At 63.7% G+C, this 108,728-nt stretch carries 108 protein-coding genes and 2 pseudogenes (2 of these 110 cut by a window edge); 51 read left to right on the top strand and 59 right to left on the bottom strand.

Features of this window, described 5'->3' with window-relative positions:
* The 11 genes from LGQ10_RS11575 to LGQ10_RS11525 form a co-directional block, all read right to left on the bottom strand.
* Positions 1-188: the beginning of a hypothetical protein gene (locus tag LGQ10_RS11575; RefSeq protein ID WP_226525607.1), read on the bottom strand. 502 nt of this gene lie to the left of the window's left edge; the window shows 188 of its 690 coding nt (coding positions 1-188); it begins with the start codon at positions 186-188; the stop codon falls past the left edge of the window.
* A 1-nt stretch (position 189) separates the two neighbouring features.
* Positions 190-738 (bottom strand): hypothetical protein, encoded by a 549-nt coding sequence (locus LGQ10_RS11570; protein WP_226525606.1) that lies wholly within the window; start codon positions 736-738, stop codon positions 190-192.
* The gene (locus LGQ10_RS11565) at positions 735-1,250 is read right to left on the bottom strand and encodes a hypothetical protein (RefSeq protein WP_226525605.1); all 516 of its coding nucleotides are present in this window, start codon (positions 1,248-1,250) and stop codon (positions 735-737) included. Before LGQ10_RS11565 ends, LGQ10_RS11570 begins: the two co-directional genes overlap by 4 nt.
* A 67-nt stretch (positions 1,251-1,317) precedes the next feature.
* Positions 1,318-2,004: a hypothetical protein gene (locus LGQ10_RS11560; protein ID WP_226525604.1), complete on the bottom strand. Its 687-nt coding sequence runs from the start codon at positions 2,002-2,004 to the stop codon at positions 1,318-1,320.
* A 27-nt stretch (positions 2,005-2,031) separates the two neighbouring features.
* Positions 2,032-4,302 carry a TcfC E-set like domain-containing protein gene (locus LGQ10_RS11555; RefSeq protein ID WP_226525603.1) on the bottom strand — a complete coding sequence of 757 codons (2,271 nt, stop codon included), beginning with the start codon at positions 4,300-4,302 and terminating at the stop codon, positions 2,032-2,034.
* An 84-nt stretch (positions 4,303-4,386) separates the two neighbouring features.
* A complete protein-coding gene (locus LGQ10_RS11550; protein ID WP_058433764.1) occupies positions 4,387-4,908 on the bottom strand; it encodes a CS1 type fimbrial major subunit in 522 nt (173 codons plus the stop codon).
* A gap of 528 nt (positions 4,909-5,436) precedes the next feature.
* Positions 5,437-6,453, bottom strand: a complete 1,017-nt coding sequence (locus LGQ10_RS11545; protein WP_319003951.1) for an Ldh family oxidoreductase — start codon at positions 6,451-6,453, stop codon at positions 5,437-5,439.
* 107 nt (positions 6,454-6,560) lie between these two features.
* Positions 6,561-8,138 (bottom strand): aldehyde dehydrogenase (NADP(+)), encoded by a 1,578-nt coding sequence (locus LGQ10_RS11540; protein WP_226525602.1) that lies wholly within the window; start codon positions 8,136-8,138, stop codon positions 6,561-6,563.
* A 121-nt stretch (positions 8,139-8,259) separates the two neighbouring features.
* Positions 8,260-9,204: a dihydrodipicolinate synthase family protein gene (locus LGQ10_RS11535; RefSeq protein ID WP_058433987.1), complete on the bottom strand. Its 945-nt coding sequence runs from the start codon at positions 9,202-9,204 to the stop codon at positions 8,260-8,262.
* Between the two features lie 213 nt (positions 9,205-9,417).
* Positions 9,418-10,791 (bottom strand): fosfomycin efflux MFS transporter AbaF, encoded by a 1,374-nt coding sequence (gene abaF / locus LGQ10_RS11530; protein WP_319003950.1) that lies wholly within the window; start codon positions 10,789-10,791, stop codon positions 9,418-9,420.
* A gap of 285 nt (positions 10,792-11,076) precedes the next feature.
* A complete protein-coding gene (locus LGQ10_RS11525; RefSeq protein WP_058433985.1) occupies positions 11,077-11,742 on the bottom strand; it encodes a GntR family transcriptional regulator in 666 nt (221 codons plus the stop codon).
* Positions 11,743-11,894: 152 nt separating this feature from the next.
* Here LGQ10_RS11525 and LGQ10_RS11520 point away from each other — a divergent pair, with 152 nt between their 5' ends.
* The 3 genes from LGQ10_RS11520 (at position 11,895) to LGQ10_RS11510 (ending at position 14,552) form a co-directional block, all read left to right on the top strand.
* Positions 11,895-12,821: a LysR substrate-binding domain-containing protein gene (locus LGQ10_RS11520; protein ID WP_058433984.1), complete on the top strand. Its 927-nt coding sequence runs from the start codon at positions 11,895-11,897 to the stop codon at positions 12,819-12,821.
* A gap of 96 nt (positions 12,822-12,917) precedes the next feature.
* Positions 12,918-14,108: a low temperature requirement protein A gene (locus tag LGQ10_RS11515; RefSeq protein ID WP_226525600.1), complete on the top strand. Its 1,191-nt coding sequence runs from the start codon at positions 12,918-12,920 to the stop codon at positions 14,106-14,108.
* A gap of 78 nt (positions 14,109-14,186) precedes the next feature.
* On the top strand, positions 14,187-14,552 hold the full coding sequence (locus LGQ10_RS11510) for a 5-carboxymethyl-2-hydroxymuconate Delta-isomerase (protein ID WP_058433982.1): 366 nt from the start codon (positions 14,187-14,189) through the stop codon (positions 14,550-14,552).
* Between the two features lie 206 nt (positions 14,553-14,758).
* On the opposite strand, the gene LGQ10_RS11505 is transcribed toward LGQ10_RS11510, so the two are convergent.
* From LGQ10_RS11505 to LGQ10_RS11485, 5 genes are all read right to left on the bottom strand, one after another.
* Positions 14,759-15,697, bottom strand: a complete 939-nt coding sequence (locus LGQ10_RS11505) for a LysR family transcriptional regulator (protein WP_058433981.1) — start codon at positions 15,695-15,697, stop codon at positions 14,759-14,761.
* A gap of 180 nt (positions 15,698-15,877) precedes the next feature.
* Positions 15,878-16,786, bottom strand: coding sequence for a DMT family transporter (locus tag LGQ10_RS11500; protein WP_226525599.1), 909 nt, complete (start codon positions 16,784-16,786; stop codon positions 15,878-15,880).
* 31 nt (positions 16,787-16,817) lie between these two features.
* Positions 16,818-18,002, bottom strand: a complete 1,185-nt coding sequence (locus tag LGQ10_RS11495) for a cyanate transporter (protein ID WP_226525598.1) — start codon at positions 18,000-18,002, stop codon at positions 16,818-16,820.
* A gap of 179 nt (positions 18,003-18,181) precedes the next feature.
* Positions 18,182-18,652: a cyanase gene (gene cynS, locus LGQ10_RS11490; protein WP_058435364.1), complete on the bottom strand. Its 471-nt coding sequence runs from the start codon at positions 18,650-18,652 to the stop codon at positions 18,182-18,184.
* A 35-nt stretch (positions 18,653-18,687) separates the two neighbouring features.
* On the bottom strand, positions 18,688-19,347 hold the full coding sequence (locus tag LGQ10_RS11485; protein WP_226525597.1) for a carbonic anhydrase: 660 nt from the start codon (positions 19,345-19,347) through the stop codon (positions 18,688-18,690).
* A 108-nt stretch (positions 19,348-19,455) separates the two neighbouring features.
* Here LGQ10_RS11485 and cynR point away from each other — a divergent pair, with 108 nt between their 5' ends.
* Positions 19,456-20,343, top strand: a complete 888-nt coding sequence (gene cynR, locus LGQ10_RS11480) for a transcriptional regulator CynR (RefSeq protein ID WP_226525596.1) — start codon at positions 19,456-19,458, stop codon at positions 20,341-20,343.
* On the opposite strand, the gene LGQ10_RS11475 is transcribed toward cynR, so the two are convergent.
* Entirely contained in the window at positions 20,322-21,104 is a 783-nt protein-coding gene (locus LGQ10_RS11475) for a transporter substrate-binding domain-containing protein (protein WP_226525595.1), read from the bottom strand. The two genes, cynR and LGQ10_RS11475, sit on opposite strands and share 22 nt — an antisense overlap.
* Positions 21,105-21,295: 191 nt before the next feature.
* Here LGQ10_RS11475 and LGQ10_RS11470 point away from each other — a divergent pair, with 191 nt between their 5' ends.
* The 4 genes from LGQ10_RS11470 (at position 21,296) to LGQ10_RS11455 (ending at position 24,547) form a co-directional block, all read left to right on the top strand.
* Positions 21,296-21,952 carry a class I SAM-dependent methyltransferase gene (locus LGQ10_RS11470; protein ID WP_226525594.1) on the top strand — a complete coding sequence of 219 codons (657 nt, stop codon included), beginning with the start codon at positions 21,296-21,298 and terminating at the stop codon, positions 21,950-21,952.
* A 122-nt stretch (positions 21,953-22,074) separates the two neighbouring features.
* Entirely contained in the window at positions 22,075-23,208 is a 1,134-nt protein-coding gene (gene rnd / locus LGQ10_RS11465) for a ribonuclease D (protein ID WP_226525593.1), read from the top strand.
* Positions 23,205-23,498 carry a YcgL domain-containing protein gene (locus LGQ10_RS11460; RefSeq protein ID WP_058435370.1) on the top strand — a complete coding sequence of 98 codons (294 nt, stop codon included), beginning with the start codon at positions 23,205-23,207 and terminating at the stop codon, positions 23,496-23,498. The genes rnd and LGQ10_RS11460 overlap by 4 nt, the downstream gene beginning before the upstream one ends.
* A gap of 116 nt (positions 23,499-23,614) precedes the next feature.
* Positions 23,615-24,547 carry a D-2-hydroxyacid dehydrogenase gene (locus LGQ10_RS11455; RefSeq protein WP_226525592.1) on the top strand — a complete coding sequence of 311 codons (933 nt, stop codon included), beginning with the start codon at positions 23,615-23,617 and terminating at the stop codon, positions 24,545-24,547.
* A gap of 46 nt (positions 24,548-24,593) precedes the next feature.
* Here LGQ10_RS11455 and LGQ10_RS11450 read toward each other — a convergent pair whose 3' ends face one another.
* Positions 24,594-25,187, bottom strand: a complete 594-nt coding sequence (locus tag LGQ10_RS11450; protein WP_058438712.1) for a nitroreductase family protein — start codon at positions 25,185-25,187, stop codon at positions 24,594-24,596.
* 271 nt (positions 25,188-25,458) lie between these two features.
* Between LGQ10_RS11450 and LGQ10_RS11445 the strand changes: the two genes are divergently transcribed.
* Positions 25,459-25,908, top strand: coding sequence for a YcgN family cysteine cluster protein (locus LGQ10_RS11445; RefSeq protein ID WP_058438713.1), 450 nt, complete (start codon positions 25,459-25,461; stop codon positions 25,906-25,908).
* Between the two features lie 92 nt (positions 25,909-26,000).
* On the top strand, positions 26,001-27,236 hold the full coding sequence (locus LGQ10_RS11440) for a hypothetical protein (RefSeq protein ID WP_226525591.1): 1,236 nt from the start codon (positions 26,001-26,003) through the stop codon (positions 27,234-27,236).
* 8 nt (positions 27,237-27,244) lie between these two features.
* Here LGQ10_RS11440 and LGQ10_RS11435 read toward each other — a convergent pair whose 3' ends face one another.
* From LGQ10_RS11435 to LGQ10_RS11420, 4 genes are all read right to left on the bottom strand, one after another.
* Positions 27,245-27,619, bottom strand: coding sequence for a DUF2892 domain-containing protein (locus LGQ10_RS11435; RefSeq protein ID WP_058433591.1), 375 nt, complete (start codon positions 27,617-27,619; stop codon positions 27,245-27,247).
* An 83-nt stretch (positions 27,620-27,702) separates the two neighbouring features.
* The gene (locus LGQ10_RS11430) at positions 27,703-28,170 is read right to left on the bottom strand and encodes an RNA methyltransferase (protein WP_226525590.1); all 468 of its coding nucleotides are present in this window, start codon (positions 28,168-28,170) and stop codon (positions 27,703-27,705) included.
* A gap of 218 nt (positions 28,171-28,388) precedes the next feature.
* Positions 28,389-28,766 (bottom strand): YajD family HNH nuclease, encoded by a 378-nt coding sequence (locus tag LGQ10_RS11425; protein WP_058438131.1) that lies wholly within the window; start codon positions 28,764-28,766, stop codon positions 28,389-28,391.
* A 49-nt stretch (positions 28,767-28,815) separates the two neighbouring features.
* Positions 28,816-29,502 (bottom strand): spermidine synthase, encoded by a 687-nt coding sequence (locus tag LGQ10_RS11420; RefSeq protein ID WP_015634551.1) that lies wholly within the window; start codon positions 29,500-29,502, stop codon positions 28,816-28,818.
* Positions 29,503-29,577: 75 nt separating this feature from the next.
* Here LGQ10_RS11420 and LGQ10_RS11415 point away from each other — a divergent pair, with 75 nt between their 5' ends.
* Positions 29,578-29,889 carry a hypothetical protein gene (locus LGQ10_RS11415; RefSeq protein ID WP_226525589.1) on the top strand — a complete coding sequence of 104 codons (312 nt, stop codon included), beginning with the start codon at positions 29,578-29,580 and terminating at the stop codon, positions 29,887-29,889.
* A 147-nt stretch (positions 29,890-30,036) separates the two neighbouring features.
* On the opposite strand, the gene LGQ10_RS11410 is transcribed toward LGQ10_RS11415, so the two are convergent.
* Both LGQ10_RS11410 and LGQ10_RS11405 read right to left on the bottom strand, forming a co-directional pair.
* Positions 30,037-30,510, bottom strand: a complete 474-nt coding sequence (locus tag LGQ10_RS11410) for a cyclic nucleotide-binding domain-containing protein (RefSeq protein ID WP_226525588.1) — start codon at positions 30,508-30,510, stop codon at positions 30,037-30,039.
* Positions 30,511-30,602: 92 nt separating this feature from the next.
* On the bottom strand, positions 30,603-32,657 hold the full coding sequence (locus LGQ10_RS11405) for a S9 family peptidase (RefSeq protein ID WP_226525587.1): 2,055 nt from the start codon (positions 32,655-32,657) through the stop codon (positions 30,603-30,605).
* Positions 32,658-32,766: 109 nt separating this feature from the next.
* Between LGQ10_RS11405 and LGQ10_RS11400 the strand changes: the two genes are divergently transcribed.
* Genes LGQ10_RS11400 through LGQ10_RS11390 form a run of 3 tightly spaced genes read left to right on the top strand, consistent with a single transcriptional unit; the run spans position 32,767 to position 34,606 of the window.
* Entirely contained in the window at positions 32,767-33,243 is a 477-nt protein-coding gene (locus LGQ10_RS11400) for an MFS transporter (RefSeq protein ID WP_226525586.1), read from the top strand.
* A 33-nt stretch (positions 33,244-33,276) separates the two neighbouring features.
* Positions 33,277-34,053, top strand: coding sequence for a class II glutamine amidotransferase (locus tag LGQ10_RS11395; protein ID WP_058436860.1), 777 nt, complete (start codon positions 33,277-33,279; stop codon positions 34,051-34,053).
* 10 nt (positions 34,054-34,063) lie between these two features.
* Positions 34,064-34,606 (top strand): DUF2937 family protein, encoded by a 543-nt coding sequence (locus LGQ10_RS11390; RefSeq protein ID WP_058436859.1) that lies wholly within the window; start codon positions 34,064-34,066, stop codon positions 34,604-34,606.
* A gap of 16 nt (positions 34,607-34,622) precedes the next feature.
* Here LGQ10_RS11390 and LGQ10_RS11385 read toward each other — a convergent pair whose 3' ends face one another.
* Positions 34,623-35,543, bottom strand: coding sequence for a LysR family transcriptional regulator (locus tag LGQ10_RS11385; protein ID WP_226525585.1), 921 nt, complete (start codon positions 35,541-35,543; stop codon positions 34,623-34,625).
* A 133-nt stretch (positions 35,544-35,676) separates the two neighbouring features.
* Here LGQ10_RS11385 and LGQ10_RS11380 point away from each other — a divergent pair, with 133 nt between their 5' ends.
* The 4 genes from LGQ10_RS11380 to LGQ10_RS11365 all read left to right on the top strand — a co-directional run bounded on the left by LGQ10_RS11380 (position 35,677) and on the right by LGQ10_RS11365 (position 39,397).
* Positions 35,677-36,960: an MFS transporter gene (locus LGQ10_RS11380; RefSeq protein WP_058438048.1), complete on the top strand. Its 1,284-nt coding sequence runs from the start codon at positions 35,677-35,679 to the stop codon at positions 36,958-36,960.
* 69 nt (positions 36,961-37,029) lie between these two features.
* On the top strand, positions 37,030-37,782 hold the full coding sequence (locus LGQ10_RS11375; RefSeq protein WP_058438046.1) for a 5-oxoprolinase subunit PxpA: 753 nt from the start codon (positions 37,030-37,032) through the stop codon (positions 37,780-37,782).
* A complete protein-coding gene (locus LGQ10_RS11370; RefSeq protein ID WP_226525584.1) occupies positions 37,779-38,483 on the top strand; it encodes a 5-oxoprolinase subunit B family protein in 705 nt (234 codons plus the stop codon). The genes LGQ10_RS11375 and LGQ10_RS11370 overlap by 4 nt, the downstream gene beginning before the upstream one ends.
* Positions 38,480-39,397: a biotin-dependent carboxyltransferase family protein gene (locus tag LGQ10_RS11365; protein WP_226525583.1), complete on the top strand. Its 918-nt coding sequence runs from the start codon at positions 38,480-38,482 to the stop codon at positions 39,395-39,397. Before LGQ10_RS11370 ends, LGQ10_RS11365 begins: the two co-directional genes overlap by 4 nt.
* Positions 39,398-39,527: 130 nt before the next feature.
* On the opposite strand, the gene LGQ10_RS11360 is transcribed toward LGQ10_RS11365, so the two are convergent.
* From LGQ10_RS11360 to LGQ10_RS11350, 3 genes are all read right to left on the bottom strand, one after another.
* Positions 39,528-40,706 (bottom strand): vWA domain-containing protein, encoded by a 1,179-nt coding sequence (locus tag LGQ10_RS11360; protein WP_110651922.1) that lies wholly within the window; start codon positions 40,704-40,706, stop codon positions 39,528-39,530.
* Between the two features lie 164 nt (positions 40,707-40,870).
* Positions 40,871-41,716 carry an AAA family ATPase gene (locus LGQ10_RS11355; protein ID WP_058435717.1) on the bottom strand — a complete coding sequence of 282 codons (846 nt, stop codon included), beginning with the start codon at positions 41,714-41,716 and terminating at the stop codon, positions 40,871-40,873.
* A 143-nt stretch (positions 41,717-41,859) separates the two neighbouring features.
* Positions 41,860-42,936, bottom strand: coding sequence for a DUF748 domain-containing protein (locus tag LGQ10_RS11350; RefSeq protein ID WP_226525582.1), 1,077 nt, complete (start codon positions 42,934-42,936; stop codon positions 41,860-41,862).
* Between the two features lie 128 nt (positions 42,937-43,064).
* Between LGQ10_RS11350 and cysK the strand changes: the two genes are divergently transcribed.
* The 3 genes from cysK (at position 43,065) to LGQ10_RS11335 (ending at position 46,419) form a co-directional block, all read left to right on the top strand.
* Positions 43,065-44,039, top strand: coding sequence for a cysteine synthase A (cysK, locus tag LGQ10_RS11345; protein WP_058435715.1), 975 nt, complete (start codon positions 43,065-43,067; stop codon positions 44,037-44,039).
* 225 nt (positions 44,040-44,264) lie between these two features.
* The gene (locus tag LGQ10_RS11340) at positions 44,265-45,203 is read left to right on the top strand and encodes an aspartyl/asparaginyl beta-hydroxylase domain-containing protein (RefSeq protein ID WP_226525581.1); all 939 of its coding nucleotides are present in this window, start codon (positions 44,265-44,267) and stop codon (positions 45,201-45,203) included.
* A 352-nt stretch (positions 45,204-45,555) separates the two neighbouring features.
* Positions 45,556-46,419: a DMT family transporter gene (locus LGQ10_RS11335; protein WP_226525580.1), complete on the top strand. Its 864-nt coding sequence runs from the start codon at positions 45,556-45,558 to the stop codon at positions 46,417-46,419.
* Positions 46,420-46,493: 74 nt separating this feature from the next.
* On the opposite strand, the gene LGQ10_RS11330 is transcribed toward LGQ10_RS11335, so the two are convergent.
* Positions 46,494-47,438 (bottom strand): LysR family transcriptional regulator, encoded by a 945-nt coding sequence (locus tag LGQ10_RS11330; protein ID WP_058435993.1) that lies wholly within the window; start codon positions 47,436-47,438, stop codon positions 46,494-46,496.
* Positions 47,439-47,690: 252 nt separating this feature from the next.
* Between LGQ10_RS11330 and LGQ10_RS11325 the strand changes: the two genes are divergently transcribed.
* From LGQ10_RS11325 to LGQ10_RS11310, 4 genes are read left to right on the top strand one after another with little or no spacing between them, the layout of a single operon-like run.
* Positions 47,691-49,016, top strand: a complete 1,326-nt coding sequence (locus LGQ10_RS11325) for an MFS transporter (protein ID WP_058435992.1) — start codon at positions 47,691-47,693, stop codon at positions 49,014-49,016.
* Positions 49,017-49,047: 31 nt separating this feature from the next.
* Positions 49,048-50,223, top strand: coding sequence for an L-rhamnonate dehydratase (locus LGQ10_RS11320; protein ID WP_058435991.1), 1,176 nt, complete (start codon positions 49,048-49,050; stop codon positions 50,221-50,223).
* A 52-nt stretch (positions 50,224-50,275) separates the two neighbouring features.
* Positions 50,276-51,271, top strand: a complete 996-nt coding sequence (gene araD1, locus LGQ10_RS11315; RefSeq protein ID WP_226525579.1) for an AraD1 family protein — start codon at positions 50,276-50,278, stop codon at positions 51,269-51,271.
* A 40-nt stretch (positions 51,272-51,311) separates the two neighbouring features.
* Positions 51,312-52,892 carry an aldehyde dehydrogenase (NADP(+)) gene (locus tag LGQ10_RS11310; RefSeq protein ID WP_226525578.1) on the top strand — a complete coding sequence of 527 codons (1,581 nt, stop codon included), beginning with the start codon at positions 51,312-51,314 and terminating at the stop codon, positions 52,890-52,892.
* Positions 52,893-52,911: 19 nt separating this feature from the next.
* Here the strand turns inward: LGQ10_RS11310 and LGQ10_RS11305 are convergent, their stop codons facing one another.
* A complete protein-coding gene (locus tag LGQ10_RS11305; RefSeq protein ID WP_058435989.1) occupies positions 52,912-53,805 on the bottom strand; it encodes a DMT family transporter in 894 nt (297 codons plus the stop codon).
* 238 nt (positions 53,806-54,043) lie between these two features.
* Here LGQ10_RS11305 and aceK point away from each other — a divergent pair, with 238 nt between their 5' ends.
* The 6 genes from aceK (at position 54,044) to LGQ10_RS11275 (ending at position 63,746) form a co-directional block, all read left to right on the top strand.
* Positions 54,044-55,765 (top strand): bifunctional isocitrate dehydrogenase kinase/phosphatase, encoded by a 1,722-nt coding sequence (gene aceK / locus LGQ10_RS11300; RefSeq protein WP_058435988.1) that lies wholly within the window; start codon positions 54,044-54,046, stop codon positions 55,763-55,765.
* Between the two features lie 94 nt (positions 55,766-55,859).
* Complete coding sequence (gene hrpA, locus LGQ10_RS11295; RefSeq protein WP_226525577.1) at positions 55,860-59,771, top strand: ATP-dependent RNA helicase HrpA; 3,912 nt, start codon at positions 55,860-55,862, stop codon at positions 59,769-59,771.
* Between the two features lie 244 nt (positions 59,772-60,015).
* On the top strand, positions 60,016-61,137 hold the full coding sequence (locus tag LGQ10_RS11290; RefSeq protein WP_058435986.1) for a beta-ketoacyl-ACP synthase III: 1,122 nt from the start codon (positions 60,016-60,018) through the stop codon (positions 61,135-61,137).
* A 79-nt stretch (positions 61,138-61,216) separates the two neighbouring features.
* Entirely contained in the window at positions 61,217-61,831 is a 615-nt protein-coding gene (locus tag LGQ10_RS11285) for an RNA polymerase sigma factor (protein ID WP_226525576.1), read from the top strand.
* Positions 61,825-62,058, top strand: a complete 234-nt coding sequence (locus tag LGQ10_RS11280) for an anti-sigma factor family protein (protein ID WP_058433597.1) — start codon at positions 61,825-61,827, stop codon at positions 62,056-62,058. The genes LGQ10_RS11285 and LGQ10_RS11280 overlap by 7 nt, the downstream gene beginning before the upstream one ends.
* 353 nt (positions 62,059-62,411) lie before the next feature.
* Complete coding sequence (locus tag LGQ10_RS11275; protein WP_226525575.1) at positions 62,412-63,746, top strand: OprO/OprP family phosphate-selective porin; 1,335 nt, start codon at positions 62,412-62,414, stop codon at positions 63,744-63,746.
* Positions 63,747-63,848: 102 nt separating this feature from the next.
* Here the strand turns inward: LGQ10_RS11275 and LGQ10_RS11270 are convergent, their stop codons facing one another.
* Complete coding sequence (locus LGQ10_RS11270; RefSeq protein ID WP_058438953.1) at positions 63,849-64,250, bottom strand: hypothetical protein; 402 nt, start codon at positions 64,248-64,250, stop codon at positions 63,849-63,851.
* Complete coding sequence (locus LGQ10_RS11265) at positions 64,231-65,598, bottom strand: MFS transporter (protein ID WP_226525574.1); 1,368 nt, start codon at positions 65,596-65,598, stop codon at positions 64,231-64,233. Before LGQ10_RS11265 ends, LGQ10_RS11270 begins: the two co-directional genes overlap by 20 nt.
* An 84-nt stretch (positions 65,599-65,682) precedes the next feature.
* On the opposite strand from LGQ10_RS11265, the gene LGQ10_RS11260 reads away from it, so the two are divergent.
* Complete coding sequence (locus tag LGQ10_RS11260) at positions 65,683-66,591, top strand: LysR family transcriptional regulator (RefSeq protein WP_226525573.1); 909 nt, start codon at positions 65,683-65,685, stop codon at positions 66,589-66,591.
* Positions 66,592-66,658: 67 nt separating this feature from the next.
* Positions 66,659-67,783, top strand: coding sequence for a GNAT family N-acetyltransferase (locus LGQ10_RS11255; RefSeq protein WP_226525572.1), 1,125 nt, complete (start codon positions 66,659-66,661; stop codon positions 67,781-67,783).
* Positions 67,784-67,786: 3 nt separating this feature from the next.
* Here the strand turns inward: LGQ10_RS11255 and LGQ10_RS11250 are convergent.
* The 5 genes and pseudogenes from LGQ10_RS11250 to LGQ10_RS11230 all read right to left on the bottom strand — a co-directional run.
* Positions 67,787-67,909, bottom strand: a pseudogene (locus LGQ10_RS11250) (aquaporin); the annotation flags it as partial.
* Positions 67,910-68,090: 181 nt separating this feature from the next.
* A complete protein-coding gene (locus tag LGQ10_RS11245; RefSeq protein WP_226525571.1) occupies positions 68,091-69,923 on the bottom strand; it encodes an ABC transporter ATP-binding protein in 1,833 nt (610 codons plus the stop codon).
* 88 nt (positions 69,924-70,011) lie between these two features.
* A complete protein-coding gene (locus tag LGQ10_RS11240) occupies positions 70,012-70,575 on the bottom strand; it encodes a peptidylprolyl isomerase (RefSeq protein ID WP_058435537.1) in 564 nt (187 codons plus the stop codon).
* A 3-nt stretch (positions 70,576-70,578) separates the two neighbouring features.
* On the bottom strand, positions 70,579-71,382 hold the full coding sequence (locus LGQ10_RS11235) for an alpha/beta fold hydrolase (protein WP_058435538.1): 804 nt from the start codon (positions 71,380-71,382) through the stop codon (positions 70,579-70,581).
* Between the two features lie 30 nt (positions 71,383-71,412).
* Positions 71,413-72,336 (bottom strand): LysR family transcriptional regulator, encoded by a 924-nt coding sequence (locus LGQ10_RS11230; protein WP_058435539.1) that lies wholly within the window; start codon positions 72,334-72,336, stop codon positions 71,413-71,415.
* Positions 72,337-72,385: 49 nt separating this feature from the next.
* Between LGQ10_RS11230 and LGQ10_RS11225 the strand changes: the two genes are divergently transcribed.
* From LGQ10_RS11225 to LGQ10_RS11210, 4 genes are all read left to right on the top strand, one after another.
* Positions 72,386-72,700, top strand: coding sequence for a hypothetical protein (locus tag LGQ10_RS11225; RefSeq protein ID WP_058435540.1), 315 nt, complete (start codon positions 72,386-72,388; stop codon positions 72,698-72,700).
* 159 nt (positions 72,701-72,859) lie between these two features.
* On the top strand, positions 72,860-73,459 hold the full coding sequence (locus tag LGQ10_RS11220) for an FMN-dependent NADH-azoreductase (protein ID WP_226525570.1): 600 nt from the start codon (positions 72,860-72,862) through the stop codon (positions 73,457-73,459).
* A gap of 211 nt (positions 73,460-73,670) precedes the next feature.
* Positions 73,671-74,534, top strand: coding sequence for a carboxylate/amino acid/amine transporter (locus tag LGQ10_RS11215; RefSeq protein WP_226525569.1), 864 nt, complete (start codon positions 73,671-73,673; stop codon positions 74,532-74,534).
* 269 nt (positions 74,535-74,803) lie between these two features.
* Entirely contained in the window at positions 74,804-76,054 is a 1,251-nt protein-coding gene (locus tag LGQ10_RS11210) for an MFS transporter (protein ID WP_226525568.1), read from the top strand.
* A 222-nt stretch (positions 76,055-76,276) separates the two neighbouring features.
* Here the strand turns inward: LGQ10_RS11210 and LGQ10_RS11205 are convergent, their stop codons facing one another.
* Positions 76,277-77,575 carry a mechanosensitive ion channel family protein gene (locus tag LGQ10_RS11205; RefSeq protein ID WP_226525567.1) on the bottom strand — a complete coding sequence of 433 codons (1,299 nt, stop codon included), beginning with the start codon at positions 77,573-77,575 and terminating at the stop codon, positions 76,277-76,279.
* A 195-nt stretch (positions 77,576-77,770) separates the two neighbouring features.
* Between LGQ10_RS11205 and LGQ10_RS11200 the strand changes: the two genes are divergently transcribed.
* Positions 77,771-79,117 carry a DEAD/DEAH box helicase gene (locus LGQ10_RS11200; protein WP_058436267.1) on the top strand — a complete coding sequence of 449 codons (1,347 nt, stop codon included), beginning with the start codon at positions 77,771-77,773 and terminating at the stop codon, positions 79,115-79,117.
* A 61-nt stretch (positions 79,118-79,178) separates the two neighbouring features.
* On the opposite strand, the gene LGQ10_RS11195 is transcribed toward LGQ10_RS11200, so the two are convergent.
* The 3 genes from LGQ10_RS11195 to LGQ10_RS11185 all read right to left on the bottom strand — a co-directional run bounded on the left by LGQ10_RS11195 (position 79,179) and on the right by LGQ10_RS11185 (position 81,384).
* Positions 79,179-79,454, bottom strand: a complete 276-nt coding sequence (locus LGQ10_RS11195; RefSeq protein WP_226525566.1) for a hypothetical protein — start codon at positions 79,452-79,454, stop codon at positions 79,179-79,181.
* A 162-nt stretch (positions 79,455-79,616) separates the two neighbouring features.
* The gene (locus LGQ10_RS11190) at positions 79,617-80,564 is read right to left on the bottom strand and encodes an AraC family transcriptional regulator (RefSeq protein WP_226525565.1); all 948 of its coding nucleotides are present in this window, start codon (positions 80,562-80,564) and stop codon (positions 79,617-79,619) included.
* Positions 80,565-80,637: 73 nt separating this feature from the next.
* The gene (locus tag LGQ10_RS11185; RefSeq protein WP_226525564.1) at positions 80,638-81,384 is read right to left on the bottom strand and encodes a DUF899 domain-containing protein; all 747 of its coding nucleotides are present in this window, start codon (positions 81,382-81,384) and stop codon (positions 80,638-80,640) included.
* 166 nt (positions 81,385-81,550) lie between these two features.
* Between LGQ10_RS11185 and LGQ10_RS11180 the strand changes: the two genes are divergently transcribed.
* Positions 81,551-81,943 carry a hypothetical protein gene (locus tag LGQ10_RS11180; protein WP_058433326.1) on the top strand — a complete coding sequence of 131 codons (393 nt, stop codon included), beginning with the start codon at positions 81,551-81,553 and terminating at the stop codon, positions 81,941-81,943.
* 1 nt (position 81,944) lies between these two features.
* Here the strand turns inward: LGQ10_RS11180 and LGQ10_RS11175 are convergent, their stop codons facing one another.
* The 3 genes from LGQ10_RS11175 to LGQ10_RS11165 all read right to left on the bottom strand — a co-directional run bounded on the left by LGQ10_RS11175 (position 81,945) and on the right by LGQ10_RS11165 (position 84,150).
* On the bottom strand, positions 81,945-82,814 hold the full coding sequence (locus LGQ10_RS11175) for a DUF6279 family lipoprotein (RefSeq protein ID WP_226525563.1): 870 nt from the start codon (positions 82,812-82,814) through the stop codon (positions 81,945-81,947).
* Between the two features lie 233 nt (positions 82,815-83,047).
* The gene (locus tag LGQ10_RS11170; RefSeq protein ID WP_226525562.1) at positions 83,048-83,767 is read right to left on the bottom strand and encodes a TorF family putative porin; all 720 of its coding nucleotides are present in this window, start codon (positions 83,765-83,767) and stop codon (positions 83,048-83,050) included.
* 194 nt (positions 83,768-83,961) lie between these two features.
* Positions 83,962-84,150 (bottom strand): hypothetical protein, encoded by a 189-nt coding sequence (locus tag LGQ10_RS11165; protein ID WP_226525561.1) that lies wholly within the window; start codon positions 84,148-84,150, stop codon positions 83,962-83,964.
* A gap of 350 nt (positions 84,151-84,500) precedes the next feature.
* Between LGQ10_RS11165 and LGQ10_RS11160 the strand changes: the two genes are divergently transcribed.
* Complete coding sequence (locus tag LGQ10_RS11160) at positions 84,501-85,337, top strand: S1 RNA-binding domain-containing protein (protein WP_058437832.1); 837 nt, start codon at positions 84,501-84,503, stop codon at positions 85,335-85,337.
* Between the two features lie 38 nt (positions 85,338-85,375).
* Here the strand turns inward: LGQ10_RS11160 and LGQ10_RS11155 are convergent, their stop codons facing one another.
* Positions 85,376-86,296, bottom strand: a complete 921-nt coding sequence (locus LGQ10_RS11155) for a LysR family transcriptional regulator (RefSeq protein WP_226525560.1) — start codon at positions 86,294-86,296, stop codon at positions 85,376-85,378.
* Positions 86,297-86,509: 213 nt separating this feature from the next.
* Here LGQ10_RS11155 and LGQ10_RS11150 point away from each other — a divergent pair, with 213 nt between their 5' ends.
* Positions 86,510-87,355, top strand: a complete 846-nt coding sequence (locus LGQ10_RS11150) for an SDR family NAD(P)-dependent oxidoreductase (RefSeq protein ID WP_226525559.1) — start codon at positions 86,510-86,512, stop codon at positions 87,353-87,355.
* A gap of 9 nt (positions 87,356-87,364) precedes the next feature.
* Here LGQ10_RS11150 and LGQ10_RS11145 read toward each other — a convergent pair whose 3' ends face one another.
* The gene (locus LGQ10_RS11145; RefSeq protein ID WP_226525558.1) at positions 87,365-88,525 is read right to left on the bottom strand and encodes a YbfB/YjiJ family MFS transporter; all 1,161 of its coding nucleotides are present in this window, start codon (positions 88,523-88,525) and stop codon (positions 87,365-87,367) included.
* Between the two features lie 104 nt (positions 88,526-88,629).
* On the opposite strand from LGQ10_RS11145, the gene ptrR reads away from it, so the two are divergent.
* Positions 88,630-89,523 (top strand): putrescine utilization regulator PtrR, encoded by an 894-nt coding sequence (gene ptrR, locus LGQ10_RS11140; RefSeq protein ID WP_226525557.1) that lies wholly within the window; start codon positions 88,630-88,632, stop codon positions 89,521-89,523.
* 133 nt (positions 89,524-89,656) lie between these two features.
* On the top strand, positions 89,657-89,785 hold the full coding sequence (locus LGQ10_RS31360) for a PA1414 family protein (RefSeq protein WP_264194093.1): 129 nt from the start codon (positions 89,657-89,659) through the stop codon (positions 89,783-89,785).
* A gap of 76 nt (positions 89,786-89,861) precedes the next feature.
* On the opposite strand, the gene LGQ10_RS11135 is transcribed toward LGQ10_RS31360, so the two are convergent.
* The 6 genes and pseudogenes from LGQ10_RS11135 to speB form a co-directional block, all read right to left on the bottom strand.
* Positions 89,862-90,122, bottom strand: coding sequence for a hypothetical protein (locus LGQ10_RS11135; RefSeq protein ID WP_226525556.1), 261 nt, complete (start codon positions 90,120-90,122; stop codon positions 89,862-89,864).
* Positions 90,123-90,149: 27 nt separating this feature from the next.
* Complete coding sequence (locus LGQ10_RS11130) at positions 90,150-90,413, bottom strand: hypothetical protein (protein ID WP_058438853.1); 264 nt, start codon at positions 90,411-90,413, stop codon at positions 90,150-90,152.
* Between the two features lie 288 nt (positions 90,414-90,701).
* A complete protein-coding gene (locus tag LGQ10_RS11125; protein WP_058438851.1) occupies positions 90,702-92,081 on the bottom strand; it encodes a sodium:solute symporter in 1,380 nt (459 codons plus the stop codon).
* Between the two features lie 85 nt (positions 92,082-92,166).
* Positions 92,167-92,487, bottom strand: a complete 321-nt coding sequence (locus tag LGQ10_RS11120; protein ID WP_226525555.1) for a hypothetical protein — start codon at positions 92,485-92,487, stop codon at positions 92,167-92,169.
* Positions 92,488-92,508: 21 nt separating this feature from the next.
* A pseudogene (locus tag LGQ10_RS11115) lies at positions 92,509-92,880 on the bottom strand (DUF4440 domain-containing protein).
* Positions 92,881-92,889: 9 nt separating this feature from the next.
* On the bottom strand, positions 92,890-93,840 hold the full coding sequence (gene speB, locus LGQ10_RS11110) for an agmatinase (RefSeq protein WP_058438847.1): 951 nt from the start codon (positions 93,838-93,840) through the stop codon (positions 92,890-92,892).
* 357 nt (positions 93,841-94,197) lie between these two features.
* Between speB and LGQ10_RS11105 the strand changes: the two genes are divergently transcribed.
* Both LGQ10_RS11105 and LGQ10_RS11100 read left to right on the top strand, forming a co-directional pair.
* A complete protein-coding gene (locus LGQ10_RS11105; RefSeq protein WP_058438845.1) occupies positions 94,198-95,091 on the top strand; it encodes a LysR family transcriptional regulator in 894 nt (297 codons plus the stop codon).
* Between the two features lie 12 nt (positions 95,092-95,103).
* The gene (locus tag LGQ10_RS11100) at positions 95,104-95,700 is read left to right on the top strand and encodes a tRNA-uridine aminocarboxypropyltransferase (RefSeq protein WP_226525554.1); all 597 of its coding nucleotides are present in this window, start codon (positions 95,104-95,106) and stop codon (positions 95,698-95,700) included.
* Between the two features lie 21 nt (positions 95,701-95,721).
* Here the strand turns inward: LGQ10_RS11100 and LGQ10_RS11095 are convergent, their stop codons facing one another.
* On the bottom strand, positions 95,722-96,117 hold the full coding sequence (locus tag LGQ10_RS11095; protein ID WP_226525553.1) for a YbaN family protein: 396 nt from the start codon (positions 96,115-96,117) through the stop codon (positions 95,722-95,724).
* A 10-nt stretch (positions 96,118-96,127) separates the two neighbouring features.
* A complete protein-coding gene (locus tag LGQ10_RS11090; RefSeq protein ID WP_058438839.1) occupies positions 96,128-96,715 on the bottom strand; it encodes a YecA family protein in 588 nt (195 codons plus the stop codon).
* A gap of 330 nt (positions 96,716-97,045) precedes the next feature.
* Between LGQ10_RS11090 and recQ the strand changes: the two genes are divergently transcribed.
* A complete protein-coding gene (recQ, locus tag LGQ10_RS11085) occupies positions 97,046-99,169 on the top strand; it encodes a DNA helicase RecQ (RefSeq protein ID WP_226525552.1) in 2,124 nt (707 codons plus the stop codon).
* Between the two features lie 120 nt (positions 99,170-99,289).
* Complete coding sequence (locus LGQ10_RS11080) at positions 99,290-99,724, top strand: MarR family transcriptional regulator (protein ID WP_058438835.1); 435 nt, start codon at positions 99,290-99,292, stop codon at positions 99,722-99,724.
* A 93-nt stretch (positions 99,725-99,817) separates the two neighbouring features.
* Here the strand turns inward: LGQ10_RS11080 and LGQ10_RS11075 are convergent, their stop codons facing one another.
* Positions 99,818-102,007 carry a patatin-like phospholipase family protein gene (locus LGQ10_RS11075; protein ID WP_226525551.1) on the bottom strand — a complete coding sequence of 730 codons (2,190 nt, stop codon included), beginning with the start codon at positions 102,005-102,007 and terminating at the stop codon, positions 99,818-99,820.
* Between the two features lie 71 nt (positions 102,008-102,078).
* Between LGQ10_RS11075 and LGQ10_RS11070 the strand changes: the two genes are divergently transcribed.
* Positions 102,079-102,366 (top strand): SelT/SelW/SelH family protein, encoded by a 288-nt coding sequence (locus LGQ10_RS11070; protein ID WP_058437487.1) that lies wholly within the window; start codon positions 102,079-102,081, stop codon positions 102,364-102,366.
* Here the strand turns inward: LGQ10_RS11070 and LGQ10_RS11065 are convergent.
* On the bottom strand, positions 102,360-103,253 hold the full coding sequence (locus LGQ10_RS11065) for a DMT family transporter (protein ID WP_226525550.1): 894 nt from the start codon (positions 103,251-103,253) through the stop codon (positions 102,360-102,362). The genes LGQ10_RS11070 and LGQ10_RS11065 overlap by 7 nt on opposite strands.
* A 48-nt stretch (positions 103,254-103,301) precedes the next feature.
* A complete protein-coding gene (locus LGQ10_RS11060) occupies positions 103,302-104,117 on the bottom strand; it encodes an AraC family transcriptional regulator (RefSeq protein WP_226525549.1) in 816 nt (271 codons plus the stop codon).
* Between the two features lie 132 nt (positions 104,118-104,249).
* Between LGQ10_RS11060 and LGQ10_RS11055 the strand changes: the two genes are divergently transcribed.
* Positions 104,250-105,071, top strand: a complete 822-nt coding sequence (locus LGQ10_RS11055; protein WP_226525548.1) for a UDP-2,3-diacylglucosamine diphosphatase — start codon at positions 104,250-104,252, stop codon at positions 105,069-105,071.
* A gap of 101 nt (positions 105,072-105,172) precedes the next feature.
* On the opposite strand, the gene LGQ10_RS11050 is transcribed toward LGQ10_RS11055, so the two are convergent.
* Positions 105,173-105,484 carry a DUF962 domain-containing protein gene (locus LGQ10_RS11050; protein WP_226525547.1) on the bottom strand — a complete coding sequence of 104 codons (312 nt, stop codon included), beginning with the start codon at positions 105,482-105,484 and terminating at the stop codon, positions 105,173-105,175.
* A 159-nt stretch (positions 105,485-105,643) separates the two neighbouring features.
* On the opposite strand from LGQ10_RS11050, the gene LGQ10_RS11045 reads away from it, so the two are divergent.
* On the top strand, positions 105,644-106,705 hold the full coding sequence (locus tag LGQ10_RS11045) for an AraC family transcriptional regulator (protein ID WP_226525546.1): 1,062 nt from the start codon (positions 105,644-105,646) through the stop codon (positions 106,703-106,705).
* On the opposite strand, the gene LGQ10_RS11040 is transcribed toward LGQ10_RS11045, so the two are convergent.
* Positions 106,662-108,116 (bottom strand): TrkH family potassium uptake protein, encoded by a 1,455-nt coding sequence (locus LGQ10_RS11040; RefSeq protein ID WP_226525545.1) that lies wholly within the window; start codon positions 108,114-108,116, stop codon positions 106,662-106,664. The two genes, LGQ10_RS11045 and LGQ10_RS11040, sit on opposite strands and share 44 nt — an antisense overlap.
* Before the next feature lie 122 nt (positions 108,117-108,238).
* Here LGQ10_RS11040 and LGQ10_RS11035 point away from each other — a divergent pair, with 122 nt between their 5' ends.
* Positions 108,239-108,728: the 5' portion of an NAD(P)H nitroreductase gene (locus LGQ10_RS11035; protein WP_058435236.1), read on the top strand. It continues 77 nt past the right edge of the window; only the first 490 of its 567 coding nucleotides appear in the window; the start codon lies at positions 108,239-108,241; the stop codon falls past the right edge of the window.

Raw genomic sequence — 108,728 nt, 5'->3', positions numbered from 1 at the left:
GCACGTTCGCCGAGGTTGCTGATCTCCATCGTCATGGGTTCTTCATGCACCACCAGTACCTTGGGCTGAACGTCGATCACCGCCCAGGCCGTGCCTGGCAGCAGGACATGGGCCAGGCACAGCCAGAACCACGGAGGGTTGCCGCTGGATTGTCGATGTTGCGCTGAGCGTTGCACGATGCCGGCCATTTCAAGGATCCACGGCGACGGGTTCGAAGGTCAGTGACAATTCTCCGCTGTAGATGCCGCTGGTGTCCTTGAAGGAGCCGGCGGGAGGGAGGGCGGTTACCGCGAGCTGGTAATAGCCCGTGGAGTCTTCGCCCGCGATAGGGGCCCGGGGGTTCTTGAACTGGGTGTTCCGGGCTACCGCCAGGAGTTTCATCGGCTCGCCCTCCAGGCCGAGACTGACCCTGGGCTGGCGAAATACCAGGGCGGCGTTCTTGAGATGGCGAATCTGTGGCTCCGCGTCCATCCTCACCTGGAACACCCCGGTGGACGACACGATACGCAGCCGGACCTGGGTTTCATAAGGCGAACTCCAGGCGCCCGGCTGCTGCATCTCCAGGCCCTGATTGAACCAGCCTCCCTGGGCATCGGTTACCAGCAGGTTGTTGGGGTTTTTCACGAAGGCCGTGATGCTGCTGGTGGTCTTGCCACCGAGAATCACCTGTGAAGCATGGGCCAGCGGTAGCAACGTGGCGGTAGCGAGCAGCATGCCAAGCGAGAGAGTGCTCTTCATGGGATATCCCTGGTTGGAGGCAGAGGTACTGCCATTTGATAGATCAGCACGCCGTAGCCGACATTCAGCGACAACGGGGCGGACTGCTGGTCGGGCGTGGTGGTTTCGATGACGACCCGCTGGCGCGGCCTGAAGGTCAGCCGCCAGACGCGGTGCTGCATGGGGGCGGACAAGGTGCGCAAGGTCATATGGCGTTTCTGCCCCGGTGACAGCACCAGGCGTCGGGGCGACACCAGCAGTGATGGAGCCCGCACCTGCTCGATGGGCGTCAGCACCTCCGGCGACTGCCCCGGGTTGAGCAGCAACTCTTGCTGTACATCCAGGAACAGCGGGGTATCGCCAGTGTTTTCCACATGCAGTTCCGGCATGCGTCCGCCGGGTTCCAGGCGCAGCACGCTGTCGGAGAGCTGCAGTACTCCGGCAGCCAGGCTGCATGCCGGGAGCAGCAAGGTCGCTACTCCGGCGCACAGGAGCGTTTTATGCACCCGATTCACGGCTGGAACAATGCCCATGGCGCACTCGGGGCTTGGGGAGGGCGTGAGCTATGCATCTTTCTCTCGCGGTATTCGTCAGTGAACATCAGCGGCAATCCAGGGCTATCGGTTTTTCATCGAAGTTGAAGGTCAGCTGCTTGCCGGGGAAGAAATGTGGGGTGCCGGGGAACACGGCGACGCGGTCCTGTTTCGAGCCATCGGCGGTCCTGAGATCGGAGAACAGCAGGCGTACGCTACCGGTGTTTTCCAGCAGCACGCCGCCTTCCTGGCAACGATGGCTCCAGGTTTCACGCTGGTTGGCGGGCTTGGGCATGTGGCGGACCAGCACGCCATAACCCACCGCCACGGAAACCGGTGCGGCGATTTTCTCCGTCGTTGCGTTATCGATCTGCAGCGAGCGCACGGGAATGACGTAGACCCGGTACAGCTCCTCGGCCTGGGGTTCATGCAGGGACCTGAGGCTGACCTTGCGGCTTTGACCGGCGCCTAGGGTGATCCTGTCGGGATTGGCCAGCAGGCCGGGCCTATCCAGTTCGCTTACCGGCACCTTGACCTCCGGGGCCAGTCCCGGGTTTTGCACTTTTTGCACGGACACCGAAAGATAGAGCGGCGCGTCGCCGAGGTTTCTCAGGCTGATGCTGTGTTCGTGGTTGTTGTAGACCTTGAGGCTGGCCGGCATCACCATCAGTTCACCTTCCGCATGAGCAGCGGTCGACGCGAGCAACAGCAGGCCGGGCAGGGCCAGTCGTGCCGGAGTGCGGAGGAAATTCATCGAGGGAGGCTCCTGTTCTGGATCTGGTCATTCATTGCAGCGGTACTGGCTCTGGCTGCCGTCGATGGTTTTCGAAAGGTCGCAGCGATAGCGTTGCTGGCCTTTCTCGACCGTGATGCCGGGCAGGACGGACTTGCTGGAGATGGAAAACAGGCCGTTGGGGTAGGCCGTGTCGCCGGTCTCGACGATGCGACCGCCCACCGGTTTGCCGGCGGGGTCCACGAGCAGGCCGCTGTAGACCATGTGGATGTCCACCTTGGCGTCGGCGGAGTACACCTGTCCGGGGTGGGCGCGGATGATGTTGGCCGGGACCTCGATGTTCATGTCCATGTCTTCGCTGTTGGTGAGGACGCGGGCGAATGCGACGTCGCCGTAGTTCCCCAGGGGCACGGCATAGGTACCGTCGCCAGCAACCGGATGGCCCTCCACGCTGAAGCCGTAGGGGGTATCGCCGATTGCCGGAGTGCTGAGCAACATGGCGCTGCCGCCCGGACTGTAGCGACCCAGGGAGATGCCCTGGGAGCTGGCGGCGAGCATGCCGCGATAGTTGAAGTCGGCGTTGCTGGTATCGGAATCGTGCCCGAGGTTGAGGGACACGTCGCCGCGGGTACCTGAACGGCTGGCGTAGGCGTTGACACTGTTCTTGCTGTCCAGCCGGCTGACCGTCATCCCGGCGGTGGAGGTGCCGTAGCTGTCCTGGAACTCCTTGCGGTAGTCGCCGCTGACCTGGGTCTGGCCACCTACCCGAGCTGCGCGGAAGCTGGCCTGGTTGCGGTCCAGGGTCCAGGTCATGTTGAAGTACACCGAGTAGTCGCTCTGGTCCAGGCTGCTGTAGCCGCCTTTCTGCACGCCGAGCACGAAGGATGACCACAAGCCGTTGGGGCGGTAGTTCCAGCGCAGCTCGGCCTGCTGGATCTCGCCACGACTGCGCTTCTGGTAGTTGTAGCCGGCCGTCACGCCCAGCAGGTTGCGGCTGTAGGACACGTAAGTGCTGGGCATGCCCTGATAGAAGCGCGAGACGCCGGTGTTCTGGTAGCGGTTGAACGACAGGTTGCCGAGCACGTCGTCGTTCATGCTCAGGTTGACGTAGCCTCCGGTGCTGCGCTCGCCACTGAGCAGCCCGATGGTCGGGGTCAGGCTGGCCGAGCCGATGGTGCTGGGGCGGGTGGCGTTGAGTTCGGTCGCCCAGCGCGAGTCACCGCTGACGGCGGAGGCGTTCATGTAGAACTGGCTCATGTTGCGGCTGGCGCTGGCCTGGAGCAGGCGGCCGCCGTCGTACATATCCTTGCCGGCGGTGATGTGCCAGGAATTGCTGCCGCCGCCGGCGAAGTTGAGGTTGTTGATGTCGCGGATCTCGCTGTTGACCACGTTGCCGCTGCGGTCGACGAGGCGTACCTCCACCGGGTAGTAGCCGCCGGGCATGTCCAGGTAGCTGAACTCGTTGCGGCCTAGGATGGCCGGGCGTTTGAGGATCAACCGGCCGTTGCGGTAGAACTCGTAGTTGCCCTCGCGTGCGGAGTACAGCACGAGGGAGCCGACGTCGCGGTCGGAGCGCAGGTTTTCCTGGCTGCCCAGGGTGACGAACTGGTCGAAGCTGGGAGTCAGCAGGGTGCTCACTGCGCCTGAGGCATAGTCCACGCTGTCCTGCTTGCCTGCCCGCAGGTAGGAGGAGCCGAAGTTCTTCTGCAGGAAGTAGGACGAGACGTCGTGGTCCTGGCGACTGTAGCCGCGGACTTCACTGCGGTTGGCATACCAGTTCATGTAGCCGAAGCTTTGCGAGGGCATTCCCAGCCAGGTGCTGCCACTCAGGTTCATGGCGCGATAGCCATCGGAGGCGCCGCGCAGGTCCAGCGACTGGTTGTTTACCAGCCCCCAGCTGGTCTCGGGCTGCAGGTAGTCGTTCTTGGAATCTCGCAGGCTCAGGGTTCGCCGCTGTTTGTCGATGCTCACGTGGTATTCGTCCAACGACAGGTCGCAGCCCTGTTGGCACTGCCTGTAGTCGATCCTGGCGAGCACCCTGCGGATCACATTCTGTTCCTCGACGGTAATGCCGTTCTCGGTGTATTTGCTGGCGTCGAACTCCAGCCGGTTGTGTGTCACCGAGTAGGACACCAACCCCGGCAGGGTCTTTCCGTTGAGCGTGGAAACGTAGGTGGCGCTGTTGTCCATCTCGACCGCGCTGAAGCCTTCCGGGACTCCGTAGGAGATCTTCATCTGGGCGAAGGCTGGAGTCTCAGCGACGGCGATCAGGTAAAGCGATAGCTTTGCCAGCCGAAAGGGGATTCGATGGATGCGCATACCAGGGGCTTTTGCTCTTGATAAGGTCAAAAAAACCCAGGCCCAGAGGACCTGGGAATCAATCAAGATCGGGCTACCGCAGGGTTATGGCCCAGTGGAGGAGACAGGTTCGAATACCATCACCAGGTCGCCGCTGTAGGTGCCACCGTCGTTGCCAGAAGTACCGCCAGGAGCTTCGGCGCTGATCTTCAGGTCGTGGATTTCGTCGGTGCCGCCGTCCAGGGCAATGGATTGCTTGACCTTCAGGGTATTGCCGACGGCCAGGGTGCCTTCACCGGCGGAGTGGCCGAACTTGACGGTGGGGTTGAGCATTTCCTTGCTGCCGTTGCTCAGCTTCAGGGGTTGGGCCAGGGAGACGTTGAAGTCGGTGCCCTTGGTCCAGACGCGGATGGGCAGGGTGCGAGAGAACTTGCGCTGCTTGTAGTCCTCGGCCTCCAGGGCCTCGGTGCCATACCAGGTGGAACCATCAGGCTTGGAGACGAAGATTGCGTCGTTGATCTGCGCGGTCAGGGTGATTTTCTTGGTCACCCCCTCGTCAGCTGCGTGGGCCATGCCGGTCAGACCGAGACCCAGGGCCATGAACAAGACGGATTTGTTGAGTTTCATCGTTCGATTCCATTGCTAGAAAAATACGCGCGCGGTCCGCATCGAATGCGGGTGGCACGGGTCCGTTCGGATCCGTGGCGGATTCTTCCAGTCGTGCTGGCATGGCAACATCAGCTGATTCCTAAACTACCGAGGAGCGACGCCAGCGAAGAAAACCAGGCTTTCGGGCGAGCTCGATATGCTTCGGATCGAGGGCTGCTCTGCAGGTAAAAAGCGGCCTCTGGGGGAGGGAAAAGGAGAGGCAGAGGGCTCATGTCCATGACTTCCCGCTGAGGGCAGGTGGCCATCGGCGAGCAGGTCGACAAAGCGCGAAGCGGCCAGGATTGGCCGACCCGCCAATGCCGTGTCAGGGTAGGGTTAGCCAGAGCGGCAAGACTGGCCAGTCGGAGAGATGGGGCTGGAACGGGTCGCGGCGCAAGGGGCCAGCGGCTCATCGAGAACGGAGGTGGCCGCTGCGCCTGGCCCGCAGCGGCTCGGTGGTTGATCGCAGTTCCAGGCGACGCCGGCCAGAGTGGTGGCCGGCCCCGGCTATCTATTCAGCAGCTCGAGGATGTCCTCGTGCAGCGCCCTGGGCAGGAACACCCCGGCTTTCTTGCTGCGCTCCCGGGCCTCGTAGCGACGCTGGGAAGGCAAGCGCGCGCCCTGGTTGATGATGGCATCGAACAGGGCCTGCGCACGCTTGGCGCCTTCCTCCGGCCTGCCGTTGGAGAACAGCTGCGGGTCGAAGGCCAGGATCAGCTCCCCGTGGAGCGGGGTGGCGCCCACGCCTTGGTCAAACGCCATGGACTCCATGCTCGTCATGTCGTTGATCAAGGCACCTGCCAGCAACTCCACCATGGCGGCGAGGGCCGAGCCCTTGTGTCCGCCGAAGGTAAGCATGGCGCCCGACAGCGCTGCCAGGGCATCGGTGGTGGGCTGACCGTCACTATCGATGGCGCAGCCCTGCGGCAGCGGACTGTTTGTGCGTCGGTGCAACTCGATGTCACCCCGTGCGATGGCGCTGGTAGCGAAGTCGAAGACAAAGGGATCGCGCCCAGGACGTGGCCAGCCGAAGGCAATGGGGTTGGTACCGAAGACCGGCTTGCTGCCGCCTGCCGGTGCAACCCAGCTATGACTCGGAGTGAGGGCCAGTGCCGCGAGGCCTTGGGCGGTCAGTGCTTCGATTTCCGGCCACAGGGCCGAGAAGTGATAGCAATTGTTGATCACCATGGCCGCCACACCGATCTGGCGCGTCTTGCGCACCAGGACCGGTAGCGCCGTTTCGAATGCCAAGAGCGAGTAGCCCCGGTGGGCGTCGACGGCGACGATACCGGCGCTGCGGTCGCTGAGAGTGGGCTGGGCTTGTGGGTCGACCTGGCCTTCGCGCATGGATTTCACGCACACCAGCAACCGGTACAGGCCATGGGAATGGCATTCGTCGGCCTGTCCGCTGGTGACGGTTCGGGCGATGGCTTGCGCATGCGCCTCGGAAAAGCCGTTGCTTGTCAGTACGTCGATGGACAGTTGATAGGCTTGGTCGAGCGACAGATTAATCAAGTCAGACATGGAACTTATCCTTGGGTCCTGAGTGAACATTGGATAGGTCGAGGGCCGGCCGGGCACCCAGTCTGGTCGCTGGCCGGCCCTCTGCAATCGCCCCTGGCGATACGCCGTCAGCCCTCGCGCTGGCCATTCACCAGGCGCGACAGGCCGCCAGGATTGGTTTCCTGGATGACCGCAGGCAGCAGTGCGTCCGGGAAGTTCTGATAGCAGACTGGACGCAGGAAGCGGGCGATGGCTGCGGTTCCCACAGAAGTGGAACGGGAGTCGGAGGTGGCCGGGAAAGGCCCGCCGTGGACCATGGCGTCGCAGACCTCGACACCGGTCGGCCAGCCATTGACCAGGATTCGCCCAGCCTTGCGCTCCAGGGTCGGGAGCAGGTGGCGAGCGGTCGGCACGTCGGCATCGTCCATGTGCAGGGTGGCGGTCAACTGCCCCTCGAGGTGTTCAGCGACCTGCTGCACCTGGGCGGCGTCATCGCATTCCACCACCAGGGAGGCGGAGCCGAAGATTTCCGCCTGCAGCGCCGCCTGCTCGAGGAAGTCCCGTGCGGTGGCGAGGAACAGGTGGGTCTGGCACTGGTTCGGGCCTTGTCCCTTGAGCCCGGCTCCCAGCACCCGAGCGCCGGCGTTGCCGGCCAGGGCTTGCAGGCCGCTTTCATAGGCCTTGAAGATGCCCGGTGTCAGCATGGTCTGGGCAGGGCTGCGCTGTACCGCCTCCCTGGCTGTGGCGACAAAGATATCGAGATCCTCTCCCTTGACGGCGATGACCAGCCCGGGGTTGGTGCAGAACTGGCCAGCTCCCTGGTTGAGCGAGGCGACGAAACCCTCGGCCAGTGCGGGGCCGAGGTTGTGCAGGGCATGCTCGAACAGGAAGACCGGGTTGATCGAGCTCATCTCGGCATAGACCGGGATGGGCTCAGGACGAGCTTGGGCGGCCTGGGTCAGGGCGATACCACCACTGCGTGAACCGGTGAAGCCTACGGCCTTGATGCGTGGATCGCTTACCAGGCCGATCCCGATCTCGACGCCAGAGCCGTACAGCAGGGAAAACACCCCGGGAGCCAGGCCGTGTTCGACCAGCGCCTTGCCGATGGCCCGGCCCACCAGTTCGCTGGTGCCCGGATGGGCGCTGTGTGCCTTGACGATCACCGGGCAACCGGCCGCGAGGGCCGAGGCGGTATCGCCACCGGCCACGGAAAAGGCCAGTGGGAAATTGCTGGCACCAAATACCGCCACCGGTCCCAGGGCGATGTGCCGCTGGCGCAGATCGGGGCGAGGCAACGGCTGGCGCTGGGGCAGGGCTTCGTCGACGCGTACGTCGAGCCATTCGCCGGCCCGCACCGTGCGGGCGAAGGTGCGCAACTGGAAGCAGGTGCGGCCGACTTCACCCTGGATCCGTGGGCGAGGCAGACCCGATTCCGCCACGGCGCGGTCCACCAGTACGTCGCCCAGCGCCTCGATCTGCTCGGCGATGCTGTCCAGAAAGGCGGCACGTTGTTCCAGGGAGGTTTCGCGATAGCTGTCGAAGGCGGACCAGGCCAGCGCGCAGGCCTGCTCGACCTGTTCGCGGGAGCCGCCGTGATACGCCGGCTCGAGGGCCTGGTCGGTTGCCGGGTTGATGGCCTTGATTGCATCACGGTTGCCCTGCACGGCTTGCCCGCCGATGAGCATTTTTCCTGTCAGGTCCATATCAGGCCTCCTGAAATGACAAAGGTATCTACCTGTCGCCTGATAGAGGACGGAGACAGGGGATGGGGAAATGCAAGCGGCGCGCATGGGCGCGCCGCTCAAGGGGAAACAACCGATGCCGTCAGGCCAGGTTGTGTTCTTTCGACCAGTTGGCATACCAGGTACGGAACAGCTGGTACTGGGCCTCGGCGTAATTGCGCTGGGCGTCGCTCAACACGTCGGTCTCATTGAAATGCAGGGTGTATTCCAGGTCGCCGTTGAGCACCATCAGGTGCTTGTAGTAGAGCACCAGGTCGCAGCCTTCATCGAACGACGACAACACGTGCAGCGCCGACTCCAGTTCCAACGCCAGGCGGCGAGCCCTGGCATCACCCTTGGCTGCCTGCTTGCTCAGGGCCACCAGTTGCAGCACTTCACGCGGCAGGGCGTTGCCGATACCGGTGATCGAACCGGTGGCATTGCAGTTGACGAAGCCGTTCACCACGTCGGTGTCCACGCCCACCATCAAGGTCACGGCGTCATCCTTGGAGGTGATGAATTCGGCGGCATAACGGCTGGCCGCGGCGCCCCCGAACTCCTTGAAGCCGATCAGGTTAGGGTGCTCGCTGCGCAGTTCGAAGAACAGGTCGGCACGGGTGGCGAAACCATAGTAGGGGCTGTTGTAGATGACCGAGGGCAGGTTCGGTGCTGCCGCCAGGATGGCCTTGAAGTGGGCCTTCTGCGCGACCAGCGAGGCACCGCGGGACAGCACGCGAGGGATGACCATCAGGCCATGGGCGCCGACCTTGGCCGCATGGGCCGCGTGGGATACCGCTTCCCGGGAGTTGACGGCTCCGGTGCCGACGATGGTCGGGATGCCGGCGGCCACCAGGCGGGCAACGCCTTCCTGGCGCTCGGCTTCGGTGAGCAACGGCCAGTCGCCCATCGAGCCGCAATACACCACGGCGCTCATGCCTGCCTCGATCAGCTCGCGGCCCTTGCGCACCAGGGCATCGAAATCCGGTTTGCGATCTGGTGTGCACGGGGTCATCAGTGCGGGAATGGTACCGGTGAAAATGTTGCTCATGACGCTACCTCATGGTTTTGGAGTGTGTTGTAGCTGCATCTATGGCACTGCCCCAGATCCTTGGGTGGTCGGGTTGGGTGCGCATAATCGAATATCGTATACGTTATATAATCGATGTCGGTTGAAGTAAAGCCTTGCCTGGTATTTCAGTGGACGCCAAGGGGAGCAGGTGTTCGATGGGCTCATCCGTGAGCCGGGGGGAGCGAAAGACGATCAGCGTTTCGACGTGCGCGCCACGGCGTCCCGGTCGACCTCTCGCAACGACATGCCACGGGTTTCCCGGGCGGCCGCGACGGCGATGATCGAGATCACCGCGGAAGCGACCAGGTACCAGGCAATGGGGGTCGAGCTGTTGTATTCCTTGAGCAGGGTGATGGCGATCAATGGCGCGAGAGAGCCGGCCAGGATCGGCGCTACCTGGTAGCACAGCGATAGCGCGGTGTAGCGCACATGGGTCGGGAACAGTTCCGACATCAGGGCGGAGTAGGGCGCATAGGTCATGGATTCGATGGCCAGGCCCAGGGTGATCGCCGCCATGATCAGCCAGGCGTTCCCGGTATCCATCATGGGAAAGCCGACGAACCCCCAGAAGCCGGTGAGCACCGCACCGGTCAGGTACACCGGCTTGCGGCCGACGATATCGGACAGGTAGCCCATCAAGGGAATCATGAAGAAGTGCAGCAGGTGGGCACCGAACATCAGCAGCAGGATCTGCGAAGTGTCCTTGTGCACCACCAGCTTCAGGTAGGTGATGGAGAAGGTGACGACGATGTAGTACAGGATGTTTTCGGCGAAGCGTGCACCAATGCCGATCAGCACTTCACGCCAGTACTGGGTCACGACCTCGATGACCCCCAACTGGTCCTTCTCGATCTTCTGCTGGCGTGCCTGGGCCTCCTTGAAGATTGGCGCATCGTCGACCCGGGTGCGGATCCAGTAGCCGATCAGCACCACGACGGCGGAGAACCAGAAGGCCACCCTCCAGCCCCAGTCGAGAAACTGGGCTTCGGACAGGTTGGTGGACAGGAGCAGCAGGATCACCGTGGCAATCAGGTTGCCGGCCGGCACCCCGGCCTGTGGCCAGCTGGCCCAGAAGCCGCGGCGGTTGTCCGGGCTGTGCTCGGACACCAGCAGCACCGCGCCGCCCCATTCGCCACCGAAGGCGAAACCCTGGATCAGGCGCAGCAGCACCAGTAGCACGGGCGCGGCATAACCGATCCGTTCGAAGGTCGGCAGGCAGCCCATCAGGAAGGTGGTGATGCCCACCACGACCAGGCTGATCTGCAGCAGATGCTTGCGGCCGACCTTGTCGCCGTAGTGACCGAACACCAGCCCGCCGATGGGCCTTGCCAGAAAGCCCACGGCATACAGGGCGAAGGCCGCGATGATGCCGTCCATGGCACTGCCGGTCTGGCGGAAAAACAGTTGGCCGAAGACCAGGGCCGAAGCCGTCCCGTATAAAAAGAACTCGTACCACTCGGCCACGGCACCAGCCATCGCTGCGGCCACCACCCGCTTGATCCCCGCGGGTGCCTTCCCGTCCGTTCGTTCCAGTTCGCGAGATGTCGCAGAAGTCGTCGAGGTCATCGATGTCGCACTCCGATACGTATTGTTAGGGGGAGTTTCGCCAGGGACTTCAGCCCGCCGCCCTTCTCCGATACAGGGTTGGTAGCGTGGGTGAAGTCATTTTTTATACTGTATTTCGTATACGATATATTTTAAAGCAAGAAAGAGGCCATAACGTTGTGCATGGCGTTGAGCCCCGATTTTGGCGGGTTGGCGGTCAGGGGATGGCAGTTGGAATTGGCGAGGTGAGCAGGAAGGTGTTACGGCAGGTGGCACTGGCCGGGCCAGTGCCACACAAGGGAGCACTCAGTGTGGCAGGTGTTCGTACAGGCTCTGGCACACGCCGTTGATGTGATTCTCGATCAGCCTGGCGCTGAGTTCGACATCCCGGGCGCGGCACGCGGCGACGATGTCCTTGTGCTCGTGGTCGGCCCGGTCCTTGCCCGCCGACAGGCTCATCTGCATGCGCAGGTAGCGTTCGATCTTGTCGTGGATCGAACGGATCAGGTTGACCAGGAACGGGCGCTGGGCAGGCTCGTAGAGGCATGCATGCAGTTCCCAGTTGAGTTCGGCCCAGCGCCCGATGTCGTCTTCCCCGATGAACTCGGCGCAGATCGCCTCGGCCCTGGCGAAGGTCTCCTCGGTCATGTTGGGCACGGCCAGACGAATCGCCTGGACCTCCAGCAGGACCCGGACCTCGAACATCTGCGCCAGCTCGGGTTCGGAGATCCGCGTGACCAGCGCGCCCCGATTGCGATGGAAATCCACCAACCCTTCAGCCTCCAGGCGCTTGAGTGCCTCGCGGACCGGGATCTTGCTCACGTTGAACGCCTGGGCGATATCGTCCTGGCGAACAGGTTCGCCCTCGGCAAGCTGGCCGGAAATGATCGCTTCGCGCAGGTGCTTGGCAATTATTTCCGAGGTCGAGGGCGTGACACCCAGGTTCGGTGCTTTGTTGAAGGGAAGTGGCACGGAGGTTACCGACGGAGGTTGAGAGTGCGGATATCTTATACGAAACCCCGGGGCTGACAAAAACCGCGCCATGCCAGGCCGCGACATCTGTCTGGACGCCAGCCATCGCGCCTTTCTACACTGGGCGCCGACTGGGTCATGGGGCATCGCCGATGAATCGCAATGAACTGCGCAAGGCCGACATCAACCTGATGGTGGTATTCGAGGCACTGATGCTCGAACGCAACGTCACCCGGGTGGCGGAGAAACTGTTCCTCGGCCAGCCCACCATCAGCTCCGCACTCAACCGGCTGCGGGCGATGTTCAACGATCCGCTGTTCATTCGCGTCGGCCATCGCATGGAGCCCACCGCCCGTGCCGAGCAGCTGATCCAGCACCTGTCGCCGGCCCTGGATGCCCTGTCCTCGGCCTTGAGCCTGACCCACGACTTCGATCCTGCCAGCAGCACCATGACCTTTCGCATCGGCCTGTCCGACGATGTCGAATTCGGTTTGTTGCCTCCCTTGCTGCGGGCTTTGCGCCAGGAGGCGCCGCAGGTGGTGGTCGTGGTCCAGCACGTGGATTACTGGCGGATTCCCGACCTGCTGGCCTCCGGCGATATCACCGTCGGCATCAGCCAGACCCGGGGCCTGCCGGCCAATGCCAAGCGCAAGTTGTTGCGCCATATCACCCCCAGCGTGCTGCGGGCCGATGCCAGCGACACGCCGATGAGCCTCGACGAATACTGCGCACGACCCCATGTGCTGGTGTCCCACACTGCCAACGTCGCCGGCTTCGCCGATGAGTGGCTGGCGGAGATCGGCCGTACCCGCCAGGTGGTGCTGTCGGTGCCGCAGTACAGTTCGCTGCCGGCATTGCTGGCCGGGACCACGCTGATCGCCAGCCTGCCCGACTATGCAGCCATGGCCATGGCCGTCACGGGGCAGCTGTACTGCGAGCCGTTCCCGTTCAAGACCCCGACCCTTGACCTCTCCATGGTCTGGCTCAGCCACGTCGATACCGATCCCGCCGAACGCTGGTTGCGTTCGCGCCTGGAAGCCTTCATGAGCGAGCGCCCGCCAATGCCGCCCGGCACCTGAGGGTCGATACCGGCGCAAGCGGGCGCTGGCATTGTTGGCGGCGCCTGCTTTGCTCAGTACATCCCAGTGGCAATCCTCAACCGGCGGAGAATGTCCATGAGTCGATCCCGTTCCCTGTTGCGTGGCCGTGGCAGCCACGACAGCGGCAAGGTGGGCATGGTCGAGCTGTTTTTCGACCTGGTGTTCGTGTTCGCCGTGACCCAATTGTCCCACGCGTTGCTGGCGCACTTGTCGCTCGGTGGTGGGGTGCAGGTGGCGCTGCTGATGGTGGCGGTGTGGTGGGTGTGGATCTTCACATCGTGGATCACCAACTGGCTGGACCCTGAGACGCTGCCGATCCGCATCGGGCTGTTCGTACTGATGATCGCCGGGCTGCTGTTGTCGTCCTCGATTCCCAAGGCCTTCGAGGAACGGGGCCTGCTGTTCGCCGCAGCCTATGTGTTCATGCAGGTGGGGCGTACCGCCTATTCGCTGTGGGCGGTGCGTGGCGAGCCGGTGAACATGACCCGCAACTTCCAGCGAATCCTGTTGTGGCTGATGTTCTCGGGCGTGTTCTGGGTGGCCGGCGGCCTGCTGCACGGCCCAGGGCGTCTGGTCTGCTGGGCCCTGGCCCTGGCCATCGAAGTGCTGTCGCCATCGGTGTACTTCTGGGTGCCGGGACTGGGCCGGTCGACCCTGGAGGACTGGAATATCGAAGGCAACCACATGGCCGAGCGCTGCGCGCTGTTCGTGATCATCGCCCTGGGCGAGTCGCTGCTGGTTACCGGTGCGACCTTCGCCGAGCTGACGACGACGGCCCAGGGGGTGCTGGGGTTCATCGTGGCGGTGATCGGCAGCATTGCCATGTGGTGGGTGTACTTCGACAGCGGTGCCGAGCGAGCCCATCACCGTATCGCCCATTCCGCCGATCCCGGGCGCCAGGCGCGGATCGCCTACACCTACATTCATCTGCTGATCGTGGCCGGGATCATCGTCAGTGCAGTGGCCGACGAGCTGGTGCTGGTTCATCCGGACCACGCCAGCCAGGCGGGGGTGCTGGTGATCGTCGGTGGACCCTGGTTGTTCCTGCTCGGCTGTGCCCTGTTCAAGTGGGTGATGAACGACCGGCCCTGGCCGCCGTTGTCGCACTTGGCGGGTTTGGCCAGCCTGGCGCTGTTGCTGCCGGCAGCCTGGAACCAGGTGTTTTCTGCCCTGATGCTGGGGAGCCTGACCAGCCTGCTGATGGTGCTGGTGGCCGCCTGGGAAACCCTGGCCCTGCGCGAGCGTGCGGTCACGGCGGGGCAATGAAACCAATGGTTGATTCAACGTTTGCGGCGCTTGTGTAGTATGGAGCGCCTTTAACCCTGACCGACACGGAGCTTTGCCATGCCGCACCTGCATATGGAATACACCGCCAACCTGCCGCAGTTGGATGCCGACAAGGCGCTGCTGCGCTTGAATCATGCGCTGGTGGCTTCCGGTCAGTTTTCCGACGAGTTCGACATCAAGAGCCGTGCCGTGAAGGTCGATGCGTTCCGGGTTGGCACCGGCCTTGGCGAGCGCGCTTTTGTCCACATCAAGCTGGCCCTGCTCAGCGGGCGTTCGCCGGAAATCAAGAAGCAGCTGTCCGAGAGCCTGCTGGCGGTGCTGCAGGACCTGGCCCCCTGGCCGGCAGAGCTGCAGGTTCAGCTGTGCGTGGAGATCCTCGACATCGATCGGGCCTCCTACACCAAGGCGGCCATCGGCCACTGACCAAGGCTGTGAGCGCAAGGCGCGTTGCCGGGTATTCAACAGGCGCCCAGCAGACCGTTGAAAAACGCAGGCGAGGCAGTCAGCACAGGGCCAAAACAGGCGAGTAAGCGCAGTTTACGTGTGGTAAATGAGCATTTTGACCGGGCTGGCGCACCAGCTTGTTTTCAACGCAGCGATGGTAGCGCAGGTGGTTTTTCAACGGCCTGCTAGAGCAGGCCCGGTTCAGCGCAGACCTTGACCACCTGCTCGCGGAACCAGGCCTGCGCGCTGTTCTGGTCGGTGTTTTCGCTCCAGTGCATTTCCAGGGTGAATCCCGGCAGGCCGGTGGGCGCTTCGCAATGGTTGAACACCGCCTCGTTGGCCAGCAATGCCTGGATGCGCCGGGGCAGGGTGAGGATGAAATCGGTGCCGGTGATCATCTTCAGTGCCGCGCTGTAGCTGTTGGAGCGGGCGACGATCTGCCGTTGCTGGGCCTGGCGCGCCAGCCAGCCATCCACCATGTTGCTGTCGCTGGTCCAGGGCGTGGGGAAGACGTGACGTCGCTCGACGAACGATTGCAGGCTGAAGCGCGCTTGCGCCGGTGGCGTCGCGCGCTTGTCGAAGACGCACACCAGGTCATCCTCGAGCAGCATCTGCGACTTCAGGTCGGCATGGCTGCGATGGAAGTTGGGGCCAAAGCCAATCACCAGGTCGAGGCTGGCGTCGCGCAACTCGTCAGCGGGAATGTCCGCTTCCAGCTTTTGCACATTGACCGTCACCGGCAGGTCGGCGTAGTCAAAACCCTTGAGCAGGTGCGGCAGGATCAGCAACTCGAAGTATTCCGGGGCGCAGAGATTGAAGGTCACGGCCTGGCGGGTCGGATCGAACGTCGGCACGTCGCTGTGGCACCGGTTGATGCTGTCCAGGATCTTCAGCACATGGCTGTACATGCTGGTGGCCTTGTAGGTCGGACGCATGCCGGTACGGGTGTTGATGAACAGTTCGTCCTGGAAACCGGTGCGCAGTTTCTTCAGGCAGTAGCTGACGGTGGACTGGCTGACGCAGAGGGTTTCAGAAACTCCGGTGACACTGTTTTGCTCGTACACGGCGACAAAGACCATGAGGTCCTGCATGTCGAGTTTTCTGAGCATGTTGCTGATGAGCATCCGATCCATCCCGCTGGGCACCAGGCGCCGGTGGCGCGCAAACCGGATCGATGCTAGCGGAACGATCGTCCTAGTTAAATGCCCGGAACGGGGTTTCGCGGACAGCAACGAGACATAAAATTCCGATAATACGACTTGTTCAATGTCGGGCCGAAAGCTGTCCCATGTTCAGGGGGGCTCTCACGCCATGGCGGGCTTCGGGCGACTGCTGCGCACCAGGCCGAACATGCCCAATGCCACCAGCACTGTGCCGAACAACTCCCCGGGCTGCGGGACCTGGCCGTGCCATGACCAATGGAACAGGGTCAGGAACAGGGTGCTCAGGTAGGCATAGGAAATCACCGTGGAAGGGGCGATGACCCCGATGGCCCGGTGCAGCAGCCAGAAGGTCGCCAGGGTGGCGAACAGCGCCAGGTACAGCAACCACAGCAGGTCGTGGCTGGTGAGCAACGTGGCGCTGCGCCAGCCGCCGCTGGCCAGGGAGGCGATGAACAGGAACAGCGAGCCGAAGAGCATGTTCCAGAACGTCATGGTCGCCGGGCCCAGGCCTTGCAAGATGCTGGCCTTGAAACGCTGGCTCAGCGGCGGATAGGCGGCCATGGCCAGGCAGCCCAGGGCGTAGACCCCCACCGCATACCACGAAGGCCATTGCCCCGGAGTGCCGCCCTTGAGGATCAGCAGCAGCGCCCCCGCAGCGGCCGTCAGCATCGGCAGCAGGCGGCGGCGCCGGCTGTCGCCGGGCAGCAGCCAGCCTTCGAACAACAGGGTCAGCAGGGGCACCAGGGTGTAGAGGGTCCCGGTGTTGACCGCCGAGGTGTAGCGCAGGGCCTCGAACAGCGAGCCGAAGTACAGCGCCAGCAGCAGGCCCAGCACGCCATGGGCCGCCAGCCCGGCAAGGCTCGGCACGCGCAAGCCCTTGAACCACAGCAGCGGCACGAACATCAGGGCCGAGAACAGCAGGCGCAGGGCCGTCAGCAGCACGGGATCGATGGTCTGGCCGACTTGGGCGGCGGCGAAGAACGAGGCGGCAATCAGCCCGGCCCAGAGCAGCATGCCGAGGTTGGCCTGGGTGAAACTCACAGGGTTCATGCAGGCCTCCCGGGCCACAGTGCGGGGCGATTCAATGGATATGTCGCTGGTAGTGCCGGGGATCGAAGCGCAGCGCCATGAGGATCATCACCAGCATCACCGCGGTCAGTGACCACCAGGCCCATTCGAAGCTGCCCAGCTGGTCGCGGATCATCCCCGCCAGCAAAGGCGACAACCCGGCGATCAGGTAGCCGATGCCCTGCACGAAAGCAGTCAGGCCACCGGCACGGCGCGGGTCGTGCAGGTGATCCAGGGACACGATCAGGCTCATGGGGAACAGCCCGCCGATTCCCAGGCCCAGCAGGCATGGCCAGAGCAGGCTCAAATGCTGCGGGCTGAGGATCAGGCCGCAGAAACCGGCGATGATCAACGCCAGCAGGACCACCAGGACCAGGCGGCGATCCTGGCTACGATTGGCGATGGCAGGGGTGATGAGGCCGGAGATCACTTCCATGGCGGTGAGAAAGCCCAGCAGCAAGCCGGCGTTCTGTTCGCTCCAGCCATTCTCTACGTAGTAGGGCGCAAGCCAGGCCAGCACGCAGGTGTAGGAAGCGGTACCCAGGCCGAAGAACACCGCCAGCAGCCACGCCCGACGGTTGCTGGCGAACGACTCGCGGCCGCTGCCGGAGGCCGGCAGGCCGGGCAGCGTGCGGCGCTGGGCGTACCAGAACACCAGGGCCAGCAAGGCCAGGATGGCCCAGATCGCCAGGCCCAGGCGCCAGCTGCCGGTGCGGTTCATCACCAGGGGCGCGAAGGACGCCGCGATGGCAGCGCCACCCATGATCGAGGTGACATACAGGCCCATGAACAGCGATACGTTGTTGGCGAAACGCGACTTGATCAGCGCCGGCATCAGCGCCTGGATCAGGGCGATACCGATGCCGGCCAGCACGGCGCTGAGAATCAGTTGCACGGCCGAGTCCATGAACAGCCGGGAGACCGTGGCCAGGCCGATGATCAGCAGCGACAGGACCACCGTACGGTGTTCGCCCAGGCGCTGGCTGAGGCCCATGCCGAAGAACATCGCCAGGCCCATGGCCATGACCGGCAGCATGGTCAGCAGCGAGGCCAGGCTGAAACTCAAGGGGATATCGCCACGAATGCCCGAGAGCAACGGGCCGACGGCGGCCATCGACGGCCGCAGGTTGAGCGCCACCAGGACCACGCTGACGATCAGCCAGGGTGCGGGGCGGGATGTTGCACGGACACTTTCCATAACCAGGCCTTCAAGGAGCAGGGGGCTGATTAGGCGGGGCCGTGGGAGGGGAGGGCAAATCAGAAAGTTTGCAGCACTATTTAGAAATTAAATAAGTGGCAAGCCGCAAGCCGCAAGCCGCAAGCCGCAAGCAAGCATGGCGCTTCTTGCAGCTTGAGGCTGGTGGCTTGCCGCTGCCTTTAGAACGGCTTGGTCGGCAGGTACTTGCCGTCCAGGGTGATCACGGCGCGGGAGCCGCCTTCGGGGTCCTCGACCTTCTTGATGTCCAGCTTGAAGTTGATGGCGCTGATGATGCCATCGCCGAATTGTTCATGGACCAGGGCCTTGAGGGTCGAGCCGTAGACCTGGAGCATTTCATAGAAACGGTACACGGTCGGATCGGTGGGGATGCCGCCAGGGATGCTGCCGCGCAAGGGAATGCTCTGCAGCAGGCGGCTGGCATCCTGGTCCAGGTCGAGCTTGTCGCACACCAGGTCGGCTGCAGTGGCCGGCAGCGCGTGCTGGCCCAGCAGGGCGGCGGTGACGAAGGCCAGGCTCAGTCCGGTACCGTCGGTGAGGTCTTGCCAGGACAGGTTCTTGCGGGCCTTGGCGTCGATGATGGTGTCGGCCAGGGCCAGGCGTGGGGCTTGGGCGAATTGGGATTGCAGCATGGGTGGATTCCTCTTGGGTGAGTGAAGGATGTGGCTCAAGCAGCGGTTGCAGGACGGCTGGCCAGGGCACAGGTCTGCGGGTGCTGGGCCAGGGAAACGAAGCGCCGGGTGTGTCCATCGAGTGCGGCGATGGCGCCGCTTTCGATGTCGTAGACCCAGCCATGCAGGTTCAGCCGTCCCTGTTCCAGGGCCAGCGCCACCGAGGGGTGCGTCTTCAGGTTAGCCAGCTGGGCGATGACGTTGTCCCGTACCAGCGCATCCAGGTGCTCGGCGGGTGTGGCGTGCTGGCGTGCGGCGTTGATCACCTTGGCCGATTCGGCATGGCGCAGCCAGTTGGCCACGGCGGGCAGGTGGTCGAGGCATTTGCAGGTGGAAATGGCCGTCATGGCGCCGCAATCGGAATGGCCGCAGATGACGATGTCGCTGACCCCAAGCACCGCGACCGCGTATTCCACCGTGGCCGAGACGCCGCCGGGCTCGGGGCCATAGCTGGGCACGATGTTGCCGGCATTGCGGATCACGAACAGGTCGCCAGGCTCCTGCTGGGTCAGCAGTTCCGGTACCACCCGGCTGTCGGAGCAGGTGACGAACAGCGTGCCAGGGTTCTGGGTGCTGGCCAGTTGCTTGAACAGCTCGCTGCGTTGCGGGAAGGCTTCGCGCTGGAACTTGAGGAAGCCGTCGATGATGTGCTGCATGGGAGTCTCCTTGCGTCGCTGATGGGGCAAGGATCGGGGTTTCACGCTATAGCGTCCAAGACCGGTTTATTATGCTTTCCATAAGTCATGCCTATAGTTGAAACCGCCATGCTCTTGCGTCATATCCGTTACCTGCTGGCCGTGGCCGAGCACAGCAACTTCACCCGCGCCGCCGAGGCGCTGCACGTGTCGCAGCCGACCCTGTCGCAGCAGATCAAGCAACTGGAGGCGTCCCTGGGCGCGCCGCTGTTCGATCGCTCCGGGCGCAGCGTGCGCCTGACCGATGCCGGCCAGGCCTATGTGGTTTATGCCCGGCGCGCCCTTCAGGATCTGGAGGCTGCGCGGCGGGCCATGCATGACCTGCAGGACCTGAGCCGTGGTTCGTTGCGCCTGGCCTTGACCCCGACCTTTACCGCCTACCTGGCCGGTCCGCTGCTCAGTCGGTTCAACCAGCGCTATCCAGGCATCAGCCTGAGCATCGAAGACATGACCCAGGACCGCCTGGAAGCCGCCCTGGCCGAAGACCGCCTGGACCTGGGCATCGCGTTTGCCGGGGAGCACCTGGCGGAGGTCGAGAGCCAGGCGCTGTTCAGCGAGATCCTGAGCCTGATGGTCGGCCCGCAGCATCCGGGGCGCGAAGATGAGCCGTTGACTGCCGAGGCGCTGGGGCGACAGTCGCTGGTGCTGCTCAGTGGCGACTTCGCCACTCGCCGCCACATTGACTCGTATTGCCGTCAATTGGGCATTGCACCGTGCATTGCCATCGAGGCCAATTCGGTCAGTGCGCTGGTGGAGATCGTCCGTCGCGGACCGTTGGCGACGTTGTTGCCCAGTGCCATTGCCCGGGAGCAGGCGGGCCTGCGGGCGCTGTCCCTGGTTTCACCCCCGGCGCCGCGCAGCGTGGTGCTGCTGGGGCGTCGAGGGGCCTATCGCAGCGCTGCCTGCCAGGCGTTCCGGCAGTTGCTGGAGCAGGACTACGGTGCCGCCAGCCACTGATTGACCACCTGATCATAGGCGCCGGTGGCTTTGCTCAGGTGCAGCCACTGGTCGACGTAGCTCTTCCAGGCCATGTCATCCCGGGGCAGGAGGAAGGCCTTCTCGCTGTATTGCAGGGCATGCTCGGGGTTGACTGCGCAGAGTCCCGGCTTGCGCCGTTGCTGGAAGCGCGCCTCCGAGGCGTCGGTGATCATCACGTCGGCATGGTGGTTGAGCAGTTGGTCGAAGATCTTCACATTGTCGGCGAACAGGGTCAGGTCGGCGTTGGGCAAGCGGGTCCTGGCGAAGACCTCGTTGGTGCCTCCCGGCGGCTCGATCAGGCGCACCGAAGGTTGGTTGATCTGCTCCACCGTCTGGTAGCGCTTGAGGTCCTGGCAACGCACCAGGGGTATCTTGCCGTCGACCCCCAGGGGCTCGCTGAAGAAGGCTTTTTTCTGGCGTTCCAGGGAGACGGAGATACCGCCCACGGCGATATCGCACTGCTGGCCTTGGAAGTCTGCCATCAGGCTCTTCCAGGTGGTGTTGACCCACTTGACCCTGATCCCGAGGCTCTGGGCCAGGGATTCGGCCAGGCTGATGTCGATGCCCTCGTAATGCCCGTCATCGCGCAGGTAGCTGTAGGGCTTGTAATCGCCGGTGGTGCAGACCGTCAGGTGGCCGCGTTCGATCACCTGGTCCAGGCGCGAGGTCGGTTCCTGGGCCTGGCCCAGGGCAGGGACGGCAAGGCCCAGCAGGGTGCCGAGCAGAAAGCGAGGGAGCATGGGAGTCGTTCCTTGATTGGCCGGATGCGGGGCATTATTGGCATCGCACCGACACCGGGCAAGGGTTGCGGGCGGTGTGATCGCTGTCGGAGGATCGGCCTGGCAATAGCAGTCTGGTTGCATTTCGACCTTTTTTTCACGAATGGCCGGTTAACCTGTGGTTCCTGGATTCCCACTAGAGTTCATCCTTCATGTCGTCCCATCCCCCACCGTCCATCGAGCTTGAGTTCGCTCGGCGCTACGACCAGGAGCACGCGCGCGTCTGTCGCGAAACCCGGCCTGCCGGGGCAAGGGCTCGCCTGGGCTCGTGGCGCATGGCCCATCTGGTGCGCCATGCGCTGAAGGTGGCGGGCGAGCCGGGACTGATCCTGGACGTGGCCTGCGGTGCCGGGCGCCATTGGCCGCTGCTGGCCGAGCATGGCAACCGGGTGATCCTCGCGGCGGACCCTTCCCAGGACATGCTGAGCCACGCCCAGACTCATCATCCGGCCAGCCTGATGAAGCGGGTCAAGACCTTTCACAGCTCGGCGTTTGACATCGGCCTGTCGGCCAATGCGGTGGACAGCATCATCTGCATGCAGTTGTTCGCCCATGTCACCCGCAGCGAGGACCGCCTGGCGTTGCTGCGCGAGTTCCACCGGGTCAGTCGCGATTCGGTGATCGTCGCGACCCGGGTCCAGTTCACCCTCAAGGCCTGGCGGCCGGCAGGGCATGAGGGCTTGCCGCTGGCCGACAAGACGCAGCTGGAAAGCGAGTTTGCCCAGGCCGGGTTCGAGGTCCTCAACCACCAGGACCTGCTGCCCGGGTGCGCTCCTTCACGGATCTACGTGTTGAGAAAACAGGGTTAAGCCAGGCTCTCGGACTATCCTTGTTCCCCGGCGGCAGGTTTCGCACTCGCTCTTATCGGCTGAATGCTCGGAAATCGCCAGGGGCGATATATACTGCGCGCCATTCTTCAAGGGAGAGCCGTGTGGCCATCGATATACACTGGGTTCGCGACAACGATAGCCTCGGTCAGCTTTGCGTCCAATGGCAGCAATTGCCCTTCGTCGCCCTCGACACCGAATTCATGCGGGTCGACACTTTTTATCCCATTGCCGGCCTGCTGCAGGTCGGCGATGGGCAGCGCGCCTACCTGATTGACCCTTTGACCATCGACAACTGGCAACCCCTGGCCGAACTGCTGGAGAACCCGGCGGTGGTCAAGGTGGTGCATGCCTGCAGCGAGGATCTCGAAGTCCTGTTGCGCCTGACCGGCAGCCTGCCGGTGCCGTTGTTCGACACGCAATTGGCGGCGGCCTACCTCAACCTCGGGTTCTCCATGGGGTACTCGCGCCTGGTGCAGGAAGTCCTGGGCATCGAGTTGCCCAAGGGCGAGACCCGCTCCGACTGGCTGCAGCGCCCGCTGTCGGAGACTCAGGTCAGCTATGCCGCCGAAGACGCCGTGCACCTGGCCCAGGTGTTCAGCCAACTGCGTTCGAAACTGTCCGAGGACAAGTACCGCTGGGTGCTGGAGGACGGTGCCGAGCTGGTGGCCAACCTGCGCCGCGAGGTGGACCCCAACGAAGCCTACCGCGATGCCAAGCTGGCCTGGAAACTGTCCCGCGCCCAACTGGCGGTCCTGCGCGAACTGTGCGCCTGGCGCGAGCGCGAAGCTCGCGCACGGGACCTGCCGCGCAACCGCATCGTGCGGGAGCATGCGCTTTGGCCCCTGGCCAGGACCCAGCCCGATACCCTGGCCGCGCTGGCCAAGATCGAAGACATGCATCCGCGTACCGTGCGCCAGGATGGCGAGTTCCTCCTGGACCTGATCAAGCGCACGGCCAAGCTCGGCCCTGAGCACTGGCCACCGGCATTACCCGAGCCGCTGCCGATCGAAGCCTCGGCCCTGATCAAGCGCCTGAAGGCGGTGGGCCAGGCCGAAGCCGAGCGCCTGGAGATCGTGCCGGAGCTGATGCTGCGCAAGAAAACCCTGGAGAGCCTGCTCAAGACCGGCTTCCCCAACGGGCCTTACCAACTGCCTGATTCGCTGCGTGGCTGGCGCCGCGAATTGATGGGCCAGGCGCTGCTGGACAGCCTGGCCACCGCCGGAGAACAGCCTTGAAACGTATCTGCTCCATCTACAAAAGCCCGCGCAAGAACGAGATGTATCTCTACGTGCTCAAGAGCGAAGCCCTGGAGCGCGTGCCGGAAAACCTCCTGCTGGCGTTCGGCAAGCCGCAGCACGCCTTCGACCTGGTGCTGACCCCGGAACGCACCTTGGCCCGGGAAGATATCCACCTGGTGCTGGAGAATCTCGATAAGCAGGGCTACCACCTGCAGATGCCGCCGGCGGAAGACGAGTACATCGAGCACTTGCCTGAAGAGTTGCTGCGCCGCAATGATCCGGTCTGATTCCTAGCCGCTCGGTCCCGAGCGTTTTTCCTGTGCAATTGACTGACCTGGCCGCCTGGAACGATGGAGCGATACTCCGTCGCCAGGCGGCCTGTACCGTTTTTAAGGTTTGAACCATGCGCGTTCTGATTGCCGAACACGATCACGCTGTTTATGCCCGCCTGCTGCGTCAGGCGGCCCCGGACCTGGATGTACTGACCAGCGGCGACTCCGCCGAACTGGCTCGCCTGGCGACGGACTGCCCGGTCTGGCTGGGCCAGCCGGATCTGCTGGCCACCCTGTTGCGCCAGGGGCACCAGCCCCAGTGGCTGCAGTCGACCTGGGCCGGCATCACTCCGCTGCTGGCCGATGGCCTGCCTCGGCATTACCGCCTGACCCGGGCCGTGGGGATTTTCGGCCAGGTGATGGCCGAATACGTACTGACCTACATCCTGGGCCATGAACGCGAAGTGCTGGCGCGACTGGTCAGCCAGGTGGAGCGCAAGTGGGACAACCGCCTGGGCCAGAGCCTGGTGGGGCGCAAGGTGCTGATCGTCGGCACCGGAGACATCGGCCAGAGCGTGGCACAGTTCCTGGTGCCATTCGGCGTCAAGCTGTACGGCATCGCCAGCCAGGCCCGGGAGCAGGCGCCCTTTGTCGAGGTGGCCGGCCTGGAGGATCTGGGGCGGCTGGTGGGCGAGATGGATTACGTGGTCAACCTGCTGCCCAACACCCCCAGCACCCATGATCTGTACGATGCGGCGCTGTTCAAGCAGTTCAAGTCCAGCGGGCTGTTCATCAACGTTGGCCGTGGGGTCTCGGTGGTCGACGCGGACCTGGTGCAGGCGCTCAAGGACGGGGACCTGGCCGGTGCGGTGATCGACGTCTGTCGCCAGGAACCCTTGCCGCAACGGCATCCGTTCTGGACGGCCTGGGGCCTGCTGCTGACGGGCCACAGCTCGGCCCCCACCTCGCCGGAGCTGATGGTGCAGTTGTTCGTGGAAAACCTGCGGGCCTATCAGGAAGGGCAACCCCTGCGCGGCGACGTGGATTTCGCCCGGGGTTACTGAAAGGCTGAGCGGCAAGCGCCTATCTTGCCGCTTGCCGCTTGAGGTTTCAGAGGTTGAAATCGCCTTCGGCGACGGTTTCGCTCAGGGGGCGGCGTGGGCTCGGTGCTTCACGGGCTTGCAGGTAGTCGGCCAGGGTCGCCTTGTCTCCCAGCTTGCCCACGGCCACGGCTGCGTGCAGCGCATAACCTTCGGGAATCTTCAGCTCCTTGCGGGTCAGTTCCTGATCGAAGCCGGCCATGCCGTGGGTGTGCCAGCCGCTGAGGCTGGCCTGCAACGCCAGGTGGCCCCAGGCCGAGCCAGTGTCGAAGGTGTGCCACAGGGCCGGGGTTTCCTCGCTGGCGCCAGGGGCGGCGAAGGTGGTCTTGGAGATCACGATCACCAGTGCCGAGGCATGCTGGGCCCAGCCTCGATTGAACTCGTTGAGCAGACCCAGGAAACGTTCCCAGTTCGGCGTGTCGCGCCGGGCGTAGAGAAAACGCCAGGGTTGCGAGTTGTAGGCTGAGGGCGCCCAGCGCGCGGCTTCGAAGAAGCTCAGCAGGGTTTCTTCGGGGATGCTTTCGCCGGTGAAGGCCCGTGGCGACCAGCGCTGGGTGAATTGCGGGTGGATGGCGTAGTCGGCAACGCGAGGATTGGCGCTCATGCAAAGACTCCAGACAACGTTGGGGAAAATGGAATAACCGGCAGGCGCAGTTGGGCTGGGCGGAGGGGTTTTCCTGACCCGTGGGGTGCTCCGGGTACGACGCGGTAGGGCGTCGATGGCACCCGGGCGTGGGTCGGTCCGGGGAGCAAAGCTACTGTGCCCACTGGCGGCTGGCAAGCCCTGGGCTACCGGCAGTCGCCAGTGCTTGGCCCGCCGGGTCTTCGGCACTAGACTGGCGGCCTTTTCACCCTCGGATACTGATGCTTGAGCCATGGCCGCCAAAGTCGAACCTTTCTGGATACGCAAGACCCTCGAACAACTCGACCAGCAGGAATGGGAGTCTTTGTGCGATGGCTGCGGCCTGTGCTGCTTGCAAAAGCTCGAGGATGAAGACGACAACAGCGTCTATTACACGCGCATCGCCTGCAAGCTGCTGGACCTCAAGACCTGCCAGTGCAGCGATTACCCCAACCGGCGCGAGTCGGTGCCCGATTGCATCCAGCTCACCCCGGGCAAGGCCGACGAGTTCAAGTGGCTGCCGCCCACCTGCGGTTATCGCCTGGTGAGCGAAGGCAAGGACCTGCCGCTCTGGCACCACCTGGTGTGCGGTGATCACGATGCGGTGCACCACGAGCGGATTTCCCAGTCCGGGCGCATGCTCGCCGAGGGCAGCGTGGCGGAAGACGATTGGGAAGACCACCTGATCTTCCGCGCGGGCTGAGGCGCTCCGCTCGCCTGGGCGAGTCGGGCTGTTCAACGCCACATGAGCTGAGCGCAACAGCTCGCAGGCAGCATCTCAAGCAAGGAGTGTGTATGAGGGTGGGGGCGAAGCTGGCGCTGGCCGTGGCGATGCTGGGAATGACGCTGTCGGCGTTCGCGGCGAAAAAAGTCGACCTGGATTATCACGTACGTTTCCTGCCCCAGAGCGACCAGGCCGAAGTACGCCTGATCCTGGCCGATGGCGCTGCGCTGCGCAGCCTGGATTTCGACCTGGGCAAGGATGGCGACTACAGCGACTTCAAGGCCGACGGCCAGTGGCAAGCGGTGGCTGGCGAGTCGGGTGGGCGGCGCGGCACCTGGCGCCCGGCCAGCGGCCAGGCGAGCCTGAGCTACCGCGTGCGCCTGAGCCATAGCCCGAAGAAGGGCAGCTACGACAGTCGCAGCAATGCCAACTGGGCCTTGCTGCGCGGCGAGACGCTGGTGCCGCCGGCCCGGCTCGACCAGCAGGATGGCATCGAGTTGATGGCACGCCTGGAGGTTGAACTGCCCAGCGGCTGGAAGAGCGTCGAGACCGCCTGGCCACGTGTCGGCAAGCAGCGCTTTCGCATCGACAACCCCGAGCGACTGTTCGATCGCCCCACCGGCTGGATGCTCGCCGGCAACCTGGGCAGCCGGCGGACCCGCCTTGGATCTACCGAGGTCAGTGTGGTGTCGCCCCTGGGCCAGGGCATGCGGCGCATGGACATCCTGACCCTGCTGACCTTTGTCTGGCCCCAGGTGCAGGCCGTCTTTCCACGCCAGCCGGGCAAGCTGCTGATCGTCGGCGCCAGCGATCCGATGTGGCGGGGCAGCCTGGCCGGTCGCGACTCGCTGTACCTGCACAGCCGCCTGCCGCTGATCAGTGAAAGCGGCAGCAGCCCGCTGCTGCGCGAGCTGGTGCAGTCCCTGTCACGGATCAACGACAGCCAGCACAGCGACTGGATCAGCGAAGGACTGGCCGAGTACTACGCCATTGAATTGTTGCGTCGCGCTGGCGGCATCAGCGACGAGCGCTACCAGGTCCTGCACAAGCGCCTGGTGCGCCAGGGGCAGAAGGTCGTGAGCCTGCGCGGCGAGCAGGTGGACGCCGCAACGGTGGCCCGTGCCGTGCTGCTGTTGCAGGAGCTGGACCGGGAGATTCGCCTGAAGACCCGCAACAAGCGTTCGCTGGATGACGTACTGCAAGCGGCGATGCGCCTGGAACGCGTCAGCACCGCCCAATTCATCCAGTTGAGCGAGAGTGTGCTGGGCGAGTCGTCCCGCGTCCTGGACAACCCGCTCCTGCGCTGAGCCGTGGCTCAGCCTTTGGCTTGCGGGGACTTGGCCACTGCTTCGGCGGCCGGGGTCGTGCGTCCGGCAGCATCGGCATTGGCCTTGAGGTCGCGCAGTTCGCTTGCGGCACGTTCGATCCTGGTTCGCACGTCCTGCATGTCCTGGCGGCTCTTCTCCAGCAGACTCTTGGCCGAGCTGTGCCCGGTGATCCCGCGGGCCAGGGCCACGCCGCCGATGGCTACCTGGACCAGGCCGAACACGCCACCACGGCGCAGGCCCTTGCCCATCATCACCACGCCGCCGGCCAGTGAGCCGATGCGCTCCCAGCCCTGGACATTCTGTTGTGGACGGCTCTGGAACGGGGTCGACTCGATAGTCTGCAGTTGTTTGCGCTCGCTCATGATCTGTCTCCTTGGGGAGGTGGGTGATATAGGGCTGACTGCGCCGGGACCCCGACGGTTCCCGGGCATTGGGCGCAGATGATTCAGTACTTGGGGCCGGAGCGGGTGTTGTTGCCCTTGGCCAGGCGGTCGTAGAGCACCACGTTGACCGTGGCTGCCAGGTTCATGCAACCGTGGGTGGGGATGTAGATCACGTCTTCGCACCAGTCGCGGATCTCCTTGTCCAGGGAGCCGTCCTCCGGGCCAAAGATATACAGGGCACGGTCCGGATGGGTGTATTCGGGCAGCGGGCGGGCACCTTCGACCAGTTCCACGGCAACGGGGATGCAGCCCAGGGGGAGGATCTTCTTCAGGTCGTCGATGCCGATCAGCGGGATGTCCTGGTGGACCTTCTTGGTATCAGTGACGAAATCGCGAGCACGCTCGTAGCGCTTTCCGGTGTAGAACACCGAGGCGACGCCATAGCAGCCGGCGGCGCGCATTACCGAACCCACGTTCTCCGGCGACTTGGGGTTATACAAACCGATGCAGCTGTACCTTTTGTTTGCCACGAGCGAGGAGCCTTGGAGAAAAAGCGCGATTATACGGGGATTGCCCACGGCTCGGGGGGGCTTGTTATGACGAGGAAACTTGTTCGCGCTGGAGCGCGCAGCACGCCAGGCAGCGGCCAATGAGGTGTAGCAGGTCGGCCGGGAACATAGGCTTCACGGCTGCCTTGCAGCCGAACGGGAGCAAGCTCCCTCGCCACAATGTGCTCGGCCGCCGACGCTCACTCCGGGTCTTTGTTCATCAGTCCGGCCAGGGCCGCGAAGGGGTTGTGGGTCGCCTTGGCGACCTTCGGGGTGCTCAGGGAGCCTTCGCCGAAGTACTGCTGGTCGGTGTAGCGCGAGTGCTCGTTGTCATGGCAGTACAGGCACAGCAGCTCCCAGTTGGAGCCGTCCTGGGGGTTGTTGTCGTGGTTGTGGTCGCGGTGATGCACGGTCAGCTCGCTCAGGCGCTTGCCGGAGAACTCCCGGGCGCAGCGGCCACAGACGTGCGGGTACATTTTCAACGCCTTGTCGCGATAGCCCATTTCCCGGTCGCGCTGGGCGTCGGCAAGGATACGGTCCAGCTTGGCGGTGTTGGACGGGGGAGTGGACGAACTCATGGGTTCACCTTTGTAGAAGGACTAATGACGGTAATGGATAAAGTTTAGCTCAGGCCTTGAGCTTCTCGGCAATCCAGATGGTGTGCCGGGTGCCGCGATTGCCATGGGCGAAGACCTGTACTTCCTCGGCCTTGAAGCCGGCCTTGCGCAGGCGCTCGGAGAACTGCCGGTCGGCGCTGGCCGACCACACCGCAAGTATGCCCTTGGGGCGCAGGGCTCGGGCGCAGGCAGCCAGGCCGGCGCTGGAGTAGAGCCAGCTGTTGGCTTTCTGGGTCAAGCCTTCGGGACCGTTGTCGACGTCCAGCATGATCGCGTCGAAACCCTGGGGCTCGGCCTGCAGGACCTTGGCCACGTCCTCCAGGCGGATCACCGTGCGTGGGTCCAGCAGCGGCCGGCCGGACTTTTCGCCGAGCGGGCCACGGTTCCATTCCACCACCCCGGGTACCAGCTCGGCGACCACCACTTCGGCGCTCTTGCCCAGGTGCTTGAGAGCCGCGGCCAGGGTGAAGCCCATGCCCAGGCCGCCGATCAGCACTCGCGAGTTGGGGCGCCCGGCGACCTTGCTGCAAGGGATCTGCGCCAGGGCATCTTCGGAGCCGTGCATGCGCGTGTTCATCAATTGGCCGCCGTCGCCGCCCTGGATCTTGATGACGAAATCCTCACCGTATTCGAACAGGCACAAGGCACCGCCGTTTTCAGGAATCGCAGTAGTGTCCAGCAGTACGAAACGTTTCATGGAGATCTCATTGAGGAAGGCAAAACGCCCCGGTTGGGAGTAGCCTGATGCCAGACAATAGCAATGGAGCCATTGATGAAGCGCACTATTCTAACGGTGATTGCCCAGGCGGCGCTCGCCCTCACCGCTACCCTGGCGCTCAGTGCTGGCCCGGCTTTGGCCGACGAGCCGCAGAGCGCCCCGGTGGTCACGCCGACGCCGACCCTGGGCACGCCGGGAACCGCCACACCGACCCCCTATCCGCAAGTGACCCCGCCCAGTACCCCGAAAGCCGGCAGCAGTGGCAGCGCGCCGTTGCTGCCGCCCATCGACATGCCCAAGCCGCCCAAGGACCAGACCCTGCCGGGGCTGGAGCAGAACGACAACAAACCCAAGGTTCAGGGTTGACGGATGTAGCGGGTTTCTGTGGCGAGCGAGCTTGCTCCCGCTCGGCCACGCAGCGGCCGCATCAACGGGACCCCACGATGTGACGGTTGAAGCCGGGGGCGGCTCCGCCACCCAGCGGGAACAGGCTCCCTCGCCACAGGTTGTCGGTTAGAACTGCTGCGCGAGCAACTGGCCGTCGGCCATGCGCAGGCGCCTGGACAGTGAAACCGCCAGGGCACGGATGATCTTGGCGGCGATTTTCGGCGCGTCGCCGAGCATTTTCTCCAGGGAGTCCTTGCCCAGGTTGAGCAACTGGCAATCGCTGGCGGCCACGCAGGTGGCCGAGCGTCGCTCGCCATCGAGCACCGCCATTTCACCGAAGGCCCGCCCGCTGCGCAGGGTAGCGACACTGACGAGCTGGCCGTCATGGCCGCGTTTCTGCACGGCCACCTGGCCACTGTGGATGATGCACATGAAGCTGCCGGCATCGCCTTCATGAAAGATCACATCGCCCTTGGCGATGCTGTTGATGCTGAAGTACCCGGCGGCAGCATTGAAGTCGGCGGGCAGCAACTGGTCGAACAGGCCGCAGTCCATCAGCCAGTCGCGGATTTCATTGTTCAGGAGAGTGGGTTCGGACATGGGGTCACGGTCTTTTTCTTGGGGCTGTGGCCCGGGCGCGAGCCCAGGTCGGCGGTGGTCCAGTTTAAGACCGGAGCACCGCCGGGAGTTCCTCAGCCCAGGTCCAGAATGTTCAGGATAAAGGCATATTCGAGGGCTACGTCACGTAATCCCTGGTAGCGACCGCTCATTCCGCCGTGGCCGGCACCCAGTTCGGTCTTGAGCAGCAGCAGGTTGTCGTCGGTCTTGGTGGCGCGCAGCCTGGCCACCCACTTGGCCGCTTCCCAGTACTGTACGCGGCTGTCGTTGTAGCCGGCGATCACCAGCGTGGCCGGGTAGGCCTGTGCCTGCACGTTCTCGTAAGGGGCGTAGGCCTTGATGCGCGCGTGGACCTCGGGTTCCTCGGGGTTGCCCCATTCGTCGTACTCGGTGACGGTCAGCGGCAGGTCCGGATCGAGCATGGTGTTGAGCACATCGACGAACGGGACTTCGGCAATGGCGACCTGGAACAGCTCGGGGCGCTGGTTGAGCACGGCGCCGATCAGCAGGCCCCCGGCGCTGCCGCCACTGATGGCCAGCTGGCGGGAGGTGGTCAGGCCCTGGGCGACCAGGTGTTCGGCGCAGGCGATGAAGTCGTCGAAGGTGTTCTGCTTGTGTTCCTGCTTGCCGGCGCGGTACCAGGCCTCGCCCAGTTCGCCGCCACCCCGCACGTGGGCGATGGCGAAGGCCACGCCGCGGTCGAGCAGGCTCAGGCGAGCGTGGGAGAACCAGGGGTCGAGGCTCTCGCCATAAGCCCCGTAGCCGTACAGGTAGAGGGGCGTGGGACGGCCCAGGCATTCGCGCTTGACCACCAGGCTGATGGGCACCCGCGTGCCATCGGCCGCGGTGGCCCACAAACGCTGGCTGACGTAGGCATCGGCATCGAACTCGCCCAGTACCGGGGTCTGCTTGAGCACGTGCTGCTCGCCATCGACCAGTTGCAGCTGGCGGACCTGGGCCGGGCGGTTCAAGGCTTCGTAGCGCAGGCGGATACGCTCGCTGGAGAACTCCAGGCTGTTCTGCACATGCAGGCTGTAGGCGGCATCCGGCAACTGCACGCGGTAGCTGGGCAATCCTTGTGGATGCACCTCGATGACCGGCAGTCCGCCTTCGCGCAGGCTCAGGGTCATGGCCCCGGCATTGAGGGTCACGCCGTCGAGCATCACTTCGGGATTGTGGGGCACCAGCAACTGCCAGGCGTCCTGGGTCGGCACGCTGCCGGTATCCGGTGCCTGGTACAGGGCAAAGTTGATGCCTTCACGGTTGCTGCGCACGAACCAGGTCCATTGCCCATCGAGCAGGCCGTGGTCGACGTCATACTCATGCCCCTCGACCCGGGGCGCCAGGCAGGTGAATGGCAAGTGCGGCTGCCCGGCATCCAGGGCCCAGGTCTCGCTGGTGGTCTTGCTGCCCAGGGACAACAGCAACTGGCGCTCGGAGCTGGTGCGGTAGCAATGCAGGAAGAAGCGCCCGTCCGGTTCGTGGAACACTTCTTCGGCCGTGCTGCCATCCAGGCGATAACGCCAGAGCTTGTGCGGACGGTGGGTATCGTCCAGTTCACCGAAAAACAGGGTCAGGCTGTCGTTGGCCCAGGTCATGCTCCCATCGCACTGCTCGAACGGCAGTTCGCTGAGCTTGTCGCTGGCCAGTTCCTTGACGAACAGGGTGTAGATCTCCTCGCCAGTGGTGTCGAGGCTGTAGGCCAGGCGCTGGTGGTCAGGGCTGATGCTGAACGCGCCCAGGGCGAAGAACCCGCCGTTGGCCAGCGCATTGGGGTCGAGCAGCAGTTGTTCGTGCTCTTCGTCGACCGTCAGGCTGTCGTTGGCCGGACGTGGGCAGCGGTAGTGACGAGGGTATTCGTCGCCGGCGGTGGTGCGGGTGTAATACAGGTATGGCCCCCAGGGGGAGGGCAGGGACAGGTCGGTCTCGAGGATTCGCCCCCTGATTTCCTGGAACAGGGCCTCGCGCAGGGGCGCCTGGTGGGCCAGCTGGCGTTCCTGATAGTGGTTTTCAGCCCTCAGGTAGTCGAGCACCGCGTCGGTGTCGCGCTCCTGCAGCCAGGCGTAGGGATCGGCGCCATCGCCCTTGCGGGCGATCGGGGCGCTGGTGTCATTGGCGGGTACGGGCATGGGAGGCTCTCGTGCGATGACAAATGAGGGCTGGGCAGACGGCGGTGCAGCCTGACACGGCAAAAGTCGTTATCATAAGCGCCTCTTTGCCTGCCTTGCCACGGACACCATGACCGAGAACGACTATCTGATCGCCTGGGGTTGCTACGCCTTCGCCGCCTTGGGCTGCCTGCTGGTGTGGATGCGCCTGACCCGCTGGATGTGGCGCTGGTTGCGCGAGCTGCTGCGCGTGCTGATGGCGGTGCTGCTGTTCAGCCCGACCATCATCGACCCGGTCAAGGACAAGCTCGCTCCGGCCGTGGCCATCACCGCCCTGGACGTGGCTTTCAAGGTGGGCAACAACGCCTGGCGCGCGGTATCCGACCTGTTCATGTACGGCATGATCGCCTTCGGCGTGTACCTGCTGTTCGTGCTGGTCCGCTGGCCCATCGAGCGCTCCGCCCGGGAGCGTCGGCAGCGTAACGAGGCGGCGAAAGCCGCGGCCAAGGCTGCCGAAGTCGAAGATGACCAACCCTTTGGCGGTGCCGACAACGATCGCTATGGCCGCCCGGCCGTGGGCGGTGCGCGGGTCGAGCCGCGTCTGTAACCCAACCTCCGGCATTGCAGCGAGAGTCCGAGCATGTGTGAATTGTTGGGCATGAGCGCCAATGTACCGACCGACATCGTCTTCAGCTTTACCGGGCTGATGCAGCGGGGCGGTCGTACCGGCCCCCACCGTGACGGCTGGGGCATCGCTTTCTACGAGGGCCGTGGCCTGCGCCTGTTCCAGGACCCGGCCGCCAGCAGCGAGTCGGAAGTGGCCAATCTGGTGCAGCGCTACCCGATCAAGAGCGAAGTGGTGATCGGCCACATCCGCCAGGCCAACGTCGGCAAGGTCTGCCTGGCCAACACCCATCCCTTTGTCCGTGAACTGTGGGGGCGCAACTGGTGCTTTGCCCACAATGGCCAACTGGCGGACTTCCAGCCCGAGGCCGGTTTCTACCGCCCGGTGGGGGATACCGACAGCGAGGCGGCGTTCTGCGACTTGCTCAACCGGGTGCGTGAGGCCTTCCCCGAGCCGGTGGAGATCGAGCAACTGCTGCCGACCCTGATCCAGGCCTGCAGCGAATACCGCAGCAAGGGCGTGTTCAACGGCCTGCTCAGCGACGGCGACTGGCTGTTCTGCTATTGCTCGACCAAGCTGGCACAGATCACCCGGCGCGCGCCGTTCGGCCCGGCCCGGCTGAAGGACGTCGATGTGATCGTCGACTTCCAGGCCGAAACCACGCCCAACGACGTGGTCACGGTGATCGCCACCGAACCCTTGACCGAAAACGAAACCTGGACCCGCTACCAACCGGGCCAGTGGAGCCTGTGGCGGCGCGGTGAATGCGTCAGCCAGGGCCAGACCGAATAAGGACATCCCTATGTTGCTCAGTTATCTGCGTCTGGTGCTGTTTGCCGCCGGCCTGTTGCTCGGTGTGCAGGTGCCCGGGTTCATCAGCGATTACGCCAAGCGTGTCGAAGCCCACATGATCGAGTCGCAGAACAGCCTGCAAGGCTTCCAGGCGACGGCGCAGCAGTTCTTCAAGGGCGACCTGAACGCCCTGGTGGCCCACTACCGTGCCAGTGACGACCCGGTGTTTCGCAGTGATGCCCAGAGCCTGAGCACCCTGCTGACCCGCCAACTGGCCCTGGACAAGCAATACCAGGCGATGCAGGGCCCCTGGTACATCCGCATGTTGCAAGTGGTGCTGGCGGCTGATCCGCAGATCCGCCAGGAAACCTGGGACGGCTACAGCTACCAGATCCTGCTGACTCCCGAGGCAATGTCCTGGGCCATGGGCGGCGCCCTGTTGCTGTCCTTCGGCCTGGAGTGCCTGTATCGGCTGATCGACTGGGTGGTGCTGGGCGGCCGTCGCCAGCGCCAGAGCCGGCCGATCGAGGAACGTGACCTCAAGGGCCTCTGAGCCCGCCTCGCAGCGGCTACAGGTCTGGCGCCAGGAGCAGATGCTCCTGGCCGACCTGCTGGGCGTAATGCTGTACCACGCGTTGGCACAGCTGCACGATGTCTTCTACCAGTTCCGCGCCCATCCGCCATGACACCACCACCTGCAGGTTCGGCGGGCGCTGCTCGATGGCCAGCAGGGTCAGCTCGCCGCGGGCCAGTTCCTCGCGCACCAGCACCGGCGGCAGGGCACCGATGCCGAAGCCATCGCGCAGCAGGCGGGTGATGGCCGACACCGAGTTGACGCAGCTCAGTCGCGGCGCGAGCACGCCGTTGGCTTGCATCAGGCTGAGTATCTGCTGGTGGGGCAGGGAGTTCTTCGAGTAGGTGACGATCCGTTCCCCGGCCAGTTCCACCAGCGAGCTGTAGTGGCGGTTGTAGATCGAGTTGCTGGCGGCGATCCAGCAGACCGGATAACTGGCCAGTTCCAGGCTGCGAATGCTCTCCTGGCGTAGCAGGTCGGTCTGCAGGGCCAGGTCCAGGAAGCCTTTTTGCAATTGCTCGCACAGGTTCAGCGAGGTGTCGGCCATCAGTTCGATTTCCACCTGGGGATAGTGATCCATCATCTGCGCCACCAGGGGGCTGAGCCAGGTGTGGATCACCGTATCCATCACCCCGATGCGCACCCGCCCGACCTTGCACGAAGGCGCCTCGATCGATTGCTTCAGCGCTTGCAGGGTATCGAGCATCTGTTCGGCATGCTCCAGCACCTTGAGGCCTTCCGGGGTCAGGCTCACGCCCCGGGAATCGCGCAGGAACAGCTTGACCCCCAGCTCCTCTTCCAGCACGGCGATACGGCTGGAAACCGCTGCCTGGGTGGTGAAGAGCTTTTCTGCGGTCAGGCTGAAGTTCTTCAGGCGGGCGACCCAGACGAAAGTTTCGAGGAACTTGAGATTCATGGGATCAACTTTTCTTATGCCTTGGAGCGGCTTTTATTAGTTGGACGCAGGCGGCGGCCGGGCCGAAAAATGCGCCGATCCACGATATGCGTCGTCGTGGTCCAGAACAACACCAATAATCCTGGAGATCGCCATGAATGTGCCCGAAAAACAGGCCGACAAGGCCCCGCATCGCGTCGGCCCGTTTGACTGGTATCGCGACATCAACCAGCAGGAGCGCCGGGCGTTCTGGAGCTGCAAGATCGGCTACGGCCTGGATGGCATGGACACCCAGATGCTCAGCTTCGTGATCCCGACCCTGATCGCTCTGTGGGGCATCACCTCGGCCGAAGCCGGCCTGATCCACACCAGCACCCTGTTGGCATCGGCCCTGGGCGGCTGGATCGCCGGGATTCTCTCCGACCGCATTGGCCGGGTTCGCACCCTGCAGCTCACGGTCTTGTGGTTCGCCTTCTTCACTTTCGTCTGTGGCCTGGCCCAGGACTACCAGCAGTTGCTGGTCGCCCGGACCCTGATGGGCTTCGGTTTCGGTGGTGAATGGACCGCAGGCGCGGTGTTGATCGCAGAAGTGATCCGGGCCAAGAATCGCGGCAAGGCCGTGGGCATGGTGCAGTCCGGCTGGGCCCTGGGCTGGGGCCTGACGGCACTGCTCTATGCATTGCTGTTCAGCCTGCTGCCGCCGGAGGATGCCTGGCGTGGCCTGTTCATCCTCGGCATCCTGCCGGCGATCTTCGTGATCTTCGTCCGGCGCCTGGTCAAGGACCCCGAGGTCTACCGGGAAACCCGAGCCAACGAGGCCCCGAGCAATCCTGCGCGCTTCTACGAAATCTTCGCTCCGGGAATCTTGAGCACCACGTTGCGCGCTTCGCTCCTGGCGGCAGGCGCCCAGGGTGGCTACTACGCGATCACCTTCTGGCTGCCGACCTTTCTCAAGACCGAACGCGGCCTGAGCGTGCTCAGTACCGGTGGCTACCTGGCGATGGTGATCTTCGGTTCCTATGTGGGGTATGTGATCAGCGCCTACCTGACCGACATTCTGGGGCGCAAGAAGAACTTCGTGCTGTTTGCGGCAGGCTCTTTCGCCATCGTCCTGCTCTACACCCGGATGCCGGTGAGCAATGAAGTCATGCTCTGGCTGGGGTTTCCCCTGGGGTTTTTCGCCTCGGGCATCTTCAGCGGCATGGGCGCCTTTCTCACCGAGCTGTTTCCCACCCGTATCCGCGGTTCCGGACAGGGCTTCTGCTACAACAGCGGGCGGGCCGTGGCGGCGCTGTTCCCGCTGCTGATCGGCCTGCTCAGCCAGCATGTTTCCCTGGGCGTGGCCATCGGCACTTTCGCCGCGGTGTCCTATGGCGTGGTGGTGCTGGCGGCGCTGAGCCTGCCAGAGACCCGTGGCAAGGAACTCGAGGCGCGCTAACTGATAATCTGCCGGGCATTGCACCGCGGCCTCGCGCCGACACTTATAAAAAACACAGGAGCACCGACCATGAGCCGCCTGTTACTGAATTGCGACATCGGCGAAAGCTTTGGCAACTGGACCATGGGCCTGGATGCCGAGGTCATGCCGTTTATCGACTGCGCCAACATCGCCTGCGGTTTCCATGCCGGCGACCCGGGCATCATGCGCAAGACCGTGGCCCTGGCCCTGGCCAATGGCGTGCGTATCGGGGCTCACCCGGCGTACCAGGACCTGGCGGGTTTCGGCCGCCGTTCCATGAGCTATTCCCCCGAGGAAATCCAGGACCTGCTGCACTATCAGGTCGGCGCTCTCGATGGGATCTGCCAGGCCCAGGGGACGCAGGTGGCCTACGTCAAACCCCACGGCGCCATGTACAACGACATGATGGCCAAGCCGGCCCAGTTGCGGGCGGTGATCCAGGCGGTGGCGGCCTATGACCGGCAATTGCCGCTGATGCTCATGGCCACCCGCGACAACAGCGCGGCCCAGGCCCTGGGCGATGAATACGGCGTGACCCTGTGGTTCGAGGCGTTCGCCGACCGGGCCTATGACCATGCCGGGCACCTGGTTTCGCGCCAGGTAGCGGGTTCGGTGCATCACGACCCCGAGACCATTGTCCGCCAGGCCCTGGCCATCGCTCGCGGCGAGCCTTTGCTGGCCAGCGATGGCAGCGCCTTGGTCCTGCAGGCCAATACCCTGTGCGTGCACGGTGACAACGCCAGTTCGGTGGCGGCGGTGCAGCGGATCCGCGAAGCCCTGAACCAGCAGTTCGACTCATGAGGCACCAGGTGGAAGTGGCGGCCATCGATTGCCTGATGGTGCGCCTGTTCGATGCGATCGCCGAAGACAACATGCCCTGGATGCTGGCTGCCGCCGAGCGCCTGCGCCAGGTTTTTGGCTCGGGGTTGATCGACCTGGTGCCGTCCTACACCACGCTGATGGTGCACTACGACCTGTGCAGCCTGGGGCCGGGGCAGGCCCGTGAGCTGATTGGCGAGGCCCTGGCTGGCCTGGTCCCGCTGGCTGCCGAGGCCGGGCGCGAACATGTATTGCCGGTGTGGTACGACCCAAGCGTCGGGCCGGAGCTGGAGCTGCTGGCCCGGCGTAGCGGGTTGCCGGTGGCCGAGGTGATCCGCCGGCACAGCCAGCATGAATATCGGGTGTTCGCCCTGGGCTTCGCGCCTGGTTTTGCCTTCATGGGGTTGGTGGTGCCGGAGCTGGCGGCGCCCCGGCTCGATACCCCGCGCAAGCGGGTGGCGGCGGGCAGCGTGGGTATTGCCGAGCGCCAGACGGCGGCTTATCCGGCGGTATCCCCGGGCGGCTGGAACCTGATCGGGAGAACCCCGAGCCGCTTGTTCGATCGTGAGCGCGAGGGCTACAGCCTGCTGCAGCCGGGGGACCGGGTGCGTTTCGCGGCGGTTGGGCGGGCCGAGTTCGTGCGCCTGGGCGGTGATGACAGTCCGCTGGAGGTGCCGGCATGAGCCGCCTGTCGATCGAGGCCAGCACCGCGTTGTGCCAGTTGCAGGATGCCGGGCGTTTTGGTGTGCGTCATCTGGGCGTGACCCAGGGAGGGGCGCTGGACTGGGTGTCGATGTCCTGGGCCAACTGGCTGCTGGGCAATGCCCTGGATGCCCCAGTGGTGGAGATCACCCTCGGCGGCTTGACGTTGCTGGCCGAGGACTACTGCCTGTTGGCGCTGGCCGGAGCCGATCTTGGGGCCTATGTGGATGATCGACCTTTGACTCCGGGGCGCAGTTTTATCCTGCAAAAGGGCCAGCGGCTGCGATTTACCCAACCATTTTTGGGTGCCCGGGCCTATTTGGCGGCGCCTGGCGGTTTCGACGCGCCCAGGGTGCTGGGCAGTTGCGCCAGTGTGTTGCGCGAGGCTCTGGGTGGCCCTGATGGTCATGGCCGGGCGCTGAGCGAAGGCGGGATGCTGGGCTATTCGGGAAGCGGTGGCGCACTCAAGAGCCTGGCGCCGGCCCAAATGACGGATTGGCAATCCGCTGCACCGCTGGAAGTGATCCTCGGCGCGCAGATCGGTCAGTTCAGCGGCTTGAGCCTGTTCGATGCCTTCAACAGCAGCTGGAGCCTGGACAGCCGGGCCGACCGCATGGGCGCCAGGTTGTTGGGGCCGGTGCTGGAGTACCAGGGGCGGCCGATGATTTCCGAGGGCATTGCCCTGGGCGCGGTCCAGGTTCCGCCGGATGGCCAGCCGATCATCTTGCTCAATGACCGGCAGACCATCGGTGGTTATCCACGGCTGGGGGCATTGACACCTTTGTCCCTGGCGCGGCTGGCGCAGTGCCTGCCGGGCAGTGAAGTGCGATTGACGCCGGTGGTGCAGGAAACCGCGCACCGGCAGCAGTTGGCGTTCTTGCGTCGCTTTATGTAGTGGCTGATGGCTGTGGCGGCCGCTTCGCGACCGTTCGTAGCCTGCTGCAGCGGCTACAGGGTATTGCTCTGTAGCCGCTGGCGAGCCATGGCGAGGTTGCGAAAAGGCCCGCAGGGCCTTGCTTGACGGCCTACTTGGACAGAAACCGCATGCCTTCTTCCAGGCCACGCAGGGTCAGGGGATACATCTGGTCTTCGATCAGCTCGCGCACGATATTGGTGGATGCGGTGTAGCCCCAGGTGTCCTTCGGGTAGGGATTGATCCAGATGAGCTTCTTGTATTTCTCCATGAAGCGCTGCATCCACACGTAGCCGGCTTCTTCGTTCCAGTGCTCGACGCTGCCGCCGGCCTGGGTGATTTCATAGGGGGCCATCGCGGCATCGCCGACGAAGATCACCTTGTAGTCGGCGCCGTACTTGTGCAGCAGGTCCTGGGTGGAGGTGCGTTCCGAGCCGCGACGCAGGTTGTTCTTCCACACCGATTCATAGATGAAGTTGTGGAAGTAGTAGTACTCCAGGTGCTTGAACTCGGTCTTGCAGGCCGAGAACAGTTCCTCGCAGATCTTGACGTGGGCATCCATGGAACCGCCGATGTCGAACAGCAACAGCAGCTTGATGCTGTTGCGCCGCTCGGGACGCATCTGGATGTTCAGCAGGCCGGCATCCCGTGCGGTGTGGTCGATGGTGCCGTCGATGTCCAGCTCTTCGGCCGCGCCCTGGCGGGCGAACTTGCGCAGCCGGCGCAGGGCCACCTTGATGTTGCGGGTGCCCAGTTCCACCGAGTCGTCGAGGTTCTTGTACTCGCGCTGGTCCCAGACCTTGACCGCCTTGCCCTGGCGCTTGCCGGCGTCGCCGACGCGGATGCCCTCCGGGTTGAAACCGCCGGAGCCGAAGGGGCTGGTGCCGCCGGTGCCGATCCACTTGTTGCCGCCGGCATGGCGTTCCTTCTGTTCTTCCAGGCGCTTCTTGAACTCTTCGATAAGCTTGTCCAGGCCGCCCAGGGACTGGATCTGCGCCCGCTCTTCATCGGTGAGCGAACGCTCGAACTCCTTGCGCAGCCAATCCTCGGGGATCAGCGCCTGCAGGTGGTCGTCGAGTTTTTCCAGACCGTTGAAGTAGGCGCCGAAGGCCCGGTCGAACTTGTCGAAATGCCGCTCGTCCTTCACCAGGATTGCCCGGGCGAGGTAGTAGAACTCGTCCATGTCGGCGAAGGTCACGCGCTGCTTGAGCGCGTTGATCAGGTCCAGCAGCTCGCGCACCGAGACCGGTACCTTGGCCGCGCGCATTTCATTGAACAGGTTGAGCAGCATGAATATGGCTCTCTAATGATCTAGGGGTCTGTTCAAAAGCTCGCCGAGCGGCGATCAGGCAAGGCAGAAACAGGTGAGGAGGCGGAGTTTAGCGAGCTAAATGAGCATTCCGAACCGGTTTCTAACGCAGCATGATCGACGCGCAGGCAGCTTCTGGGCAGAGCCTAACGACTACCGCGACGGCTCATGAACGCCAGGCGCTCGAGCAGTTGCACGTCCTGCTCGTTCTTCACCAGGGCGCCGGCCAGGGGCGGGATGGCCTTGGTCGGATCGCGCTCGCGCAGCACCGCTTCGCCGATGTTGTCGGCCATCAGCAGCTTGAGCCAGTCCACCAGTTCCGAGGTCGAGGGCTTCTTCTTCAGGCCTGGCACCTTGCGTACGTCGAAGAACACGTCCAGGGCTTCGCTGACCAGGTCCTTCTTGATGTCCGGGTAGTGCACGTCGACGATCTTCTGCAGGGTCGGGCGATCGGGGAAGGCGATGTAGTGGAAGAAGCAGCGGCGCAGGAAGGCGTCCGGCAGTTCCTTCTCGTTGTTGGAGGTAATGATGATGATCGGCCGCTGCTTGGCCTTGATGGTCTCGTCGATTTCGTAGACGTAGAACTCCATCTTGTCCAGTTCCTGCAGCAGGTCGTTGGGGAACTCGATGTCGGCCTTGTCGATCTCGTCGATCAGCAGGATCACCCGCTCCTCGGATTCGAAGGCTTCCCAGAGCTTGCCCTTCTTCAGGTAGTTGCGGATGTCGTGGACCTTGTCCACGCCCAGCTGCGAGTCGCGCAGGCGGCTCACCGCGTCGTACTCGTATAGGCCTTGGTGGGCCTTGGTAGTGGATTTGATGTGCCAGGTGATCAGCTTGGCGCCGAAGGATTCGGCCAGCTGCTCGGCGAGCATGGTCTTGCCGGTGCCGGGTTCGCCCTTGACCAGCAGTGGCCGTTCCAGGGTAATGGCGGCGTTGACGGCCAGCTTCAGGTCATCGGTGGCAACGTATGCGCGGGTGCCTTCGAACTTCATCTGCAATTCCTCGAACGGTGACGACGAGCTGCCCGGGGCAGGTCGCTTGAATGGACACGAATGGCGCGACTATAACGCGCGGCCTGGTCGACTGTGAACGTGGACGCCCCATTCAGTCTCTGAATGGGGCGTCACGGGGTGACTCAGTCAGCCGCAGGCTTGGGCTGCTCGTAGCGGGCATTGAAGGCCTGGATGAAACCGTTGCGCAAGATCTGCAAAAACGCCTGGAACGCGCTGATATCTTGCTGGTGCACGTTGCCACTGAGCTCCACCCGGGTGGCGAACTGATTCTTGCGCTGGTTCTTCAGCAGGGTTTCCCCGGCGCCCACCAGCGCCTCCCATACCGAGCGCAAGATGTTCTTGTCGCGGTTCTCTACATCCTGTTGCCAGTCGAAGACTTCCACGTCCCGCAGCAGTGGCTTGATATAGCCGTGCAACTGGCCCTTTTCGGCCTGGGCCTCGATCACCAGGTCGCCGTGTCCGGCCTTGAAGTCGAACTTGCCGTAGGCCGAGGCGAAGTCGTTGAAACGCTTGAGCTCGATGTCCCGGGCCCGCAGGCGGAACTCGAAGTCCTCGAAGTTGCTCAGGGGGTCGAAGGTGGCGGTGCTTTCCATGGGCGCCTGGCCCTGGAGCAGGGCCTTGCCGTCGAAGCGTGCGTCGCGCTTGCCCTGGGTATCCACCACGTTGGTCAGGTTGTAGAAGCTGGCGTTGACCTGGGTCGCGCCCATATTCACCGGCGGTGTGGAGCTGAAGTTGCGAAAGTGGATCTTGCCGTCGTCGATGCGCAGCTCATCGAGGGTGATGGGCAACAGCTTGCCCAGCTGCGCCCGCCAGTCGGTGCCTTCACCGGTCTGCGATGCCTGCTTGTCGGCACCGCCGTCGACGAAGTTCAGTTCCGGCTGGACGAACTGCACCTTGGCCACCACTGCGTGGTCGTACCACAGCGAATGCCAGCTCACCGACAAGTCGACCAGCGGCGCCTTGACGAAGGGTACCGGCACCTTGCCGCTGACCTTGACGATCTCCAGGCCGTTGATGCGGTAGGCGCCACGCCACAGGGCCAGGTCGACATCGCCGATCCGGCCGCGGTAGTCGCCCATGTCCGCGAGCTTGTCGTTCAGGTAGTCGCGCACCAGGTAGGGCAGCGCGATATGCAGCCCGACCAGCATTGCGATCAGGCCCGCCAGGGTCCACAGGGGCCAGCGATAGCGACGTTTCATGAGCAGCAACCTCCAGTCCATATAAAGGCATTGACTGCCCGGGCTGCGGGTCGTTCGGCTTGACTGGACGCTCAAGGACGCCAGGCATACCCTTGAGGCCTTCTTCACTGCTGCATAAGGACCCAGCCATGAGCCGAATTTTCGCTGACAACGCCCATTCCATCGGTAACACGCCCTTGGTGCAGATCAACCGCATCGCCCCGCGCGGGGTGACCATCCTGGCCAAGATCGAAGGGCGCAACCCGGGCTACTCGGTGAAATGCCGGATCGGCGCCAACATGATCTGGGACGCTGAAAGCACTGGCCGGCTCAAGCCCGGCATGACCATCGTCGAGCCAACGTCGGGCAATACCGGGATCGGCCTGGCCTTCGTCGCCGCAGCCCGTGGCTACAAGCTGATGCTGACCATGCCGGCGTCCATGAGCATCGAGCGGCGCAAGGTGCTCAAGGCCCTGGGGGCCGAGTTGGTGCTCACCGAGCCGGCCAAGGGCATGAAGGGCGCCATCGACAAGGCCGCAGAGATCGTCGCCAGCGATCCGGGCACCTACTTCATGCCGCAGCAGTTCGACAACCCGGCCAACCCGGCGATCCACGAAAAGACCACCGGCCCGGAAATCTGGAACGACACCGACGGCGCCGTGGATGTGCTGGTGGCGGGTGTCGGCACCGGCGGCACCATCACCGGTGTGTCGCGCTACATCAAAAAGACCCAGGGCAAGCCGATCCTCGCGGTGGCGGTGGAGCCGGTCACCTCGCCAGTGATCAGCCAGAAGCTGGCCGGCGAAGAAATCAAGCCCAGCCCGCACAAGATCCAGGGGATCGGCGCCGGTTTCGTACCCAAGAACCTGGACCTGGACATGGTGGACCGGGTGGAACTGGTGACCGACGAAGAGTCCAAGGCCATGGCCCTGCGCCTGATGCAGGAGGAGGGCATCCTCTGCGGCATTTCCTGCGGGGCGGCGATGGCCGTGGCGGTGCGCCTGGCGGAAACCCCGGAAATGCAAGGCAAGACCATCGTGGTGATCCTGCCCGACTCTGGTGAGCGCTACCTGTCGAGCATGCTGTTCAGCGACCTGTTCACCGAGCAGGAAAACCAGCAGTAACGGTTGCCGCCACAGGTCCCGTGGCGTCGAGTCACGGGCCTGGGGCTGATCCATATCAGTCGTTCATGGCGCGGCTTATGCTACTTAACGCCTTTGTTGCACAACCGTTAACGCTGAATGTTGGGTTGCGCGGGTTTTTCCAGGGGCCGGGAGTGTTTATCATTGCCGGCTGCCAGGTCGGGTGAAGACTTCCCCGGCAGGCACCTATTTCCAAGGAGTTGTTGCATGAGCTTTTCCTTTGCCGCCAAGTTCGGGGTGTTGTCGCTGTTCATCGGCAGCATCCTTTTCGTGCACCTGCGCGGCAAGGCGCGCCTGCCGGTACTGCGCCAGTTCGTCAACCATTCGGCGCTGTTCGCCCCCTACAACGCGCTGATGTACCTGTTTTCCGGCGTTCCCTCCAAGCCCTACCTGGATCGCAGCAAGTTTCCCGAACTGGATATCCTGCGGGACAACTGGGAAGTGATCCGCGAAGAGGCCATGCACCTGTTCGACGAGGGTTACATCCGCGCTGCCGAGAAGAACAACGATGCCGGTTTCGGCTCCTTCTTCAAGAAGGGCTGGAAGCGCTTCTACCTCAAGTGGTACGACAAGCCGCTGCCTTCGGCCGAGGCCCTGTGCCCCAAGACCGTCGAACTGGTGAGTGCCATCCCCAACGTCAAGGGCGCGATGTTCGCGCTGTTGCCCGGTGGCAGCCACCTGAACCCGCACCGCGATCCCTTCGCCGGTTCCCTGCGTTATCACCTGGGGCTGTCGACGCCCAACTCGGACGCCTGCCGGATCTTCGTCGATGGCGAGGAATACGCCTGGCGTGACGGTGAAGACGTGATGTTCGACGAGACCTACGTGCACTGGGTGAAGAACGAGACCGAGATCACCCGGGTGATCCTGTTCTGCGACATCGAGCGCCCCCTGAGCAGCCGCCTGATGACCCGCATCAACCGTTGGGTCAGTGCCCAGCTGGGTCGGGCCACCGCACCGCAGAACCTCGACGACGAGCGCGTCGGCGGGATCAACCAGGCCTATGCCTGGAGCAAGCGCTTCAGCGACAGCTTCAGTGGCGTGGTCAAGCAGTGGAAGCGCCGCAATCCCAAACTGTACCGCATCCTGCGCCCCGTTCTGGCGGTGGTGGTGCTGGTCATCCTGTGGAAATGGCTGTTCGGATAAATCTTGCAATGAATATCGGGCGCTGGTTATATTCGGCGCTCGACGAGTCAGGCGACTCGTTCTTTTCCCCCTTCGAGAACCCTCGGCACATGGCCTCATCTCCCTTCAACGCGGTAGTGGTTTCAGCGGTCAACGCTGGCGTCGTGCCGTGCGGGAATCAACAGCCTGTGCAGATCGGTCAGTACCCCCCACCTGTCAGTAGCACGCCGGTATACGCAGTCGTATCACCGCCGGGCGTTGGCTTCTCGGGCTGATCAGCAACTGCTGCTGTTCCTCCTGCCTGCCTGAAAAAAACACTACTGAACTTCAGCCCTGGCTGAATTGGCTTCTTGCCTGAATACAGGTGGTTTTCATGTTGCTCATTTCAAAAAAATCCGCTTATGCAGCGGCTTCCACGAGCCTGTTCGTCCTGCTCTGGAGCAGCGGCGCGATCTTCTCCAAATGGGGGCTGGCCCATGCCTCGCCCTTCGCGTTCCTGCTGGTGCGCTTCGCCATTGCCCTGGCCGGCCTGGTGCTGCTGGTGCCCTTGCTCAAGCTGCGCTTGCCCAGGGGGCGCCGGGCCATGGGGTTTGCCGTGGCCACGGGCCTGGTACTGCTGGGCGCCTACCAGATCTTCTACATCCTGGCCCTGGACTTGAAAGTCACCCCCGGGGTGATGGCTACCATCATGGGGGTGCAGCCGATCCTGACCGTGGTGCTGATGGAGCGCCAGCGTTCCTGGAGCCGCCTGTTCGGCCTGGGCCTGGGGCTCGCCGGGCTGATCATGGTGGTGTACCAGGGCATCGGCCTGGCAGGGATCTCGATCAGCGGCATGCTTTGCGGGCTGTTGGCCCTGGTGAGCATGACTGTCGGCTCGATCATGCAGAAGCGCATCACCGACAACCCACTGGGGACCTTGCCGGTGCAGTACCTGGCAGGTTTGCTGCTGTGCGCAGTGTTCATCCCGTTCCAGCCGTTTCACTTCGAACACAGCGCCGGGTTCGTGATCCCGGTGCTGTGGATGGGGCTGGTGGTTTCGGTGCTGGCCACGCTGCTGCTGTATCGGCTGATCGCCCAGGGCAACCTGGTGAATGTCACCAGTCTGTTCTACCTGGTGCCGGCGGTGACCGCAGTGATGGACTACCTGATCTTCGGTAATCGCCTGGCGCTGCTGAGCCTGTTCGGCATGGGCCTGATCATCGTCGGGCTGGTGTTCGTGTTCCGCAAGAACGCCTGACCGAGGCACGCCGGCCGGGTGCAATGCCCGGCCGACGGTTTAGCGAGGTATTCGTGGCCTCGCCAAATCGCTGTTCAGTTGCGTATCAACATGTGTTCCTGGCGTACCGCATCCATGAAGGCCTGCATCGCCGAGGACTGGATCCGCTGGCGGCGGGTGATCAGGCCGAAGGGCGGCAGGCGCGCCTCGAACTGGATCGGCAGGACGGCCAGCAGGTGCCGGCCGGGGTAATCCTCGACCACCGAAACCGGGGTGACGCCGATCATGTCTGTCTGCTGGACCAGGGACAGCAAGGTCATGATCGAGGTGGTCTCGACGATGCTGCTGGGAATATCGACCCGGGCGTTGTGGAACACCTGGTTGACGATCGAGCGCATGGGGCTGGGATGCTGTTGCAATACCCAGGTCTGGTCCTGCAGTTTCGCCCAATCCAGTTGCGTGGCTTGGGCCAGGGGGTTCCGAGCTCCGGCGATCACGCATAGCGCTTCCTCACCAAGGCTGTCGAACAGCAGCTCCTCGGCTCGCGCTCCGGCTGGAATTCGGCCCAGGACCACATCCAGTTGCTCCTGCAACAAGGCTTGCACCAGGACATCGCTGGTATCCACCTGAATGCTCATGGACAACCGAGGGTGGCTTTGCTTGAGGGTAGCGATAGTGCGCGTCAGCAATCCCGAAGCCAGGGCCGGAATGGCCCCGACCGTGACCCGACCCAAGTTGCCCGACTCCAGGGACACCAGTTCTTCACGCATGCCGCTGAGCTCGGCGAAGACCATGCGCGCGTAATAGATCACCGTCTCGCCGAACGGCGTAGGACGCATGCCTCGAGATAACCGCTCGAACAACTCGACCCCTAGCAGGTCTTCGGCTTCGTGCAGCATCTTGGTCGCTGCCGGCTGGGTCATGCCGATGTGGTCGGCGGCGCGACGCAGTGAACCGAACTCCTGCAAGGCCAGCATCAACCGCAATTGCCGCAGGCGCAGGCGGCTCTGGATCACGTTGGCATCGGGAATTCGGGTCATGGGCGGCTCATGGTCGGTGAATGAAGCGATCCCAAACTATCCGATAACCCTAACTGCTAACAAATGCTGGTTAGCGATTACCTGGGGTTATCAGCGGATGCCCATAAGTGATTAGCCGGCGCTCCGCCGGCTGGCTACAGTCGCTTCACCCCTTGAGCTGTTGCCAAGCCGCTGTCTTCAAGGGGCGCACAACTACAAAAAGCCGCCTTGTCCCTTGCGCAAGGCACTGACCGGCATTCAAGGAACATCGACATGACTCGTCCAGACTCTGCCCTGGTACTTGCCAGCGCCATCTCCAAAAGTCGGCTGCGTTTGCTGCCCTTCCTGATCCTGATGTACATCCTGGCCTTCATCGACCGTTCCAATGTCGGTTTCGCCAAGGCCGCGCTGCAGGCGGATACGGGCCTGGGCGATGCCGCCTTCGCGTTCGGCGCGAGCATATTCTTCATCGGTTATGCCTTCTTCGAGGTGCCCAGCAATTTCATGCTGCACCGTCTCGGCGCCCGGGTCTGGCTGTGCCGAATCATGGTCACCTGGGGCCTGGTGTCGGCGGCGATGATGTTCGCCCACGACGCCCAGACCTTCTATGTACTGCGTTTTCTGCTGGGGGTGGCCGAAGCCGGGTTCTTCCCGGGCATCATCCTCTACCTCACCTACTGGTTCCCGGCGCGGAGCCGTGGGCAGGCGTTGGGGCTGTTCTATTTCGGCCTGCCCCTGGCCCTGGTACTGGGCAGTCCGCTGTCGGGCTGGCTGCTGGAGTTCCATGGGGTATTGGGCTTGACCAACTGGCAGTGGCTGTTCGTGGTCGAAGGCCTGATGGCATCGGTAGTGGGCATCGCCGCCTACTTCTACCTGGTCGACCGCCCGGCCGATGCCCGCTGGCTGGACGCGACGCAGAAGCAGGCACTCCAGGCTGCCCTGGCAGAAGAAGACGCCCGCAAGCAGCACAGCAGCCCTCATGGTTTCTTCAGCGCCCTGCGCAATCCTCGAGTGCTGCAGTTCTGCCTGGCCTACTTCACCATCCAGATGAGTGTCTACGGAGTGGTGTTCTACCTGCCGACCCGCATCGCCGGCCTGCTGGACGGGCACGTCGGCTTGAGCGTCGGCCTGATCACCGCGATCCCGTGGGTTTGTGCACTGGTGGTCACTCGCCTGGTGACCCGCCATGCCGACCGCAGCGGCCAGCACCGGCGCCTGGCGGTGGTGATGCTGACCATGGCTGCTGTCGGGATTGCCGCCTCGGCCCTGGGTAACAGCATGGTTGCGGTGGTCCTGGCGTTCTGCTTTGCCGCATCCGGTTTCGTCGCCGTGCAGCCGCTGTTCTGGACCCTGCCTACCGGCTATCTCAGTGGCGCCGCAGCGGCGGGCGGCATCGCCCTGGTCAACTCGATCGGCAACCTCGGCGGCTTCGTCGCGCCCAATCTCAAGACCCTGACCGAGGCCCAGTTTGCCGACCCCCGTGCCGGAATGTTCGCCCTGGCCCTGGTGGGCATCCTCGGCGCCGTCCTGCTCTCGCGCCTGAATACCAGGCCTGTTGAAGGCTCCGCCAAGCAACTGGCACCGGCCCGGCTCGACTGATCATCACCCAAGCCCTGACAAGGACTCCTGCATGAAAATCAAAGCAATCCGTACCCGTGTCTTCGAATGGAAAGGCAAGGTAGTACCGCCCCAGGCACACTTTTGCACCAACGCCTCGGACATCCTTTTCCAGCGCGGCGACGCCATGGGCTCGTTCCGTTTCCACGGCTGGCTGGTGGTGGAGGTGGAAACCGACAGCGGCCTGGTGGGCATCGGCAACTGTGCACTGGCGCCGCGCGTGGCCAAGCAGGTCATCGATACCTACCTGGCGCCGCTGGTCATCGGCGAGGACCCCTTCGACAACGAATACATCTGGCAGAAGATGTATCGCCAGAGCCATGCCTGGGGGCGCAAGGGCATCGGCATGGCGGCGATCTCGGCGATCGACATCGCTCTCTGGGACATCATGGGCAAGGCGGTGAGCAAACCGGTGTTCAAGCTCCTGGGCGGACGCACCAAGGAGCGGATCTGGACCTACGCCTCCAAGCTCTACGCCAATGACAACCTCGACCTGTTCCTGGAAGAGGCCCAGGGTTATCTCAACCAGGGTTTCAACGCCCTGAAGATGCGCTTCGGCTACGGCCCGAAGGACGGGCCGGCAGGCATGCGCCGCAATATCGAGCAGGTGCGTGCCCTGCGGGAACTGGCGGGACCGGATGTCGACATCATGCTCGAGTGCTATATGGGCTGGACCCTGGAATACGCCCGGCGCATGTTGCCCAGGCTGGCCGAATTCGAGCCGCGCTGGCTGGAAGAACCGGTGATCGCCGATGACCTGGAAGGCTACGTCGAGCTGAAGAAGATGGGCATCATGCCGATCTCCGGCGGCGAGCACGAATTCACTTCCTACGGCTTCAAGGAGTTGCTGGAGCGCCGCGCCGTCGACGTGATCCAGTACGACACCAACCGCGTCGGCGGCATCACCGCGGCACGCAAGATCAACGCCATGGCCGAGGCCTGGTCGGTACCGGTCATTCCCCATGCCGGGCAGATGCACAACTATCACCTGACCATGTCCACCACCGCTTCGCCGATGGCCGAGTTCTTCCCGGTATTCGATGTCGAGGTCGGCAACGAGTTGTTCTATTACGTGTTCAAGGGCGAACCGCAGCCGGTGGACGGCTACATCCAGCTCGACGACCACAAGCCGGGCCTGGGCCTGGAGATCTCCGAAGACCATCTCGGCGAATTCAACATCATCGAATAAGCCTCGGCAGCCGTCCGCGGGCGGTTGCCGCCATCACCTCCAGGAGGACGTCATGCGTCTTGTTCAGTTTGAAAACGATGCCGGTCAGCGCCAGGTCGGCAGGGTCGAAGACGACCGGCTCCACGTTTTGCGCAATACCGCCAGCACGCGCGAGCTGGCCCTGGCGGCCATCGACAATCAACGCGGCCTGCAGCAGGAAGCCCTGGCCCGGGGCAGCGACAGCAGCCTCGACTATGCCCGGTTGCTGGAGCAGGGCCGCGTGCTGGCGCCGCTGGATCATCCGGACCCGGCCCACTGCCTGATCAGCGGCACTGGCCTGACTCACCTGGGCAGCGCTTCAGCCCGGGACAAGATGCACCAGCAGCAGGGCCAGGGCGATGCGGGGATGACCGATACCCTACGCATCTTCAAGTGGGGCCTGGAAGGCGGCAAGCCGCTGGCCGGAGAGGTGGGCGCACAGCCCGAATGGTTCTACAAGGGCGATGGCAGCATCGTCGTGCCTCCCGGTGGCGACTTTCCGGTGCCGCCCTTCGCCGAGGATGCCGGCGAGGAGCCGGAGCTGACCGGCCTGTATGTGATCGGTGCCGATGGCCAGCCCTATCGCCTGGGTTATGCCCTGGGCAACGAGTTTTCCGATCATGTGATGGAGCGGCGCAACTACCTGTACCTGGCCCATTCCAAGCTGCGCTATTGCGCCTATGGGCCCGAGTTGCGGGTTGGGGCATTGCCCGGCCACCTGGCGGGAACCAGCCGGGTGCTGCGCGATGGCCAGGTGCTTTGGGAGCGGGAGTTCCTCAGTGGCGAGGACAACATGTGCCACAGCCTGGCGAACCTTGAATACCACCACTTCAAGTACACCCAGTTCCTGCGTCCTGGCGACGTCCATGTGCATTTCTTCGGTACCGCGACCTTATCCTTTGCCGATGGCATACGGACTCGGCCTGGCGACCGTTTCCAGATCAGCCTCGAGGCATTCGGCGCCCCGCTGGAAAATGGTATCGGCGAGGGGCTGCAACCACTGGCTGCCGGTCAGGTCCGCGGCCTTTGACTCTCAACTGCCGGCCGCGATGGCTGGCCAAGGAATTCCCATGACGGCACTGTCCGGACACAACTACATCGGCGGCACCCGCAGCGCCCAGGGCCAGGTCCAGTTGCACAGCCTCGATGCCTGCACTGGGCAGGCCCTGCCTGGCACGTTCTTTCAGGCCACCGAGGCGGAGGTGGATGCCGCGGCCCGAGCGGCAGCCAGTGCCTGCGCCCAATACCGCAGCCTTTGCCCCGAACAACGGGCCCGGTTCCTCGATGCTATTGCCGAAGAACTGGAAGGCCTGGGGGCTGACTTCATCGCCACCGTATGCCGGGAAACCGCCTTGCCCACGGCGCGTATACAAGGTGAACTCGGACGTACCTGTGGCCAGTTGCGGCTGTTCGCCAGGGTCTTGCGTCGTGGCGATTTCCTCGGCGCCCGGATCGATCGTGCCTTGCCCCAGCGCCAGCCCCAGCCGCGTCCGGACCTGCGCCAGTACCGTATTGGTCTGGGGCCGGTGGCGGTGTTCGGCGCCAGCAATTTCCCCCTGGCGTTCTCCACCGCCGGCGGTGATACCGCAGCAGCCCTGGCTGCCGGTTGCCCAGTGGTGTTCAAGGCCCATAGCGGGCACATGGCGACGGCCGAGTGGGTGGCCGATGCGATCATTCGCGCGGCGCAGCGCTGCCAGATGCCCGACGGGGTGTTCAACATGGTCTATGGCGCCGGGGTCGGAGAGTGGCTGGTCAAGCATCCGGCCATCCAGGCCGTGGGCTTCACCGGTTCCCTCAAGGGCGGTAATGCCTTGTGCCAGATGGCGGCGAACCGACCACAGCCGATCCCGGTATTTGCCGAGATGTCCAGCATCAACCCGGTGATCCTGCTGCCCGAGGCCTTGCAGGCGCGTGGCTCGCAGATCGCCGCCGAACTGGCGGGTTCGGTGACCCAAGGCTGTGGCCAGTTCTGTACCAACCCGGGATTGATCATCGGCCTGCGTTCAACGTCCTTCAGCTTGTTCCTTGAGCAATTGGTCGCGCAGATGAACCAGCAGTTGCCGCAGACCATGCTCAATAGCGGCACCCTGGACAGCTATCGCCGGGGTGTGCAGGCCCTGTCGCAGCACCCGCGGATACGGCGACTGGCGGGCCAGGCGCAGCAGGGCGACCAGGCTTGCCCGCAGTTGTTCCAGGCCGATGCGAGCCTGTTGCTGGAGGGCGATGGCTTGTTGCAGGAAGAGGTCTTCGGGCCGGCCAGCATCATCATCGAAGTGGCCGATATGGCCGAGCTGGCCATGGCCCTGCAGGGCTTGCGTGGACAGTTGACCGCGACCCTGGTCGGCCAGGAGGAGGAACTGCTAACGCAGCGTTGGCTGAGCGACAGCCTGCAGGAGAAGGTCGGTCGGCTGCTGATCAACGGCTATCCCACCGGTGTCGAGGTCTGTGAGGCCATGGTCCACGGTGGCCCCTATCCGGCGACCTCGGACCCGCGGGGTACGTCGGTGGGAACCCTGGCGATCGAGCGCTTCCTGCGCCCGGTGTGTTTCCAGAACTATCCCGATGCGCTATTGCCCAGGGCTTTGCAGGATGCCAACCCATTGGGTATCAGCCGTCTGGTGGACGGAGAACCGAGCAGCGCCGCTCTTTGAAACCGGATGCCCGGCGGTCTCAGGCCGCCGCCTTCGCCGCTGGCCGCAGCACCAGCCACAGCGCGGCGGCGATCAGCACGCCACCGTACAGATGGCCCATCGACAAGGGTTCGTCCAGCAGCAAGGCCCCCCACAGCACGCCGAACGGCGGGATCATGAAGGTCACGGTCATGGAGCGGACCGGGCCGATGGAGCTCAGCAGGCGAAAGTACAGGACGTAGGCGAAGGCCGTGCAGCCCAGGCCCAGGCCCAGCAACGACAACCAGACGCTCCAGCCGCCCCAACTGGCCGGTGGCTGGCTCAGAGCGCTGTAGGCGAATAGAGGCAGCAGGAACAGCGTCGCGCCGAGCATGCTGCCCAGGGCCGAGAGACGACTGTCCAGGCCCCCGGCCTGGTCCAGCCAGCGCCGCGCCAGGAAACCGGCGAAGCCATAGCAGGTGGTGGCCAGCAGGCAGGACAAGGCGCCCAGCAGCAGTTCATGGTCGAAGGCCACCGGCCCTGCGCGGCTCAGGATGCCGACCCCAAACAGTCCCAGGCAGACCCCGGCGAGCTTGGTCGGGGTCAGGCGTTCATGGAAGAACAGGCCGCCGATCAATACCCCCATCAGGGGCGTGGTGGCGTTGAAGATCGCCGAGTAGCCGGCAGGCAGTACCAGGGCCGCCACCGAATACAGGGTGGCGGGCAGCCCCGAGTTGATGATCCCCAACAGCAGGACGGTCTTGAGCTTGCCATGGAAGTTCCAGCTCACGCGCATCAGCGCCAGCATGACCAGCAAGCCGAGTGCGGCGATCGACACCCGGAAGAAGGCCGTGGGCACGCTGCCCAGCACCGGGGCGATGATGCGCATGAACAGGAAGCTTGCGCCCCAGATGGCGGCCAGCGACAACAGGCGCAGCAGATCGACAGGTCTCACGGAAGGTTCCTTGGGTGGCGGGGCGCGAATCTTGCCCAGCACGGGTGGGCATGGCAAACCTTATTGGCTCACGGGCAACTGAAAGTCTGCACTCCGTTTGTTGCGATCGACTGTCTTGCGAGTCGCTCCCCGGTGCGGGCGCCTCGCAAGGCGACCGATGGGTCATAAAAATACGCTTCTCCTCGGGCCATTGCAGTGGCTAAGCTCAGGCAATCCAAATTCCCGCAGAGGTCTCCCTATGCCGCAGTCCTGGCCCGCCGCCGATATCGCTCGCATCATCCTGAGCGGCTTCGACGACTACCGCGATAACTTTCGCCGGATTGCCGATGGCGCCCGGCACCGCTTCGAACAGGCGCAATGGCAGGAAGCGCAGAGGGCCTCGACGGCACGGATCAACGTCTACGAGCAGAAGGTCGGGGAAACCGTGGCCCGGCTGCACCAGGCCTTCAGCGACGAGGTGCTGATGGACGTCAGCCAGTGGCCGCTGGCCAAGAGCGCCTGCATCAGCATGATCGACCTGCGCCTGGACGATGAGCTCTCGGAGACCTGGTACAACTCGATTTTCTGCGGGCTGTTCAGTCATGACCTGATCAGCGACGGCTGCATGTTCATCCACACCACCCGGCCCAGCCTGCGTCGGGCTCGGGCCGCGCAGACCCGCAGCTACACGCCGCGTGGCGATTTGTCGACGATGCTCGAGCAGGTGTTCGCCGACTACCGCTTCAGTGTGGACTATGCCGACCTGCCAGGGGATTTGCGGCGCCTTGAGGCGCAGTTGCGCGAGAACCTGCCGGACTGGGTCTGCAAGGACCCGGAGCTGACCCTGGAGCTGTTTTCCTCGGTGCTCTACCGGAACAAGGGCGCTTACCTGGTGGGCCGCATCTATACCCATGAGGAGCAGTGGCCGCTGGTGATTCCGCTGCTGCATCGCGAAGGGCGGGGCATCCAGGTCGACGCCCTGATCACCGACGAGGCCGAGGTCTCGATCATCTTTTCCTTCACCCGTTCCTACTTCATGGTGGATGTGTCGGTGCCGGTGGAGTTCATCGGTTTTCTCAAGCGCATCCTGCCAGGCAAGCATGTCGCGGAGCTGTACACCTCCATCGGCTTCTACAAGCACGGCAAGTCGGAGTTCTACCGGGCGCTGATCAACCACCTGGCCAATACCGACGATCGCTTCATCATGGCTCCCGGGGTCCGGGGCATGGTCATGAGCGTGTTCACCCTGCCGGGCTTCAACACGGTGTTCAAGATCATCAAGGACCGTTTCTCGCCATCGAAGAATGTCGACCGGGCCACGGTGATCGAGAAGTATCGCCTGGTGAAAAGCGTCGACCGGGTCGGGCGCATGGCCGATACCCAGGAGTTCGCCGACTTCCGTTTCCCTCTGTCCAAGTTCGACCCCGCCTGTCTCGAGGAACTGTTGGAGGTGGCGCCGTCCACCGTGGTGGTGGAGGGGGAGACGGTGTTGATTCGCCACTGCTGGACCGAGCGGCGCATGACGCCCCTCAATATCTACCTGGAGCATGCCACCGAAGCCCAGGTGCGCGAGGCGCTGGAGGAATATGGCCTGGCCATCAAGCAACTGGCGGCGGCCAACATCTTCCCGGGTGACATGCTGCTGAAGAATTTCGGCGTCACTCGCCACGGCCGGGTGGTGTTCTACGACTATGACGAGATCAGCTTCCTCACGGAGGTCAATTTCCGCCACATCCCGGCGCCGCGCACCCCGGAGGACGAGATGGCGTCGGAGCCGTGGTACTCCATTGGTCCCCACGACGTGTTCCCCGAGGAGTTCCCGCCCTTCCTGTTCGCCGATGCCGGCCAGCGCAAGCTGTTCGACCAGCTCCATGGCGAGCTGTACAACGCCGACTATTGGAAGAGCCTGCAGGAGGCGATCCTCGCCGGCAAGGTGATCGATGTCTTCCCCTACCGGCGCAAGGGCCGGGGGGACGAATAGCCGCGCTGGCAGCGACGAGCCACAAGCGCAAGCCAAAAGCGTCAAGCTGCGTTAATCTTGCGGCTTTTCGCTTGAAGCTCGTCGCTGCTTTCCTATGACTGATCAATCGCCTGCTATCGACCAACTGCTGAAAAACCTCGATCAAGCCATGCTCGCCGACCGCCACCGGTTGCGCCGCCAGCTGCTTGAACTGCGCAAGAAGCCCGACGAGGCCAAGCTCGCCCAGTGGCTGGAGCGAATGCAGGCTTCCTGCAACCTGGTCACGGCGCGGCGCGAGAGCGTGCCGCAGATCCGCTATGACGACAGCCTGCCGATCGCCGCCAAGCGCGACGAGATCAAGGACGCGCTGCTCAAGCACCAGGTGTTGATCATTGCCGGCGAAACCGGCTCGGGCAAAACCACCCAGTTGCCGAAGATCTGCCTGGAAATCGGTCGCGGCCAGCACGGCCTGATCGGCCATACCCAGCCCCGGCGGATTGCCGCCCGCAGCGTCGCCAGCCGGGTTGCCGAAGAACTGGCCACGCCCCTGGGCTCCCTGGTGGGCTACCAGGTGCGCTTCGAGGACCAGAGCGACTCCAGCACCCTGATCAAGCTGATGACCGACGGCATCCTGCTGGCGGAAACCCAGAACGATCGCTACCTGGAACGCTACGACACGATCATCGTCGACGAGGCCCACGAGCGCAGCCTGAACATCGACTTCCTCCTGGGCTACCTCAAGACGCTGCTGCCACGCCGCCCGGACCTCAAGGTGATCATCACCTCGGCGACCATCGACCTGGAGCGCTTCTCCAAGCATTTCGACGATGCGCCGATTGTCGAGGTTTCCGGTCGTACCTTCCCGGTGGAAACCTGGTACCGCCCCTTGACCCTGGAACAGGACGAAGACGGCAACCGGGTCGAGGACGACCTGACAGTGGACCAGGCGATCCTGGCCACCCTGGATGAGATCGCTGCCTACGAGCGCAGCGAACGCCGCAGTCCAGGCGACGTGCTGGTGTTCCTGCCAGGCGAGCGGGAAATCCGCGATGCCGCGGAAATGCTGCGCAAGGCCCAGCTCAAGCACACCGAGATCCTGCCGTTGTACGCACGCCTGTCGCCGGCCGAACAGCAGCGCATCTTCCAGTCCCATCCGGGACGGCGCGTGGTGTTGGCGACCAACGTCGCCGAGACCTCGCTGACGGTGCCCGGCATCCGTTACGTGATCGACAGCGGCACCGCCCGCATCAGCCGCTACAGCTACCGGGCCAAGGTCCAGCGCCTGCCCATCGAGGCCATTTCCCAGGCCAGCGCCAACCAGCGCAAGGGCCGTTGCGGCCGGGTCGAACCGGGGATTTGCGTGCGCCTGTACAGCGAGGAGGATTTCCTCGGTCGCCCGGAGTTCACCGATCCGGAGATCCTGCGCACCAACCTGGCGGCGGTGATCCTGCAGATGCTCCATCTGCGCCTCGGGGAAATCACCGCGTTTCCTTTTATCGAACCGCCGGATGGCAAGGCCATCAGCGATGGTTTCAACCTGCTGCAAGAACTCTCGGCGGTGGATCGCAACAGCCAGCTGACCCCGCTGGGCCGCCAACTGGCGCGCTTGCCGGTGGACCCGCGCATGGGCCGCATGCTGCTGGAAGCAGCTCGCCTGGGCAGTCTCCAGGAAGTGCTGATCGTCGCCAGTGCGATGTCGATCCAGGACCCTCGCGAGCGCCCGCCCGAGCGCCAGCAAGCGGCGGACCAGGCCCATGCCCAGTGGAAGGATCCGGACTCGGATTTCGCCGCGCTGGTCAATCTGTGGCGTGGTTTCGAGGAACAGCGCCAGGCCCTGACGGCCAGCCCGCTGCGTAACTGGTGCCGCAAGAACTTTCTCAATTACTTGCGCCTGCGCGAGTGGCGCGACTCCCATCGCCAGCTGAGCCTGATCTGTCGTGACTTGCAACTGAGCCAGAACAAGGAGCCAGCGGACTATCAGAAACTGCACAAGGCAGTGCTGGTGGGCCTGCTGAGCCAGATCGGCCAGAAGACCGAGGATGGCGACTACCTGGGCGCCCGCCAGCGGCGCTTCTGGATTCACCCGTCCTCGGGCCTGGGCAAGAAACGCCCGCAATGGCTGATGACCGCCGAGCTGGTGGAAACCACCAAGCTCTACGCGCGCATGGTGGCCAAGATCGAGCCGGACTGGATCGAGCCCCTGGCCGGCCACCTGGTGAAGAAGAACCACTTCGAGCCGCATTGGGAGAAGAAGCGCGGCCAGGTGGTGGCCTATGAGCAGATCACCCTGTTCGGGTTGATCGTGGTCGGTCGCCGGCCGGTGCACTACGGCCCGGTGGACCCGGTGGTGTCTCGCGAGTTGTTCATCCGCGAAGCCCTGGTGCGGGGCGAGATCCAGTCCAGGGCCAAGTGCCTGGCGGCCAACACTCTGCTGCTGGAGCAGCTCGACGCCCTGGAGGCCAAGGCCCGGCGCCGGGACATCCTGGCGGACGAGGAAACCCTGTTCGCCTTCTACGACGCACGCCTTCCGGCCGAGATCCACCAGACGGCGACTTTCGACAGCTGGTACCGGGTCAACAGCCAGAAGGACCCGCAGCTGCTGATCATGCGCGAGGAAGATGTACTGGCCCGCGAAGCCAGCGAGGTCACGGCCAAGCAATACCCGGACACCCTGCATATCGGCGACCTGGAACTGGCCCTGAGTTATCACTTCGAGCCCAACCATCCACGGGACGGCGTGACCCTGCGGGTGCCGGCGCCACTGCTGCCGGCGCTGCCCGCCGAGCGCCTGGAATGGCTGGTGCCGGGGTTGATCGAGGCCAAGTGCATCGCCTTGGTGCGCAACCTGCCCAAGGCCCTGCGCAAGAACTTCGTGCCGGTGCCGGACTTCGTCAAGGCCGCCCTGCAACGCATGACGTTCGCCGATGGCTCCTTGCCCCAGGCCCTGGGGCGCGAATTGCTGCGCATGACCGGCGCACGCGTCAGCGACGAAGCCTGGAGCGAAGCCGAGCAACAGGTGGAAAGCCACTTGCGCATGAACCTGGAAATCGTCGACGCCCAGGGCAAGTTCCTCGGCGAAGGCCGTGACCTGGCCGAACTCACCGCGCGTTTCGCCGAGGCCAGCCAGGCTGCCCTGGCGGTGCCGCAGACCGCCAAGGGCCAGCAGCCGGTGGAGGCCAAGGTGTTTGCCGCGGTGGCCGAAAAGACCCAGCAGAAGATCGCCGGGCTGTCGATGACGGTCTATCCGGCCCTGGTGGAAGAAGCCGGGACGGTCAAGGAAGGGCGCTTCTCGACGGCCGCCGAAGCCGAGTTCCAGCATCGGCGTGCCTTGCAGCGCCTGCTGCTGCAGCAGTTGGCCGAGCCGGCCAAGTTCCTGCGCGGCAAGCTGCCGGGGCTGACCGAGCTGGGCTTGCTGTACCGTGAGCTGGGGCGCATCGAGGCGCTGGTGGAAGACATCCTGCTGGCCAGCCTCGACAGCTGCATTCTCGAAGGCGAGGCCACCTTGCCCAGGGACGGCGCCGGCCTGGCCTCCCTGGCTGAGCGCAAGCGCGGTGCCTGGACCGAGCACGCCGAGCGCCTGGCGCGCCTGACCCTGGAAATCCTCAAGCTCTGGCACGGCCTGCAGAAACGTTTCAAGGGCAAGATCGACCTGGCCCAGGCGGTAGCCCTCAACGACATCAAGGCCCAGCTGGCGAACCTGGTGTACCCGGGCTTTGTCCGGGAAACCCCGGCCCTGTGGCTCAAGGAACTGCCGCGCTACCTCAAGGCGGTGGAGCTGCGCTTCGACAAACTGGGCAGCCAGGTGCAGAAGGATCGGGTCTGGAGCACCGAACTCAGTGGCCTCTGGGCCCAGTACCAGGCCCGGGCGCAGAAACACGCCCAGGAAGGCAAGCGCGATCCGCAACTGGAACTGTACCGCTGGTGGCTGGAGGAGTACCGGGTATCGCTGTTCGCCCAGCAACTGGGGACCAAGGTGCCGATCTCCGACAAGCGCCTGAACAAACAGTGGAACCAGGTGGAAGCCTGACCCCCGTTGGCCCGGCTCCCGAGGGAGGCGCCGGGCTTCCGTCGATCTTGCAGTTGCGGCGAAACGCCCGAGGTTATGGCAAACTTCGCGGTCATAAATGCCGGCTCGGCTGCCCTTGCTACGAGCAGCCGGGGCACAGCGCAATAAAGCGATGCCAGGAATCGCCCTCGCAGCGGGACGGTTCCTTTACGGTTTGGCACGAGGGTGCCAATACCTTCTGCCTGAATACTCTAGAGGAACGACCGTGCATAACGTCGTCATCAGCGGCACTGGCCTGTTTACCCCGGCCAACAGCATCTCCAACGAAGAACTGGTGGCGTCCTTCAACGCCTACGTCCATCAGTTCAACAGCGACAACGCCGCGGCCATCGAGCGTGGCGATGTGCAGGCCCTGACCGAATCCAACGCGGCCTTCATCGAGAAAGCCTCGGGCATCAAGAGCCGTTTTGTCATGGACAAGGACGGCATCCTCGACCCGCAACGCATGACCCCGCGCCTGCCGGAACGCTCCAACGATGAATGGTCGGTGCTCTGCCAGATGGCCGTGGCCGCCGCCGAGCAAGCCCTGCAACGGGCCGGTCGGACTGCCGCCGACATCGACGGGGTGATCGTCGCCTGCTCCAACCTGCAGCGCGCCTACCCGGCCATCGCCATCGAAGTCCAGGCCGCGCTGGGTATCCAGGGCTTCGGTTTCGACATGAACGTGGCTTGCTCCTCGGCGACCTTCGGCATCCAGGCTGCCTGCAACAGCGTGCAACTGGGCCAGGCCCGGGCGATCCTGATGGTCAACCCGGAAGTCTGCACCGGGCACCTGAACTTCCGTGACCGCGACAGCCACTTCATCTTCGGCGATGCAGCCACCGCGGTGGTCATCGAGCGTGCCGAGCAGGCCACGTCGGCCCACCAGTTCGAGATCGTCAGCACCAAGCTTTTGACCCAGTTCTCCAACAACATCCGCAACAACTTCGGCTTCCTCAACCGTGCCGCTGAAGAGGGCATCGGTGCCCGGGACAAGCTGTTCGTCCAGGAAGGCCGCAAGGTGTTCCGCGACGTCTGCCCGATGGTGGCCGAGCTGATCGCTGCCCACCTGGAAGAAAACCAGCTCAATGTCAGCGATGTGAAGCGCTTCTGGCTGCACCAGGCCAACCTCAGCATGAACCAGCTGATCGTCAAGAAGCTCCTGGGCCGCGAAGCGACGCTGGAAGAGGCGCCGGTGATCCTGGACACCTATGCCAACACCAGTTCGGCCGGTTCGGTCATTGCCTTCCACAAGCACCAGGACGACCTGGCCAGCGGTTCCCTGGCGGTGCTCAGTTCCTTCGGCGCGGGCTATTCCATCGGCAGCGTGCTTCTGCGCAAGCGTTGATCCGCGAGGGTCGGGTGTGGCGCGACGGCTCTGCGGCGCGTCACACCCGGGCAAACCCGCATGATTGAACGAGGCCCGAATGGCTGCTGCTGATGACACGCAACTGCTCAAGCGCCTGCTGGCGGGCGAACAGAAGGCTTACAAGGAACTGGTCGGTACCTACCAGGGCGCCATGCGCGCGGTGGCTTATGCCATTGTCGGCAACCGGCATGCCGACGAAGTGGTGCAGGATGCCTGGCTCTCGGTGGTGCGCAACCTGTCGAGCTTCCAGGGGCGTTCCAGCCTCAAGACCTGGTTGCTGACCATCACCGCCAACGCGGCCAAGGGTCGCTACAAGCAGAATCGCCGTGAAGTGTTGCTCGACGACCTGCCGGCGCCCCATGGCACGGTGGGCGACGAACGTTTTTCCTCCAGCGACGGCCATTGGCTGGTGGCGCCGTTCGCCTGGCACGAAGATACTCCCGAAGCCCTGCTTACCGAGGCTGAGTTGCGCGATTGCCTGGAGCACACCCTGCTCAGCCTCTCCGAGCTGCAAGGCAGCGTGTTGAGGCTGCGCGAGCGCGAGGGCCTGGAACTGGAGGAAATCTGTAATCTTCTGGGGATCACTCTGTCCAATGTCCGGGTGCTGCTGCACCGGGCGCGGCTGAAGGTCTTCGCCACGGTGGAGCATTTTGAGGAAACTGGCCAATGCTGACCTGTAAGGAACAAGTGGCGCGATCCAGCGATTATCTCGATGGCCAGTTGAGCTTTCGCGAGCGCTTGATGGTTCGCCATCACCTGCTGTTCTGCCCCAACTGCCGGCGCTTCGTTCGCCAGATGCGGCTGTTGCAGGCCACCTTGCGGGTGTTGCCGGAGCCGCCCCTGGAAGGTCTCGACGAGCTGGCCGAGCGCCTGGCTGCCGAGAGTCGGCGCGAGCACTGATCGGCACCACTGAAGCGGATGTCGCCCGGCATCCGCGCTTTTTCGTTTTCCCTCTTTCCTGCCTTCAGGCAATCGGTGCGATGCACATCGCACGGGTGCCGGCCGACCATTGGCCCGCACAAAAATAACAAGCCTGTCATCTTTGATTTTGTCCCTGAAATGGCCTTCAAACCGCTCTGGGACGGGGCTTTTGGCTTATTTCTTTTCGAAGTAAAAAAGTTCCCCTGTAATCAAATCTTTATCTATCAGCAACCCTGCTGAAATAACCCGCCGCCAAGATTCCCACCCAACACCAGCGGGCCAACCCCGCGTGTTTTCCAACGCTACAGACCACCAACTAGGGGAACTCTTCGATGATCCGTAAGCACTTCGCCGGTTTTGCCGCCAGCGCCCTGGCCCTGGCAGTGACCGCCCAGGCTTTCGCTGGCACCGTCACCACCGACGGCGCCGATATCGTAGTCAAAACCAAGGGCGGCCTTGAGGTTGCTACCACCGACTCCGCCTTCAGCTTCAAGCTGGGCGGTCGCCTGCAAGCCGACTATGGCCGTTTCGACGGGTTCTATACCAAGAATGGGGATAGCGGCGACGGCGCCTACTTCCGCCGCGCCTATCTGGAATTGGGCGGTACCGCCTACAAGGATTGGAAATACCAGATCAACTACGACTTCTCCCACAACTCGGGTACTTCCGATGACGGTTACTTCGACGAAGCGACCATCTCCTACGTGGGCTTCAAGCCAGTGACCATCCGCGGCGGTCGTTTCGATGCAGACTTCGGTCTGGAGAAGGCCACCAGCTCCAAGTGGATCACCGCCATGGAGCGGAACGCCGCCTACGAGCTGGCCGACTGGGCCAACTCCCACGAAAACGGCATGGGCCTGCAGGTGAGTTCGGTAGTGGCCGACATGGCCTACCTGTCCGCCAGCGTATCGGCCAAGGACATCAACGACAGCGACGGCGACAGCGTCAAGCAGTTCAACGGCCGTGCGGTGTTCGCACCGATGCACGAGAGCGGCAATGTCCTGCACTTCGGCCTGGACTTCGCCAGCCGCGACCTGAGCGACACCGCCTTCGACTCGCGAATCCGTCCGCGTCTGGGCGTGCGTGGTATCGCCACCAACGGCGGCAACGATGCCGGCAGCAACGGCAACCGCGCCACCTTCGGCGGTGGTGTCGGCCTCAATGGCTCGAACCTGACGGCTGCGGGTGCCTACGACAACGACCGCGTGTTCGGTGGCGAATTCGCCTTTGCCCATGGCCCGTTCTCGGCCCAGGCCGAGTACCTGACCCGCAAGATGAAGGCTGACAGCGCGTCCTATCAGGACGTCAAGGCCACCGGTTTCTACGGCCAGTTGGCCTACACCCTGACCGGCGAGTCGCGGGTGTACAAGCTCGACGGCGCCAAGTTCGACACCATCAAGCCGGAGAACAAGCAGTACGGTGCCTGGGAAGTGTTCTATCGCTACGACAACATCAAGGTCGACGACAAGAACATCGTGACTTCCACCTCCACCCGCGAAGTGGGCGATGCCAAGGCCAACATGAACACCATCGGTGTCAACTGGTACGCCAACGAAGCGATCAAGGTCTCGGCCAACTACATCAAGGTCAACACCGACAAGATCACCAACAGCGTTGGCGATGACAGCGGCGATGCCCTCGTAGCCCGTGTGCAATACGTGTTCTAAGGCTGTTGCAACACCGTAGAGCTCTTTCTCATCCGTTATAGCTCCGCTCGTTTTGACCCCGCCCCGGCGGGGTTTTTTTTGCCTGACGACAGTGCGACCGGCTCAGGGGCAAGCCGTTTCATGCAGGTACAGCCACTGCGCCGATTCGTCCTGAATGCGGATCAGGGCCAGGGACAGGCGCGATGTGCGCACCTGATCCAGGGTATGGGTTTCCTTGTAGCGGATCGCCGCGCACTGGCCTTCCTGCCAGACACAGCGCAGGTCGCTGACCTCGATCTGCAGTCCGGTGCGGGCACCGAGGGCGCCACGAAACATTTGTTCCACTTGCGGCAGGTCGACCATGGTGCCGGTGGTGGTGACCATCTGGAAGTCCTCGGCGAACAGTGACAGCAACTGCTCGATGCACGGACTGCCGTCACCCGGCTGCTGAGTGAAGACGCGGTGGATCAGCTGATGGATATGGTGAACGCTGTGCAGTGCCTGTTTAACGATCAACTGGTGCATGGAGGACCTTCTGAGGATTGAGTTTGCCGAGCAGGGGTAGGGGAAGCAGGCCCATCAGGGCGGCCAGCAGCAGGCTCAGGTGATAGGCATCGGTGGCCGAAAGGTGCCTGAGCAAGAGGTTGTAGAGCATCAGCAGCAAGGCGGCGCCCAGGCTGAAGGCCATCTGGCGGTTGATGTTCCAGATCACGCTGGCCTTGTGCGTATCGTTGCCGCTGAAGTCCAGCAAGGCGGTGGTCTGCGCGGTATTGGCGCCCGCGCCGCCGCCCAGGCCCATGAGCAGGTAGGCGGTGATGAGCAGGGGCAGGTCGCTGTTGGAGCCGACCCAGCACAAGGTGGCGATGCCGGCGCTGTGCAGCACCAGGGCCGTGGCGAACAGGCGCGCGGCACCCAGGCTGTTGTAGAAGCGCCCGCAGGCCAGCATCGCCATCAGGGCGCCGGCGGCGTAGAGCAGCATGAACATCCCGCTGTGCTGGGCGCTCAGGTGCAAGGTGTCCTGGAGAAAGAACAGGCTCAGCAGGTTGACCCCGGTGAAGAGTCCGGGAATGGCGTGGTAGATCCCCACCGACAGGCCGAGGCGGACGTTACGCAGCAGGCGCAGGTCGACGATGGGCCGCGGGCAGTGGCGGCAATGCCAGTGATACAGCCCGGCGAACAGCAGGCCGCCGACCAGGCAGGCCAGGGCCAGGTAGGCCGGGTACCCGCTGCCATACAGTGACATGCCCAGGAGCAGGCCAGCCAGGGTCGCGCTGACCAGCAGCAGGCCTTGCACATCGGGCCGGGTCGGTGCCGGGCCATCCTCGGTCCTGATCCAGCACCAGGCCAGCACCGCGGTCAGCAGCGACAGTGGCAGGCTGGCGAAGAACACCCAGCGCCAGGAGCTGTGATCCACGATAGCCCCGCCCAGGGTTGGCGACAGCGCCGGAGCGAGCAGGGCCACCGCCATCACCAGGGTCGAGATCCGCGCTCGTTGCGTACCCTGGAACAGGTTGAAGGTCAGTGCCTGTCCGAGGGGGATCAGCAAACCACCGGCCATGCCCTGGACCAGGCGCCAGAACACCAGCGACGCGAAGCCGTCGGCCAGCCCGCAGAGCAGCCCGGCAAGGCTGAACAGCAGCATCGAGGCGGCGATGATCTGCCGGTGGCCAAAGCGTCCGGCCAGCCAGGTGCTGATGGGGATCACCAGGGTCAGGCCGAGAATGTAGGCATTGGCGACCCAGGCCACGCTGGCGCTGGACACTTGCAGATGCGCGGCAATGCTGGGCAAGGCCACGGCCGACATGAAGATGTTCACGCAGTCGATGAAGAAGCCGAGGAGGAATACCACCGCCACTTTGTATCTATAGCTCATGCCGCCTCCCGTTTTGCCCGCAGCTTAGGGAGCCTGGGCCCGGCCTGTCGAGGCGCCTATACTTGATTCATTGTTCCAGGAAAATTGACAGTGAATGAGAGCCTGCACGGCCAGTTGCATCGAATACAGACCTTTCTCGCGGTGGTGGACTTTGCCTCCTATACCCGCGCCGCAGAGTATCTGGGGATCAGCAAGGCCGTGGCCAGCCTGCATATCAAGACCCTTGAGCAAGTGCTGGCAACGCCCTTGCTGACCCGCACCACGCGGCATATCGCCCTGACCGAAACCGGTCAGGATCTTTACGATGAGTTCAAGGGGATTGTCGCCAATATCGATACGGCCTTCGACAATGTGATGCATGGACGCAACCGGGTGTCGGGCAAGCTGCGCATCAGTTCCACCGCCGAATATGCCCAGGCCTACATCCTGCCGCTGTTGCCGCTGTTCACCGCGCGTTATCCCGAGGTGCGCCTGAGCTACCACTTCAATTCGTCGTTGAGCGACCTGGTGGCAGAAAAACTCGACCTGGTGATTCGTCTCGGGCACCTGCCCGACTCGGGATTCAAGGGCCGTCAGCTGGCGGACTACGGCATTGTCCTGGTGGCCAGCCCGGAGCTGCTCGATGGCCTGGCCCTGGCCCGGCCCGAAGACCTGGCGGATTGTCCCTGGATCGGCAACAGCAACCTGGGCGGACCTCCGGGCTGGACCTTCAGCCATCCGCGCCGGGGCGAGGTGCTGGTGCGGGTAGCGCCCGGGCACGAGTCGAATTCGGCCACGGCGATCCGCGCCATGGCCCTGGCTGGCCTGGGGCTGGCGGTGTTGCCGGAGTGGCTGGTCCTGGGCGACCTGGGCGAGGGGCGCCTGGTACGGGTGTTGCCCGACTACAGCCTGCCCCGCCAGCCGGTGCACGTGCTGTTCCCCAACAGCCCCCACTTGCCACGCAAGTCCCGGGTGTTCATCGATTTCCTCGCCGAGCACCTGGGACATGCCTGAGTGTTTCGGCGAGCCCGTCGATGGGGGATACTCGGCGGGTTGTTCGATCTGATCCCCGGGGAACCCGATGCCGCTGCAATCCTTGAATAGCCTGTCCGCCGTCGATCCTGCGCAATGGGATGGGCTGCTCAAGGACGGGCAACCTTTCGTGCGCCACGCCTTTCTCAGTGCCCTGGAAGACAGCGGCAGCCTCGGCCCGCGTTCCGGCTGGCAGGCCGAGCACCTGCTGCATGTGGAGGATGGCCGGCTGCTGGCGGCCCTGCCCAGCTACCGCAAGGCGCACTCCTACGGCGAGTACGTGTTCGACCATGGCTGGGCGGATGCCTGCGAGCGGGCCGGGATCGACTACTACCCCAAGCTGCTGACTGCAGTGCCTTTCAGCCCGGTGAGCGGGGCACGGGTACTGGCAGCGACCCAGGCCGACGCCGTCGAACTGCTCAAGAGCCTGCCCGGTTACCTGGAGATCGAAGGGCTCTCCAGTGCCCATGTGAATTTCACCGACGAGTTCAGCGACCAGGCCCTGGAGCAGCAATCGGGCTGGCTGTTGCGCCTGGGCTGCCAGTTCCACTGGCACAATCGCGGCTATCGCGATTTTCAGGATTTCCTCGATACCCTGAGTTCGCGCAAGCGCAAGCAGATGCGCAAGGAGCGCGAGCAGGTGGCGGGGCAGGGCCTGGACTTCCAGTGGCTGGAGGGAGGCCAAATGAGCGAGGCGCAGTGGGACTTCGTCTATGCCTGCTACGCCAACACCTATGCGATACGCCGTCAGTCACCCTACCTGACCCGCAGCTTCTTCAGCCTGCTGGCCGAGCGCATGCCCGAGGCAATCCGCGTGGTCCTGGCATGCCAGGGCGGCCGGCCGGTGGCCATGGCCTTCAGCCTGATCGGAGGCGGCAGTTTCTATGGGCGCTACTGGGGCTGCCTGGCAGAGTTCGACCGCCTGCACTTCGAGACCTGCTTCTACCAGGGCATGGAGTATGCGATCGCCCATGGGCTGGAGCGTTTCGATGCCGGGGCCCAGGGCGAGCACAAGCTGATTCGCGGTTTCGAACCGGTGCTCACCCGTTCCTGGCACTACCTGCGTCACCCAGGGCTCAAGGCGGCGGTGCAGGATTTTCTCCAGCAGGAGCGGGCCGGCGTCCAGGCCTATGCCGAACAGGCCAGGGACGCCTTGCCCTATCGCCAGGCCTGAGCCTCAGCTGTCTTCCTTGCCCAGCCAGCGGTAGACCACGCCGCCGACCACCGCGCCGAGGATCGGCGCCAGCCAGAACAGCCAGAGCTGCTGCAGGGCCCAACCGCCGACGATCAGCGCCGGGCCGGGGCCCTGGCGTTTTTTCAGGCAATTGCGCGAACCCTGTAGCCGCTGCTGAGCTGGCGAAGCTGCGCCAAGGCCCGCAGGGCCTTCCAGCGAGGGTGGCGGCCAATCGATCTTGCGGTCGCTGCGCGCCCGTGCGCAGCCTGCGGCAGCGGCAACACGGGGTGTTTGTAGTCGCGGCTGCTCAGTCGATGCCGACGAACCCCCCGGTCTGGTGTTGCCACAGCCGCGCATACAGCCCGCCATGGGCCAGCAATTCGGCATGGGTGCCGGTTTCGGCGATGCGCCCCTGCTCCAGCACTACCAGGCGATCCATGCGGGCGATGGTGGAGAGCCGGTGGGCAATGGCGATCACCGTCTTGCCTTGCATCAGGGTCTCCAGGCTTTCCTGAATCGCCGCTTCGACTTCGGAGTCCAGGGCCGAGGTGGCCTCGTCCATGATCAGGATCGGCGCGTCCTTGAGCAGTACCCGGGCGATGGCGATGCGCTGGCGCTGGCCGCCGGAGAGCTTGACCCCGCGCTCGCCCACATGGGCGTCGAAGCCGGTGCGCTCCTGGGCATCGGACAGCAGCGGGATGAACTCGTCGGCCCGGGCCTTGTGCACTGCCTCCCAGAGCTCCTCGTCAGTGGCATCGGGGCGACCGTACAGCAGGTTGTCGCGAATCGAGCGGTGCAGCAGCGAGGTGTCCTGGGTGATCATGCCGATGCGTTCGCGCAGGCTTTCCTGGGTCACTGCGGCGATGTCCTGGCCGTCGATCAGGATCTTGCCGCCCTGCAGGTCGTAGAGGCGCAACAGCAGGTTGACCAGGGTCGACTTGCCTGCCCCGGACGGGCCGATCAGGCCGATCTTTTCCCCGGGACGGATGTCCAGGTTGAGGTCGCTGATGACCTTGTTGGCCTTGCCATAGTGGAACTCGACATGCTCGAACCTTACCCCGCCCTGAGTCACCTCGAGCCTGGGGGCTTGTTCCCGGTCGGTCAGTTGCAGTGGCTGGGCGATGGTCTGCAGGCCGTCCTGGACCATGCCGATGTTCTCGAAAATGCCGTTGATTACCCACATGATCCAGCCGGACATGTTGACGATGCGGATCACCAGGCCGGTGGCCAGGGCGATGGCGCCGGCACTGATCAGCGACTGGCTCCACAGCCACAGGGCCAGGCCCGTGGTGCTGGCGATCAGCAGGCCGTTGAGGGTGGTGATGGTGACGTCCATGGAGGTCACAACGCGGCCGGCCAGTTGGCTCTTCTCGGTCTGCTCGGCGATGGCTTCGCGGGCGTAGCTCTGCTCGAAATGGGTATGGGCAAACAGCTTCAGGGTGGCGATGTTGGTATAGCCGTCGACGATCCGGCCCATGAGCTTGGAACGGGCGTCGGAGGCATCCACCGAGCGTTTCTGGATGCGTGGCACGAAGAAACGCATGGCACCGATGAAACCGACGATCCACAGCAGCAGCGGGATCATCAGGCGCCAGTCGGCGTCGGCGAACAGCACCAGGGCGCCGACCGCATAGATGGTCACGTGCCACAGTGCGTCGATCACCTGCACCGAGGAGTCCTGCAGCGAGTAGCCGGTCTGCATGATGCGCTGGGCGATGCGCCCGGCGAAGTCGTTCTGGAAGAAGTTCAGGCTTTGGCGCAGCACGTAGCTGTGGTTCTGCCAGCGGATGAGGCTGGTCATGCCGGGGTTGATGGTCTGGTGCATCAGCAGGTCGTGCAGGCCCACCATCAGTGGCCGGAACAGCAGGGCCACCACGGCCATCCAGGCCAGTTCCAGGCCATGGTCGCTGAACACCTGGACACTGGGCGTGCCCTGGGCCAGGTCGATGATGGTGCTCAGGTAGCTGAACAGCGAAACCTCGATCAGGGCCACGAACAGGCCCACCACCAGCAGGGCGACGAAGCTCGGCCAGACTTGCTTGATGTAGTGGAAGTAGAAGGGCAGGACCCGGTTGGGCGGGGTGGTCGTGGGTGTGTCGCGGAAGATATCGATCAGTTGTTCGAAACGACGATAGAGCATGGGGTCTGCAGCCCGTTGTGCGGGCTCTCCTGTGCTGAAGCGGACGGGGCGCCGGGTACGGCGCCGCCGTCGGGGACAGGCTGCGGGATCAGTCGATGCGCTTGGCCGACTTGATCAGTACCGGGTCGACCGGGACGTTCTGCATGCCTTGCTTGGTGGTGGTCTGGGAGTTGACGATCTGGTCCACCACTTCCATGCCGTTCACCACCTTGGCGAACACCGCGTAGCCGGCATCGCGGCCCGGGTCGAGGAAGGCGTTGTCGGCAACGTTGATGAAGAACTGGCTGGTGGCCGAGTTGGGGTTCGAGGTACGAGCCATGGACAGGGTGCCGCGCACGTTGTGCAGGCCGTTGCTGGCCTCGTTCCTGATCGGGTCGCGGGTGTCCTTCTGCACCATCTGCGCCGTGAAGCCGCCGCCCTGGACCATGAAGCCCGGGATCACCCGGTGGAAGATGGTGTTGGTGTAGAAACCGCTGTCGACATAGTCGAGGAAGTTCTTGCTGGAGATCGGCGCCTTGACCGGGTCCAGTTCGATTTCGATCTTGCCGAAGCTGGTGTCCAGCATGACGTGGGGGGCCTTGGCCGGCTGTGCCGCCATCAGGTTGGCGGCAAAGAGTACGGAACCGGCGACGAGGGCGATTTTTTTCAGCATGGGTCAGTGATCCTGGGTGGTGGTGTCGACTGTATTGATGAAGTGCAGCACGGTCTGGTTGAAGCGCTGCGGTTGGTCAAGCGGTGTGGCGTGTCGGGAGTCCTCGATCACCACCAGCTGCGCGTTTGGCAGCAGTTTGACGTAAGCCTCCTTGAGCGCCACCGGGGTGTAGTCGTGGTCGGCGCTGATGATCAGGGTTGGACAGGTGATGCGGGCCAGGCGTTCCTGGACTCCCCAACCGACGATCGCGTCGAAGCTGGCGAGATAAGCACGTTTGTCGTTTCTTGCCCAGCGTTCGGCCATTTTCTGCCGCAGCTCGGCCTGTTCCGGCTTGGGGAAGAGGTTCTGGCCCAGGGCCTTGCCCAGTGCGGACATGCTCAGCAGGCGGGCCAGGCTCCAGCGCTTGAACCACTGCCAGTAGTCGTTGGCCGAACGCAGCTTGACCTCGGGCGCGCTGTTGACGATGCACAGGCTCTTGAGCATCTGCGGCTGGTCCACGCCCAGCTGGAAGCCGATCATGCCGCCCATGGACAGCCCGACATAATGCACCGCGCCCAGCCCCAGGTGCTCGATCAGGGCTATCAGGTCGGCGGTGAAACCGGGAATGCTGTAGCGCTCCCGGGGCTTGTCGGAGCGGCCATGGCCGCGCACGTCCGGGACAATCAGGCGGTAGCGGGTCGACAGCTCGGGGATCTGCTTCTCCCAATCCAGGGCGCTGGAACCCAGGCCGTGAACCAGTAGCAGGGGCTCGCCCCGGCCATATTCCTCATAGTGCAGGGTGCAACCTTCATGCTCGAAATACGCCATGGCAGAACTCCTGTTCTGGTGGGTGGGACGTCAGGCTTGCTCGGGGGCGGCGAACGGCGCATCCAGCGGCGCGGTGTCGAAGGTGCGCAGCAGTTCCACGAGGATCTGCGTCGCCGGGCCCAGGGGTTTGTCCTTGTTGGAATAGAGGAAGAAGGTCGGATGGCGACTGCCGCCCTGGTCCAGGGGCAGTACCTTGAGCAGACCCTCGCGCAGTTCCCGTTCGATCATGTGCCGCGGCAGCCAGGCAAAACCCAGGCCGCTGCTGACGAATTTTGCGGCGGTGGCCAGGCTGCCCACGGTCCAGCGCTGCTCGGCGCCCAGCCAGCCTACGTCCCGTGGCTGCTGGCGACCGGAATCGCGGATCACCACCTGCAGCTGGCTTTCCAGGTCCTGGAACGCCAGCTGGCGTTGCAGCCGGTGCAGGGCGTGCTCGGGATGGGCCACGGCGACGAACTCCACCGCGCTCATCTCGGTGCCCAGGTAGCCGGGAATGTTGAAGCCGCTGATGGCCAGGTCGGCCACCCCTTCGAGCAGCACTTCCTCGACCCCGGACAGCACTTCCTCGCGCAGACGCACGCGACAACCGCGGCTTTGCGGCATGAAGGCGGTCAGTGCACGCACCAGCCGCGCGTTGGGGTAGGCAGCGTCCACCACCAGCCGCACTTCGGCTTCCCAACCCTGTTCCATGTGGTGGGCCAGGTCTTCCAGCTGGCTGGCCTGTTTCACCAGTTGCCGGGAACGGCGCAGCAGTACGCCACCAGCTTCGGTGAGCACGGCCTTGCGACCATCGATGCGCAACAGCGGGACGCCGAGCTGGTCCTGCATGCGTGCCACGGTATAGCTGACCGAGGATTGCGAGCGATGCAGGGCTTCGGCGGCCTGGGCGAAGCCGCCGTGATCGACCACGGCCTGCAGGGTGCGCCATTGATCCAGGGTCACGCGGGGCGCTTTCATGAGGGGCTCCTCTTGTCCTAAGCTGGCGCTCCTTACTGGAGAGCGCCGAATGAGAAAATTCTGTTGTGTGCTGCTGGCCCTGTTGCCCCTGGGGGCCTGGGCCTACCCCATCGATGTCGACAAGCAACTCAACGGCCTGAGCATCGACTACACCGCCTACGACACCGATGAGGACATCGGTTCCATCCAGCTGAACAACTACGGCAAGACCGACGCCACGTGCTCCGTGGTATTTCGCAATGGTCCCGAATCGCCGCGCACTCGCCGGGTGGAGGTGGCGGCGGGGCAGAGCAAGAACGTCACCGCCAAGTTCAACCGCAAGATCATCAGGCTGCGCCTGGACCTGAACTGCCAGGCCAAGTGACCGCAAGGGTGCCGGTTCCGCCGAAGACGCTGGGGCTGGCCCTGCTTATAAACGAATTTATTGATTGGTTATAGCAGTTATTTACGCTTTTTCATCGATATCACTCTGTTTAATCTGCGCCCCATCGACTTACACCGTTCCCCGATGGAGGCTTCAGCCATGTCCCGTGTCCTGATCATTGAAAGCAGCGCCCGCCAGCAGGATTCCATTTCCCGCCAACTGACCCAGACCTTTATCCAGCAGTGGCAGGCGGCCTATCCGGCGGACTCGATCACCGTGCGTGACCTGGCCCGCAACCCGGTACCGCACCTGGATGCCAACCTGCTGGGTGGCTGGATGAAACCTGCCGAGCAACGCAATGCCGCCGAGCAGGATTCGCTGCAGCGCTCCAATGAACTGACCGACGAACTGCTGGCCGCCGACGTGCTGGTGATGGCCGCTCCGATGTACAACTTCGCCATCCCCAGCACCCTCAAGGCCTGGCTCGACCATGTGCTGCGGGCCGGCGTCACTTTCAAGTACACCGACACCGGTCCCCAGGGCTTGCTCGCTGGCAAGCGCGCCTTCGTGCTGACCGCCCGGGGCGGGATCTATGCCGGTAGCAGCACCGACCACCAGGAACCCTACCTGCGCCAGGTCATGGGCTTCATCGGCATCCATGACGTGCAGTTCATCCATGCCGAGGGCCTGAACCTGGGTGGCGACTTCCACGAAAAGGGCCTGAACCAGGCCAACGCCAGGCTGGCCCAGGTGGCCTGAGGCGTTAATCCCCAGATAATCGCCCGATGTTCAAGTAGCGCCTGCGTACCCCTTCAAGCCGGTTCGCGCATCGAACCTCCCTTTGCACTGCGTGCTCCTTCAGTGCCAATGCCCGATTGAACGCTTTGCGAGATCGGGCTTTTTTTTGCCGGCAATTTCACCCGCGCCGGTAAAACCGTTATCGTCGCCGCCATCCAAAGATGAGGCGAGCATGGGCTATCTACTTGTTGTCACGCTGATCCAGGCGTTTTCCTTCAACCTGATCGGCGAATACCTGGCCGGGCATGTCGACAGCTACTTCGCGGTGCTGGTGCGGGTGCTGCTGGCCGGGCTGGTATTCATTCCGCTGACCCGCTGGCGTCGGGTGGAGCCGGCCTTCATGCGCGGCATGCTGCTGATCGGTGCGCTGCAGTTCGGCATCACCTATGTGTGCCTGTACCTGAGCTTCCGGGTTCTCACTGTTCCAGAGGTGCTGCTGTTCACCATCCTCACGCCCTTGCATGTGACCCTGATCGAAGATGCCCTGAACCGACGCTTCAATCCCTGGGGACTGCTGGCGGCCCTGGTGGCAGTAGCAGGGGCCGCGGTGATCCGCTACGACCGGATCAATCCGGATTTCTTCATGGGCTTCCTGCTGCTGCAACTGGCCAACTTCACCTATGCCGCCGGGCAGGTGCTGTACAAGCACCTGGTGGCGCGCTACCCCAGCGACCTGCCGCACTACCGGCGTTTCGGCTACTTCTATCTGGGCGCGCTGCTGGTGGTGCTGCCGGCGTTCCTGCTGTTCGGCAAGGCGCACTTCCTGCCGGATGCACCCGTGACCTGGGCCGTGCTGCTGTTCCTCGGGCTGGTGGCCACGGCGCTGGGGCTGTACTGGTGGAACAAGGGCGCCTGCCTGGTCACTGGCGCCACCCTGGCGGTGATGAACAACCTGCATGTTCCGGTGGGGTTGCTGCTCAATTTGCTGATCTGGAACCGCAATGAGGATCTGGGCCGCCTGGCGCTTGGCGGGTTGGTGATCCTGCTGGCGGTGTGGGTCAGCAGCCGGGGCCAGCGCCGGAGCGCCACGGCTTGAGGGGTGTTCCCGCCGCACGGGCCGGGTAGTGGTTTCCCACCTCTGTTACCTCAAGCCCCGCGATGACCGATGCACCCAAGACCCGCCCTAACGGCGGGTTCTTGTTATGGATTATTTTTTCTATCCGGAACAATGACTTGGATGCTGAATCGAGAAGGCCGGGCGAGGGCGTGAGGGCCTGGCCGTGAAATTGCATTGATATGTATATACAAGACATTACAAGGCGGGTTTTCCAGGGAACCTGTTCGTGCAAGGGAGGGCGATCGAGCATGAAGTTTCAGGTGTTCCACGGCTGGTATGTGGTGATTGCGACCCATGTGCTGCTGGCGTTGATTTTTGGTGGCGCTTATTCCTTCGGCGCGTTCTTCTCGCAGATCCAGGCCAATTTCGAGGTCGGAAGTTTCTCGGTGGCCTCGGTGTTTTCCCTGACCGCGCTCATCTACTACGCCATGGGTGTTGTCTCAGGCGCGTTGGCCGATCGCACGTCTACCCGGCGAGTGGTGAGCGTCGGCATCCTGTGCCTGGCCCTGGGGTTCTTCTGCAGCAGCCTGGCGGCCGGGTCGTTGTGGTGGTTCCTATTGTGTTTCTGCGTTCTGGTGGGGCTGGGGGTCGGGCTGGTGTACGTGCCGGCGGTGGCGGTGGTCCAGCGCTGGTTCGTCAGCAAGCGCAGCCAGGCGTCGGGTATCGCCCTGGCGGGCACTGGGGTCGGGACCTTTGCCGGACCGCTGCTGGCGGGCTGGCTGATGGAGCAGGTGTCCTGGGAGGCGACCCTGCAGATCTTTGCCGTCGCGATATTGCTGGTCGGCCTCGGGGCGACCTCGCTGATCAGCAACAGCCCGCAGGAGCTGGGGCTGTTTGCCGATGGCCTGGCCCCTGTGGCGGATCGGCCCCGGCCGCTGGTCGCCGCATCGGGCATGGGCCTGGCCGCTGCGCTGCGCACGGCGCGCTTCTGGTGGTATTTCGCGGCGATCCTCTGCGGTTCGGTCGGCTTGTTCGTGGCGTTGGTCCATATCAATCCCTACGCCCGGCAAGCGGGGCTGGGCGTTTCGGAGGCCAACTTGCTGATCGGCCTGATCGGGGTCGGGAATGTCGGCGGCCGCTTGTTCCTCGGCAGCCTGGGGGATCGGATCGGCACTCAGCGGCTGTTGATCGCCCTGACGTTCGCCCTGGTCTTGCTGAACCTGATGTGGCTGGCGGCCGATGGCTTCATGGCGCTGGCGCTGTTCGCCCTGTGCTTTGGCGTGGCCAATGGCGGCTGTATTTCCCTCTACCCGGCGGTGGCGGCCGACTGGTTCGGTACTGCCAACCTGGGGGCGATCCTCGGTGCCCTGTACCTGTCGGTGGGGGGCGCGGCATTGCTGGGCGGCAGCATTGCCGGGCTGCTGTTCGACCTGTACCAGGGCTACGGGGCGGCGATTATCCTGGGGGCGACATGCGCGCTGTTGTCCGTGCTGTTCATCCTGATGGCCTGCCGTTCTCAGCCCGATACGCTGCTGGCAGCCCCCTCGACGGCCGCCTGAAAACGCCGGGAGCCGGGGTGGCCCTGGCGTTTTGCGGTGGGGTCAGGGCGCCTGGTGCCTGCCAGTCAAGCGAGGCGATCCCCCTGTAGGAGCAGCCGGTCGACGCTCGATTGCTCGCGAGGCTCGTCAACGGTAGCGCGTATTGACTGGATCAACGCAGCGCTCTGAAGTCCATCGCCGGCAAGCCTCGTTCCTGCCATTTCCTTAACTGATCGGCCTTAGTCAGAGCGCCTGTTTTTCGCTCGGCCCGATATGGCTGGCCCCCAGCACCGCCGGCAGCAGGCCGGCTCGCAGGTCGCTGCCGCTGGGCTGCTGGTACAGGCTCAGGCCAAACTCCGGCATCACTGCCAGCAGGTAGTCGAAGATGTCTCCCTGGATCCGTTCGTAGTCGGCCCAGACCGTGGTGCGGGTGAAGCAGTAGATCTCCAGCGGGATGCCCTGGGCCGTGGTCTGCATCTGGCGCACCATGCAGGTCATGTTGGGCTGGATCTCGGGGTGGCTTTTCAGGTAGGCCAGGGCGTAGGCGCGGAAGGTGCCGAGGTTGGTCATGCGTCGGCGGTTGGCCGCCAGCGCGGCGACATTGCCCTGGGCCTCGTTCCAGCTTTTGAGCTCGGCCTGCTTGCGCCCGATGTAGTCGGTGAGCAGACGCACCTTGCTCAGCCGCGCTTCCTCGTCGTCATGCAGGAAGCGTACGCCGCTGGCATCGATGAACAGGCTGCGCTTGATCCGCCGGCCGCCGGATTGCTGCATGCCGCGCCAGTTGCGGAACGACTCGGACATCAGCCGCCAGGTGGGGATCGAAACGATGGTCTTGTCGAAGTTCTGCACCTTGACCGTGTGCAGGGTGATGTCCACCACATCGCCGTCGGCACCGACCTGGGGCATCTCGATCCAGTCGCCGACCCGCAGCATGTCGTTGCTGGTCAACTGCACGCTGGCGACGAAGGACAGCAGGGTGTCCTTGTAGACCAGCAGGATCACCGCCGACATGGCACCCAGCCCCGACAGCAGCAACAGCGGCGAGCGGTCGATCAGGGTGGCGACGATGATGATGGCGCCGAACACGTAAAGCACCATCTTGGCCAGTTGCACATAGCCCTTGATCGAGCGGGTGCGGGCGTGTTCGGTGCGCGCGTAGATGTCCAGCAGGGCATTGAGAAGGGCGCTCAGGGCCAGCAACTGGAACAGGATGGTGAACGCCATGGCCAGGTTGCCCAGGAACAGCAGGCTGGCCTTGCTCAGTTCCGGCACCAGGTGCAGGCCGAACTGGATCACCAGGGACGGGGTCATCTGCGCCAGGCGATGGAACACCTTGTTCTGGCGCAAGTCATTGAGCCAGTGCAGGGCGGGCTGGCGACCCAGCAGCCTGACGCTGTGCAGGACCACGTAACGGGCCACCCTTCCGATCAGCAGGGCGACCACCAGCAGCAGGGTCAAGCCCAGGCCGGCGTGCAGGAGCGGGTGTTGGTCGAGGGCTCCCCAGAGGTCCTGGGTATAGAGCCAGAGCTGTTTGAAATCCATGGGCTAAAACGATTCTTCTTCAAGTGGAACAAGGGGAGGATTAGAGCATTGAACCCCGGCAAAGTTACCGTTGAGGACAAATCGGTTAACAAAAAACCAACTCTTTGCCGCCGTTTGCACAAAGAAACTCGGCCTTGGCCTCCGAAACCGTTACCCTATGCAGCTGTTTTTCTGCACATCTTCGAGGTAGCACCCGTGTTTTCCCAATTCGCCCTGCATGAACGCCTGCTCAAAGCCGTGGCCGAGCTGAAATTTGTCGAGCCAACTCCGGTACAGGCCGCGGCTATTCCGCTCGCGCTGCAAGGGCGTGATCTGCGGGTGACGGCACAGACCGGCAGCGGCAAGACCGCGGCGTTCATCCTGCCGATCCTCAACCGGCTGATTGGCCCGGCGAAGATCCGCGTCAGCATCAAGACCCTGATCCTGCTGCCGACCCGTGAACTGGCCCAGCAGACCCTGAAGGAAGCCGAGCGTTTCTCCCAGTTCACCTTCATCAAGTCCGGGCTGATCACCGGGGGCGAAGACTTCAAGGTCCAGGCCGCCATGCTGCGCAAGGTGCCGGATATCCTCGTCGGCACCCCGGGCCGCCTGCTGGAGCACCTGAATGCCGGCAACCTGGATCTCAAGGAAGTCGAAGTGCTGGTGCTCGACGAAGCCGACCGCATGCTCGACATGGGGTTCGCCGAAGACGTGCAGCGCCTGGTGGATGAGTGCCCGAACCGCCAGCAGACCATGCTGTTCTCCGCCACCACCGGTGGTTCCGGCCTGCGGGAAATGGTCGCCAAGGTCCTCGACAACCCGGAGCACCTGCAACTCAACAGCGTCAGCCAGCTCAACGAAACCACCCGCCAGCAGATCATCACCGCTGACCACAATCAGCACAAAGAGCAGATCGTCAACTGGCTGCTGGCCAACGAGACCTACCAGAAGGCCATCATCTTCACCAATACCCGCGCCATGGCCGACCGTATCTACGGTCGCCTGGTGGCACAGGAGTACAAGGCTTTCGTACTGCACGGCGAAAAGGACCAGAAGGATCGCAAGCTGGCCATCGACCGCCTGAAGCAGGGCGGGGTGAAGATCCTGGTGGCCACCGATGTGGCCGCCCGTGGCCTGGACGTTGAAGGCCTGGACCTGGTGATCAACTTCGACATGCCCCGCAGCGGCGACGAATACGTGCACCGCATCGGCCGTACCGGTCGCGCCGGCAACGATGGCCTGGCCATTTCGCTGATCTGCCACGGCGACTGGAACCTGATGTCGAGCATCGAACGCTATCTCAAGCAGAGCTTCGAGCGCCGCACCATCAAGGAAGTGAAGGGCACTTACGGCGGACCGAAAAAGGTCAAGGCGTCCGGCAAGGCTGTCGGGGTCAAGAAGAAAAAGACCGATGCCAAGGGCGACAAGAAAAAAGCCCTGGCCAAGGCGCCCACCAAGCGCAAGAGCGCCAACCGGCCGAAAAGCGACAGCCCGGCCCTGGTCAGCCAGGACGGCCTGGCGCCACTCAAGCGCCGCAAGCCACAGGCTCCGGCCGCTGAATAAGCCTGACGCCTGATGCAGATGAAAAGCCCGGACCTGGTCCGGGCTTTTTGCTTTGCGGGTGTCAGTTCTCGACTTTTTTCTCGGCAGTGGCCAGTTCCTTGAGGCGCTGGTCGATCAACTGGCAATCGTCGGGCAGGTCCTTGTTCGCGGTGCCCAGCTGCATCTTCTGCAGCTCGGCATTGATTTCCTTGGCCTTGGCCGGGTTCTGCTCGGTGATCTTGCTGACCTCCCTGGCCAGTTGCTCGCGCTTGGCGGTGGCTTCGTCCGGGGTGCAAGCCCAGGCGGGCAATGCCAGCAGCAGGCTGCCGGCGAGGGTGAGCATGCTCAGGGTTTTCATGAATAGGGCCTCATGTGGTGGATCGAGCGGTCATCCGGTTGAGGCGCCTGGGGCGGGGAAAGTTCAGTTGGATGAGACCGCGCACAGGCCTGTGGGAGGAACCCTGGAGTGTGGTCAATTGCGCAAGATGAAAGCCAGGTGGGATCACCCTGGTCCTGGACGTTACAGTTCCTTCACCGGAATGCAGATCTCACACTCCAGCTCCCCGGTCTTGACGTCGTAGAAGGCATCCGCCGGGTAGCGTTCAAATGCGGGGCGAGGGGCGAATTGCATGCCGCTCTTGGGTAGCCAGTCGCGGCACAGTTCGACCCAGGCATCGCCGATGGCCGGGCCCAGCCCCCGGTAGCGCGCCACGGCATACAGGCCTCCAGGCAGGGTGGTGATGACCGCTGGCGCGCTGGCCTTGAAGTCCTCGGGCACTTCCACGCAGGCATCGTAGCGACATTTTTCAGGGGGGGTGAGGTCCGGGTCGTCGTGGCCGATGCCGTAGCGTACGCGGTTGTTCAACTGGTGGGCCAGCATCCAGGGGACGACGGCCTGGAACCAGAACTGGCCGATCCCCGGCCCGTAGGCGCCGATATAGCGCAAGTAGGCGACGCGTACGGGGGGCAGTTCCTTGATGGTGACGTTCATCGCTGTTTCCTTCAGGTGAATGAAGGCGTCAGGATCGTCGAAGGCCGGGATGTGAGTCTGATCAGGATTGCTCAATTGGCGCAGGCGCCGTTCGCGGATGTCATCCATGCGGCGATGCCAGCGCTTGGGTTCGGTGTCGCGCCAAGTGCTGGGGGAGACCGAGAAGTGTTGCTTGAACGCTCGGGAGAAGGCTTCGCCAGAGCCGAAACCGACCTCCAGGGCGATCTCCAGGATCGAGGCTCGCGGTCGGCTGGCCAACAGGTGGGCACCGCAGGCCAGGCGCCGGCGCCGCAAGTAGACGCCCAGGGGTTCGCCGACCCAGGCGCTGAACAGGCGATGGAAATGAAAGGGCGAGAAATGCGCCACCTGCGCCAGGTCCACCAACTCCAGGGGCTGGTCCAGGTGTTGGTCGATATGCTCCAACACCCGGTTCATGCGCAGGGTGTATTCGTGGAGGCTGTGATAGGCGGCGCTCATGCCTGTAGCTTAGCCGGCGCTGGAGCGTGGCCGCCACAGTCTGTTCTAGACCCTCGCCGATCGTGTACCCGGCTCAATCTTTGCTGCAACACCCCGGCCCTGTCTGGTTGTTGGAGGTATGCGCATATCGGTCGTGGTGGCGTACCCAGTTCATGATCGGCGCCTCATTGCGTCCTTTTGGCGTGAGATCGAGGAAGTTGTACGCTCCTACCAGCAGGTCCAGGCCCCGGGCATAGGTCGAGTATGTATGGAAGATCTGTCCCTGTTCGTTGCGACAGAACACGCTCAGGCCGGGCAGTTCCTCCTCATCGCCACTGACCGGCGCATAGTTGTAGCGGGCTGTGGCGCTGGCCAGTTGTTCGCGGTCGAAGCTGACGCCGAAGTCCTGGTTGAAGTCATCGTCGGCGCTGGAGAACCAGTCGAAGCGCCAGCCCATGCGGCGGCGAAAGGCCTGGAACTGTTCGTAGGGGGCGTGGGAGACGGCCACCAGCGCCACGTCGTGGTGGGCCAGGTGCAGGTTGGCGCCATCGAAGTGGTCGGCCAGGAACGAACAACCCTTGCAACCTTCCTCCCAGCCGGCACCGAACATGAAGTGGTAGACCACCAGTTGGCTGCGACCACCGAACAGATCCACCAGGCCGAGCGTGCCCTGCGGGCCCTGGAAACGGTAGGGCTTGTCGATCAGTACCCAGGGCAGTGCCCTGCGCTCGGCGCTGAGCTGGTCGCGGTGGCGGGTGAAGGCCTTTTCGTGGATCAGGTGCTGTTGGCGTGCCTCTAGCCATTGTTCCCGGGTCACCACGGGATGGTCGCTCATGCTCATGACGTCTTTCCTCAGGCTGGGAGATGGGTCTTGCACACGCTAGTCGTTTGCCGGCCAGGCATATCGACAAACTGCCCAGCGGTTCGAATTTCCTGAACGGCGGGCGAACCCACCGGTCACAACTCAGGCAAGGCAATGCATTCTCATGTGTGGAGGTTGAATCAGCATGGCGACTTACAACTGGGATCTGATCGAACGCTTGCTGCACGAAGTGCAGAACGGTGCGGGCCACAGCTTTACCCCGCGCCCCTACGCCGAGCAGCATGCGGCGGCCATGGCGGCCGAAGGTGAACCTACGGGCAACCTGGACGAACTGAAAGTTTGCGCCACCGAGTACGAAAAGTTGCTGCTGGATCGGCAGTTCATCCAGAGCAGGCCGGAACAGGAGGGGGGCAACGGCGAGAATTTCATGCTCACCCCCAGGGGTTCGAGCCTGTTGTGCCTGCTAGACAGCAGCATTCCGGGCAACGAGCATCCGCGCCAGGTACTGGATGAACAAGTCGATGCGTTGGACCCGCTGACCTTCGACGAACTGGCATCCAAGGCCCAGATCGCTTGAATCAGGGATGGCCGGCGTTCTGCAGGCACTTCAAGTGGGTGAAGTCCTGCCGCACGCCGTCGATCTTCTTCAGCAGGCGCTGGCGTTGTTCCGGGCTGCTGTCGGCCATCAGATCCACCAGCAGCGCGCGTGCCGCTTTTTCCGTGTCGGCGTAGGCCTGGCGGTAGTCGGCGGTCCACAGGCTTTCGCGGTCGACCAGCAATTGTTCGATGCGCTGTGGAAAATCCGCGGCTCGCCGTTGTTGCACCGCGGCGCTGAACAGCGTCTGCCAGTGGGCACGGTTGCCGATCCATTGTCGATTCTGGGAGCCCAGCGAGGCGGACCATTGTTCGACGCGGCGTTTCTGGCTCGGGCTCAAGGTGCCAAGCCAGGTCTTGAGACGCTTGCTCATGCGCTGGCTGCGTTGTTCGATCTGCTGCGTCAAGGATGGCTTGAGATACTCCTCTTCATGTTGCTGCAGATCCTTGGCCAGGGCCCTGTTCATTTGTGCCACTTGCTGGTCATCCAGGCCCTGGAGCAGTTCCACGGCCGACGGGGTGATCTGTCGTGCAATTTCCGTAATGGCTTGCTGGGCCTCCTCGGCACGCGCCTGCAGCGCGGCGTCGTTGACCTGATTGTCCCGTACCATCGATTGCAGGCGGTCGAGCCAGTCCAGATAGCCGGGCAGTTGGGTGCTGCAATGCCAGTTCAGGTGCCGTTGCAGACGCTGGTCGAGCCAGCTTTTCTGCTCGCTGTTCATGTCCAGGTAGTCGTCGAGCGTCCAGGGGATGATCACATCCAGGTTGCGATAAGCCAGGTCCACCCGGCTGCAGGCGCCGAGCAGCAGGCTGGCGGTCAGCAGGGCGATGAGCAGGTAGCACCGACGCGACATGTCCAGATCCTTGGGAGTGCGGGTTGCTGTATCTGAACCCCAAAGGCCCCTGGCAGTTCAGAATGAACCTGTAGGAGCGAGGCTTGCCCGCGATGGACTTCAGAGCGCTGTGTTGATCCATTCAATACGCGCTAGCGTTAACGACCATCGCGACCAATCGAGCGTCGACCGACTGCTCCTGCAGGGGATCACCTCGCTTGACTGAACAGCATGACCCGCCAGTTCAGCCCTGTTTAGTAGAACGCCCGCTCGGCCTTGAAGGTCAGCAGGCCGGCGCATTGACTGTTGTGCCCGGAATAGGCCGAGCAACGGTCGCCGTCGAGGTTGGAATCACTGTAGATCAGGTTCATGTCGATCCCCAGCCATGGCCGGGAGAACTTGATCGACCAGTCGTTGAAGCTCGAGACGTAACCGCCATTGGCCACCGACACGGTGTTGTTGAGCCGATAAGTGCTGTATTTGACGCTGACCCCGATGCCGAATGGCGCATTGCCGCCCAGGTCGGCGAACAGGGTGCTGTTGCGGCGGTCCGGATCGTTGCTGAAGGCTGCACCGAAGCGGCTGCCCAGCAGGGTCAGGCCGCCGTAGAGCTCCTGGCTGTCCTCGGTGCGCAGCTGCGGGTAGTTGTAGTGGATCATTCCCACCTCATAACCCAGGTTCTGGTCGAAGGGTTGCTTGAAGCCCAGGTAGGAATCGACCTCCAGGCGGCTCGAGGGGCTCAGGCCCAGGCTTGGCGACCACTGGCCGAAATACCAGCCGCTGTCGTGGTTCAGATCGAGGCCGCCATGGAAGGACCCGGCGGAGGACGGCTTGACCAATCCCTGGGCCATGCTGCGACTGGGACTGGTGCCCAGCTTGAGGTCGAAGTCGCCCAGTTCGCGCTGGAAGATCTGCGCCTGGGCAAGGGGGCAGGCCAGGGTGAGGCTGATGGCCAGGAGGACGGGTTTGAGCATGCAGCACTCCTTGGACTGCGGGGAGCGACAACTTGATAGTCGGCTGAAACGATTTATCCAGAGGGCTGCAAGAATACCGAGCATTGCCAGTGAATACCGGCCGTTCGTCGATTTGCAGTGAGACAGGGTAGGGCAGGTGTCAGTCCCGGCGCTTGGGGAAAGCGCCCGGGGACCAGGAAAAAGCGGGGGGAGTATTACTTCTTGCCGAGGCTGATCTGCTTGGACGGGGCGAAGGTCTGGCCGCTGACGCCCTTGTCGATCTGCTGGATCTTGCCGCCAGACTTCAGGAAGGCTGCGACCTGTTCATTGATCGATTCGCTGGTTTCCACAACGGGGGCAGGTTTTACTTTGCTGCTGGAGTTCTTTACTCGCATGGTTGCCATTTAACCTTTGGGAAAATTAATTTGGCCAGGCATCCTAACAGAAATATTTGATAATTGTCCGGCTTATAGTGTTCAGGCTTATGGCGCCTCTCTCTATTTGTTTATGAGTTGTTCTCGCGAATATTTCCCTAAGTCCCTGTTTTGAATGAGCCCGAGCCACGAAAACTATCCGGTGAGCGCGTCCTGGCCGAGGCTTGCGGAGTCAGTCGGGCTGACGAATGGACAGCGGCTGGCCAGGGCGGGCTGAAAAATCCCGGCGACTACGGATTTTCAGCACGGGTCCATGCAGCAGCGCCAACCTGACCCTGGAAAACGGGTAGAATGCCGCCCACGCAATGAGGGTATTGGAAATGGCTTTAGTCGGGCGTTACAACAGTTTGCAAGTGGTTAAACATACCAACTTCGGTTTGTATCTGGATGGCGGTGCGGATGGCGAGATATTGCTGCCCAACCGTTATATTCCCAAGGATATTCCCAGTGAAGATGAAGACTGGCTGAATGTTTTTGTTTACCTGGACAGTGCCGACAAGTTGATTGCGACAACCGAGAAACCCAAAGTGCAGGTCGGTGAGTTCGCCAGCCTCAAGGTCGTCGAAGTCAACAGCATCGGGGTCTTCCTGGACTGGGGGCTGCCCAAGGACCTGTTGCTCCCGTATTCCGAGGAAAAGCGCCAGCTCAATGCCGGCGACTATTGTGTGGTGCACGTCTACCTGGACCGGCACACGCGTCGCATCACCGCCACTGCCCGGCTGGACCGTTACCTGGACAAGGCGCCGGCCAACTACCAGGCCGGCCAGGTAGTCGACCTGCTGGTGGTGGAGTCCACCGACATGGGCTTCAAGGCGATCATCAACAACCAGCACTGGGGGTTGATCCACAAGAACGAAGTGTTCAAGTTCCTGCGCCCGGGCATGCAGGAGAAGGGGTTCATCAAGGAACTGCGGGCCGATGGCAAGATCAGCCTGAGCCTGCAGCCGGTGGGCGAGCAGGCCGCCAGCAGCCTGAATAGCAAGATCCTGGACAAGCTGCGGGAAAATGATGGCACCCTGGCGGTCAGCGACAAGAGTGACCCGGCGCTCATCAGCAGCCTGTTCGGCGTCAGCAAGGGCAACTTCAAGAAAGCCATCGGTGCCCTCTACAAACAGGGCCAGATCGTCATCCACGCCGATCGTATCGAACTCAGCTAAGGCTCGCTCCTCTCGGCCCAGGTGTCCTGGGCCGGGTTTCAGGCCATTTCGGCAGATGCCGGTGCCGCAAACTCCAGCAACGCGATGAAGCTGTCCAGCAATGGCGAGGCGTTGTGCCGGTTGCGGCTCATGTACAGGCCGATGCTCGGGTTGGGTCGGCTTCCCACAGCATCGATGGGGCGAAACATCACCTTGTCCCGCAGGGTGGCCCCGGCGATCGACTCCGGCACCAGCGCCACGCCGAAACCACAGGCCACCAGAGCGATCAGGGTGTGAATCTGCGCCGCCTCCTGGATCACCCTGGGCTCGAAGCCTGCCGCTTCGCACAGGGCAGTCAGCTGGCGGTGATAGCCGCTGCCCAGGGGTTGGGGCGTGAACACGAAAGGCTCGTCGGCGAAGTCCTGCAGGCGCACCTGCAGGTTATTTGCCTGGGGATGTCCGGCCGGCAGGGCCATGACGATCTGCTCGTTGAGGATCAGTCGGGATTCGATGGATTCGGCGGGCATGGGCAACAGGCGCATGAAGGCGATATCCGCTTCACCCGCCAACAAGGCCTTCGCCTGGCTGGATGAAGGCATCTCACGGATGACCAACTGGACCTTGGGGAAGGTCTCGCGAAACCTCCGCAAGCTATTGAGCAGGCCGTCGTAGCAGGCAAGGGAGAGGGTGCAGATGGTGAGTTGGCCGGCAGTGCCTGCGCACACCTGGCGTGCTTGTTCGATACCCTGTTCCAGCTCCTTGAGCGTGCGATAGGCGACATCGAGAAACGTCGAGCCGGCCGGGGTCAGCCTGACCTCGCGCCGGTTGCGGATGAAGAGGTGGAAGCCGAGCTTTTGCTCCAGGCGGTGGATAGCCTGGCTCAGCGCCGGCTGTGCCATGTACAGGCGGTTCGCTGCCTTGTGAAAGTTCAGCTCTTCGGCCACGGCGATGAACTGTCTGAGCAAACGGGTCTCGACCATTTCTCGCATTCCTTCCTTTGCGTGGGACGCCGGGCCGCCATGATAGAGACGCTGCCGACCGATACCAACCGCTGTCGGTTGCAGAGCGCAAGCGCCAAGGCTTGCGCGGGCCGGTGGCTGATAGGTTCCGGGTATCAGTGGCGCATCGATAAAGTATCAAGCTGGCAATGGGTTTGTTGTTAAGGTGCGGGCACCACAACAGGACGAGACAGCATGGACTTCAAGGGCAGGACTGCCATTGTCACGGGCGGCGGGCGAGGCCTGGGCCTGGATTATGCCCGGGCGCTGGCCGGGCTGGGCGCCCAAGTAGTGATCAGCGACCTGGGAACCGATCGTGTCGGTGCCGGGGCAGACGAACACGTGGCTTTCGAGGCAGCCAGCATGTTACAGGCCGAAGGTGCGAAGGTGATCGCCCATGCCGGCGACCTGGCTGACGAAGCCACGGCTCGGCAACTGGTGGCGCTGGCCGTCGAGGCCTTTTCAGGCGTGGACATCATCATCCACAACGCCGGCTGGGTCGGTTACCAGGGCATAGAGGACACCGATGGCGAGTTTCTCCAGCGGGCGCTCGATGTCAACGTGCAGGCGCCGGCGTGGCTGTGCAAGCACGCCTGGCCGTATCTCAAGCGCTCCGAGGCGGCGCGTGTGGTCCTGACGACCTCGGACCGGGCCATGTACTCGCAATATGCCCAGGCCGGCCTGTTCGCCTACTCCGCCGGCAAGATGGCCCAACTGGGCATCATGAATGCCCTGAGCATGGAAGGCCGGGAACACGGGATTCTGGTGAATGCGATCTCACCGGTGGCCAAGACCCGGATGTGGGGCGTGACCGAGACTCCTGTCGACCTCAAGCCCGAATGGGTGACCCCAGGAGTGATCTACCTGGCCAGCGCCGCGTGCCGCGATACCGGGCATGTCCTGCGGGCCAGCAATGGCCAGTTCACGGCGACGCGCTTCAACGAGAACCTCGGGGTCGACTATCCGCGGGATCTGGCGCGGATCAAGGCCGCCAGTGCCGAGGAGATAGCCCGCCTGTGGGAGCGGATCAAGGACGCTTGAGCGGCCTGCTCATGACAGGGCGGCGCACGAAGGTTCCAGTCGTTGCCGGCTCAGCAGCAGGCCGCCGCCGAGCAGCAAGCCACTGCCGGCGACTCCCAGGGCCAGTTGCAGGCTGCCGCTGAAATGGCTGCTCAGGGCCGCCAGTAGCGGGCCACTCAATTGTCCAGCGGCGAAGCAGGCGGTCAGCAGGCCGGCGTTGCGCTGGATGGCATGGGGCGCCAGTTCCCGGGAGCGCTGCATGACCAGTTGCATGCAGGCCAGGAACGGTGTGCCGCACAACAGTACGCCCAACAGCAGGCCCCAGCCGCTGCCCAGCAGACAGGCGAAGACCCCGGCAGCCTGCAGCCACAAGGTTGCAATCAGCCAGTGCCGGGTGCTGTCCGGGGCGTGTCGACGCAGGCTGACCAGCAGCACGCCCAGGGCGGCTGCCAGGCCGAAAGCGGGCCAGAACAGATCGGCTTGCCAGTGGCCGTGGAACTGGGTGCTGGCCATCTGCGACAGGAACGTCGCGGGAATGATGTAGCCCGCGCCATACAGGCCATAGACCAGTCCCAAGCGGCCCACGCCCGGTGCTCTCACCGGGCGTTCCTGGCTGGCGCCATGGGCGCCTGTGGCGGCCTGGGGCAGGATGGGCAGGATCACCAGCAGCATCAACAGCGCCACGACCGCGTACAGCAGCCACAGGTCGGCGGAGCCGCGTCCCAGCAGATTGGAGCCCAGGGCCAGCAGGCCCGTGAGCAGGATGCCCAGGCCCGGGCCGGCGAACACCAGGGCGCCGAGTCTTGGGCGACCGGCAGCCTGCGCCAGGGGCAGGCTCAGGGCAGTGATCATCACCAGTACCCAGGCACTGGCCACTCCGGTCCCGAAGCGCAACAACAAGTGTGGCCAGAAGCCCCGGGCCCAGAACGAAGCCAGGGTCAGCAGTACGCACAACCACAGCCCGCCCAGCAGGCGCCGACGCACCTGGAGCGGACTGCGGACCAGCATCGCCTCCAGGGCGCCGATGAAGTAACCCAGGTAGTTGGCGGCAGCGATCAGCCCGGCGGCAGTCAGGTCGACCTGGCCTTCACTGATCAGGTGCGGCAATTGCGGCGTCAGGGCGAAACGGCCAATGCCCATGGCCATCATCAAGGCAATGAAACTGGCGAGCAGGCGGATCAAGGCAGTCATGGTCGGTGTTCCAGAGGCAGGAAGAATGACCGCCAGGCTAGAGTCGATTGACTTTCTTTAAAAATGAATAATATTGAGAAACTTGTTCAGTTTTGGAGAAGATCATGGAGTTCAGCCAACTGCGTATCTTCCAGGCGGTGGCCGAGGAAGGTTCCATCACCCGTGCCGCCGAACGCTTGCATCGGGTGCCATCGAACCTGTCGACCCGGCTCAAGCAGCTCGAAGAACAACTGGGGGTCGAGTTGTTCCTGCGTGAGCGCCAGCGCCTGCTGTTGTCGCCGGCCGGAAAGGTGCTGCTGGACTATGCATCGCGCCTGTTTGCCCTGCGTGACGAAGCCCAGGCGGCGGTGCTGGGTGGCCAGCCAGCCGGTGATTTTGTCCTGGGCACGATGTACAGCACTGCGGCCATTCACCTGCCAGCTCTCTTGGCGCGTTACCACCGCACTTACCCGGCAGTGAATCTGCAGGTGCAGTCCGGGCCCACTGGCGAGTTGCTCGAGGGGTTGCTGGCCGGACGCCTGGATGCCGCCTTGGTCGACGGGCCGCTGGAACTGGCCGGGCTCGACGGCGTGCCCTTGTGCAGGGAGGCCCTGGTGCTGATCAGTGAAGCCGATCATCCTCCGGTGCGTACCGCCCTGGATGTGGAAGGGCGCGCGGTATTCACCTTTCGCCAGGGCTGTTCCTATCGCATGCGACTGGAGTCCTGGTTCGCCCATTATCATGCGGCGATGGGTCGGGCCATGGAGATCGAGTCCTACCAGGGCATGCTGGCCTGCGTGATCGCCGGTTCCGGTGTGGCCCTGATGGCTCGCTCGATGCTGGACAGCCTACCGGGGCGCGAAAGTGTCGCCGTGCATCCCCTGGCCGAACCGTTCGCCCATTCCACCACCTGGCTGATGTGGCGCAAGGGCATGGTAGGGGCCAACCTCAATGCCTGGATCGAACTGCAGCAGGGCTCCGCCGGTCCGATGATGCAACCGGCGCGAGCAACGGCATGAGGGGTTCTGGGCGATTGGCCATAATCCAGTAACAGTTCATTGCCATCAGGGGGCAGCGCGCTGGAAGACTTAGGACTATTATCTGCTTGAGGCGGCGCAGAATAGCCGCTCGGCACGACCCTGAGGGGGCACTATGAAAGACAAACTGCAAAGCTGGCTGCACGACCTTGGTGTTGCACTGGGCCTGATCGAGCCACCGCTGCAACCGGTGCCGATTCCTACCGAAGAAGAACTGCGGCGTCGTCAGCAACGCCGTCGCTGACTTCGATGCGAGAGCAGGGCTGGCCCGCGCTCTCGCCTGTTTTTCCTGAGGCAGGGTTGCAAGCCGGCCTCGCCGCTCAGTCCTCCTGTCGCCGTGACATTTCCAGCAGCCACTCGACCAGCTCTTGAACGCTGCCCAGTTCCAGCAGCGCGCGCTGCTCCTCCCCGAGAGGCACGCAAAGTTCGAACCGGTCTTCCAGGCGCCAGAGCAGTTCCTGCAAATCATCCCCGACCAGACCCAGCGCCATCAGCTGGCTGCTGTCGTCCAGGCAGGTCCGTTCGCCCAGCCAGCAGCGGATGAGTGCATACACCGCTCGACGGGCTTCGCCCCGGTTCATCGAGCCGTTTTCAGTGACGGTCGCAGGTCACGGATGCAGGGGCCGAAAGTCCCGGCGCCGGGTTTTCTCCAGGATGAACAGGCTCAGCTCGCTGATGGAGTGGATCCAATACAGGTCATGCTCGGGATCGAGCCGGATATCGAATTCGTTTTCCAGGCTGTGTAGCAGGGCCTTGAGGTCCAGGGAGTAAGTGTCGCTGGTTTGGGCGTTGCAGGGAGAGACCCGCCATTTCTGGGCCATCTGGGCATCGATGGCATGGCGGATGCTTTGCTGGATGTCGAAGCGGTCCATAAACACCTCAGGGCAGGGGAGAGGTTTTTATTGTTATGACCCCATCCAAGGGTGATGCGATAGCGCGCACAGATGCTGCCAGCGATCCTTGTACCGTCCTCCTGCGTGAACGGTCGTCGCTGAGTCAGAGTACAGCACAGGTTTTTTGTAGACGGAGGGACCATTCGTCCCCTTTGGGGGCGGGGGCGAGCCGCTGCAGACCAGGCGCTGCTTTGCCTAGACGAAAAAAAACGGGTGCGGCCACCGACGCCGCACCCGTCGAAGAAAATCGTCAGAACGGGTGCCGACTCAGATCGCGCTGGTCATGGGCACCGAACGCCGGGAAGCCAGGCTGACCACCACGAAACTCACCAGACCTACTGCCAGGCTGTAGTAGATCGGGGTATTGGCGTCCAGGCCATCCTTGAACATGAACAGCAGGGCCGTGATGAAGCCCAGGCCCATGCTGGCGATAGCCCCGGCGGTGGTGGCGCGCTTCCAGAAGATCGCTCCGATCAGCGGGATCAGCATGCCGCCCACCAACAGGTTGTAGGCCAGGGTCAGAGCGCTGATCACGTCGTTGACCACCAGGGCGATGCCCAGCACCACGATGCCGGTGAGGAAGGTGAACAGGCGGTTGATCCCCAGGCTCGACTGCTTGCCACCGCGTAGCCGTGGCAGCAGGTCTTCGGTCAGGGTGGTGGAGGCGGCCAGCAGGCCGGCGCTGGCAGTGGACATCATGGCAGCCAGGGCGGCGGCGATCACCAGGCCACGGATGCCGTCCGGTAGCGAGGCTTTGACGATGGCGGCAAATGCGTTGTTGACGTTGTCCAGGTCCGGCAGCAGCACATGGGCGGCCATGCCGATCAGGGCGCAGGCCAGGCCGTAGAGGATGCAGTAGAAACCTGCCAGGGTGCCGGCATACTGCGCGACTTTCTCGGTCTTGGCGGTGAACACCCGCTGCCAGATGTCCTGGCCGATCAGGATGCCGAAGAAGTAGATCATGAAGTAGGTGATGATGGTGTCCCAGCCGATGGCGGTGAAGCTGAAGCTGGACGCCGGCAGCTTGGCCACCAGTTCATCCCAGCCCCCCACGCGATACAGGCAGATCGGCAGCAGGATGAACATCAGGCCTACGGTCTTGATCACGAACTGGACGATGTCGGTCAGGGTCAGCGACCACATGCCGCCGATCGCCGAGTAGACCACCACCACGCCGCCGCCCAGCAGCACCGAGATCCAGAACGGCAGGCCGAACAGCACTTGCAGCACGGTGCCGATGGCCAGGATCGAGGTCACGCCGATCATCAGGGCGTAGGCCAGCATGATCACCGCGCTGGCCTGGCGTGCCATGGGGTTGTAGCGTTTTTCCAGGACCTGGGTCACGGTGAAGATCCGCAGCTTGAGCAGTGGCTTGGCCAGCAGCAGGTTCAGGGCAATGATCCCCGCGCCGAGGGCGGCGCACAGCCAGAAGCCGGAAATGCCGTGGACGTAGCCCAGGCGCACGGTGCCGACGGTGGAGGCCCCGCCCAGCACCGTGGCGGCCATGGTGCCCATGTACAGGGTCGGGCCCAGGTTGCGGCCGGCCACCAGGTAGTCCTCGTGGGTCTTGGCCTTGCGCATGCCGTAGTAGCCGAGCACGAGCATGCCGGCGGCGTAGATGAGTACGACGAATAGATCTAGAGCCATGATGGCGTGTCTCCGATTATCTTTTTTATGTGAAACAAACAGGTCATGTGCCGCAGTCTCCGGCAGGCCGGTTACTTGGTTGGGGTCAGGCGGCCTGACGCAGGGCTCCTGGCGGATCGGTTACGTGTGCGATGGCGTGGGGGCCGCTGGCCTGCGGCGGCAAGATGAAGACGGTGGCGCTTGCGCCGATCAGTACACTTCTCGGACTCAAGGGCGAGAAGACAGTGAGGGCGGTTGGCAACGACAGGCACCAGCCGACGATGTGTTGATGCACATCGACGCGGGCGTCTTCGATGACCAGGCGAAAGCGTTCGCAGGGGCCCTTGTCGCGTTGGGGCTCGGGAATCCGTTCGACCCTGGGGGGTTCAATGCTGCTAAGGCTTTTTTCTTTGTTGTTGTTATTCATGATCTGCTCCGATCACATTGGCTAAGGGGGTGGCAGCCTTTCCGGCATAGCGGACAAATGTTCGTTGCAGGCCAGCCACAGGCCTTCTTGTTGTTGGCGAAACCCGCAGGTTTCGCTCTCCTGGCTGAAGTGTTGCTCCCCTTGCATGCGCAGCGTCGCGGCCACGTCATGAATAAACCAGGCGACGTCACCTGGCTGACTACGGCGTTGCTCCAGATGCTTGCCTGCATCCTGAAACCTTCCCCGGCCCGCCACCCCTGCGACGCCTGCTCGGCATCGCGGGACGGCCATGGCAGAGGGAGGGGGCAAAGCGCAGTTGGCTCTGCGGCCGTTGTGGGCGAAAACCGAATCGCGTTCAGCTTCGGAGCAGAGGAGGCTCCTCTGCTCGCTCATGCCCGGCTCTCAGCGATGGGCGACGCCAGGCAGTACGCAGAGCATTTCGTACAGCAGGTTGGCGCCCAGCAGCGAGGTGTTGCCGGTGGTGTCATAAGGTGGCGAGACTTCCACCAGGTCACAGCCCACCAGCTCCAGGCCCTGGCAGCCGCGAACGATCTCGATGGCCTGGATGGTGGTCAGTCCACCGATTTCCGGGGTGCCGGTGCCTGGCGCCCAGGCCGGGTCGATGCCATCGATGTCGAAGCTCAGGTACACCGGACCATCGCCGACCTTCTCGCGGACTTCGGCCATCAGGGGTTCCAGGGACTTGTGCCAGCACTCTTCGGCCTGGACCACACGAAAACCCTGCTTGCGGCTCCAGTTGAAGTCCTCGGCGGTATAGCCCTGGGCCCGCAGGCCGATCTGCACCACGCGATCACAGTCCAGCAGGCCTTCTTCCACGGCGCGGCGGAAGGTGGTGCCATGGGCGATCTTCTCGCCGAACATGTGGTCGTTGACGTCTGCGTGGGCATCGATATGCACCAGGCCGACCTTGCCGTGTTTCTTGTGGATGGCCCGCAGGATCGGCAGGGTGATGGTGTGGTCGCCGCCCAGGGTCAGGGGGATGACGTTGTGCTCGAGGATGCTGTCGTAGGCTTCTTCGATGATGCGCACGGCGTCCAGCAGGTTGAAGGTGTTGATCGCCACGTCACCGATGTCGGCCACGTTCAGCGAGTCGAACGGTGCAGCGCCGGTGGCCATGTTGTAGGGGCGGATCATCACGGATTCGGCGCGGATTTCCCGGGGGCCGAAGCGGGTGCCGGAGCGTAGCGAGGTGCCGATGTCCAGGGGAATGCCGACGAACGCAGCGTCCAGGCCGGCGGGAGTGGGGACATGGGGAAGACGCATCATGGTGGCGATGCCGCCGAATCGCGGCATTTCGTTGCCGCCCAGTGGCTGGTGGAGAGTCTTGTCCACGGGATAGGCCTCATCGTTGTTTTATTTATGGGGCCGGCGACGCAGCAGAGGCTGTTCGTTCGACCGAGTGGGGCCGATTCTGCGAAATGTAGTGCGGGGGAAGAATCGCTACGAACAAATACTTAGTTCAGATTTTTATGAACTAATGGTCGCAGGCGCGCTAGACTCTCGCGCTGCTTCCAGGACCCTTCGTGGTGAGGTCCTGTATTCCAGTTCATTGGCGCAGCCGCCGTTATCAGGGTTGCAGGTTCAGTTTGAGGGTGAAGATGGACATCATCGGGGCTGGTTTTGCGCCCGGCGCGGGCAAGTGCCCGCGCCATAAGGCGGTTGTCGTTTTAGCTGTCACTGGAGTCCGCCATGGCCAACGCTTTACCTGATCTGAAACTATTGCGCATCTTCGTCAGCGTCGTGCGGCATCAGGGATTCGCCAATGCCCAGCGCGAGCTCAATCTCTCGACATCGGCCATCAGTACCTACATGAGCCAGCTGGAAGCGTCCCTGGGCCTGGTGCTCTGTCATCGGGGGCGGGGCGGTTTCAGCCTGACCAGCAAGGGCGAGTTGTTCCACCAGGAAACCTTGCGCCTGCTGGGTGAACTGGAGGGCTTCGAGCAGTATGCCGCGGCGCTCAAGGGCGAGTTGCGCGGCACCTTGAACCTGGGGGTGATCGACTCCACGGTGAGTGACAAGGCCCTGCCGTTCGCCGAGGCCATTGGTGGCTACAGCCAGGAACATCCGGCGGTGCACTTGCACTTGTCCGTGATGAGCCCCCACGAATTGCAATTGGGCGTGCAGGACAACCGCCTGGACCTGGCCATCGGCGCTTTTTCCACCCGCATGAGCGGCCTGGTCTACATGCCGTTGTACCGCGAGCAGCACTGGCTGTATTGCAGCAACCGCCATCCGTTGTACAGCGAGCGGCGGATCCCCGAGCAGGTGATTACCCAGCAGCGCATGGTCGGCCGTGGCTACTGGAGCCAGGCTGAGCTGGCCCGGCATGGTTTCAAGCACAGCGCTGCAACGGTGGAGAGCATGGAGGCGCAGCTGATCCTGGTGTTGTCCGGGGCCTACATCGGCTACCTGCCGGAGCACTATGCCCAGGCCTGGGCCGACAGGGGCGACCTGCGAGTACTGTTGCCGGCGACCTTCGGCTACCAGGCGCCATTCTCCATGATCATGCGCCGTGGCCGCAGCCGCGAACCATTGATCCAGACTTTCCGGGACCTGCTCAAGGCCCAGCTCAATCCGGTGTAGCCAGGAGTTTTCATGTCTCGATCCCGTTGTGAGCGTTGCCTGCGTCCGGCCGGACACTGCCTTTGCCCACTGATCCCGCAGCTGCCCAGCCGGACTCGGGTGCTGGTGCTGCAGCATCCCAGTGAAGCCAACCATGCCTTGAACACTGCGCGACTGGCGGCCCTGGGGCTGGACAACGCCGAACTGAAGGTGGGTGAAGTGTTCGAGGACCTGGCGCAGTTGCTCGAATGCCCCGGATACCAGGCGCGCCTGTTGTTTCCAGCAGACGATGCCCAGCCGCTGCAGGCCTATGCCCCCGGCCAGGAACCAATGTTGCTGGTGGTGCCCGATGGCACCTGGCGCAAGGCGCGCAAGCTGTTGCACCTCAATCCGTTGCTGGCGGCGCTGCCCCGGGTCACCCTGGAGGCTGCGCCAGTGTCACGCTACCGCTTGCGCAAGGCTCCCGGGCCGGATGCCCTGTCGACCCTGGAGGCCATCGTCGAGGCTTTGCAGACCCTGGAAGCACCGACCTCGTTCGAGCCGCTGCTGCGTCCTTTCGATGCGCTGATCGAAGGCCAGATTGCCGCCATGGGCACCGAGACCTATCAGCGCAACCACCTCAAGTCCTGACTTTCTCGGGCAAGCCCGTTGTCAGGGGCGGCGCAGGGTTTTCTGGCGCAGGATGTAGATACTCACCAGCACGGCGCTGGTGAGCATGAAGCCCCGGGCCCAGGGCAGTGGCACCAGATAACAGGACAGGCCGATGCTCAGCCACATCAGCCCGATCGCATAGACCTTGCCCTTGAGCGGAATGCCATTGCCATCCAGGTAATCGCGGATCCAGGGACCCAGGCGCGGATGATCTACCAGCCATTGGTAGAAACGTGGAGAACTGCGGGCGAAGCAGGCCGCCGCGAGCAGCAGGAAGGGAGTGGTGGGCAGCACCGGGAGGAAGATGCCGATGACCCCCAGCGCTACGCTCGACCAGCCGATGGCCAGCAGAACGTAACGCAACAGCAGGGGGCGTTGGCCTATGGGCTTGGCCATAGGCTCAGGCTCAATGGTGACGGGGCTTGAGCAGTGCGGGTTTCTCGTCGGGAGCATTGCACAGCAGGTACAACGCCGTCAGCGCCTCGGGAATCTGCACGATCATGTCGTCCATCAGGTTGGCGTCGTTGGCGATGTCGGAGAACTCGGGCTGCTCGTCGAACAAGCCGGAACCCACCATGATCGGCAGCAGCATCTCGCTGACTTCTTCTTCGGCGGTTTCGAACCAGGCCGCTTCACGCAGGAACACCCCTTCCATGAAACCGATGCACCAGCCGCGTAGGTCGGAGTCGTCCGGGTCGTCGCCCAGGTCGAGGTCGCACGGCAGCTCGAATTCTTCGTCGGAGGCCAGCTGGCGCGCGATGTGCGCCTTGAGGGCCAGCAGGGTCGACTCGATCGCTTCGCGCTCGGCGTCGTCGCGGTAGTGGGGCTCCTCGGCGAACAGGGTGTCGATCCATTCACGCTCTGGAACGCTTTCCGAGCAGATCGACAGCGCGGTCAGGTAGCCGTGAGCGGCCACGTAGTCCAGCGCCTCGTCGTGCAGATCATCTGCATCGAGGAAGACTTGCAGGCGGGTTAGTTGCTCAGCGAAGGACATTGACGGCTACCTTGGGGAATAAACGATGCTGAATTCTAGGCTTTCTTGAGCGCTCAAGCCAGCCACGAGGCAGATTCGAAAGGTTCCAAAGGTTACCAGTGGTCCATTGTCGGCACCCTCTGCAAGGGAGGGCTCGGGTATACTCGCGCGTTTCGTGTGACCCAGCAGGCCGATAACGAGGCCGCACCCGTCGCCCATGCAGCTGCCGATCGATCCCAGGCGGCTGTGCAAGGGGCGCTGCGGCCAGGCAGCAACCTTGCACAGGCTTGTCGCAGAGGCGAGCGGGCAACGGCGGCCTCCTGGTGATTTCAGCAATTTTTGGAGTTTTTCATGCTCGAACAGGCTCAGCGCGTCCTCAAGGACATCTTTGGCTACGACAGTTTCCGTGGTCGCCAGGGTGCGATCATTGAGCGCGTGGCCAGCGGCGGTGATGCGCTGGTGCTGATGCCCACCGGTGGTGGCAAGTCCCTGTGCTTCCAGGTGCCGGCGCTGCTGCGTCCGGGCCTGGCGGTGGTGGTGTCGCCACTGATCGCGCTGATGGACGACCAGGTGGCGACGCTGGAGGAACTGGGCGTCGCGGCTGCGGCCCTGAACTCCACCCTGAGCCCGGAGCAGCAGCGTGACCTGGCGGCGCGTATCCGCCGTGGCGAAGTGAAAATGCTCTACCTCGCTCCCGAGCGGCTGGTCCAGCCGCGGATGCTGGCGTTCCTGCAGAGCCTGGACATCGCCCTGTTCGCCATCGATGAAGCCCATTGCGTCTCCCAGTGGGGACATGACTTCCGACCCGAGTACCTGCAGTTGGGGCAATTGGCGGAAATGTTCCCCGAGGTGCCGCGTATTGCCCTGACGGCCACCGCCGACAAGCGGACCCGCGAAGAGATCGTCAATCGCCTGCACCTGCAGGACGCCGAGCGTTTCCTGTCCAGTTTCGATCGGCCGAACATCTTCTATCGCATCGTGCCCAAGGAGCAGCCGCGCAAGCAGTTGCAGGCCTTTCTCAACGAGCGGCGCAGCGATGCCGGGATCGTCTACTGCCTGTCGCGCAAGAAGGTCGACGAGGTGGCAGCGTTCCTCTGTGAGCAGGGTTTTACCGCGTTGCCCTATCACGCAGGGTTGCCCAACGAACTGCGCGCCTATCACCAGAAACGCTTCCTCAACGAGGAAGGCCTGATCATGGTGGCGACCATTGCCTTCGGCATGGGCATCGACAAGCCCAACGTGCGTTTTGTCGCCCACATGGACCTGCCCAAGTCCCTGGAGGCGTACTACCAGGAGACCGGGCGTGCCGGTCGCGACGGCTTGCCGGCCGATGCCTGGATGGCCTATGGGCTGCAGGACGTGCTGATGCTCAAGCAGATGCTGCAGAACTCCGAAGGCGACGAGCGTCACAAGCGCCTTGAACAGCACAAGCTCGATGCAATGCTGGCGTTGTGCGAGGAAACCCGCTGCCGCCGTCAGTCGCTGCTGGCCTATTTCGACGAAGACATGCCGCAGCCCTGTGGCCACTGCGACAATTGCGTCGATGGGGTACAGACCTGGGATGCCACCGAGCCGGCGCGCCAGGCGCTGTCGGCCATCTACCGCACCGGCCAGCGCTACGGCGTCGGTCACCTGGTGGATGTGCTGCTGGGCAAGGACACGGAAAAGGTCCGCAGCTTCGGCCACCAGCACCTGGCGGTGTTCGGTGTTGGCAAGGCGCGCAGCGAAGGGGAGTGGCGTTCGCTGTTCCGCCAGTTGGTGGCCCGCGGGCTGGCGGACATCGACCTGGAAGGTTATGGCGGCCTGCGCTTGAGCGATAGTTGCCGCCCGCTGCTCAAGGGCGAAGTCACCCTGGAGCTGCGTCGTGACCTCAAGCCGCAAACCACGGCCAAGAGCAGCAGCCAGGCCAGCCAGCTGGTACGGGGCGAGGAGCGCGAGCAGTGGGAGGCGCTGCGGGTGTTGCGGCGCAAGCTGGCGGAAGAGCACGGTGTGCCACCCTATGTCATTTTCCCTGATTCGACCTTGCTCGAGATGCTTCGCAGCCAGCCTGGCTCCATGGCCGAGATGGCCCGGGTCAGCGGCGTCGGTGCCCGCAAGCTGGAGCGCTACGGAGCGGCGTTCCTCGACGTGCTGGGTGGGGCAGGTGAGGCTCCTAAGGTGGTCGCCGATATTCGCCATGAGCTGATTACCCTGGCCCGTGCGGGAATGACCCCGGTGCAGATCGCCGGCCAGTTGCAGTGCACGGAAAAGAACGTCTACACCTTGCTGGCCGAAGCCATCGGCAAGCAGCAGTTGTCCCTGGAGCAGGCGCTGGACCTGCCCGAGGATTTGCTGGGGGAGATCCAGGACGCGTTTCTCGACGGCGAGGGCGAGTTGCCGCCGGTGGCCGAAGTGATCGAGCTGTTTGCCGGGCGGGTGCCCGAAGGAGTCTTGTATTGCGTGCGTGCGGCATTGCAGTCGGAGTTCGAGGTTTAACCCGGGTGCGTCAATGTTGTAACGATTCAGTGCCTTACAGAACTTGCCTACTGGCAAGGGGCATGCTTAGCTGACTAATAATTAGTTTTTCTTTATTTTCAGCCTGATCATGAGTGTTTTATGCCGTTGACCGATGAACACCGTTTTGGCATGCAGCTGGCGCATATGTCCCGCGGCTGGCGTGCTGAACTGGACCGCCGCCTGGCCGGTCTGGGCCTGTCCCAGGCTCGTTGGCTGGTGCTGTTGCACCTGGCCCGTTTCGAAGAACCGCCGACCCAGCGCGAGCTGGCGCAAAGTGTCGGTGTGGAAGGACCTACCCTGGCCCGCCTGCTCGATAGCCTGGAAACCCAGGGCCTGGTCCAGCGTCAATCCGTGATGGAAGATCGCCGGGCGAAGAAGATCGTCCTCTGTCCTTCGGCGCGTCCCCTGATCGACCAGATCGAAACCATTGCCACTGCCTTGCGCCATGAGCTGTTCATTGGCGTCGACGAAGAAGACATGCGGGTCTGCATGCGGGTCCACGGGCGCATCCTGGCCAACCTGGAAAAGTCCTGAAGCCTTCGGCCGGGGTTGCCTGACCCCGGTTCCAGTCGTTTCCCCTTGCTGTTGATCCTGCCGATTGCAGGCCGGCGTGGCTGTGCACGCCTGTCAGAACGTCTGGCCCAGGTTCAGTGAGAGGGCCTTCTGGTTCTCATCGTTGAAGCCGTAGCTGAAGTTCAGCGGCCCCAGCGGCGTATCGAAGCCCAGGAAGATGCTGGCCGCGTTGATGTAGCCGCTATCGAAGACGTTGTCGTTGTTCCAGGCCCGGCCCCGTTCCAGCGAGCCCCCCAGGTACAGCGGAAAGTCCAGGGGCAGGTAGGAGCGTGGCGTCAGGCGGCGGAAGTACACCGCACGTGCCAGGCTGATGTTCTGTCCGGACAGGGCGTCCTCGCGGAACCCCGACAGCTGGCGGGCGCCCCCCAGGAGGAAGCTGGAGGTGACCACGTCGGCATTGTCCAGGGTCCGGCCATAGCGGCCGCCGAGGATAAAGGTGTTGGGGCCGCTGCTCAGCGCCTTGTCCAGCTTGAATTCCCACTGCCGGTAATGCTTGTCCGAGCCCAGGCCCGGTTCGAACTGGCGCAGGGTCAGGTGGATATCTTCGCCCGAATGAGGGAAGTAGACGTTGTCCAGGGAGTCGAAGGAATACTGGAGCTGGTAGTAACCCTCGCTAAAATTCAGCTTCGGCAGGTCCCGGTCGCCAATGCGCACGTCGGCGTTGCCCCAGGCTTCGCCCACACCGAAGCGCACCTCGCCGCTGTTGCCGATCTGCCGCCCCAGGTTGAGGCCGAAGCCGTAGCGCTCCACCCGATATTCGGCGATCGGGTCCTTGTCCAGCGCGGCCTCGACGTTCTGCGATTGAGCGGCGATGAACGGTGCGACGAAGTAGCGCGAACCGGCGTCCAGCGGCTGGTAGAACTCGCTGTACAGCTCCTGCCGGTCGCCGATCTGCAACCGCGTCAACCATTCCGCGCCGAGGCTGTTGATGCCGTTCATGCGGTAACTGGCGCCAATGTTGAAGGCGCTGTCGCCGCGCAAGTCATCGGACAGGCTCAGGCCCAGGCGCAGGTAGTCAGTACCGCTGCGCTTGCCCCGGGCGCTGATCACCAGGGTATTGTCCTGGCCCTTGTGGATCACCCGGTACTGCACCTGCTCGAAGAAATCCAGGCCGTACAGCGTGCCCATGTCGGTTTCCAGGCGGCCCAGGTCCAGGGGCTCGCCGATGTGCTGGCGAATGTAGTAGCGGATGACGTCGTCGCTGACCTTGGAATCGTTTTCCACCTTGATCCGGTTGATGATCGGCGTGCGCTGGCTGGGCTGGCGCGCAGCGGTGAGTTGTGCCGGCTGCGGGTGCTCCCGGCGCAAGGGCGCCAGGCGTGCGTCGAGGATGCGGGTGGCGCGGTAGCCGGCGTCGATTATCTCCTGGGCGCGGCCGAAGTCGGTGACACCGAACGCCGACAGCGCCGGCTGGATCAGTACATCGCCCTTGTGCAGCGCTGCCAGTTGCTCCTCGGAATTGCGCCGGGTCATCAGGGTGATCGACTGCGTCAGTACATCGACCACCGTATTGAGTTGCTGGCGCGAGCGCAGTGGAGTGCCGATGTCCACCACGATGGCGATGTCCACGCCCATTTCCCGGGCCACATCCAGGGGGATGTTGTCGGTCATGCCGCCGTCCACCAGCAGCCGGCCGTCGAGTTCCACCGGGGCGAACACCGCAGGGATCGACATGCTCGCGCGAATCACCTGGGGCAAGTGTCCCTTGCGAAACACCACCTTTTCACCGGTGGCGATATCGGTGGCCACTGCCCGGAACGGGATCGGCAACTGGTCGAAGTCGCGGGTGTCGCTGGCGTGGGCCAGCTTGCTCTCCAGCAGCAGGGCCAGGTTCTGCCCCTGGATCACCCCCAGTGGCAGGCCCAGGCTGCCATCGTCGCGGAAGCTGAGCTTCTGCTTGACCAGGAAATCCCGGTCGTCCTGCTTGCGTCGAAAGGGCACGTCTTCCCGTGGCGGTGCATCGGACAGGGCCTGTTTCCAGTCGATTCCCAGGGCGAGCTTTTCCAGTTCGTCGATCTGGTAGCCCGAGGCATAGAGCCCGCCGATCACCGCGCCCATGCTGGTGCCGGCAATTGCGTCGATGCGAATGCCTTGCTCTTCCAGGGCCTTGAGTACCCCGACATGGGCCAGGCCGCGGGCTGCGCCACCGGACAGCACCAGGCCGATCTTCGGGCGCGGGGGCTCGGCGGATTGGGTGATCAGGGGCAGCAGGCAGAGCAACAGGCAAGACAGCAGACGGCGCATCAGGCTTCTCGGGGCTGGCGATAAAGCCGGCTATTATAGCGACGCCCTCGCTCTCAGGACCCGGCCCTACCATGACTGAACGTAAACCCGAAGTGATCATCACCTATTGCACCCAGTGCCAGTGGCTGTTGCGTGCGGCGTGGCTGGCCCAGGAGCTGCTGAGCACCTTCAGCGACGACCTGGGCAAGGTCTCCCTGGAGCCCGCCACCGGTGGCACTTTCCGTATCCAGTGCGATGGCGTGCAGATCTGGGAGCGCAAGGCCGATGGCGGTTTTCCCGAGGCCAAGGTGCTCAAGCAGCGGGTTCGCGACTGCATCGATCCCGAGCGTGACCTGGGCCACAACGACCGCTCTCAGTGAGACCCGGCCTGGGCGGTTGCGCTCTTGCTGCCTGAGCCGGTGGACACGCGGCTCGAGACCACGATCGCGACAATGATCAAGGCCCCGCCCAGCAGCATGCGCAGGGTCGGGGTCTCGCCGAACAGCAGCCAGGCCACGGTGATCCCATAGACCGGCTCCAGGGTGAAGACCACCGCCGCAGTACGGGCCTTGATCACCGCCAGGCTGGCGACGAACAGGCTATGGGCCAGGCCGGTACAGAAGATGCCCAGCAGGCTGATCCACAGCCAGTCCATGGCGCGTACCTGGGCCAGTTCCGGTGCCGCCACTGGCAGCAGGCACAGGCCCACCACCAGGTTCTGGCACAGCGCCGCCTGCACTGCCGGAATTCGCCCCGAGCTGGCGCGGTTGTTCAGCGACAACAGGGCGAACAGCAGCCCCGAGGCCACGGACCAGAGCAGGCCGGTGGTGGCCTGGCTGGCCAGGTCGAAGTCCGGAGTGACCAGCACCAGCCCGATGCTCACCAGCGCCACCAGCAGGACCTCGTTGGCGCGGATCCGCTCGCGGAAGATCAGGCCCTCGAGAATCACCGTGAAGGCCGGGAAGCTGGCAAACCCCAGGGTGGCGATGGCTACGCCGGCGACCTTGACCGCAACGAAGAAACTGACCCAGTGACCGGCCAGCAGCAGGCCGCTGAGCAGCAGTCGCCAGCAGTCGCCGGCAGACAGCCTGCGCCACGGCGCGTTGTTGGCCAGGCGGGCGAAGAACGCCAGGGCGAGCACGGCAAAGGCCGCACGACCGAAGACGATGACCGCTGGTGAAGCCATGGCGAGTTTGCCCAGCACGCCGGTCAGGCCGAACATCAGTGCGCCGATATGCAGGGCGCCAAGGGCGGTACGCGGAGTCATGTTTTTCCTTAACGCAAGACGGCCATGACGGCCTGGACGATATCGGGCTCAGTCTACGAGTGCCGTGCCGGTGTCGTCTGTCGTGAGGCTGCCGGGTTTTGTCGAGCAACTCGCGTTCGCCCCCTGCCTGAGCTGCCGGGGCGAGCATCCGAACTCGCGCAGTATTGCGGCGGCGAAGGCGCTCTGGGAGCTGTAGCCCACGCAATGGGCGATCTCGCCGATGGGCAGCGGCGAGCCGCGCAACAACTCCAGGGCCATCTGCAGGCGTCGGCTGCGCAAGTACTCCATGGGCGTGCGCCCACATTCGGCGATGAAGCGCGCATGCAGGCGTGCGCCGGACAAACCGGCGATTCGCGCCAGGTCGGCTACCTGCAGTGGATGGGCGGCATGGCGATCGATATGGGCATTCAGGGCGGCGTAGGGCAGGCGCCGCTCGCCCGGCTGGCCGCAGGCGGGATGATTGAGGCTGGCCAGCAGCAATATGGCGCCTTGCTGGGCAATCAGCGGGTCGTCCACCGGGCTGTCCGCCAGCCAGTTGACCAGGCGGCTCTGGTTGGGCGCCAGGACCTGGCGCTGAGGGCTGTCGAGCAGTCGTCGGCTGGCCTCGGCATGCTCCCCAAGGGACTGGCCGAGCCAGTGTTCGCCAGGCACGTCGAGCACCAGGCACTGGCTGCCTCCGGGGCTGCCGCAGACATGCCGGGCACCGGCCGGCACCACCACGAAACTCTGCTGCCGCACCTGGCTGCCCTGGCCCTCGACTTCGAATTCGAGTTGGCCCGAAAGGCCGAACACCAGTTGTGCATGGTCGTGGCTGTGGGCGATGAGGTCGTGGCTGTAGTGGCGCAGGGTGAGGATAGATCCCATTGCGGTCTCCTAGGCAGGCCCGCAGTTTACACCGGCTGTCGGGCGTTTCGTGCTGTCATCGCACTGCCGCATATCTGTCATGGGCTATTAATCGCTGGGGCGCAAGCTCGCAAAAAATCCCGGAGAGCGTCCATGACCCATGCCGAACTCGCCAAGCCCAGCCGCAAGCAGCGGGTGCGCACCCTATGGATTTCCGATGTGCATCTGGGGACCCGGGATTGCCAGGCCGAGCACCTGGCGCGGTTTCTCAAGAGCTACCACGCCGACCGCATCTACCTGGTGGGTGACATCATCGACGGCTGGAAACTGCGCGGTGGCATGTACTGGCCCCAGGCCCATACCAATGTGATCCGTCGTTTGCTGACCATGAGCAAGCGCGGTACCGAGGTGATCTACGTCACCGGCAACCACGATGAATTCCTGCGCCGCTATTCCCGGCTGATCCTGGGCAATATCCAGCTGGTGGACGAGGCGGTGCACGTCACTGCGGACGGCCGCCACCTGCTGGTGATCCATGGCGACCAGTTCGACGTCATCACTCGTTATCACCGTTGGCTGGCATTTCTTGGCGATTCGGCCTACGAGTTCACCTTGACCCTCAATCGCTGGCTCAACCACTGGCGAGCGCGCTATGGCTACGGCTACTGGTCGCTGTCGGCCTATCTCAAGCACAAGGTGAAGACCGCCGTGAACTTTATCAGCGACTTCGAGGAAGCCATCGCCCACGAGTGCGTCAAGCGTGAGCTGCACGGGGTGGTCTGCGGCCATATTCACCATGCCGAGATCCGCAAGGTGGGCGAGGTGGAGTACCTCAACTGCGGGGATTGGGTCGAATCCTGCACGGCCCTGATCGAGCATTGGGACGGCAGCATCGAACTCTATCGCCTGGCCGAGCACCAGGCCCGTGAGGCCCAGCTCAAGGCCGAGCGCTTGAGGACGGCAGAACCGGCCTGAGCCCCGGGCCTTGCGACGGGCGTGGCCCGCGCGGGTCCCGCTCCGGGTGGCGCAGGTCATGCCCGCTGGCAGCATTCTCCTCCCAGCGGCAGTTACCGTCTCTAGAAGGGCACCTTGCCCAGAAGCATGTCACGGTACATGACAAAATCCCCCAGCAAGCTGTACAGCGGGTGCTGGAAAGTCGCTGGGCGGTTCTTCTCGAAGAAGAAATGCCCGGCCCAGGCAAAGCCGTAGCCGGCCACCGGCAATGCCAGCAGCAACAGCCAGGCACCTTTGCCAATGGCCAGGGCCAGAAGGAAAATCACCAGGGTAGTGCCGATGAAGTGCAAGCGCCGGCAGGTGCTGTCGCTGTGTTCGCCCAGGTAATAGGGGTAGAACTCGGCGAAGCTGTTGAACTGTCGAATGTTTTCCATGGCCGCGATCTCTGCGTTTGTTGTTCTGTGTGCGGATGCTCTGCGGGGAGCCTATTTGAGTCTAGAGTCCTTGGCGGCACAGGCCAGTGACAATAGGCGCCACTTTAGTATCCTTGGAAAATTGGCCGTAGCATGCGGCTCATCATGTAAGAACCTCTCATGAGCGAACGAACGACTTCTGCAAGCTGGACCCTGGGAATCGTCAAGGCCTTGGAGATGGACGGCCTGGATTGCCGGGCGTTGTTCAAGCAATTGGGACTCGACTACGGCGCCCTCGAAGACCCCGACGCGCGCTTCACCCAGGACTCGATGACCCGGCTGTGGCAGCGGGCCGTGCAGTTGTCCGGCAATCCGGCGATCGGTCTGAACATGGGCAAGGTGGTGCGCCCGGCCTCCTTTCATGTGGCCGGTTATGCCCTGATGTCGAGTCGCACCCTGGCCGAGGGTTTTCAGCGCCTGGTGCGCTACCAGAGGATCATCGCCGAAAGCGCCGACCTGAGTTTCCGCCTGTTGCCGGAAGGGTATGCGCTGATCCTGACGGTGCACGGCGATCACCTCCCACCAACCCGCCAGAGCGCCGAGGCCTCGCTGGCCTGTGCCCTGGCGCTGTGCGGCTGGCTCACCGGGCGTGACCTGCAACCACGCAAGGTGATGCTCCAGGGGCCTGCGCCGGAGGACCTTCAGCCCTACAAGGACATGTTCCATGCCCCGCTGATGTTCGCCGCGCCCTTCGATGCGCTGATCTTCGAGTGTGCCGACATGGAGACTCCCCTGCCCACGGCCAACGAGGCCATGGCGCTGCTGCATGACCGGTTTGCCGGTGAGTACCTGGCGCGTTTCTCCGAAAGCCGGGTGACCCACAAGGCGCGCCAGGTGTTATGCCGGCTGTTGCCCCAGGGCGAACCCAAGCGTGAGCGCGTGGCGCAGACCCTGCACCTGTCCCAGCGCACGCTGCAACGTCGGCTGCAGGAGGAAGGCACCAGCTTCCAGGCGCTGCTCGACGACACCCGGCGGGAGCTGGCCGAGCAATACCTGGCGCAACCGAACATGACCTTGCTGGAGATTGCCTACCTGCTGGGGTTCGCCGACCCGAGCAACTTCTTCCGGGCCTTCCGCCGCTGGTTCGATGTCACGCCCGGCGAATATCGGGCGCGCCTGGTGCAGTTGCCGACCTCGATCAATGACGCCAGAACGCCGGAATACACAGCACGAACACCGTGATGATCTCCAGGCGACCCAGGAGCATGCCCAGGGACAGGATCCACTTGGCGGCATCGGGCAGGGTGGAGAAGTTACCCGCCGGGCCGATGGTCTCCCCAAGACCCGGGCCCACTCCGGACACGGTGCTGGCCGCGCCGGTCAGGGCGGTCATCCAGTCCAGGCCCAGCAGCGACAGGGCCAGGGCGATCACGCAGATGGTGATGGCGAAGAAGAACGAGAAGGTCAGGATCGAGCGAACGATCTCCTCGTCCAGGCGATGGCCGTTGTACTTCTGCTTGATCACCGCCCGCGGGTGGATCAGCTGATTGAGGTTGGCCTTGAGCAGGATGTAGGCCACCTGGAAACGGAAGATCTTGATTCCGCCGGCAGTGGACCCCGAGCAACCACCGACGAACCCCAGGTAGAAGAACAGCATCAGCGAAAAGTTGCCCCACAGGCTGTAGTCGCCCAGGGCAAAGCCTGTGGTGGTGACCACCGAAGTCACGTTCAGCGCCACGTGGCGCAGGGCTTCGAGCCAGTGCAGGTTGGTGGTCCACCAGTACCAGGTACCGAGGATCAGCCAGGTCACCACGAGCATGGCCAGCAGTCCCTGGACCTGCTGGTCCCTGATCAGGGCACGGCGGTTGCCCCGCAGGGTCGCCACGTACAGGGTGAAGGGCAGGCTGCCGAGGATCATCACCAGTACGGCGACCCAGTGCACCGCCGGTTGCTTCCAGTGCGCCAGGGATTCGTCGGAGGTGGAGAAACCGCCGGTGGAGATGGCCGACATGGCATGGTTGATGGCGTCGAACACGTTCATTCCGGCCCACCAGAACGCCAGGCTGCCGATGATGGTGATGCCCACATAGGTCGCGACGATCAGCCGGGCCACCATGTGCGAGCGTGGCATGACCTTTTCCGAGCGATCCGAGGATTCGGTCTGGAACAGGCGCATGCCACCGATACGCAGCAGCGGCAGGATCGCCACCGCCATGCCGATGAAGCCGATGCCTCCCAGCCAGTGCAGCAATGAACGCCAGATCAGGATGCCGGGCGACATCTGGTCAAGGCCGCTGAGCACCGTGGAGCCAGTGGCAGTGATGCCGGACATGCTCTCGAAGAACGAGTCGGTGTAGCTGATGTGCTGTGTCAGCAGGAAGGGCAGCGCAGCGAAGATGCACACCACTACCCAGCTGGAGACGGTCAGCAGGTACATGTCCCGGGGACGCAGGTGCACGTGCTCGGGGCGACCCGGGATCACCAGGGTCAGGCCGGCGATGAAGGTGATCAGGCTGGCCCAGAGGAACGACGGCAAGTCGCCGGTACGTTCGAAGATCACCAGCGTGGCCATGGGCACGACCATGGCGATGGCCAGGGTGATCAGGAAGATGCCGATGATGAAACCAATGATCCTGAGGGTCGGCAACGCCATGTGTTGGGCTCGGGCAGGGAGGGGAAAGGCGCTCATTCTACCTGCGAGGCAGGGCATGTAAACCGGCACCCCGCCGGCAGATACCGCTAGAATAGCCGGACATTTTTTTCAGGAGGTGGCCGATGGAGGCTCTCGACGCTTTGCTCAACCGTGTTTCCGTGCCACGCCTGGTGGAACCTGCTCCTGACGCGCAGCAGCGCGAAGCCTTGTTCGCCGCCGCCCTGCGCGCGCCGGATCACGGCCAGCTGCGGCCGTGGCGCTTCCTGACGGTAGAGGGCGAGGCGCGGGATCGCCTGGGCGAACTGCTGGTCGAGGCGGTGCAGTTGCAGGGTGGCGAGGTGAACCAGGCGGCACTGGACAAGGCCCGGGCCATGCCGCTGCGCGCGCCCTTGGTGGTCGTGGTGGTCGCTCGCCTGCAGGAGCATGCCAAGGTCCCGCACAACGAGCAGCGGCTGGCGGCAGGCTGTGCGGCCCACGGCATCCTGCTGGCGGCCTACGCCCAGGGAGTCGGTGCGGTCTGGCGGACCGGCGAGCTGTCCTACTCGCCCCATGTAGCCAAGGGGCTGGGCCTGGCCGAAGGCGAAGAAGTCATCGCCTTCCTGTACCTGGGCA

The sequence above is a fragment of the Pseudomonas sp. L5B5 genome, from assembly GCF_020520285.1.
Taxonomy (GTDB): domain Bacteria; phylum Pseudomonadota; class Gammaproteobacteria; order Pseudomonadales; family Pseudomonadaceae; genus Aquipseudomonas.
This window is presented reverse-complemented; position numbering and strand designations above follow the sequence as displayed.

What these genes read in the sequence shown, in the direction of transcription:
- LGQ10_RS11570 (WP_226525606.1), bottom strand. Translation starts at nt 738, where the DNA reads ATGAAGAGCACTCTCTCGCTTGGCATGCTGCTCGCTACCGCCACGTTG.
- LGQ10_RS11565 (WP_226525605.1), bottom strand. Translation starts at nt 1,250, where the DNA reads ATGGGCATTGTTCCAGCCGTGAATCGGGTGCATAAAACGCTCCTGTGC.
- LGQ10_RS11560 (WP_226525604.1), bottom strand. Translation starts at nt 2,004, where the DNA reads ATGAATTTCCTCCGCACTCCGGCACGACTGGCCCTGCCCGGCCTGCTG.
- LGQ10_RS11555 (WP_226525603.1), bottom strand. Translation starts at nt 4,302, where the DNA reads ATGCGCATCCATCGAATCCCCTTTCGGCTGGCAAAGCTATCGCTTTAC.
- LGQ10_RS11550 (WP_058433764.1), bottom strand. Translation starts at nt 4,908, where the DNA reads ATGAAACTCAACAAATCCGTCTTGTTCATGGCCCTGGGTCTCGGTCTG.
- LGQ10_RS11545 (WP_319003951.1), bottom strand. Translation starts at nt 6,453, where the DNA reads ATGTCTGACTTGATTAATCTGTCGCTCGACCAAGCCTATCAACTGTCC.
- LGQ10_RS11540 (WP_226525602.1), bottom strand. Translation starts at nt 8,138, where the DNA reads ATGGACCTGACAGGAAAAATGCTCATCGGCGGGCAAGCCGTGCAGGGC.
- LGQ10_RS11535 (WP_058433987.1), bottom strand. Translation starts at nt 9,204, where the DNA reads ATGAGCAACATTTTCACCGGTACCATTCCCGCACTGATGACCCCGTGC.
- abaF (WP_319003950.1), bottom strand. Translation starts at nt 10,791, where the DNA reads ATGACCTCGACGACTTCTGCGACATCTCGCGAACTGGAACGAACGGAC.
- LGQ10_RS11520 (WP_058433984.1), top strand. Translation starts at nt 11,895, where the DNA reads ATGAATCGCAATGAACTGCGCAAGGCCGACATCAACCTGATGGTGGTA.
- LGQ10_RS11515 (WP_226525600.1), top strand. Translation starts at nt 12,918, where the DNA reads ATGAGTCGATCCCGTTCCCTGTTGCGTGGCCGTGGCAGCCACGACAGC.
- LGQ10_RS11510 (WP_058433982.1), top strand. Translation starts at nt 14,187, where the DNA reads ATGCCGCACCTGCATATGGAATACACCGCCAACCTGCCGCAGTTGGAT.
- LGQ10_RS11505 (WP_058433981.1), bottom strand. Translation starts at nt 15,697, where the DNA reads ATGCTCATCAGCAACATGCTCAGAAAACTCGACATGCAGGACCTCATG.
- LGQ10_RS11500 (WP_226525599.1), bottom strand. Translation starts at nt 16,786, where the DNA reads ATGAACCCTGTGAGTTTCACCCAGGCCAACCTCGGCATGCTGCTCTGG.
- LGQ10_RS11495 (WP_226525598.1), bottom strand. Translation starts at nt 18,002, where the DNA reads ATGGAAAGTGTCCGTGCAACATCCCGCCCCGCACCCTGGCTGATCGTC.
- cynS (WP_058435364.1), bottom strand. Translation starts at nt 18,652, where the DNA reads ATGCTGCAATCCCAATTCGCCCAAGCCCCACGCCTGGCCCTGGCCGAC.
- LGQ10_RS11485 (WP_226525597.1), bottom strand. Translation starts at nt 19,347, where the DNA reads ATGCAGCACATCATCGACGGCTTCCTCAAGTTCCAGCGCGAAGCCTTC.
- cynR (WP_226525596.1), top strand. Translation starts at nt 19,456, where the DNA reads ATGCTCTTGCGTCATATCCGTTACCTGCTGGCCGTGGCCGAGCACAGC.
- LGQ10_RS11475 (WP_226525595.1), bottom strand. Translation starts at nt 21,104, where the DNA reads ATGCTCCCTCGCTTTCTGCTCGGCACCCTGCTGGGCCTTGCCGTCCCT.
- LGQ10_RS11470 (WP_226525594.1), top strand. Translation starts at nt 21,296, where the DNA reads ATGTCGTCCCATCCCCCACCGTCCATCGAGCTTGAGTTCGCTCGGCGC.
- LGQ10_RS11455 (WP_226525592.1), top strand. Translation starts at nt 23,615, where the DNA reads ATGCGCGTTCTGATTGCCGAACACGATCACGCTGTTTATGCCCGCCTG.
- LGQ10_RS11450 (WP_058438712.1), bottom strand. Translation starts at nt 25,187, where the DNA reads ATGAGCGCCAATCCTCGCGTTGCCGACTACGCCATCCACCCGCAATTC.
- LGQ10_RS11445 (WP_058438713.1), top strand. Translation starts at nt 25,459, where the DNA reads ATGGCCGCCAAAGTCGAACCTTTCTGGATACGCAAGACCCTCGAACAA.
- LGQ10_RS11440 (WP_226525591.1), top strand. Translation starts at nt 26,001, where the DNA reads ATGAGGGTGGGGGCGAAGCTGGCGCTGGCCGTGGCGATGCTGGGAATG.
- LGQ10_RS11435 (WP_058433591.1), bottom strand. Translation starts at nt 27,619, where the DNA reads ATGAGCGAGCGCAAACAACTGCAGACTATCGAGTCGACCCCGTTCCAG.
- LGQ10_RS11425 (WP_058438131.1), bottom strand. Translation starts at nt 28,766, where the DNA reads ATGAGTTCGTCCACTCCCCCGTCCAACACCGCCAAGCTGGACCGTATC.
- LGQ10_RS11420 (WP_015634551.1), bottom strand. Translation starts at nt 29,502, where the DNA reads ATGAAACGTTTCGTACTGCTGGACACTACTGCGATTCCTGAAAACGGC.
- LGQ10_RS11415 (WP_226525589.1), top strand. Translation starts at nt 29,578, where the DNA reads ATGAAGCGCACTATTCTAACGGTGATTGCCCAGGCGGCGCTCGCCCTC.
- LGQ10_RS11410 (WP_226525588.1), bottom strand. Translation starts at nt 30,510, where the DNA reads ATGTCCGAACCCACTCTCCTGAACAATGAAATCCGCGACTGGCTGATG.
- LGQ10_RS11405 (WP_226525587.1), bottom strand. Translation starts at nt 32,657, where the DNA reads ATGCCCGTACCCGCCAATGACACCAGCGCCCCGATCGCCCGCAAGGGC.
- LGQ10_RS11400 (WP_226525586.1), top strand. Translation starts at nt 32,767, where the DNA reads ATGACCGAGAACGACTATCTGATCGCCTGGGGTTGCTACGCCTTCGCC.
- LGQ10_RS11395 (WP_058436860.1), top strand. Translation starts at nt 33,277, where the DNA reads ATGTGTGAATTGTTGGGCATGAGCGCCAATGTACCGACCGACATCGTC.
- LGQ10_RS11390 (WP_058436859.1), top strand. Translation starts at nt 34,064, where the DNA reads ATGTTGCTCAGTTATCTGCGTCTGGTGCTGTTTGCCGCCGGCCTGTTG.
- LGQ10_RS11385 (WP_226525585.1), bottom strand. Translation starts at nt 35,543, where the DNA reads ATGAATCTCAAGTTCCTCGAAACTTTCGTCTGGGTCGCCCGCCTGAAG.
- LGQ10_RS11380 (WP_058438048.1), top strand. Translation starts at nt 35,677, where the DNA reads ATGAATGTGCCCGAAAAACAGGCCGACAAGGCCCCGCATCGCGTCGGC.
- LGQ10_RS11375 (WP_058438046.1), top strand. Translation starts at nt 37,030, where the DNA reads ATGAGCCGCCTGTTACTGAATTGCGACATCGGCGAAAGCTTTGGCAAC.
- LGQ10_RS11370 (WP_226525584.1), top strand. Translation starts at nt 37,779, where the DNA reads ATGAGGCACCAGGTGGAAGTGGCGGCCATCGATTGCCTGATGGTGCGC.
- LGQ10_RS11365 (WP_226525583.1), top strand. Translation starts at nt 38,480, where the DNA reads ATGAGCCGCCTGTCGATCGAGGCCAGCACCGCGTTGTGCCAGTTGCAG.
- LGQ10_RS11360 (WP_110651922.1), bottom strand. Translation starts at nt 40,706, where the DNA reads ATGCTGCTCAACCTGTTCAATGAAATGCGCGCGGCCAAGGTACCGGTC.
- LGQ10_RS11355 (WP_058435717.1), bottom strand. Translation starts at nt 41,716, where the DNA reads ATGAAGTTCGAAGGCACCCGCGCATACGTTGCCACCGATGACCTGAAG.
- LGQ10_RS11350 (WP_226525582.1), bottom strand. Translation starts at nt 42,936, where the DNA reads ATGAAACGTCGCTATCGCTGGCCCCTGTGGACCCTGGCGGGCCTGATC.
- cysK (WP_058435715.1), top strand. Translation starts at nt 43,065, where the DNA reads ATGAGCCGAATTTTCGCTGACAACGCCCATTCCATCGGTAACACGCCC.
- LGQ10_RS11340 (WP_226525581.1), top strand. Translation starts at nt 44,265, where the DNA reads ATGAGCTTTTCCTTTGCCGCCAAGTTCGGGGTGTTGTCGCTGTTCATC.
- LGQ10_RS11335 (WP_226525580.1), top strand. Translation starts at nt 45,556, where the DNA reads ATGTTGCTCATTTCAAAAAAATCCGCTTATGCAGCGGCTTCCACGAGC.
- LGQ10_RS11330 (WP_058435993.1), bottom strand. Translation starts at nt 47,438, where the DNA reads ATGACCCGAATTCCCGATGCCAACGTGATCCAGAGCCGCCTGCGCCTG.
- LGQ10_RS11325 (WP_058435992.1), top strand. Translation starts at nt 47,691, where the DNA reads ATGACTCGTCCAGACTCTGCCCTGGTACTTGCCAGCGCCATCTCCAAA.
- LGQ10_RS11320 (WP_058435991.1), top strand. Translation starts at nt 49,048, where the DNA reads ATGAAAATCAAAGCAATCCGTACCCGTGTCTTCGAATGGAAAGGCAAG.
- araD1 (WP_226525579.1), top strand. Translation starts at nt 50,276, where the DNA reads ATGCGTCTTGTTCAGTTTGAAAACGATGCCGGTCAGCGCCAGGTCGGC.
- LGQ10_RS11310 (WP_226525578.1), top strand. Translation starts at nt 51,312, where the DNA reads ATGACGGCACTGTCCGGACACAACTACATCGGCGGCACCCGCAGCGCC.
- aceK (WP_058435988.1), top strand. Translation starts at nt 54,044, where the DNA reads ATGCCGCAGTCCTGGCCCGCCGCCGATATCGCTCGCATCATCCTGAGC.
- hrpA (WP_226525577.1), top strand. Translation starts at nt 55,860, where the DNA reads ATGACTGATCAATCGCCTGCTATCGACCAACTGCTGAAAAACCTCGAT.
- LGQ10_RS11285 (WP_226525576.1), top strand. Translation starts at nt 61,217, where the DNA reads ATGGCTGCTGCTGATGACACGCAACTGCTCAAGCGCCTGCTGGCGGGC.
- LGQ10_RS11280 (WP_058433597.1), top strand. Translation starts at nt 61,825, where the DNA reads ATGCTGACCTGTAAGGAACAAGTGGCGCGATCCAGCGATTATCTCGAT.
- LGQ10_RS11275 (WP_226525575.1), top strand. Translation starts at nt 62,412, where the DNA reads ATGATCCGTAAGCACTTCGCCGGTTTTGCCGCCAGCGCCCTGGCCCTG.
- LGQ10_RS11270 (WP_058438953.1), bottom strand. Translation starts at nt 64,250, where the DNA reads ATGCACCAGTTGATCGTTAAACAGGCACTGCACAGCGTTCACCATATC.
- LGQ10_RS11265 (WP_226525574.1), bottom strand. Translation starts at nt 65,598, where the DNA reads ATGAGCTATAGATACAAAGTGGCGGTGGTATTCCTCCTCGGCTTCTTC.
- LGQ10_RS11255 (WP_226525572.1), top strand. Translation starts at nt 66,659, where the DNA reads ATGCCGCTGCAATCCTTGAATAGCCTGTCCGCCGTCGATCCTGCGCAA.
- LGQ10_RS11245 (WP_226525571.1), bottom strand. Translation starts at nt 69,923, where the DNA reads ATGCTCTATCGTCGTTTCGAACAACTGATCGATATCTTCCGCGACACA.
- LGQ10_RS11240 (WP_058435537.1), bottom strand. Translation starts at nt 70,575, where the DNA reads ATGCTGAAAAAAATCGCCCTCGTCGCCGGTTCCGTACTCTTTGCCGCC.
- LGQ10_RS11235 (WP_058435538.1), bottom strand. Translation starts at nt 71,382, where the DNA reads ATGGCGTATTTCGAGCATGAAGGTTGCACCCTGCACTATGAGGAATAT.
- LGQ10_RS11230 (WP_058435539.1), bottom strand. Translation starts at nt 72,336, where the DNA reads ATGAAAGCGCCCCGCGTGACCCTGGATCAATGGCGCACCCTGCAGGCC.
- LGQ10_RS11225 (WP_058435540.1), top strand. Translation starts at nt 72,386, where the DNA reads ATGAGAAAATTCTGTTGTGTGCTGCTGGCCCTGTTGCCCCTGGGGGCC.
- LGQ10_RS11220 (WP_226525570.1), top strand. Translation starts at nt 72,860, where the DNA reads ATGTCCCGTGTCCTGATCATTGAAAGCAGCGCCCGCCAGCAGGATTCC.
- LGQ10_RS11215 (WP_226525569.1), top strand. Translation starts at nt 73,671, where the DNA reads ATGGGCTATCTACTTGTTGTCACGCTGATCCAGGCGTTTTCCTTCAAC.
- LGQ10_RS11210 (WP_226525568.1), top strand. Translation starts at nt 74,804, where the DNA reads ATGAAGTTTCAGGTGTTCCACGGCTGGTATGTGGTGATTGCGACCCAT.
- LGQ10_RS11205 (WP_226525567.1), bottom strand. Translation starts at nt 77,575, where the DNA reads ATGGATTTCAAACAGCTCTGGCTCTATACCCAGGACCTCTGGGGAGCC.
- LGQ10_RS11195 (WP_226525566.1), bottom strand. Translation starts at nt 79,454, where the DNA reads ATGAAAACCCTGAGCATGCTCACCCTCGCCGGCAGCCTGCTGCTGGCA.
- LGQ10_RS11190 (WP_226525565.1), bottom strand. Translation starts at nt 80,564, where the DNA reads ATGAGCGCCGCCTATCACAGCCTCCACGAATACACCCTGCGCATGAAC.
- LGQ10_RS11185 (WP_226525564.1), bottom strand. Translation starts at nt 81,384, where the DNA reads ATGAGCATGAGCGACCATCCCGTGGTGACCCGGGAACAATGGCTAGAG.
- LGQ10_RS11180 (WP_058433326.1), top strand. Translation starts at nt 81,551, where the DNA reads ATGGCGACTTACAACTGGGATCTGATCGAACGCTTGCTGCACGAAGTG.
- LGQ10_RS11175 (WP_226525563.1), bottom strand. Translation starts at nt 82,814, where the DNA reads ATGTCGCGTCGGTGCTACCTGCTCATCGCCCTGCTGACCGCCAGCCTG.
- LGQ10_RS11170 (WP_226525562.1), bottom strand. Translation starts at nt 83,767, where the DNA reads ATGCTCAAACCCGTCCTCCTGGCCATCAGCCTCACCCTGGCCTGCCCC.
- LGQ10_RS11165 (WP_226525561.1), bottom strand. Translation starts at nt 84,150, where the DNA reads ATGGCAACCATGCGAGTAAAGAACTCCAGCAGCAAAGTAAAACCTGCC.
- LGQ10_RS11160 (WP_058437832.1), top strand. Translation starts at nt 84,501, where the DNA reads ATGGCTTTAGTCGGGCGTTACAACAGTTTGCAAGTGGTTAAACATACC.
- LGQ10_RS11155 (WP_226525560.1), bottom strand. Translation starts at nt 86,296, where the DNA reads ATGGTCGAGACCCGTTTGCTCAGACAGTTCATCGCCGTGGCCGAAGAG.
- LGQ10_RS11150 (WP_226525559.1), top strand. Translation starts at nt 86,510, where the DNA reads ATGGACTTCAAGGGCAGGACTGCCATTGTCACGGGCGGCGGGCGAGGC.
- LGQ10_RS11145 (WP_226525558.1), bottom strand. Translation starts at nt 88,525, where the DNA reads ATGACTGCCTTGATCCGCCTGCTCGCCAGTTTCATTGCCTTGATGATG.
- ptrR (WP_226525557.1), top strand. Translation starts at nt 88,630, where the DNA reads ATGGAGTTCAGCCAACTGCGTATCTTCCAGGCGGTGGCCGAGGAAGGT.
- LGQ10_RS31360 (WP_264194093.1), top strand. Translation starts at nt 89,657, where the DNA reads ATGAAAGACAAACTGCAAAGCTGGCTGCACGACCTTGGTGTTGCACTG.
- LGQ10_RS11135 (WP_226525556.1), bottom strand. Translation starts at nt 90,122, where the DNA reads ATGAACCGGGGCGAAGCCCGTCGAGCGGTGTATGCACTCATCCGCTGC.
- LGQ10_RS11130 (WP_058438853.1), bottom strand. Translation starts at nt 90,413, where the DNA reads ATGGACCGCTTCGACATCCAGCAAAGCATCCGCCATGCCATCGATGCC.
- LGQ10_RS11125 (WP_058438851.1), bottom strand. Translation starts at nt 92,081, where the DNA reads ATGGCTCTAGATCTATTCGTCGTACTCATCTACGCCGCCGGCATGCTC.
- LGQ10_RS11120 (WP_226525555.1), bottom strand. Translation starts at nt 92,487, where the DNA reads ATGAATAACAACAACAAAGAAAAAAGCCTTAGCAGCATTGAACCCCCC.
- LGQ10_RS11105 (WP_058438845.1), top strand. Translation starts at nt 94,198, where the DNA reads ATGGCCAACGCTTTACCTGATCTGAAACTATTGCGCATCTTCGTCAGC.
- LGQ10_RS11100 (WP_226525554.1), top strand. Translation starts at nt 95,104, where the DNA reads ATGTCTCGATCCCGTTGTGAGCGTTGCCTGCGTCCGGCCGGACACTGC.
- LGQ10_RS11095 (WP_226525553.1), bottom strand. Translation starts at nt 96,117, where the DNA reads ATGGCCAAGCCCATAGGCCAACGCCCCCTGCTGTTGCGTTACGTTCTG.
- LGQ10_RS11090 (WP_058438839.1), bottom strand. Translation starts at nt 96,715, where the DNA reads ATGTCCTTCGCTGAGCAACTAACCCGCCTGCAAGTCTTCCTCGATGCA.
- recQ (WP_226525552.1), top strand. Translation starts at nt 97,046, where the DNA reads ATGCTCGAACAGGCTCAGCGCGTCCTCAAGGACATCTTTGGCTACGAC.
- LGQ10_RS11080 (WP_058438835.1), top strand. Translation starts at nt 99,290, where the DNA reads ATGCCGTTGACCGATGAACACCGTTTTGGCATGCAGCTGGCGCATATG.
- LGQ10_RS11075 (WP_226525551.1), bottom strand. Translation starts at nt 102,007, where the DNA reads ATGCGCCGTCTGCTGTCTTGCCTGTTGCTCTGCCTGCTGCCCCTGATC.
- LGQ10_RS11070 (WP_058437487.1), top strand. Translation starts at nt 102,079, where the DNA reads ATGACTGAACGTAAACCCGAAGTGATCATCACCTATTGCACCCAGTGC.
- LGQ10_RS11065 (WP_226525550.1), bottom strand. Translation starts at nt 103,253, where the DNA reads ATGACTCCGCGTACCGCCCTTGGCGCCCTGCATATCGGCGCACTGATG.
- LGQ10_RS11060 (WP_226525549.1), bottom strand. Translation starts at nt 104,117, where the DNA reads ATGGGATCTATCCTCACCCTGCGCCACTACAGCCACGACCTCATCGCC.
- LGQ10_RS11055 (WP_226525548.1), top strand. Translation starts at nt 104,250, where the DNA reads ATGACCCATGCCGAACTCGCCAAGCCCAGCCGCAAGCAGCGGGTGCGC.
- LGQ10_RS11050 (WP_226525547.1), bottom strand. Translation starts at nt 105,484, where the DNA reads ATGGAAAACATTCGACAGTTCAACAGCTTCGCCGAGTTCTACCCCTAT.
- LGQ10_RS11045 (WP_226525546.1), top strand. Translation starts at nt 105,644, where the DNA reads ATGAGCGAACGAACGACTTCTGCAAGCTGGACCCTGGGAATCGTCAAG.
- LGQ10_RS11040 (WP_226525545.1), bottom strand. Translation starts at nt 108,116, where the DNA reads ATGGCGTTGCCGACCCTCAGGATCATTGGTTTCATCATCGGCATCTTC.